Source organism: Actinospineispora acaciae DSM 45401, from assembly GCF_000620785.1.
Classification (GTDB): Bacteria; Actinomycetota; Actinomycetes; order Mycobacteriales; family Pseudonocardiaceae; genus Pseudonocardia; species Pseudonocardia acaciae.
The window spans coordinates 54,607-163,136 of sequence record NZ_JIAI01000016.1; the positions used below are offsets into that span (position 1 = coordinate 54,607).

Consider the following 108,530-nt stretch of genomic DNA (forward strand, 5'->3'; position numbering starts at 1 on the left):
CGCGCGGCGGATCCCGGGCAGGTCGAACACGTCCAGCCCGGGCAGCTCGGCGGCCACCCGACGGGCCTGGTCGGCGAACGCGCTGTCGCCGTAGGACTCGCCGAGCCCGACCACGCCGTCCTCGCAGCGCAGCTCCAGCACCGTGCGCAGCGCGAACGGCTCGTGCACGCCCATCACGTTGAGCAGCGGCGGGTCGGCGAACGCCACCGGGGTCAGCACGACCTCCCGGATCTTCAATCGAGCTCCCGCACTGTCGCCAGACCGTCAGAAAGAATCTTCTCCAGCCGGTTGACCTGCTCGGGGCTGGGGTCGACCAGCGGCGGACGCACCCCGCCGACCTTCTGGCCGCGCAGCCGGGCGGCCGCCTTGACCAGCGACACCGCGAACCCCGGCGTCTCGTCGCGCAGCGCCACCAGCGGCAGGTAGAACCCGGTCAGCAGCCGGTCCATGGCGGCGGTGTCGTTCGCCGCGAGCGCCCGGTAGAACCGCCCGGCGATCTCCGGGGCGAAGCAGTGCACCGCCGAGGAGTACCTGGCCACGCCGATCGCGGAGTACGCCCGCTGGGACACCTCGGCGGTGGGCAGCCCGTTGAAGAACAGGAAGTCGGTGTCGACGGCCTGGACGGACGCCACGATCCGGCTCATCAGGTCGATGTCGCCGTGGCCGTCCTTGATCCCGACCACCGACGGGATGTCCAGCAGCTCGGTGGCCGCGCGCGCGTTGAGCACCCCGGACGCGCGCTGGTAGAAGATCACCGGGATCGAGGTGTCCGCCACCGCGTACCGGACGTGGTCGAGCAGCCCCGCCGGCGGCCCGGTGACCAGGTACGGCGGCAGCAACAACACGCCGTCCGCCCCACCGGCCTCGGCGGCGGCGACCCCCGACCTCGCCGCCGCCGCGCCGCCGCCGGCGCCGATCCAGATCGGCACCCGGCCGTTCACCACATCGCGCGCGGTCCGCAGCACCGCCGAGAGCTCGTCGGGACCCAGCGCGCTGAACTCGCCCGTCCCGCAGGCGATGAACAGCGCGCCGGCGCCGGCCGCGAGGTGCCCCTCGACGTGGTCGGCGAAGGCGTCCAGGTTCAGCTCGAGATCGTCGGTGAACGGGGTGAGCGGGAACGCGAGCAGGCCGTTCAACTCGATCTTCTGCCGGGCCATGTCCTCTGCTTTCTCTTCGGCGGCGACGCACCGCTCGCGTGTTCACATATATGACTGAGTTCTTCTATGCGAACGCGATCACGGACGGTAATATCACCGGCGTCAGGTGTCAACGACCGTCGAATGAACGTCCCAGGGAAGGCCCCATGTCCGAGCTCCGGGACGCCGAGACCGCGGCCACCGAGACCACCGCGGCCGGTGTCAAGTCCGCGCGCCGGGCCATCGAGCTGATCGAGACCTTCGCCGCCACCGACGCCTGGCTGACGCTCTCCGAACTGCACGCCCGCACCGGTTTCCCCCGGTCCAGCCTGCACGGGCTGATCCGCACGCTGCACGACGCCGGCTGGCTGCAGGTCGACCCCGGCGGCACCCGGTACCGGATCGGCGTGCGGGCGCTCATCTGCGGCACCGCCTACCTGGACCGCGACCCGATCATGCCGTACGTCACCGAGGCCCTGGAGCACGTCAGGGACGCCTCCGGCTTCACCGCGCACTACGCCCGACGCAACGGCGCCGACGTGGTCTACCTGGAGACCCGGGAGTCCCGCCGCTCGGTGCACCTGGTCTCCCGGGTGGGCCGCACCCTGCCCTGCTACGCCACCGCGCTGGGCAAGGCGCTGCTGGCCGAGCTGACCCACGACGAGATCGACCAGCTGCTCCCGCCGGCCATGCCCGCGCTCACCCCGAACACCGTGACCACCCTCGCCGGCCTGCACGCCGAGTGCACCGCCGTCCGGGACCGCGGCTACGCGGCCGAGGTCGAGGAGGGCACCCCCGGCGTGCGCTGCGTGGCCGCCGTGATCCCCTACCGCATCCCCGGCACCGACGCGATGAGCTGCTCGATGCCGGTCGACCAGGTGACCGACGCCGACGCCGCCCGGATCGGCGAGCTCCTGGTCGACACCACCGCCGAGCTCGGCCAACGCCTACGCCGCGCCGGCATCCGCTGAACCCGTGAGTGGTTAGCGTTGCTATGGCAACGCTAACCACTCACGGGTCCTGACCAGGGAGGACGTATTCTCTATGACGACCCAGCGAGTCCTGATCACCGGCGCGGCCGGGATGGTCGGCACCATGATGCGGACCCGGATGCGCCGCGACGGCCGGGTGCTGCGGCTGCTGGACCTCACGCCGCCGCCACCGGCCGAGCCCGGCGAGCCGGTCGAGGTGATCACCGGGTCGGTCACGGACGCGGCGGCCATGGCCGAGGCCTGCGACGGGGTGGACGCGCTGATCCACCTGGGCGGACACAGCAGGGAGCACACCTGGGAGGACACGCTCAAGGTCAACATCGACGGCACCCACACCGCGCTGGAGGCCGCGCGGATGGCCGGCGTGACGAGGGTGATCCTGGCGTCGAGCAACCACGCGGTGGGCTTCCGTACTACGGACGAGGCGCCGCTGCCTGCGGACTCCTCGCCTCGACCGGACACCTACTACGGCGTGAGCAAGGCGGCCATGGAGGCGCTGGGCAGCCTGTACCACTCGCGCTTCGGCATGGACGTGATCGCCATCCGGATCGGCTCGTGCTTCGACACGCCGCTGCGGCTGGGGGTGCGCGGGCTGGTCACCTGGCTGTCGCCGGACGACTGCGCGCGGCTGTTCGAGGCCTGCCTGGCCGCGCCGTCGCCCGGGTACCGGCTGATCTGGGGCGTCTCGGACAACACCCGCCGGACGTTCTCGCTGGCCGAGGCGGAGGAGCTGGGCTACCGCTCGGAGGACAACGCGGAGCGCTTCGCCGAGGAGGTCACGGCCGGCCGGCCCGCGCCGGACCCGGCGGAGCTGCACTACGTCGGCGGCGGGTTCTGCACGGCCCCGCTGGGCAAGCACAACCCGGTCTGAGCCCTCGGCACGGCCGTCATGGTCAGCCGGCTCATCCGGGTGACCGTCCGGTAGATCCGCTTGGGGCGGTGGCCGGGCGCGGGCTCCAGCCGCCAGCGCGAGCCGATAACGGCCATCGTCACGAGCAGCTCCATCCAGGCGAAGTGGTCGCCGATGCACTTGCGGTTGCCGGCCGCGAACGGCAGGTAGGCGCCGGGCGGCAGGTCCCGGGGTCCCCGGCGCAGCCAGCGGTCCGGGTCGAAGGCCAGCGGATCGGGGTAGGCGTCCGGGTCGCGGTGCACCACCGGGAAGCTGAGCAGGATCTCCGCGCCGGCCGGCAGCCGGGCCTCCCCCAGGGTCACCTCGGTCGCCGTGCGGCGCATCGTCATCCAGACCGGCGTGGCCAGCCGCAGCGCCTCGTCGACCACGCACCGGGTGTACTCCAGCCGGGCGATGTCCTCGTAGCGCAGCGGGCGTCCGCCGAGCACCTCGTCCAGCTCGCCGTGCAGCCGGCGCGCCACGGCGGGATGCCTGCTCACCTCGTGGAACAGGCTGCCCATCGCGCTCGCCGTGGTCTCCGCGCCGGCCAGCAGCAGCGTCTGCAGCTCGTCGCGGGCCTGGGCGTCCGTCATGCCCCTGCCGGTCTCCTCGTCGCGCGCGGCCAGCACCATGGAGAGCAGGTCGCCCCGGTCCACGTCGTCCGCGCGGTAGGTGCGGATGACCTCGTCGACGACCCGCCGGAACCGGGTGTTCGCCTCGTCGAACCGCCGGTTCCCCGGGGTCGGCAGCTTCTGCAGCAGGTCGGTCGGGGCCAGGGTGCGGATCGCCGCCCCGCGCATGACCACCCGCAGCCACCGCAGCACCTCGTCGTGCGAGGCCTGCCCGAGCTCCGAGGAGAACAGCGCCTCCGAGACGTTGCGCAGCGACAGGTCGTCGAACAGCTCCTGCAGGTCGACGGCCTGGCCCGGGCGCCAGTCGGCGGTCGCGCCCTCGGCGTTGCGCCGCATCAGGTCGACGTACTCGGCGATTCGCCTACGGTGGAAGGCCGGCTGCATGAGCCGGCGCTGCCGGTGGTGGAACTCCCCCTCCGAGGTCAGCAGTCCGTTGCCCAGGAACGACCGGACCTTGTCCAGCAACCGGCCCTTGCGAAATGCGCCCGACTTTCGCACCAGCACCTCGTGGAATAGCTGGGGCCGCAGAATCACGTACACCTCGAGCGGGCCGAAGAAAACCCGCACGATATCGCCCTGGGCGCGCAACGACTCCAGGAACGGCATGGGGTTTCCCAACAGCTTGAACAGGTGCCCTACCAGCGGCAACCGACCTGGAGCCGTAGGCACCTCAACTGTTTCGGGCATGACCACCTCGCGAAGGGTAAGATGCGCCGGAAATCGCGAGCGGACCACGTCGTCCTCGCGTTATATCGAACAGTACGGAGGAGAGCCGGCGGCGACCAGCGGAACGTCGAACAGGACTCGGAAGGACGATTCCTATATCACGCTGCGTGATTCGTTACGCCGGTCCGGTGAGCCTTGTCGCATGCTTGGCGCAAGGACGAGCACCGGCACCAGCAGCAGGCCGGCCACCGCGACGGCCGGCCGAGGCCCGATCCGGTCCACGAGCGCTCCGATCAGCGCCGGACCCACCAGGAAGCCCAGGTACCCGCACGTCGCCACGGCCGCGATGGCCCTCCCCGGCGCATCCCGGCCACGCCGCCCGGCGCTGCTCCACGCCAGCGGCACCACCGCCGAGATGCCCAGACCGACCACCGCGAACCCGACCACCCCGACCCAGGGCACCGGGACCGTGGTCACCAGCCCGAACCCCGCCAGGGCGACCAGCACCGAGGCCCTGACCACCGCCACCTCGCCGAGCCGGCCGGTGAGCCGGTCCGCGACCAGCCGCACGCCGATCATCGTGACCGAGAACGCGAAGTACCCCATCGACGCGACGGCCTCGCTCGCGCCGGAAGCGCTGGTCAGCACGACGGCACTCCAGTCGTTCACGGTGCCCTCGGCCAGGAACCCACAGAACGCGACGATCCCCAGCGGCAGCAGCGAGCGGCCGGGCAGCGAGAACGCGCCGCTCCCCTGGCCCCGGTCCGGTCCGGTGAGCAGCAGCCGCCCGGCCGCCCCAGCGCGGCGGCCAGCAGCACGGCGCCGGCCACCGGAAAGTGCACCGAGATCGGCACACCGGCCAGCAGCGCGCCGGAGCCGGATCCGACCAGGCCGCCGATGTTCCAGTACGCGTGGAAGCCGGCGAAGATCGGCCGGCCGTAGCGCTCCTCCACCCGGGCCGCGTGGGCGTTCATGGACACGTCGAGCAGGCTGTTGCCGACCCCGAGCACGGCCAGCGCCGCCACGAACACGCCCAGGTCCGGCGCGAGGGCTACCAGCGGCAGCCCGCCGCACAGGACGGCCGCGCCCGCGACCACGCCCCGCCGGCTGCCGATGCGCCCGATCACCGGGCCGGCCGCCACCAGCGCCACCACCGAGCCGGCGGCCAGCGCGAACAGGCCGACGGCCAGCTCGCCGGGGCTCAGCCCGAGGCGCTGTTGCGCCGCCGGCACCCGTGCCGCCCAGGTGGCGAACCCCGCGCCGCACACGCCGAAGACCAGCGAGACCCCCACCCGCGCGCGGGCGGCCTCGCGCACGCCTAGCCCGGCCGCGACGCCGTCACCAGCAGCGTCGCGGCCGCCGCGCGTATCTCGTCGAGCAGGATCGCGAGGTCCTCCTCGGTGGTCGCCGGGTTCAGGATGCACGCGCGCAAGGCCTCGGCACCGCCGAGCCTGGTGCCGGTCAGGAACGCGCGGCCGCGGCGCTGCACCTCGGCTGGGATGGCGCGGTTGAGCTCGTCGAGGCGCTCGTCCGGAATCGCGCCGGGCGGGCGGTAGCGGAACGCGGCGATCGAGGTGGTCACGGGCGCGAGCGGCTCCAGGTCCTCGGCCCGTTCGACCATGCCGGCCAGCGTCCTGGCCAGGCCGGTGGTCCGCTCGACCAGCGCGACGACCCCGTCCCGGCCCAGGTGCGACAGCGTGGCCCAGACCCGCAGCGCCCGGAACGGCCTGGTCTGCTCCGTCCCGTACTCGGAGAACCAGCCGAGCCCGTCCGCGCCCTCGTCACGCAGGTACGACGGCACCAGGCTGAACGCGTCGCGGGCGATCGTCGGGTCGGCGAGCAGCGCGCATCCGCAGTCCACCGGCACGCCCAGCCACTTGTGCGGGTCCAGGGCGAGCGAGTCGGCGCGCTCCAGCCCGCCGAAGGTCGCGGCGTCGGTGACCGCCCCGAGTGCGCCGTACGCGCCGTCGACGTGGAACCACAGGTCGTGCGCGGCGGCCACCTCGGCGATCTCGTCGAGCGGGTCCACCGCCCCGGTGTTCACCGTCCCGGCGCTGGCGGCCACACAGAACGGGCGCCGCCCGGCCGCGCGGTCCTCGGCCACCGCCGCCCGCAGCGCCGTCACGTCCATCCGGAACGCGGCGTCCACCGGGATCGTCCGCACGTTGCGCGAGCCAAGCCCGAGCAGCTCGGCGGCCTTGGGCAGGCAGCTGTGCCCCTCGGCGGAGGCGTAGAGCACCAGCGGTGGTTGCCCGGACAGGCCGTCCGCCCTGACGTCCCAGCCGTCGGCTCGGGCGGCGCGCTGGCGGGCGGCGGCCAGGCAGACGATGGTCGCCATCGAGGCCCCGCTGGTGAGCAGGCCGCCGCCGGGCGGATGCGGAAAGCCCACCAGCTCGGCCAGCCAGCGCACGACGGTCCGCTCCAACAGCGGCCCGGCGTGCTCGCCGCCCGCGCAGCTCGGGTTGAACGCGGCCGCCAGCGGCTCGACCAGGACCCCGGCCGGCGACGGCGGCGAGTTGACCCATCCGAAGAACCGGGGGTGGCCGTTGCCCATCGGGTACGGCAACACGCGTTCGCGTATGTCGGTGACCAGGTCTTCCAGCGGCCGTCCGGACGGCGGCAGGGCCTGGCCGGCCAGCCAGTCCCGCTCTTCGGCGGGCACCGGCTGCCAGACCGGCCGCTTCGGTACCGAGGCCAGGTAGTCAGCGACCAGGTCGGCAACGTCCGCCCCCAACTCGTCCATGAGCGCACCATAGAAGCTCGTGCGCACCGCACACCCACTCCATACCCCGCACACGCACTGAAGCAGGTGTGCCGGGCACGAACCGGGTGTGTGGGCCGCCGGCCACCGAGGAGGTACGGACGATGACCGTTGTCGTGGTGATGGGGGTGTCGGGGGCTGGGAAGTCCACCGTGGGGGGTGTGCTGGCCGGGCGGCTGGGAGTGACGTATGCGGAGGCCGACCGGTTCCACCCCGAGGCGAACATCCGCAAGATGAGCTCGGGCGTGCCGCTCACCGACGAGGACAGGTGGCCGTGGCTGGACACGCTCGCGGAGTGGGTCGGGGCGCATGCCGCGAGCGGGGGCGTGCTCGGCTGCTCGGCGTTGAAGCGGCGGTACCGCGACGTGCTGCGCGGCGGCGGTCCGGTGTGGTTCCTGCACCTGCGGGTGGACCACGACGTGCTGGCCGAACGACTGCGCCACCGCACCGACCACTTCATGCCCGCGTCGCTGCTCGACTCCCAGCTCGCCGCCCTCGAACCGCTCGGCGCCGACGAGCCCGGCCTCACCGTCGACGCATCCGAACCCGCCGAGCGCATCGTCGCGGCGGCCCTCCATGAATATCAGCCTTGACTAATATAGAAGCCACCTTAAACTAAGAACGTGCACGCCTTCGATGTGCTCGGCGACCCGGTACGGCGCCGGATCCTGGAGCTGCTGGCGGGCGGTGAGCGCAGCTCCGGGCAGATCTGCGCGGTCATCCAGCGGGAGTTCGGCATCTCCCAGCCTGCGGTGTCCCAACACCTGCGGGTGCTGCGGGACAACGGCTTCGCCACGGTGCGCGCCGAGGGCACCCGGCGGCTCTACGCCGTCGACTCCGCCCCGCTGCGGGAGGTCGACGAGTGGCTGGAGCCGTTCCGCCGGTTCTGGAGCCAGCGCCTCGACGCCCTGGCCACCGAGCTCGCCCGCGGAAAGCGCGAGTAGCCGCCTCAGCCTGTGCCGAGCCCGGCGCGGTTGGCTCGCGCGCCGGAGGTGTCGGAGCCGCGCTGGGCCATCGCCAGCAGCCACACCCCGACCAGGGTCAGCGCCAGGCCCAGGCAGCGCGCGCCCAGGGTCTCCTCGGTGGCGAACGGCTCGCCGTACACCACGACGCCGAGCCCGACGCCGATCACCGGGTCGATCGCCATCATCGCGGCCAGCGAGCCGCCCAGCGGGCCGGCCTGGAACGCCGCCTGGCTGAGCATGGTGCCGCCCGCGCCGCAGGCCAGCGCCGCCCAGAGCTGCCAGCTGGTGGCCAGGCCGAGGATGCCCTCCGCGTGCAGCACCGCGCCCCAGGCCTTGCCCAACGCCGCCGAGGTGGCCATCAGCACGCCCGCCGACGCGCCCAGGCACACGCACCGCGTGGTTCCCCGCATCAGCAACCCGCCGCCGAGCGTGCCGGCCAGCACCAGCCCGACCAGCGCCAGCCCGGGCGTCCAGGCCTCCGCGTCGGCCGGCGCGCCGGGCTGCTCGGGCGGCATCACCGCCAGGAACAGGGCCAGCCCTACCACCACCAGCCCGGCCGCGAGCATGGCGGGCTGGCTGACCCGCCGCCCGGCCATCCGCTGCAGCACCAGCGCGACCACCAGGCCGATGGTGAGCAGCGGCTGGACCACGGACAGGCGGCCGAGGTTCACCGCGACCAGGTGCAGGGTCACGCCGGTGGCCTGCGCGACCACGCCGGCCAGCCAGCTCGGCTTGCCGACCAGCTCGACCATGAGCCCCGGGTGCAGCGGCGCGCGGCGGCGGGCCCGGAGCGCGCCGTGGTGCTGGAGCACCGACGCCACCCCGAAGCACGTCGCCGCCAGCAGCGACACGATCACGGTGAGGGTCATGGTGTCTCCGACGGTACGCGTGAGCGCGCTCAGGCCGTTCGGCGGCGAGCGGTGCCACCCGGTCGTGGGCCCGTGCCGGCGGCCGGGGCGCTCGCGAGCAGGGCCAGCACCGCCCGCGCCGCGTCCTGCTCCTTGACCACCGAGCTCGGGTCGCGGCGCAGCGACTCGTGCTCGCGGACCACCTCGGCCAGCTCGGCCACGTCCTTGGGCCACGGCGCCAGGCCGGCCTCGGCAAGGGTGGCGGCGTTGGCGGTGCCGTGGCCCGGGATCGGGCGGAAGGTCACGGCCGGCAGCCCGGCGGTGAGCGCCTCGGTCAGGGTCAGCCCGCCCGCGTTGTGCACCAGCACGTCCGCGATGCCCATCAGCTGGTGCACGTCGTCGCGCCAGCCCAGCGCCACCACGTCCGGGTCGCCGGCGAACTCGGCGCGCAGCCGCTCGTTGCGCCCGCACAGCACGAGCACCTGCGTCGCGCCGGTGCCGGCGATCTCGCGCACCGAGGACGGCACGTCGCCCAGCCCGAGCGAGCCGGCCACCACCAGCGCGACCGGCCGGTCCGCCGCCAGACCCAGCTCGGCGCGCAGGGCACGGCGGCGCTCGGCCGGCAGCCGCTCGCCGAACCGGGTCGAGACCAGCCCGCCGACCGGCCGCATCGGCGTCCGGTACACCAACCGGCCCATCCGGGAGGTCGCCTCGGTCACCGTCAGGTGATGGTCCACGGAGGGGTGCACCCACATTCGATGCACGGCCGGGTCGGTGAGATACGTGACGGTGATCGCGTCCAGGGTGCCGGTCTCGCGCAGGTAGCCCAGCGTCTGGCTGGCCAGCGGGTAGGTGGACACCACCACCTGGCTGCCCCGCGCCCACCGGCGTACCCGGTGCCTGGCCAGCCGGCACAGCCAGAGCGTCACCCGCTGCACCCAGCCGGCCCGTTCCAGGTTGACGAACAGCCAGTCGAAGAACCGGGGCGCGTAGCCGATGCTGAGCGTGTAGCCCTCGCGCAGCACCAGCCGCGCGAACCAGGGCACCGCGTCCAGGAAGTCCCGGACCTCGGCCCGCACGCCGAGCCCGCGCAGCCGCGCGATCAGCTCGTCGGCGGCACCGTCGTGCCCGGCCCCCACGCTGCCGGAGATGACCAGAACCTGCGCCGTTCCGTCTACCATCGATCGACCCATCGGCCCTCGACTCCCTGGGTTGGTTCGGTGATGAGAGCAGAACTCCTACAGCGTGTAAGAGTTTAGCGACATCCGATCACTCGTTATCGGAAGGGTGCCTTACCCCTCAGCTCAGCCCTCGGCCCAGCCCTCAGCCACCCCACAGCCAGTGGATCAGACGGTAGAACGCCAGGGTGGCCTGGGCAGCCGCCACCGTCGTCGCCATTCCGAGCAGTAGACACCCACCGGGCAGCAGCCTGGCGGGCGGGGGCGGGGCGGCCTGCAACGCCGCGACCCTGGCGGACACCTCGCAGGCGATGAAACCGAGCCCGGCGGGCGCGGGCCGGTTGGTTTCGGCGAGTGCCACCTTGGCCAGGGCGCGGGCGGTCACCTCGCGGCTGCCACTCACGCTGGCCGCGTGCTCGTCCGCGTTGCGTTCGAGCAGGAACGCCAGCGCCTCCCGGACCGGCACCAGCAGCGGGTTCATCGCCGCGCAGACCTCGGCGGCCGCCCGCAGCCAGTGGTGCCTGCCGGTCAGGTGAGCCCGCTCGTGCGCGAGCACCACCCGCCGCTCCTTGCCGTCCAGCAGCGCCAGCAGGCCCTGGGTGATCAGCACCCGACCCGGGCGCCCGGGCACCGCGAAGGCGTGCGGCGCCGCCACCGGCACCACCGCCAGCTCACCGGCCCCGCAGGTGTCACACAGCGCCCGCAGCTCACGCCGCGTCGCACCGCGCGCCCGCACCGCCCGTACCACCCGCACCACGCCGTACCCCAGCGCCAGCGCCGCCACCGCGCCGACCACCCCGGGCACCGGCTGCACCAGGTGGACGCCGCGCTCGTTGGCCTCCGCCTCCGCCAGCTCGGTGAACCCCAGCAGGGACAGCGCGAGCAGCAACAACGCCCACGTCGTGCCCGCGGCGGAGAGGACCGCCGCGCCGAGCATGGTCAGCACCGTGCCCCTTGTGGGGGACAACCGCGCCACCATCAGCCAGCTGATCGCCGCCACCAGTACGGACAGCGCCACCGGCACGTACACGCTCACCGTCACCGGCGGCGCCTCAGGATCGCGCGCAGCGCCTCCGCGTCCTCCTCGGACAACGCGGTGGCGAAGCGCTGCAGCACGCTCTGCCGGTTCGGTCCGCGCCGCAGCAGGGCCTGCATCTGTTCGGCGGCGAGCTCCTCCGCCCCCTTGATCGGGTGGTACAGGTGGCGTCGGCCCTCGGCGGCGCGGCCCACCAGGCCCTTGTCGTAGAGCCGGGCCAGGATGGTCTGCACCGTGTTGTAGGCCAGGTCGGCGTCCACGGCGCGCTGCACGTCGGCGGTGGTGAGCGGGTGGCCGGCCGCCCACAGCGCGGCAAGCACCTCGGACTCCAGCTCCCCAGCGCCACGGCGGGGAGGAACCCGCGCCGATTCGGTCATCGCGCCCTCTCCTCTCGGCCGGTCACAGACTAGTGGGTGCCCCGAGGCGCACGGGCACGCCACGGCGACAGGTCGAGGCCGGGATAACGCAACGCGACCCCGGCCAGCGTCTCCGGCGTCCAGTACGGGTGCCCGGGGAGCGGGAAACCAAACAGCGCGAGCTGGTCCGGCGCGGCTCGCTCGACGAACCGCCGCCAGGCCCGCTCGTGGCTGCGCGCCGCCCAGGCGTGGCGGTGGCCCCATTCCGCCTCGGCGTTGCGGTAGCTCAGGTGCATCGTGTACCGCGCGCCGCCAGGCCTGGTCACGGCGGTGCCCCGGTGGAAGGTGCCCAGCTCGAAGGCCACCACCGTGCCGGCCGGGCCGGCGGCGGACACCTCGCCGTCGTACAGCTCCGGTCCCAGCAGGGTCCGCGCCAGGGCGATCAGGCGCTCGTGCACGGCGAGCAGGCTCAGCTCCGTGCTGGCGAACGGGAGGCTGTCGATGCCGGCGAACTCGTCACCCAGGTAACGCTCCCGCCGTGGGTCGTCACCGTCGTGAAATCCCTGCGCGGACGGGAACACCAGCCCCAGCTCGGACACCGCCGGCTCCAGCGCCTCGGCGGGCAGATAGCCGGGAAGAACGGCGAACCCTCGGTCCTGCCAGTCCCGGGACGCGGCAGTCAGATCCACCCGACGAGTGGTACCAGACGGGTCCGTCCCCGGCGAGAAGATAATCTTCTCCCCGTGTCGGATCGGGACGTCGAACAGGCCGTTCTGCACGGGACCCGCCGCTACGACCGTCGCCAGGTACACAAGATCACCGGGATCGAGGACGAACGGGCCCGCCGGCTGTGGCGGTCGATGGGCTTCGCCGACGTCGGCGAGGACGACGTGGTCTTCACCCAGGGCGACGTGGCCGCGATCCGCCGGCTGGAGCGGCTCAGCTCGTCCGGGCTGGTGCCGGTCGAGGTGCAGGAGGCGGTCATCCGCTCGATGGCGCAGGCCATGGCCGGGCTGGCCACCTGGCAGGCCGAGCTGCTCTACGAGCTGTCCGCCGACCGCCGCGACGGCCCGGAGGACTGGCCGGCCGAGCTGCGCGGCGTGCTGCCCGTGCTGGAGAGCCTGCAGAACCACGTGTGGCGCCGGCACCTGGCCGCGGCGGCCGGCCGGTTGCTCACCCTGGCCCCCGACGAGGCGGACCTGCGCACGCTGGTGGTGGGCTCGGCCGACCTGGTGGGGTTCACCCGCACCGCACGCCGGCTCAGCCCGGGCCAGCTCACCGAGATGGTGGACCTGTTCCACGGCATCGCCGCCGACGTGACGGCCGACCACCGGGGCCGCATCGTCAAGACCGTCGGCGACGCCGTGCTGTTCGTGACCGACGACCCGGCGGACGCGGCTGCGCTCGCCCTGGACCTGGTGGACCGCACCACCGAGGCCGCCGCGCTGCCCGAGCTGCGCACCGGCATGGCCCTCGGGCCGACCCTGACCCGGTTCGGCGACGTCTACGGCGAGGTGGTGGACGCGGCGGCGCGGCTGTGCCGGCACGCCCGGCCGGGCCGGATCCTGGTCGAACGCTCGCTGGCCACCGCGCTGGACGGCGACGCCCGCTTCCAGCTGCGCCCGCGCCGGCCGCTCACCGAGCGCGGCTTCCCCCGGCTGCCCTCGTGGGCGCTGCGCCGGCCTAGAGCACGACCAGGTCGCGCGGGCGGGTGTTGAGCCGCTCGCCGCCGTCCTCGGTGACCACCACGATGTCCTCGATCCTGGCGCCCCACTCGCCGTCCAGGTAGATGCCCGGCTCCACGCTGAACGCCATGCCCGGGGCCAGCTCCAGGTCGTTCCCGCCGACGATGTACGGCTGTTCGTGCACGTCCAGCCCGATGCCGTGCCCGGTCCGGTGCACGAACCGCTCGCCGAACCCGGCCGCGGAGATGATCTCCCTGGCGGCCGCGTCCACGGACTCCGCGCTGGTACCGGGGCGGACGGCCCGACAGGCCGCCTCCTGGGCCTCCTGGAGCACCCGGTAGGTCCGCCGGATCTCCTCGGCCGGCTCTCCCCCGACCGCGTAGGTGCGGGTGCAGTCGGAGTTGTAGCCGCTGGCCAACCCCCCGCCGATGTCGACGACGACCACGTCGCCCGGCTGGATCACCCGGTCGGAGAGCTCGTGGTGCGGGCTGGCGCCGTTCGGCCCGGACCCGACGATCACGAACTCGACGCCGGTGTGGCCCTCCGCGACGATGGCCTCGGCGATGTCGGCGCCGGCCTGCGCCTCGGTGCGGCCCGGGCGCAGGAACTCCCCCATCCGGGCGTGCACCCTGTCGATCGCTTCCGCCGCCGTACGAAGCTCGGCCACCTCGGCGGCGTCCTTGCGCATCCGCAGCTCGGCGAGCACGCCGCCGGCCAGCCCCAGCGACACCCCGGGCAGCGTGTCGCGCAGCCCGAACGCGTGCACCGCCGGCATGGTGTCGCTGACCGCCACCCGCCTGGGCACCCCGGCCAGGTCGCTCACCAACAGGTAGGGGTCCTCGCCGTCGGTCCAGGTGATGACCTCGATGCCGAGCTTGTCCAGCGGCAGGCCGGCCAACCCCGGCGCCTCCAGCCTGGGCACCACCAGCGCCGGCGGGGCGCGGTGCCCCTCGGCGGCCAACACCAGGCAGGTCAGCCGCTCGTGCGTGCTGGCCGTGCTCCCCAACAGGTACCGAAGATCGGTACCCGGGGTGATGACCAGCAGGTCCACGTCTTGGCGGGCGGCCTCCTCGGAGGCCCTGTGCAGGCGCTCGGCCAACAGTTCGGCGGGGACGCTCATGCCGGTCAGCTTACGGTCCGGGTTTATCGTGGCCGGGTGGTCCCTTCCAGCGGCCTCGAACAGCGATCCACCCCGCGCCTCGGGACCCCCATCGAACCGGTCCGGCCCTACCGGTACGACACCGACACGTCGGCGGCGCGGCTGCGGTTCGAGTTCGGCGACCTGGAGCCGGGCCGGGAGACCGACCGCGAGGTGAGCATCGCCGGCCGGCTGCGCGCGATCCGCCGCCAGGGCGGTCTCACCTTCGCCACGCTGCGTGACAGCACCGGCGAGGTCCAGCTGTTCGTCGAGACCGGCACCCTCGGCGCCCGGGTGCACCGGGAGTTCGACGCGCTGTCCCGGGGCGACTGGGTGGGCGCCCGGGGCACCGTGATGACCACCCGGCGCGGCGAGCTGTCCGTGCGGGTCACCTCGTTCGTGCCGCTGGCCTCGGTGCTCGCCCCGCCGCCGCGCGCCCTGACCGACGTGCAGGCCCGTTACCGCCGCCGCTACCTGGACCTGCAGGTCAACGAGCGCACCCGGGAGATCTTCCGGATCCGCCACGCCGCGATCGCGGCCATCCGGCTCAACCTGTCCGAGCGGGGTTTCACCGAGGTCGAGACGCCGGTGCTGCAGGCCATCCAGGGCGGCGCCTCGGCCCGGCCGTTCGTGACCCACCACAACGCGCTGGGCGCCGACCTGTACCTGCGGATCGCGCTGGAGCTGCACCTCAAGCGGCTGGTGGTGGGCGGCATGGAGCGCGTCTTCGAGATCGGCAGGGTGTTCCGCAACGAGGGGGTCGACACCCGGCACAACCCGGAGTTCACCCTGCTCGAGGCCTACCAGGCGTTCGCCGACTACCACGACATGATGGCGCTGGTCGAGGACCTGGTGCGGGACGCGGCGCGGGCCAGCACCGGCGGCACCGTGGTGCGGATGGCCGGCCGGCCGATCGACCTGGCCGCGCCGTGGCCCCGGCTGCGGTTCGCCGACCTGATCGAGCAGAAGACCGGCGCCCGGATGCACCCGGACATGGCGATCGAGGACGCCAGGGAGATCCTCGACGAGCTGCGCATCCCGTACCTGGCCGGCTGGGGCGCCGGGCGGCTGATGAAGGAGGTCTACGACGAGAAGGTCCAGCACGACATCACCGGCCCGGTGTTCTGCCTGGACTACCCGCGCGAGGTCTCCCCGCTGGCCCGCGAGCACCGCGACGACCCCGCCTACGTGGAGCGGTTCGAGCTGATCGTCGCCGGTTTCGAGCTGTGCAACGCCTACAGCGAGCAGAACGACCCCGCCGCCCAGCTCGCCGCGTTCCAGGCCGAGGCTGCGGCGCGCTCCGGAGGCGACCCGGAGGCCGGCGAGATCGACCTGGACTACATCCGCGCGCTGGAGCACGGCCTGCCGCCCACCGGCGGCCTGGGCATCGGGCTGGACCGGCTGGTGATGCTGCTCGCCGGGGTCGACTCCATCCGCGAGGTCATCCTGTTCCCGACCATGCGCCCGGAGTCCCCCGTCCACCCTCGTGACGCCGTGCGCCGCCCCGTGCTGCCGCCCACGCCGGCACCCGACGACGTGTCCGAACCCGCCCCGGTCCCGAGGCCGCGACCGCCCGCCACCACCGACGAGCCACGCTGGCCGGTGCGGCTGATCGCCGGGCTCACCGCGGTCAGTGGCCTGCTGGAGCTGATGGTGCTGCGGCCGTCGTGGAAGCAGCGGTTCCTGCCGGTCGCCCAGGCGTTCGACCCGACCTGGTTCGCGGTGGCCGGCCAGGTGCTGTCCGTGCTGGTCGGGCTCGGGCTGTTGCTGCTGGCCGACCAGCTGGCCAAGCGCAAGCGGGCGGCGTGGCGGATCGCGATAGTGCTGTTCGCCGTCGGCACGGTGGCGCACGCGGTGAAGGGCTGGCACGTGCTCCCCACCGTCTGCAACTTCGCCATGGTGGTGGCCCTGGTGCTCACCCAGGACCGGTTCCGGGCCGCCCCGGACCCGCCGTCGCTGCTGCGGCTGGCCAGGTTCGTGCCGACCTACCTGGCGTCGGTGATGCTCGTCGGCGTCGGCAGCCTCTACCTGGAGCGGCGCCACCTGCGGCCGGCGTTCAACGTGCCCGACGCGATGAGCACCGTGATGAACGGCCTGATCGGGCTGGACGGCGAGTACGTCTACCTGCAGCCCCGGTTCGAGCTCATCTTCACCGCCGCGCTGCTGGCGCTGGGCGTGCTCGGCCTGGTCGTGTTCGCGGTGCTGGTGTTCCGTCCGCTGCGCGCCAGGGGCCCGCGCACCGAGACCGACTGGCGGCGCGCGCTGCGCCTGGTGCACACCTACGGCTGGGACACCCTGGCCTACTTCTCGCTGCGCGACGACAAGAGCTTCTTCTTCGCCTCGGACGGCGAGGCCATGCTCGCCTACACCTACGTGGGCGGGTACGCGCTGGTCGCCGGCGACCCGATCGGCGCCCCGGAGTCGCTGCCCGGCCTGCTCGACGAGTTCCTGGCGATGTGCGACGAGCGGGCCTGGAACCCCGCGTTCCTGGCCATCCGGGAGGCCGACTTCCCGCTGTTCGCCGCGCGCGGCTTCCGCGCGTTCTACCTCGGCGACGAGGCGATCCTGCGCTGCGACACGTTCGACCTGTCCAGCCGTCCCAAGAGCGTGCGCGCGGCGGCCCGGCGGGTGGGCCGCCAGTACCGCTTCCAGCTGCTCACCGAGGCCAACGCCCCGCCCCGGCTGGTCCACGAGCTGAACGCGATCAGCGCCCGCTGGCGCGGCAAGGCCCCCGAGCGCGGGTTCACCATGTCGCTGAGCCAGGACGTCAAGGGCGAGGGCGCCAACCCCGAGTTCCTGCTCTGCGTGGCCCTGGACGCCGACGACAGGCCCGGCGGCTTCCTGCGCCTGGTGCCCGCGTACGGGCCGGACTTCGGCTACACGCTCGACGTGATGCGTCACGACCCGGACGCTCCCAACGGCATGACCGAGTTCCTCATCGCCGAGACCGCCCGCGCGCTGGGCGAGCGGGGCGTGGTGCGGCTGTCGATGAACTTCGCGATGTGGGGCCGGCTGTTCGCCGAGGACGTCCCGTTCACCCCCGCCGAACGCGTCGCCCGCAAGCTGGTCGGGATGCTCAACCCGTTCTTCCAGATCCGCTCGCTGCGCGACTTCAACGCCAAGTTCGACCCGGAGTGGCTGCCCCGCGTCCTCGCCTACCGCCGCCCCACCGACCTGCCCAAGGTCGGCCTGCTCTACGCCGGCGCGGAAGGCTTCCTCGCCGTGCCCGTGATCGGCGACCTGCTCGTGCCCAAGGCCGTCGGCGGCGTCTCCGCCCCGTCCGGCGCCCGCCCGTCGCCCTAGCCGGACAGCCGCCGCTCGATCCGTTCGCGCAGTCCCTCGGCTCGCGGCCCAGCAATGTCCGCGAGCAGCGGCAACGCCTCCCGCCACACCTGCCGCGCCTGGTCCGGCCGTTCCATGAGTTCGAGCGCGCTCGCAAGCTTGTCGAGCGCCACCGGCAGGTACCAACGATCACCGACCTCGCGTTGTATCGCCGCGGCCCGCCGGTAGAAGCCGACCGCCTCGTCCAGCCGCCCCAACCGCTCGTAAGCCTCCCCGGTGACCACCAACGCCTCGGCCTCCCTGCCCCGGTACCCGATCTGGCGGAACATGACGGTGGCCCGCTGGCTGGACACCAGCGCGTCCTCCGGTGCCCCCTCCACCAGCTCGAGCATGCCGAGGTGGAGCAGCCCAAACGACTCGGCGATCGGATTGTCGTGGTCGCGGGCTACAGCCAGCACACGCTGAAGGGTTTCCCGTGCCGCCGCGACCTGCCCGAGCTCGATTTGCGTGACAGCGAGCCAGTGCCCCGCGAACGATTCTTCCAGTTCGTCACCGAGGTCGTGCAACATTGCGACAGCGCGCTGAAGGTGCCCCTCGGCTTGCTGAGGGTGACCAACACGCCGAAGCGAATCGCCCAGGTTCGTAAATAAGATTGCCACAAGATACTTATTATCTAATTCTCTAGCAATGTCGAGCGCACGCTCAAAGTAAACACGTGCTTCATCGTAGTTGCGCTCGAGTAAGAAGGTCAGCCCGACACCGTTCATCGACAGAACGAGACCCAGCTGATCACCGAGTTCTCCGAAGAGCTCTTCGGCGGAGCGATAGCTGCCAACAGCCTCGGAGGTCCGATGAGACAATCTGAACTTGACTCCCAAGTTCTGATGGATCAGGGCCTCACCGAGCTTGTCACCGCAGCGCCGCGCCGCCGCCAGGGCGATCCGTTCGACTTCGAGCCAGCCACTCAACGGATCACGGTTTCCATTGACCTCCGCAAGCACCGCCGGGATTCGCCACGCGACCCGGTCGAATCCCGCGGTAGCCGCCGCGTGTGCAGCCGCCATCAGGTTTGCTCGCTCGGTTTCGTACCAGCGAGTCGCCTGACTTTGTTCGTCGAACGCAGCGACAGGAACTCCGCGCCCCGCCGGCTCGAGATCGATCCTTAAGGAGTATCTCTCCGGCGCAATTGCGCGCCTGGCGGCGGACGCGGAGTGCAGATACCAGTCGAGCACCCGGCGCAGCACCACGCGCTGTTCGTCGGCCGGCTCCTCGCGGTGCGCCTGGTCGCTCGCGTAAGCACGCATCAGATCATGAAACTGGTAACGTCCCGACCCCACGTACTCCAGCAGGTTCGCCCCGATGAGCGCATCCAACAGGTGCCGGGCCTCCTCCACCGGGACGGCGGCCAGCGCGGCGGCCGCTTCCAAGCTGAACTCGGCCCCCGGGTGCAGCCCCAGCAGCCGGAACATCCGCGCCGTGTCCGGCGGCAGGGCGCGATACGACCAGGCGAACACGGTACGCACGGCGTCCGCTTCCTCGTCGTCCTCGCTGGAGAGCGCGTCCCACAGCAAGGACTCGTCCCGCAGGTCCCGGATCAGCTCACGCAGCGGCATCCGTGGCCGGCTCGCGGCGCGCTCGGCGGCGATCCGCAACGCCAGCGGCAGCCGGGCGCACAACCGAGCCAGCTCGGCCAGCTCGGCGAGGTCGTCCTGCCCCCGGTAGTCGGCGGTCACCGTGCGCAGCAACGTGACCGACTCGTCGTCCGAGAGCATGTCCACGCCCATCCGGTGGGCGCCCTCCCGCACCACCAGGCTCGGCAGGTGGCGGCGGCTGGTCACCAGCACGTGGCAGCCGGCCGTCCCCGGCAGCAACGGCCGGACCTGCCCGACCGTCGCCGCATTGTCCAAAATGATCAGCATGCGCCGGTCCGCGACCAGTGACCGATACAGCGCCGCCTTGGCATGGACATCGTTGGGAATCCGCCCGGCCGGAACATCGAGCGCCCGCAGAAAATGATCGAGCGCATGATCCGCCGTCACCGGCATGCCCGGATCGTAGCCACGCAGGTTCACGTACAGTTGCCCGTCGGGAAACCGCTCTCGGACACGATGCGCCCAGTGGATGGCCAGCGACGTCTTGCCGACCCCGGCGGTGCCCGCGATGACCGACACGGCCACCGCATTCACGTCGACCTCCCCCTGCGCCAGCACCCGGTCCAACCGCTCCAGCTCACTGACCCGGTTGACGAACCCTCGCACATCGGCCGGAAGCTGACGAGGCGCGTCACTGGGCCTCCGCCCGGGCTGGTGGAAGTGCACACCCCCGCTCACATCCCGCGCCTGTACGACGTCGCCCGCCAACCCCGTCAATTCCGAATGAGTATCCGCGTGCGACCGGGCATGAGGTTCGGACATTCCGTTACTCTCCGATCACGGAACGCGCGTGTCCGCTCACACTACCGCGGTCCGGCCACGGCGAAGTGCGTTTCCAGTCGCCACACATGCGTACCCGGTCATCATCAGCAGTTCGTAACCGGGAAACCGCCGTGTCTAGAACGGCGGCGGTTCGTCGTCCGGCGCCCTCCCGGGGCGGCGGCCGGGGTTCGATGGGTTGGCCCCGGGTTCGACACCCGCTTGGACGAGCGCCAGATGGTCGGCTTGGGATGGCTGGGCACGGGCTCGACGCCCGACGACGCCTTCGGCGCCGCCGGCCACTGGGATACGTCGGGTTCCGATTCAGCGGCAATACTGAGATCCATGGCGGGCGAGGACACGACCATGTGGACGGTGCACGGCTCACGGCGGGTGTACGAGAGCGCCTGGGTCAACGTGGATCTCGATGACGTCGAAATCCCTGGGGGTCCGAGGTTCGCGCATCATGTTCTGCGGTTTCCGCGCGCGTCGGTGGGGGCGGTCGTCGTGGACGGGGACCGGGTGTTGTTGCTGTGGCGGCATCGGTTCACCACGGGCGCTTGGGGGTGGGAGATACCGGCGGGGTGGTGCGACGACGGCGAGGACCCTGCGGAGGCCATGCGCCGCGAGATCGAGGAGGAGACGGGCTACCGGGCGTCGACGGTCGAGCCGTTGACGACGATCAACCCGCTGTCCGGCATCAGTTCGGGGAGGTTTCACCTGTTCCTGGCGTCGGGGGTCCGGCGGACGGGGGAGCCGGATCCGGCGGAGGCCAGCAGGGTGGAATGGGTGGGGCGGGAGCGGGTGCGGGAGCTGCTGGTTGAGGGCAGCGTTCCGGACGGGCCGTCGATGACGGCCCTGGCGTTGGTGCTCGCGACCCGGTAGGGGTCAGCGGCGCTTGTCCAGCTCCAGGCGGCTGGCGCTGGCGGCGGCGTTGCTGACCAGGCCGCCGATCGCCATGCCGATCACCGCGTGGATGACCGCCTGGGCGAAGTGGACCGGCCAGGTGCCGGAGCCCAGGAACGGCACGACGGCGGCCGCCACGGTGACCAGGCCGACGATCCAGCCGAAGTAGGAAAGCGGGCTCGGCGTGCTCACCAGCAGCAGGTGCGCCAGCGCGGTGGCCAACAGGGCAGCCACGGCGGCGACCACGCAGAGGGTGATCGTCTTCTCGTCGCCGAAGGCACCGTTCGTCTTCGGGGAGAGCACCGCCAGCTGGAACATGGCCCGGGCTATCAGGACGCCCACCACGCCGATCAGGGCGGCGACCACGGCGGCGGCCACTCCCCCCGCCCACAACCGGCCGGCGTTCACCTGCGTATGAACCGGCGCGGGCGGCTGGTAGCCACCCTGGGGGTTCCCGTACTCGTCTTCAGGACCTTGACCGCGAAAGTCGCCAACCACGCGCACATGGTGCCGCTAGCGGCGTCCGGACGCCATACAGGGGTCACCCCGATCGTATGAATGTGCAAACTGGCAGGATGTGCCGGTGAGCCAACCGTTGCTGCTGCTGGACGCCGCCAGCCTGTACTTCCGCGCGTTCTACGGGGTGCCGGACTCCATCAAGGCGCCGGACGGTACGCCGGTGAACGCGGTGCGGGGGTTCACCGACATGGTGTCCCGGCTGATCACCGAGCGGCGGCCGGCGCGGTTGGTGGCCTGTCTGGACCTGGACTGGCGGCCGGTGTTCCGGGTGCGCGCCATTCCGTCGTACAAGACGCACCGGGTGGCGGAGGGAACGCTGGTCGGCACCAGCGCGGGGCTGCTGGTGGGCGGCGCGGGGCCGGCGGAGGCGGTGCCGGAGGCGCTCGCTCCGCAGGTCACGATCATCCTGGAGGTGCTGGCGGCGGCGGGGCTGGCCACCGGGGGCGCGGAGGGTTACGAGGCCGACGACGTGATCGGCACGCTCTGCGCACAAGAACGTCAACACCCCGTCGAGGTGGTCAGCGGGGACCGCGACCTGCTCCAGGTGGTGCGCGACGAACCGAACTCGGTGCGGGTGGTCTACGCCGGGCGCGGGCTCGCCAAGGCCGAGGTGTTCGGGCCGGACGAGCTCGCGGCGAAGTACAAGCTGCCGGCGGGGCGCGCGGGCGACGCGTACGCCGAGATGGCCATGCTGCGCGGCGACCCCTCGGACGGGCTGCCCGGCGTGGCCGGGGTCGGCGAGAAGACGGCGGCCACGCTGGTGTCCCGGTTCGGTTCGTGGGACGAGCTGCGCGCCGCGGTCGCCGACCGGACCGACGCCAGGATGGCCGCCGGCGTCCGCACCAAGCTCGCCGCGTCCGCCGACTACCTCGCCGTGGTCGAACAGGTGGTCAGGGTGGCCACCGACGCCCCCGTCCAGCTCGACCGCCCGGACACGATCCCGAACACGCCCGCCGACCCCGACAAGCTGGCCGAGCTGAGCGAACGCTGGGGGCTCGGCGGCTCCATCGAACGCCTGACCACCGCGCTGGCACTCTAGACGTCCTACAACGGACGACCCACCTGGTAGCGGCCGGTGCGATCCTGGATCACCACCGGGACGTCCGAGCTCTTCCCGCCGATCACCGCGACGCAGGAGAACCTGCCCGAGGGCAGCACCTTCTGGCCGGCGGGGCAGGTCACGGCGGTCACGTCCGGTAACCGGTAGTCGTCGCGCAGGATCGTGCTGACGCCGTTCTGCACGGCGGCCTGGTCCAGCACGGGCGTGACGAAGAACCCGGGATTGACGAACCCGAGCAGGCCGACCACCCCGACCAGCAGGGTGCCCAGCACGGTGGCGACCAGCCAGCTCGGCACCGCGTCGGACGGCGGGCGCGGGACGGGGACCGCCCGGAGCGGCTCGGTCGGCGAGTCGGCGAACGGATCGGGAGACGGCTCCACGGACGGCCCGGCGTACGGAGGCGGCGGCGGATAGGGCTGGTCGTACGGCGGCGACGGTCGCCCCGGCGGGCCGGCGTGGCGCGGCCGGACCGAGGTCTGCACTGTCTGCACCGGCGGCCGAGCGGCATCCGTTGGGCTGCTCATCACGACCCTTCGAGATCGACTACGGAGATGGCCCGAATCGAAACACGAAACGCCGCGCCGAGCGGTCACGCCGCGCCGATGGACACCACACCCCGTCGAATCGCGTGCACCGCGCGCTCCGCCGCGCCACCCACCGCATCGGACGGACCGGCCACCTCAGCGATCTGGTCGAGCAGGTCGACCACCTGGCGGCACCAGCGCACGAAGTCGCCGGCGGACAGCTCCTGGCCGTTCTCGTCGGCGGCGGTGAGCACGGCGGCCAGCGACTGCCCGCGCGCCCAGCGGTAGACCGGCCAGGCGAACCCGAGGTCGGGCTCGCGGGTCCGGTCCACCTTGTGCCGGCGCTCGTCGGACTCCAGCTCGGACCACAGCCGCACGGTGGCCTCCAGCGCGGACGCCACCGGGCCGGCCGGCACCCTGGCCATCCCGCCCTCCACCCGCCGCGACTCGTACACCAGCGCGGACGCCACGGCGGCCAGCTCGGGCGGCTCCAGGCCGTCCCACACGCCGTGGCGCAGGCACTCGGCCGCGAGCAGGTCCGACTCGCCCCAGAGCCGGGACAGCACCTCCCCGTGCGGCGTGACCGTGTCGCCGTCCAGATACGAGCGCTCGCGCAGCAGCGCGGTGATCCGGTCGAACGCGCGGACCAGCGAGTGGGTGGTGGCGCGGACCTGCTGGCGCAGCCGCTCGGTGTCCCGTTCCAGCCGGTCGTGGCGCTCGGCCCAGCGCGCGTGCGCCTCCCGGTCGTCACAGCCGTGGCAGGGGTGCGCGCGCATCTGGCGGCGCAGCTCGGCCAGCTCGCGGTCGTCGGCGGCGTCCGAGCGGCGCTTGCGGGGGGCGGCGGGCGGCCGGATGCCGGTGTTGCGCAGGCTGGAGGCCAGGTCGCGGCGGACCCGGGGCACCCGGTGCTCCACCCGCTTGGGCAGCCGCATCCGGCCGAGCACCTCGACCGGGCCGGTGAAGTCGGCGGCGGACAGGCGCCCGGCCCAGCGGTCCTCGGTGAGCACCAGCGGGTGCGGCTCGCCGGGCTGGTCCAGGCCGGGGTCGAGCACCACCGCCAGCCCGGCGCGGCGGCCGGTGGGCACCGCGATCACGTCTCCGGGGCGCAGAACCGCCAGCGAGTCGGAGGTGGCCGCCCGCCGGGCCGCCGCGCTGCCCCTGCTCAGCGCCCGCTCCCGCTCGCCGATGCGCCGGCGCAGCGAGGCGTACTCCGCGAAGTCGCCAAGGTGGCAATGCATGGACGCGGCGTAGCCGGCGAGCGCCTCGGCGTTGTGCTCGATCTTGCGGGACACCCCGACCACCGAGCGGTCCGCCTGGAACTGGGCGAAGGACTGCTCCAACAGCACCCGCGACTCCTCGGCGCCCAGCCGGCCGAGCAGGTTGACGGCCATGTTGTAGCCGGGACGGAAGGAGCTGCGCAGCGGGTAGGTCCGGGTGGACGCCAGCCCGGCCACCTGCACCGGGTCCACCCCGGGCTGCCAGACGACGACGGCGTGGCCCTCGATGTCGATGCCGCGCCGCCCGGCGCGGCCGGTGAGCTGGGTGTACTCCCCCGGGGTCAGCTCGGCGTGCGACTCGCCGTTGTACTTCACCAGCCGCTCCAGCACCACCGTCCGGGCCGGCATGTTGATGCCCAGCGCGAGCGTCTCGGTGGCGAACACGCACTTGACCAGGCCGAGGGTGAACAGCTCCTCCACCGTCTCCTTGAACGCCGGCAGCAGCCCGGCGTGGTGCGCCGCCACGCCGCGCTCCAGCGCCTCGCGCCACTCCCAGAAGCCGAGCACCCCCAGGTCCGCCTCGGGCAGCTCGGAGGTGCGGGCGGTGACGATCTCGCGGACGCGCGCGGCCTCCTCGTCGGTGCACAGGCGCAGCCCGGAGCGCACGCACTGGCCTACCGCCGCATCGCAGCCGGCCCGGCTGAACACGAACGTGATCGCCGGCAGCAGCCCGTCGCGGTCCAGCCTGTCGATCACGCTCACCCGCGACGGCGGCCGGAACCGCTCGGCGCGCTGCCCACCAACCCGCCCACCGACCCGCCCGCCGCCGCGCCGCCCGCCGGAGCGCCCGCGCGGCCGGTCCCAGCCGGCGAACCGCCTGCCCTGCTCCTCGGCGTGCCGGACCAGGCCCGGGTCAACCCGCAGCCGCCCGGAGGTGTCCTCGCCGGCGAACAGGTCGAACAGCCGGGAGCCGACCATCATGTGCTGCCACAGCGGCACCGGCCGGTGTTCGTCCACCACCACCGCGGTGTCCCCGCGCACCGCGACCAGCCAGTCGCCGAACTCCTCGGCGTTGCTCACCGTCGCGGACAGACCGACCACCGCCACGTCCGACGGCAGGTGCAGGATGACCTCCTCCCACACCGCGCCCCGGAACCTGTCGGCCAGGTAGTGCACCTCGTCGAGCACCACGTAGCCCAGCCCGTACAGCGTGGGCGAGCCGGCGTAGAGCATGTTGCGCAGCACCTCGGTGGTCATCACCACCACCGGCGCGTGGCCGTTGATCGAGGTGTCCCCGGTCAGCAGGCCGACCTGGTCGGGGCCGTAGCGGGCGACCAGGTCGGCGTACTTCTGGTTGGACAGCGCCTTGATCGGCGTGGTGTAGAAGCACTTCGCGCCCTGGGCGAGCGCCAGGTGCACGGCGAACTCCCCGACGACCGTCTTGCCGGCCCCGGTGGGCGCGCAGACCAGCACGCCGTGCCCGTCCTCCAGCGCGGCGCAGGCGTCACGCTGGAACGGGTCGAGGTCGAACGGCAGGATGCCGGCGAAGTCGGCGAGCCGGGGCCGGGCGGCACGATCCCGGGACTCGGCGTACGCCTGGGCGGGAGAACGGCTGGCCACCCTCCCAGAGTGTCATACGGTACCGGCCCCGGTCGCTCAGGTCGCGTCGTCGTAGCGGGGCGGCGACGACCCAGGTATCTCAGTGGGCTCGGGGATCTCGCTGGGCTCGGTGTCGATCGGGGACGGCTGGTCGGGGTCCCAGGCGCCCCAGCCCTCCTCGGCCTCGCGGCGTTCCTTGCGGCGGTCGTGCACCCTGGCGATCTGGATGGACACCTCGAACAGCACGGTCAGCGCGAGCGCCAGCGCGGTCATCGAGATCGGGTCGCCGCCCGGGGTGGCGATGGCCGCGAACACGAACAACCCGAAGATCAGCCCGCGCCGCCACTTGCGCAGCTTGTCGTAGCTGACCACACCGACCCGGTTCAGCATGACCACCAGCAGCGGCAGCTCGAAGCTCACCCCGAAGATCAGCAGCAGCGCGATGAGCAGCCCGAAGTAGCTCTCGCCGGTCAGCAGCGTGGTCTGCACGTCCGAGCTGATGGACAGCAGGAACTGCAACGCCTGGCGCACCACGTAGTAGGCCATCGCGGCGCCGGCCAGGAACAGCACGGCGGCGCTGGACACGAAGGTGACCGCGAACTTTCGTTCTTTGACGTACAGCCCGGGCGTGATGAACGCCCACAGCTGGTAGAACCAGATCGGGCAGGACAGCACCACGCCCGCCGCGATGCCGACCCGCATCCGCAGCGAGAACTGGTCGAACGCGGAGATGCCGAACAGCGTGCAGCCCCGGTCCGCCGTGACGGACGGGCGGATCGAGGGCGGCAGCTCGCAGTACGGCCCCTTGAGCAGGTCACCCAGGCTGGGGCCGCCGAAGAACCCGGTGGCGAACCAGATGTAGCCGACGATCGACATGGCCACCACCGCGACCAGCGCGACGGCCAGCCGGTTGCGCAGCTCGTAGAGGTGCTCGAGCAGCGTCATGGTGCCGTCGGGGTTCTCCCGGCGGCGGCGACGGCGAGCTATCGGGTTCCACACGGAAGGGTGCTATCGCGGGCTGCCGTTGGCGTGGCCGTCTCGCTGCTCGGCGGCCTCGGCGACGCGAGGCGCCGGCGGAGTGTCGGCGGGCTTGTCCTCGGGCTTGTCGTCGGCCTTGTCGTCGGCTTTCAAGCCCTTCATCTCGCCCTTGAACACCCTGGCGGACTGGCCGACGGCGCGGGCCATCTCGGGCAGCCGCTTGGCGCCGAACAGCAACACCACTACCCCGACGAGGATGAGCCATTCCCAACCGCCCGGCATGATGCGCTCCTCTCGCGGGGGATGTGTCGGTGCAGCCGATGTTACGCGTCGTGGTCGGTGGGGGCGGCCGGGCCGTGCCGTCGGGCCCGGTGCTCGGCCCGCCAGGCGGAGAGCTCCGCCGCGCCGGCCCGCAGCCTGGTCCTCCTGCCGTCCAGCGCCACGCTCAGGGTATGCGCGGCGGCGCGGGCGCGGTGCAGCGCCCCGACCAGGCCGGCCACCAGCAGCGCCAGCCCGATGATCCCCACGACCAGCAGCACCGAGGTCGGCAGCCATCCCATGACCGCAACCGTAGCGGGCCCGTGATCAGCCGGTCACGCCGTCCAAAGCCGCCTTCGCACGCTCCGCGACCGCGGCCCGCAACTCCAGCGGCCGCAGCACCTGGGCGTGTCCGCCCAGCCCGAGCACCAGGCGCACCAGCCAGGCGTCGTCGGTGAACCGGAGCCTGACCTCGGCCCGGCCGTCGTCGCGGTCCAGCACGTCGTCGACCGGGTAGTACTCGGCCACCCAGCGCGCCTCCCGCTCCAGCAGCAGCACCGCCTCGCGCTGCTCCGGGGCCGGGCGGAACAGCCCGGCGGAGATGTCCGTCGGCCGCGCCGACCGGGGCGGCGCCGCCGGTTCGGCCAGTTCGTGCACGTCGTCCACCCGGTCCAGGCGGAACAGCCGTACCGCCTCCGCGGAGCGGCACCACGCCTCCAGGTAACCGCGCCCCTCGACCAGCAGCAGCCGCATCGGGTCGACGGTGCGCTCCCCCACCACGTCCCGCGACGCCGTGTAGTACCTGATCCGCAGCGCCCGCCGCCGGTCCAACGCCGCCCGCACCGCCGACGTCGTCTCCTCCTCGCGAGACGTCAACCCCACCGCGACACCGGTCGGCGTGCCCCCCGCCCCCACCGCGCTCTCGATCTTCGCAACGGCCCGGCGGACCACGTCGGTGTCCACGATCCCCGGCACGTCGGCCAGCGCCCGCAGCGCGACCAGCAGGGACGTCGCCTCGGCGGTGGTCAGCCGCAGCGGGCGGCGCATCCCGGCGTCCTCGGTCACCGTCACCACGTCGCCGGAGAACGACAGGTCGACCAGGTCGCCCGGCCCGTAGCCGGGGAGCCCGCACATCCAGAGCAGCTCCATGTCCCGGCGCAGCTGCTTCTCGGACACCCCGAAGTCGGACGCCGCCTCCTCCACCCGCACCCCAGGATGCGCCAGCAGGTACGGCACCAGCGACAACAGCCGTGGCAGCCGGGCGGCCAGCGCGAGCGGGCTCGGAGTCACCGCACTCCCCCACCCACCTCGACCGGAGCGGGCGCCAACGGCTCGGCGTGCGCCCTGGCGGCCGCCAGCCACCCCTGCCGCACCGCGTCGGCCAGCTCCGGCGGCTCCAGGACCACCACGTCGGGGCCGTGCCCGCCCACCCAGCGCGCCACCGTCTCCGGGTTGCGCAGCTCCAGCTCCAGCACGTCCCCCGGCCGGCCGCCGTGCTCCATCGGGCCGGTCAGCCGCCCGAGCCGGCGCAGCCCGACCGCCCGCCCGGCGGCCACCCACACCCTGGCCACCCCGGTCACCGGCGGCGGCCCCGCCGTGCGCCGCACCAGCGCCACCAGGTCGGTCCCGTCGGGCACCCGGACCGCGCCGGTGGGGCCGACCGCGCTGACCGGCTCCTCGATGCGGGACAGCCGGAAGCAGCGGGTGTCGTCCCGGTCCCGGTCATGGCCGACCAGATACCACCGCCCGCGCCAGCTCACCACGCCCCACGGCTCCACCGTGCGCAGCCGGGCGTCCGCGGTCGGGTTCGGCCGGTGCTCGAACGTCACCACCCGGCCGGCCTGCACGGCGGCCAGCAGGGGCGCGAACGCCGGCTCGGTGGCGCTCACCCTCGGCTCCACGCCCATGCCGGCCGACTCGTCCACCTCCACGCCGGCCGCGCGCAGCTTCACCAGCGCGCCCCTGGCCGCCCCGGCCAGCTCCGGGGAGTCCCACAGCCGGGCGGCCAGCGCCACCGCGGCCGCCTCGTCGGGTGCCAGCTCGACGTCGCCCAGCTCGTAGTCCTGCCGCGCGATCCGGTACCCGTCCACCGTGTCGAACATCGAGCGCCGGCCGGTCTCCAGCGGGATGCCGAGGTCGCGCAGCTCGGCCTTGTCCCGCTCCCACATCCGGAAGAACGCCTCGTCCGAGGTCGCGTTGGCGTACCCGGGGACGATCGCCCTGATCCGCTCGGCGGTGAGGAACTGCCGGGTGGAGAGCAGGCAGAGCACCAGGTTCACCAGGCGCTCGGCACGGGCTGAGGACACGTCATGCAGGGTATCGCCCGCGCGCCCGGAGACGTGGCGACACGTCGCCGCCGCGTGACTAGAGGGACGCGATGAGGCGATCCACCCGCTCGTCCACCGACCGGAACGGGTCCTTGCAGAGCACTGTCCGCTGGGCCTGGTCGTTCAGCTTGAGGTGTACCCAGTCGACGGTGAAGTCCCGGCCGGCGGCCTGGGCGGCGGCGATGAAGTCACCGCGCAGCTTGGCCCTGGTGGTCTGCGGCGGGGTGTCCTTGGCCGCCTCGATCTCGCCGTCGTCGGTGACCCGGTCGACCATGCTCTTGCGCTGCAGCATGTCGAACAGGCCCCGGCCTCGGCGGATGTCGTGGTAGGCCAGGTCCAGCTGGGCGATCCGGGCGCTGGACAGCTCCAGGTTATGGCGCTGGCGGTAGCGGTCGACCAGCCGCCGCTTGATCGCCCAGTCGATCTCGCGGTCGATCAGCGAGAGGTCCTGGCGCTCCACCGCGTCCAGGGTCCGGCCCCACAGCTCCAGCACCCGCTCGGTGGTGCGGTCCGACCGCCCGACCGACGCCACGTGCTCCACGGCGCGGGCGTAGTACTCGCGCTGGATGTCCAGCGCGCTGGCCTCCCGGCCGCCGGCGAGGCGCACCGGGCGGCGGCCGGTCAGGTCGTGGCTGATCTCCCGGATCGCCCGGATCGGGTTGTCCAGGGTGAAGTCCCGGAACTGCACGCCGTGCTCGATCATGTCCAGCACCAGGGTGGCCGAGCCGACCTTGAGCAGCGTGGTCACCTCGGACATGTTCGAGTCGCCGACGATGACGTGCAGCCGCCGGTAGCGCTCGGCGTCCGCGTGTGGCTCGTCGCGGGTGTTGATGATCGGCCGGGACCGGGTGGTCGCCGAGGAGACGCCCTCCCAGATGTGCTCGGCCCGCTGGGACAGGCAGTACACCGCCCCGCGCGGGGTCTGCAGCACCTTGCCGGCGCCGCAGATGAGCTGGCGGGTGACCAGGAACGGCAGCAGCACGTCCGCGATCCTGGAAAACTCACCGGCACGAGCCACCAAATAGTTCTCGTGGCAGCCGTAGGAGTTGCCCGCCGAGTCGGTGTTGTTCTTGAACAGGTAGATGTCCCCGCCGATGCCCTCGTCGATCAGCCGCCGCTCGGCGTCGACCAGCAGGTCCTCCAGGATCCGCTCGCCGGCCTTGTCGTGGGCGACCAGCTGGGTCAGCGAGTCGCACTCCGCCGTGGCGTACTCCGGGTGCGATCCCACGTCCAGGTACAGCCTGGACCCGTTGCGCAGGAACACGTTCGAGGAACGCCCCCAGGAGACCACCCTGCGGAAGAGGTACCGAGCCACCTCGTCCGGGGACAATCGCCGCTGGCCATGGAAGGTGCAGGTGACCCCGAACTCGGTCTCGACACCATAGATCCGCCGGTTCATCGCTTCAGCGTAAGCGCGACTCGCACCGCACGGGAAGCAACGAGGCACAGAGCGCCCAAACAGCCCCGCCGGCGAGTGAGGCGACAGACACAGCGCGGGGCACCGCACGGAAAGCAACAGCGCAAGAGACACACCCGTTGGCGGCCCGTATCTTCGAGCCTGTGATCGCGTGGTTTCGGCGGATGTCCAGGAAGGTCGACGGGCTGGACCGGTCGACGCAGCGACGGCTGGCCAGGCTTCCCCCGACCGCGGCCGACCGGGTGCTCAAGCGCCTGACCAGGTCGGCGGACCACAGCCTGCTCTGGTTCGGGATCGCGGCGCTGCTCGCCACCCGCGCCGGCGTGACCCGGCGCGGCGCGCTGCGCGGGATCATCTCCATCGCCGGCGCGAGCGCGACCGCGAACGGCGTGCTCAAGCCGCTGCTGCCCCGCCGCCGCCCGCCCGCCGAGCCGCTGCCCCGCTCGCGGTGGCTGCAGGACCGGCCGACGTCCAGCTCGTTCCCGTCCGGGCACGCCGCCTCCGCCACCGCGTTCGCCACCGCCGTGGCCATGGAGAGCCCGCGCTCAGGGCTCGCGCTCGCGCCACTGGCCGCCGCCGTGGCGTACTCCAGGATCCACACCGGCGTGCACTGGGCCTCGGACGTGCTGGCCGGCGCGGCGGTCGGCGCCGGGTCCGCGCTGCTCACCCGGCACTGGTGGCCGGTGCGCGACAGCGACGAGGCGGCGGCGCGCCCGCTCGGCCGGGTGCCCGCGCTACCCGACGGCCAGGGCCTGGTCATCGCCGTCAACCCGCTGTCCGGGGACCCGTGGTACGACCCCACCGACGACATCAAGAAGGAGTTCCCGGCGGCCACCCTGATCCCGGTCCGGGAGGACACCGACCTGACCGCCCAGTTGGAGAGCGAGCTGGCGAAGGGCAGGGTCGAGGCGCTGGGCGTTGCCGGCGGGGACGGCACGGTGGCCGCTGTGGCCTCGGTCGCGCTGCGGCACCGGGTCCCGCTGGTGGTCGTCCCCGCCGGCACGCTCAACCACTTCGCCCGCGACGTCGGCGTCTACGACCTGCGCGAGGCGGTGGACGCCAGCGGCGCCGGCGAGGCGGTGGCGGTGAGCCTGGGGTTGGTCGACGTGGGCCGGCCCGGCTCGGAGACCACCCGGCTGTTCCTGAACACCGCCAGCCTGGGCTGCTACCCGGACGTGGTGCGGCTGCGCGACCGCTGGCGGCCCCGGTGGGGCAAGTGGCCGGCGTTCGTGGCCGCGCTGGTCACCGCGCTGCGGCGGGCGACCCCGCTGGAGGTGTCGCTGGACGGCGTGCGCTGCTCGGTCTGGACGCTGTTCGTGGGCAACGGCCCCTACCACCCGCTGGGCATGGTCCCGGCCTGGCGGCCTCGGCTGGACTCCGGCCTGCTCGACGTCAGGTGGCTGCGCGCGGACCTGCGCTGGTCCCGGCTGCGCGCGATCTTCGCCCTGGCCTTCGCCGCGCTCGGGCACAGCCGGGTCTACCGGCAGCGCGAGGTGGTCAGCCTGGACGTCCGGCTGCGCCGCCCCGAGGAGCTGGCCACCGACGGCGAGGTGGTCGACGAGGCCACCCGGTTCACCTTCCGGATCGCGCCGAGGTCCGTGCCGGTCTACCGCCGCGACGAGAACAACCCCCGCTGGGCCGACCGGGAGCGCCCCTACCAGCCCTGGTGAGCTACTCCGAGGACTCGCCGTCCTCGGAGGCCGGCTTCTGGTCCTTCTTGGCGTCCGCCCGGTTCTCCTCCGGCAGCAGGGCGGACAGCGCGGCACCCACGATCCGGCGGAACGCCCGCCTGGGCCGCGCCCGGTCCAGCACCGCGACCTCCAGGGCGTTCACCCCGAGCACCCGGTCCGAGGAGCCGCCGTTGGTGGACGACCCCGTCGACGACCCGCCGGGCGCGGCGGACTGCAGCCCGCGCACCGCCACCGCCATCGCCTCGGCCAGCTCCAGGCCGTCGCGGTACGACTCGCGCAGCTTGGCGCCGATCGGCTCGGTCTGCCCGCCCATCACCACGAACCCGGGCTCGTCGGTGATCGAGCCGTCGTAGGTGATCCGGTAGAGCTGGTCGTCGTCGGACGTCTCGCCGACCTCGGCCACGCACAGCTCCACCTCGAACGGCTTCTGCTGCTCGGTGAAGATCGCGCCCATGGTCTGGGCGTAGGCGTTGGCCAGCCACTTGCCGGTGACGTCGCGCCGGTCGTAGGAGTAGCCGCGCACGTCGGCCAGCCGGATGCCGGCGGTGCGCAGGTTCTCGAACTCGTTGTAGCGCCCGACCGCGGCGAACCCGATCCGGTCGTAGATCTCGGACACCTTGTGCAGCGCCGTGGAGTGGTTCTCGGCCACGAACAGCACGCCGCCGGCATAGGCCAGCACCGTCACGCTGCGACCTCGGGCGATGCCCTTGCGGGCCAGCTCCGAGCGGTCTCGCATCACCTGCTCGGCCGAGGCGTAGAACGGCAGCGTCACGTCGGGTACTCCTGGGTGTCGGGTCCGGGGCTGGTGGGGGTGGCCGGGCTATCCACCGGGCTTGGTGAGCCTATCGGCCAGCACGGCGCGGGCAACCTCTCCGATCTCGTCGTCCGTGCGGCGGACGGCGCCGTCGGCGGCGGTGATCGTGATCACCACCGGGTAGATCTTCCTGCTGAGGTCGGGCAGGCCGGTGGCGGTGTCGTCGTCGGCGGCGTCGTAGAGGGCCTCCACCGCGGTCCGGATGGCGGTGTCCGCGTCGGCGGTCGGGTCGTGGCGCTTCTTCAGCGCGGACCGGGCGAACAGCGACCCGGAGCCCACCCCGCAGAAGTTCGTCTCCTCCGACTTGCTGCCCACGACGTCGAAGCTCACGATCCGCCCGGCGCGCGCCGGGTCGTCGGCGTCCGTGTCGAAGCCGATGAACAGCGGGATCGCCGCCAGCCCCTGCATGGCCGCGCCGAGGTTGGCCCGCACCATCCCGGCCAGCTTGTTGACCTTGCCGTCCAGCGACAGCGAGACGCCCTCGATCTTCTCGTAGTGCTCGAGGTCGAGGGTGTAGAGCCGGACCAGCTCCACGCCGAGCCCGGCCACGCCGGCGATGCCCACCGCCGAGTAGCTGTCGGTGACGAAAACCTTCTCGATGTCACGCTGGGCGATCATGTTCCCGGTCGTTGCCCGGCGGTCGCCCGCGATCAGGACGCCACCGTTGAAGGTGAGCGCGACGATCGTGGTGCCGTGCGGGACCTCCAGCCCGGCCGCGCCTGCCTCGGGCGCCCCTTCCGGTGCCCGCGTGGGCAACAGGTGCGGGGCGGCCGTCGCCAGGAAGTCGGTGAACGACGACACACCCGGGGTGAAGTACTCGGCGGGCAGTGCGGCGTTCACCGGGCTCATGTGTCCCCGCGCCGACCTCGGCTCCATCGGTGGTACTACTCCTTCGGCTTGCTCGGCGGGGGTCTACCGCGGCGGCGGTTGGCTACTCGCCGCCCTTCTGGACGTAGGCCCTGACGAAGTCCTCGGCGTTCTCCTCGAGCACATCGTCGATCTCGTCCAGGATCGTGTCGACGTCCTCGCCCAGCTTCTCACGACGCTCCTGGCCGGCCGGTGCGGCGCCCCCGTCCTCGTCGCCGTCGCCGTCCCCGCCGCCCTGTCGCCTGGTCTGCTCCTGGGCCATGACGCCTCCCGTTAGTGGTCCTGCTGCTATGAACCCTACCTACGCGGACGGCCAAACTCCCACCGAAACGCGCGACTCATCCTCGGGTGAGTGCCGTTACCAGGTCTTCGGCCGTGGCCGAGGAGTCGATCAGCTTCCCGACGTGGTTGCGGGTGCCCCGCAGCGGCTCCAGGGTCGGGATCCGCACCAGCGACTCGCGGCCAAGGTCGAAGATGACCGAGTCCCAGGACGCGGCGGCCACGGCGGCCGGGTAGCGCTCCAGGCAGCGGCCCCGGAAGTAGGCCCGGGTGTCCTCCGGCGGCTTGCGCATGGCGGCCACCACGTCGTCCTCGTCGACCAGCCGCTTCATCGACCCGCGCGCGACCAGGCGGTTGTACAGGCCCTTGCCCATCCGCACGTCGGAGTACTGCAGGTCGACAAGCTGCAGGCGCGGCGAGGACCAGGCCAGGTTGTCCCGCGCCCGGTAGCCCTCCAGCAGCCGCAGCTTGGCCGGCCAGTCCAGCCGGTCGGCGCACTCCATCGGGTCGCGGCCCAGTGCGTCGAGCACCTCGCCCCAGATCGTCATCAGCTCGGCGGTCACCGGGTCCACGTCCGAGCCCTGGGTGCGCTCGACGTGCTCGGCGGCCCGCTCGTAGTAGGCCCACTGCACGTCCAGCCCGGTCATCCGGCGGCCGTCCGCGAGCTCCACCTTGGCCTGCAGGGTGGGGTCGCGGCTGATCGAGTGCACCGAGCGCACCGGCTCGGCCAGCCGCAGGTCGTCGAACCGCTGGCCGGCCTCGATCATGTCCAGCACCATCGCCGTGGTGCCCACCTTGAGCAGCGTGGACGTCTCGGCCAGGTTGGCGTCGCCGATGATGACGTGCAGCCGGCGGTACTTGTCCGCGTCCGCGTGCGGCTCGTCGCGGGTGTTGATGATCCCGCGCTTGAGGGTGGTCTCCAGCCCGACCTCGACCTCGATGTAGTCCGCGCGCTGGGACAGCTGGTAGCCGGGCTCGTCGCCGCTCGCGCCGATACCCACCCGCCCGGAGCCGCAGATCACCTGGCGGGTCACGAAGAACGGGATCAGCCCGGTGATGATGGCCGGGAACGTGGTCGAGCGGGACATCAGGTAGTTCTCGTGGCTGCCGTAGCTGGCGCCCTTGCCGTCCACGTTGTTCTTGTAGAGCTGGATGGGCGGCGCGCCGGGCACGGTGGCCGAGCGCATCGCGGCCTCCTCCATCACCCGCTCGCCGGCCTTGTCCCAGATCACCACGTCGCGCGGGGTGGTGACCTCCGGGGTGGAGAACTCCGGGTGGGCGTGGTCCACGTACAGCCGGGCGCCGTTGGTGAGGATGACGTTGGCCGCGCCGAGGTCGTCCAGCTCGGAGTCGGAGCTGGACGGGATGCTCGGGGTGGACAGGTCGAAGCCCCGCGCGTCGCGCAGCGGCGACTCCACCTCGTAGTCCCAGCGGGCGCGCTTGGCCCGTGGCAGTTCCGCCGCCGCCGCATAGGCCAGCACCACCTGCGTGGACGTGATGACCGGGTTCGCGGTGGCGTCGCCGGGCACCGAGATGCCGTACTCGACCTCGGTACCCATGATCCGACGAGCGCTCATGACGTCGAGCCTAGTAGCTGGCTGGACAAGCTGGGCTCGTCAGGACACGTTGTCGCCGAGCGGCCACGTGTCGCCGCCGCCCAGGCCCTTGGCCACCGCCTCGCTGATGGCCCGCAGCTGGTGCACCTGCTCGCGGGTGAGCTGGTCGAACAGGTAGGTACGGACGGTGTCCACGTGCCCGGGCGCGGCCGCTTTGAGCGCCTCGAACCCGGCGTCGGTGAGCTCGCACACCGCGCCCCGCCGATCCTCGGTGCACTCCCTGCGACGCACCCAACCGGCCTCCTCCAGCCGGGACACCGCGTGCGAGAGCCGGCTGCGCGAGGACATCGAGGACGTCGCGAGCACCGACATCCGCAGCGCCCGGTCGGGCACCTCGGACAGGCGCACCAGGATCTCGTAGTAGGTGTGCGGGATGCCCGCCTCGTTCTGCAGCTGCCGGTCCAGCCGGTCCATCAGCAATTTGTTCGCCGCCAGGAAGGCGCGCCAGGCATGCTGTTCCTCGTCATCCAGCCAGCGCGTGTGAACCACGTCACCTCCGGAATCGTTGAACTCTCAATTTGTTACGCGCACTGTCAGTGTCGCGCCGCGAGCCACACAACGCACATCGAGGAGACTTTCCCATGAGCACCACAGAGACGGTCGCCCTGGCCGCCGGGACGTGGGACATCGACCCGGTCCATTCCGACGTGTCGTTCACGGTCCGACACATGATGGTGAGCAGGATACGTGGCCGGTTCGGCGCGTTCACCGGCACGATCGTGACCTCGCCCGACGTGCTGGGCTCGTCGGTGACCGCCTCGATCGACGTCGGCTCGGTCGACACCGGAAACGACCAGCGCGACGAGCACGTCCGCTCCGCCCAGTTCCTGGACGCGCAGAACCACCCCACCATGACCTACCGGTCGACGGGCGTGCGCGCGAACGGCGACGGCTACGTGATCGACGGCGAGCTCACCCTGCACGGCGCAACCCGCCCGGTCCAACTGGACGTCAATCTCGGCGGCATCGGCCCCGACCCGTGGGGCGGCACCCGAATCGGCTTCGCCGCCACCGCGACCATCGACCGCCGCGACTTCGGCATCGACGTCAGCCTCCCCTTCGACGGCGGCGGCGTGGTCGTCTCCGACCGCGTCGAGATCGAGCTCAACGTCGAAGCCGTACTCCGCACCGAGTAAACCCCCGCGCAAACCCCCCGCGAGTCGGGGGTTTCAGCACAGTGAGTCGCGCGTTTGAGCACATCCGTGCGTGTGCTCAAACGCCCGACTCGGTGTGCTCAGGCGCCCGACTCGCGGGCGGGTTTCAGGCGGGTAGGGGGGCGAAGAGGTCGACGGCGTTGCCGTCGGGGTCGCGGAGGACGGCGTAGCGCTGGCCCCAGAAGGCGTCGAAGGGTTCCAGCTCGCCGGTGGCGCCGGCGGCGGTCAGCTCGTGGTAGGCGGAGTCCACCTCGGCGGGGGTGGGGAGCTTGAAGGCGAGCGCTATCCGGCCGTTCGGAGAGCCTTTCCACTCGGGGTGGAAGGACTTGACGGTTTGTTCGGGGTCCCAGGCCAGGCGCAGGCCGTTGGGCAGGGTGACCTCGACGTGCGGTTCGGTGTCCGCGGCGGCCGGGATGTCCAGGCCGAGGCGGCGGTAGAAGGCCAGCGACGCGGGCAGGTCCGCCGCGACGATGCCGACCATGTCCAGGCGTGCCTCGATGTCCGTACTCATGACCGCAACGCTAGGCCGGCCACCCCGCACGGTCTTGAACGAAACGGCCGTGCGGGGGGGGGTGGCCGTGCGGCTTAGAGGTACTGGCCGGTGTTCGAGGCGGTGTCGATGGCGCGGCCGGACTCGGTGTTCTTGCCGGTCACCAGGGTGCGGATGTAGACGATCCGCTCGCCCTTCTTGCCGGAGATCCGGGCCCAGTCGTCCGGGTTGGTGGTGTTCGGCAGGTCCTCGTTCTCGGCGAACTCGTCGACGATGGCGTCCAGCAGGTGCTGCACCCGCAGGCCGGGCTGGCCGGTCTCCAGCACCGACTTGATGGCCGCCTTCTTCGACCGCCCCACGATGTTCTGGATCATCGCGCCGGAGTTGAAGTCCTTGAAGTACAGGACCTCCTTGTCCCCGTTGGCGTAGGTGACCTCCAGGAACCGGTTCTCCTCCGTCTCGGCGTACATCCGCTCGACCACCCGCTGGATCATCGCCCCGACGCAGGCGCTGCGGCTGCCGCCGAACTCGGCCATGTCGTCGGCGTGGATGGGCAGGGTGTCGGTCAGGTACTTGGAGAAGATGTCCTGCGCGGCCTCCGCGTCCGGACGCTCGATCTTGATCTTCACGTCCAACCGGCCAGGGCGCAGGATCGCCGGGTCGATCATGTCCTCCCGGTTGGAGGCGCCGATGACGATGACGTTCTCCAGGCCCTCGACGCCGTCGATCTCGGACAGCAGCTGGGGCACGATGGTGGTCTCCACGTCGGAGGACACCCCCGACCCACGGGTCCGGAAGATCGAGTCCATCTCGTCGAAGAACACGATCACCGGGGTGCCCTCGGAGGCCTTCTCCCGGGCCCGCTGGAAGATCAGCCGGATGTGCCGCTCGGTCTCGCCGACGAACTTGTTGAGCAGCTCGGGGCCCTTGATGTTCAGGAAGAAGGACTTGGCGTCGTGGCTGGAGTCGCCGCGCGCCTCGGCCACCTTCTTGGCCAGCGAGTTGGCCACCGCCTTGGCGATCAGCGTCTTGCCGCAGCCGGGCGGGCCGTAGAGCAGCACGCCCTTGGGCGGGCGCAGCTCGTACTCGCGGAACAGCCCGGCGTGCAGGAACGGCAGCTCCACCGCGTCGCGGATCTGCTCGATCTGCCGGCCGAGGCCGCCGATGTCCTCGTAGGCCACATCGGGGACCTCTTCCAGCACGAGGTCCTCGACCTCGGCCTTGGGCACCCGCTCGTAGGCGTACGCGGCCTTGGTGTCCACCAGCAGCGAGTCGCCCGGCTTGAGCGGGACCACGTCCGGACGGTCCGGCCCGGCGATCAGCGGGTCGGCCAGCCAGACCACCCGCTCCTCGTCGGCGTGGCCGACCACCAGCGCCCTGGCGCCGACCTGCTCGCCCTCGGGCCCGTGCTCCAGCAGCACCTCGCGCAGCGCGCAGACCTCGCCGGTGCGCTCGAAGTCGCCGGCCTCGACGACGGTGAGCGCCTCGTTCAGCCGGACCGTCTGGCCCCGGCCCAGGTCGGTGACCTCGACGGCGGGCGAGACGGCCACCCGCATCCGGCGCCCGGCGGTGAACACGTCCACGGTGCCGTCCTCGTGGGCGACAAGGAACACCCCGTAGCCGCTGGGCGGCTGGGCGAGGCGGTCCACCTCCTCGCGCAGCGCGACCAGTTGGCTGCGCGCCTCGCGCAGCGTCTCGGTGAGCTTCTCGTTGCGGGCACTCAGCTGTGACAGCCGGCTGGCCGACTCGGCGAGACGCTGTTCGAGGATGCGCGCGTGCCTCGGCGACTCGGTCAGCTTGCGGCGTAACAGGGAAACCTCGTCCTCGAGGAACCTGATCTGAGCGGTCAGCTCCGCTTCGCTCGGAGCCCGCTCGTCCGGTGTGCGCCTCTCGCGGCCTTCGGAGCCTTCGTAGTGGTTCACGGCGCCTCCCCTCCGTGTTCCGTTTCCACACGGTACCTGTCAGCCGGCGCAGGTGCGGTAGGTCAGATCGGTGATCCAGCACTCAGCCAGATGACAGCTTGACGACAGACAGCGATAACCTCAACTTCTCATCGGCCGGTCGGTCGGCGCTGTGGACGAGGCGGAACGACGCCGTCGGCGAGCCGCCGGGCCGTCAACAGAAACGCGGTGTGACCGATCATGCGGTGTTCCGGGCGCACCGCGAGGCCCACCACGTGCCACGGCCGCAGCAGCGTCTCGAAGGCCTGCGGTTCGGTCCAACACCGCTGCTCACGAAGGCTTTCGGTAATGCGGGAGAGCTGCGTCGTGGTGGCCACGTAGACGATCAGGACGCCGCCGGGGACCAAAGCCTCGGTCACCGTGGGTAACACGTCCCAGGGCGCGAGCATGTCCAGCACGACGCGATCGACCTCGCCGGTGTAATCAGATACATCAGCGGTACGCAAGGTCCAGTTGGGTGGTGACTCACCAAAGAAATGCTCGACGTTGCGGACGGCGTGTTGGGCGTGGTCCTCCCGCACCTCGTAGGAGATCACCGATCCGTGCTCACCCACCGCCCGCAGCAGCGAACAGGTCAGCGCGCCCGAACCCGCCCCGGCCTCCAGCACCCGCGCGCCCGGGCCGATGTCACCCCACATCAGGATCTGCGCGGCGTCCTTGGGGTAGATGACCTGAGCCCCGCGCGGCATGGACAGCACGTAGTCGGGAAGCAGCGGCCGGAACGCCAGGTACGGCGTGCCCGCCGAGGAGGTCACCACGACGCCCTCCGGCCGCCCGATCAGCTCGTCGTGCTGAACCGCGCCGCGGTGGGTGTGGTACTGCCCGCCGGTTTCGAGAACCAGCGTGTAGCGGCGGCCCTTGGGGTCGGTCAGCTGTACCCGGTCGCCGGAACCAAAGGGACGATGTGCTCCGGAGGAACCGGCGACAAGATCGGACATGGGCTCGAACGCTATCTGCCGCGCCGAGAACGCCCACGCCGGAGGGCGTACATTTATCTAACCCACTGATTGAGTACACTGAATGAGTGGGCCATGCCCCTCCGAACACCAAGCTGATCTGTCGGTAACACCCCCGTACGCACGACAAACTCCCGGACAAGACTAGTGACGAACTAGTGACACCCGGAGGTTCTTCCGATATGTTGACCATGCTCGGATGGAGAGTCGGGGGCTGACAATCCACCGCTGGGTAGATCGCGCCACGCCGCGGTGTGATTCCAGCGCGGCTTTGGCCTGGACTTCCTGGTGGGACGGGGGAGATGACAAGAAGCGAGGGTAGGCGCTGCGCGCTCCCGGGATGCTACGTGGTCATCGAGCCGGAGCCCGACGGTCGCCCCCAGCGCAAATACTGCACGGCCGCGCATCGAGCCGTTGCCCGGCAGTTGCGTCGCGAGGGCGCGCACCGTTCCGCGAGCGCGCCGCCGCTGCCGCTGCCCACTCCCCCGCTGCCGCTGCCCCCGCTCGCGCCCATCCCCAGCCTGGCCCAGCGCCGCCGCCAGCTCGCCGAGGCCGCCGCCCGTCGCGCCCGCGCGATGGCGGTGCTCGGCTCGGCCGGCCTGCTGGTCACCGGCGGCGGCCTGATGGCGGCGAGCGCGCCGATCGGCATGCCCGGCACGACGATCACCGGCACGCCCTGGCTCGCGGCCACCCCCGACGACGAGCGGAACTGGGCACAACAGGCGCAGGTCACCCTGACCTCGTTGGAGCAGCAGCTCGACGAGGTGGACCAGACCGAGCGGAGCTGGAACGAGCTGCCGGCGGCGGAGCGCGGTGAGCAGACGCCCGCCGCGGTGCGCGCGCTCGCCGCCCGCCGGGCGTTGCTGCTGCAGCAGCGCGCCACCCTGCAGTCCGAGCTGGCCACCTGGGAGTCGATGACCGCGGCGGGCGAGCGGCTGGCCGACACCGAGGCCCACGTCGCCACCCTGGAGCGCGCACTCAAGGAGGTGCCGAGGAACCGGCAGCTCAGCCGGCCCGAGGCGGACACCGCCCAGCAGCTGGGCGAACAGCGCTCGCTGCGGATGCGCCAGCGGGACTCGCAGCGCGAGGAGCTGGACAGCCTGCGCCAGGGCCTGCACGAGGCGATGGCCGCCCCGCTTCCCGACGACGCGACGGCCACCAAGGCGATCACGTCCCGGGTCACCGACCTGGTGAAGAACCCCGGCAAGCGCAAGGGCGGGCACGACGAGAACCCGCTGACCGAGCAGTCCCGCCGCCCGGACATCACCGCGCAGCGCGACCCACACTCCCGGGACCGCCAGGACGTGGGCAACGGCGCGCCGCCGAACCCCGGCCGTGCGCAGTCCGGGCCGGGCAGGACGGAGATCCTGGCCGGGCCGGAGCCGGGTCGCTCCGGCGGCGCCGTCGAGGGCACGGTGAACGGGCTGGAGAAGTCCTCGCCGCGCCTCGGCGGACCCCAGCCCAACGCGAAGCCGGGCGCCCCCGGGCAGAACCAGAAGCCGGGATCGCTGGGCAACACGCTCAACGACCCTGGCAAGTCCCTCAACGACACCGGCAAGTCGCTCAACGACACCGGGAACGGCCTGCTCAACAAGCCCGAGGGCGGCGGCCCGCAGCCCCAGCAGCCCGGTGCCAAGCCGAACGCTCCGGCCGGCCAGGCGCCCGGGTCGGAGCGGGGCCGGGGCGGCGGGCTGACCGACCAGCCGCTCAACAAACCGTTCGAGCGGACCTCGCAGGACACGTTCATCGGCCCGAGCGAGAACACCGCGCCGAAGTCGGCACCGTCCGCGCCGAGGAAGTCGTCGCCCACGCCGCAGACCAACCTGGTGCCGAGGAGCGGCCCCACCACCAGCACCGGCTCCAGCTCCGGCGGCTACGGCAACAGCCAGAAGATGGAGGACGCCAGCAAGATCAGCAATGCCGTCGGGCGCGGCAACATGAACGACATGGTCTCCTCCGCGATGGAGGCCAGGGCGCACCAGAACCAGGCGGGCGGCTCGTCCAGCGCGCCCAGCGGGTCCGGGTACTCGGGCTACTCCGGAGGCGGCAAGAACAGCACGCGAGGCGGCGCGTCGGGCACGGACATCGCGGGCAGCATGATGTCCCAGTACGGCGGGATGGGCGGCGGCGGTTCGAGCGGCGGCTCCAAGCGCGGCTCCGGTTCGAGCGGCAAGTCGTCCTCCTCCAGCTTCAGCCCGATGGACATCGGCGGCATGTTCGGCGGCGGGTCCGGCGGGTCCGGCGGCTCGAAGTCCAAGTCGAAGTCCAGCGGCGGCTCCAAGCGCGACTCCGGTTCCAGCTACAGCTCCGGCTCCTCGGGCATCGGCAAGATGATCGAGAAGTACAGCAGCGGCGGCGGAGGCGGCGGGTCCAAGAAGAGTTCGAAGGGCTCGTCGAGCAAGAGCTCGAAGGGCGGCGGCGACTTCGGCTCGTTCTTCGGCTCCAGCGGCAAGAGCAGCTCGAAGAGTTCGAAGAGCTACAAGAGCTCCGGAAGCTCCAAGAAGAGTTCCGGGCACAGCGGCAAGAGCAGCTCGAAGGGCAAGAGCTCGAAGGGCAAGAGCGGCGGCGGCAAGAGCTTCGGCGGCTTCCACTTCTAGGACCCCGCAGGCCTGATCGGGTTGTCGGACCCATCGCCTAGGCTGCAACGATGACGGACACGGCGTCACCGGCTCGGCCGCTGGCGGAGGGGGACGAACCGGCACCCCGGCGGCGTCCCGCGCTGTCCCCGTCCCGGGCCGGCGACTTCAAGCAGTGCCCGCTGCTGTACAGGTTCCGCGCCGTCGACCGCCTGCCCGAGCGCCCGACCCGGGCGCAGGTCAGGGGCACGGTGGTGCATGCCGTGCTGGAGCGGCTCTACAAGCTCCCCTCGCCGGAGCGCATCCCGGCCAACGCCCGCGACCTGGTCGCGCCGGTCTGGGCCGACCTGTCGGCGGCCGAGGAGGGGCTCTCCGAGCTGTTCACCGGCGACGACGACCCCGAGCTGACCGACTGGCTGGAGTCGGCCGGCGCGCTGCTGGACACCTACTTCACCCTGGAGGACCCGCGCCGGCTGGAGCCCGAGGCCTGCGAGCAGCTGATCGAGGCGGAGCTGGAGTCGGGCCTGCTGCTGCGCGGCTACATCGACCGGCTCGACGTCGCCCCCGGCGGGCAGGTGCGGGTGGTCGACTACAAGACCGGCGCGGCCCCCCGCCAGGTCGCCGAGGCGCGCGCGCTGTTCCAGATGAAGTTCTACGCGCTGGTGCTGCTGCTCACCCGGGGCGTGGTGCCCAGCCAGCTGCGGCTGATGTACCTGGCCGACGGCGAGGCGCTGACCTACCGACCCGACGAGCCGGAGCTGCGGCGGTTCGCCCGCACGCTGGACGCGATCTGGGCGGCCATCCTGCGCGCCGGCAGGTCCGGCGACTTCCGCCCGAACCCGAGCCGGCTGTGCGACTGGTGCAGCCACCAGGCGCTGTGCCCGGCGTTCGGCGGGACGCCGCCGGAGTACCCCGGCTGGCCTGAGCCCGAGGACGTCACCGGGCAGGAGAGCCGGCTCGACCGCGCCGAGTGAGCCGGCTCTCCTCCGGCAAAGTCAGGACTGGCCCTCGGTGGCGACCCAGCCCTCGACCGCACGGCAGGACCGGATCACCGAGGTCAGGATCGCCGTGCAGCCCAGCTTGGCCAGCTTGTCCATGGCCCGGTTCGCCTCGCCGGCCGGCACCATCGCCCGGACCGCCACCCAGCCGTCCCTGGCCAGCGGGGCCACGGTCGGTGACTGCAGTCCGGGGGTGACCTTCTCCGCCTCGGTGAGCATCGGCTTCGGGCAGTCGTAGTCGAGCATCAGGTACTGGCGGGCGTACACCACGCCGCGCAGCCGCTCCAGGAAGACCCGCTTCTCCTCTTTGATCTCCTCGGGGTCCTCCCGGTCGGGGCGCTGCTCGCGCTCGATCAGGGTGGCCTCGGAGTCCGCGATCGACTCCCCGATGATCTTCAGGTTGTGCTGGCGGAGGGTGCGGCCGGAGCTGACCACGTCGGCGATCGCATCGGCCAGCCCGAGCTGGATGGCGATCTCGACGGCGCCGTCCAGCTTGACGATCTCCTTCACCTGGACCCGCTCGGCGGCCAGGTGGGCGCGCACCAGCCTCGGGTACGAGGTGGCGATCTTCCTGCCCTCCAGGTCCTTCAGGCTCCAGTCGCTGTTCTCGTGCACCGCGTACCGGAACTTGGACTTGCCGAAGCCGAGCTTGAGCAGGTCCTTCACCGGCTTGCCCGACTCGTCCATCAGGTCCTTGCCGGTCACGCCCAGGTTCAGGTCACCGTTGCCGACGTAGGTGGCGATGTCCTTCGGCCGTAGGTAGAAGAACTCGACCTGGTTGTCCTCGTCGAAGATGCTGAGATCTCGACTATCGGAGCGTTGCCGGTATCCGGCCTCGCGCATCATGGTGCTGGCCGGCTCGGCAAGGGTCCCCTTGTTCGGCAGGGCGACGCGGAGCATGAACTTCCTTCTCCTGACAGCGAAACGATCGCCAGTTCTAGAGGAACTTGTATACATCTTCCAGGCCGAGGCCACGCCCGAGCATGACCACCTGGATCCGATAGAGCAACTGGGAGATCTCCTCGGCGAGTCGGTCGTCCGCCTCGTGTTCGGCGGCCAACCAGACCTCGCCGGCCTCCTCCAGGACCTTCTTGCCCTGGGCGTGCACGCCGGCATCCAGCGCGGAGACCGTCCCGGAGCCCTCCGGGCGGGTTGCCGCCTTCTCGGACAGCTCCGCGAACAGGGAGTCGAATGTCTTCACCAGCTGTGCTCCTTTCCCTCATGAGTGTCAGCTGTCACGGCATTCCCTCGCGTGAGGCGCGACACAACTGTCTGCTGACGGCATGCGGCTTGCGACCGGTGGTACCCCCAGTATCACCGTTCGGACGGCCGGGCCGGCGAAGGGGCACTGTGCGGCGTTCGATGGTTACCGTTGATTGTTTGGGTCCAGATCTCACGCAGCTCGGACTCGGTCAGGCCGCTCAGGTCGTCGCGGTGCACCCGAAGTGGTCCGGGCGGCACCGGGACCTCGCTCGGTACCACCAGCACCACACAGCCGGCGGCCTGGGCGGACGCGGTGCCGGCCGGCGAGTCCTCCACGGCCACGCAGTCCCCCGGCGCCACCCCGAGCTTGGCGGCGGCGATCAGGTACGGGTCGGGGGCGGGCTTGGTGGCCGGCACCTCGTCGCCGCACACGGTGACGTCGAAGTGCTCCCGGCCGATGGAGTTCAGCGCCCGCTCGACCAGCGGGCGTTCGGTGGAGGTGACCAGCGCGGTGGCCAGGCCGGCGGCGCGCACCATCCGCAACGCCTCCGGCGCGCCGGGGCGCCACGGCAGGCCGGCGGCGAACAGCGCCTCGGTCCGGGCGGTCAGCCACCTGGCCGCGTCGGCCATCGCCTCCCGGTCGGGGTCGAGGCCGAGGTGGTCGAACATGATCTTCATGGTCGGCCACATCGAGCTGCCGACCATCGCCTCCCTGGCCGGCGGGCTCAGCTCGCCCCCCAGGCGCCTGGCCAGCTCGTGCAGGGAGATGTCCCAGAGCTTCTCGGAGTCGACCAGGGTGCCGTCCATGTCCCAGAGCACGGCCGCCGGGCCGGCATTGCGATAACTCATCAAGCGTTGAAGTATTTCGCTTCGGGGTGGTGGGCGACCAGCGCGTCGGTGCTCTGTTCGGGATGCAGCTGCAGCTCCTCGGACAGCTCGACGCCGATCCGGTCCGGCTCGAGCAGATTGACGATCTTCCGACGGTCCTCCAGGTCAGGGCAGGCACCATAGCCGATCGAGTACCGCGCTCCCCGGTAGCCCAGCTTGAAGAACGCCTCGACGTCCTCGGGGTCCTCGGCGGCCACGCTCTGGCCGTCCGACCAGCGCAGCTCCTGGCGGATCCGGCGGTGCCAGCACTCGGCCAGCGCCTCGGTGAGCTGCACGCCCAGCCCGTGCACCTCCAGGTAGTCGCGGTAGGCGTCCTTGGCGAACAGCTCCTGGGCGTAGTCCGCGATCGGCTGCCCCATGGTGACCAGGTGCAGCGGCAGCACGTCGACCTCGTTCTTCGCCGCTGCCACCTCGCGCGGGCGCCAGAAGTCGGCGAGGCACAGGTGCCGGTCCCTGCGCTGGCGGGGGAAGGTGAACCGGAACCGCTCGGGGGCGTCCGGGCGCGGCTCGGACAGCACCACCAGCGAGTCGCCCTCGGACACCGCCGGGAAGTAGCCGTAGACCAGCGCGGCGTGGGCCAGCACGCCCTCGGTGGACAGCCGCTCCAGCCAGTACCGCAGCCGGGGCCGGCCCTCGGTCTCCACCAGCTCCTCGTAGCTCGGCCCGGACCCGCCCTTGGCGCCGCGCAGGCCCCACTGGCCCAGGAAGGTGGCCCGCTCGTCGATCAGCGACGAGTAGTCGGCCAGCGGCACGCCGCGCACCACCCGGCTGCCCCAGAACGGCGGGGTGGGCACCGGCACGTCGGTGGCCACGTCGGAATGCGTGGGCGGCGGCCCCTCCGGCTCGGCCTGGGCCTTGCGGCGCTCGGCGATCCGCCGCGAGCGCTCGTGCCGCGCCTTGCGCTCGGCGGCCTTGGCCCGTTCCTCCTCGGTCTCCACCGGGGCCTCGCCGCGCGCGGTGGCCATCACCGAGCCCATCAGCCGCAGGCCCTCGAACGCGTCGCGGGCGTAGCTGACCTGGCCCCGGTACAGCTCGGCCAGGTCGTTCTCCACGTACGAGCGGGTCAGCGCGGCGCCGCCGAGCAGCACGGGGTACTTCTGCGCGACCCCCCGGGAGTTCATCTCCTCGAGGTTCTCCTTCATGATCACCGTGGACTTGACCAGCAGCCCGGACATGCCCACCGCGTCCGCCCGGTGCTCCTCGGCGGCGCTCAGGATCGTCGAGATCGGCTGCTTGATGCCCAGGTTGACCACGGTGTAGCCGTTGTTGCTCAGGATGATGTCGACCAGGTTCTTGCCGATGTCGTGCACGTCACCCTTGACCGTGGCCAGCACGATCGTGCCCTTGCCCTGGTCGTCCTCGGTCTTCTCCATGTGCGGTTCGAGGTAGGCCACCGCGGACTTCATCACCTCGGCGGACTGGAGCACGAACGGCAGCTGCATCTGGCCGGAGCCGAACAGCTCGCCGACGGTCTTCATGCCGGACAGCAGCGTGTCGTTGATGATCTCCAGCGCGGGGCGTTCGAGCAGCGCGGCGTCCAGGTCATTTTCGAGCTCGCCGCGTTCTCCATCCACGATGCGCCGCTCCAGGCGCTCGAACAGCGGCAGCGCGGCCAGCTCCTCGGCCCGCCCTGCCCGCGCGGAGGACGCGGTGACGCCCTCGAACAGCTCCATGAACCGGCTCAGCGGGTCGTAGCCCTCGCGCCGGCGGTCGTAGACCAGGTCCAGCGCCACCGACCGCTGCTCGTCCGGGATCTTGGTCATCGGCAGGATCTTGGACGCGTGCACGATCGCGGTATCCAGGCCGGCCTCCACGGCCTCGTGCAGGAACACCGAGTTGAGCACCTGGCGGGCGGCCGCGTTGAGCCCGAACGACACGTTGGACACCCCGAGCGTCGTCTGCACCTCGGGGTAGCGGCGCTTCAGCTCGCGGATCGCGTCGATGGTCTCCACCGCGTCGCGGCGGACCTCCTCCTGGCCGGTGGTGATCGGGAAGGTCAGGCAGTCCACCACGATGTCGGGGACCTTCATGCCGTGGTGGGCGACCAGGTCGTCGATGGTGCGGCTGGCCACCCGGACCTTCCAGTCCGCGGTGCGCGCCTGGCCCTCCTCGTCGATGCACATCACCACCACGGCGGCGCCGTGCTCGCGGACCAGCTCCATGGCGCGCTGGAACCGCGAGCCGGGGCCGTCGCCGTCCTCGTAGTTGACCGAGTTGACGATGCACCGCCCGCCCAGGCGCTCCAGCCCGGCGCGCAGCACCGCCGGCTCGGTGGAGTCGAGCATGATCGGCAGGGTGGACGCGGTGGCCAGCCGGCCGGCCAGCTCGGCCATGTCGGCGGCGCCGTCGCGGCCCACGTAGTCCACGCACAGGTCCAGCAGGTGCGCGCCGTCGCGGGTCTGCTCGCGGGCGATCGCGACGCAGTCCTCCCAGCGCTGCTCCAGCATGGCCTCACGGAACTTCTTGGAGCCGTTCGCGTTGGTCCGCTCCCCCACCATGAGCACGCTGGTGTCCTGCCGGAACGGCACCGGGGCGTACAGCGAGGACACCCCCGGCTCCGGGCGCGGCCGGCGCACCGCCGGGGTGGCCTCCCGCACGGCGGCGACGACCTCGGCGATGTGCTCGGGCGTGGTCCCGCAGCACCCGCCGACCAGCCGCACCCCGTACTCGCTGACGAACCCGGACAGTGCTCGGGCCAGCTCGTCGGGCCGCAGCGGGTAGACCGCGCCGTTCGGCCCCAGCTCGGGCAGCCCGGCGTTCGGCATCACCGACACCGGGATGCCGGCGTGCTTGGACAGGTGGCGCAGGTGCTCGCTCATCTCGGCGGGGCCGGTCGCGCAGTTCAGCCCGATCAGGTCCACGCCGAGGGCCTCCAGCGCGGACAGCGCGGCGCCGATCTCGCTGCCGAGCAGCATGGTGCCGGTGGTCTCCACCGTGACGTGGGTGATGATCGGGACGACCCGGCCCTCGTCGGCCATCGCGCGGCGGGCGGCGATCACCGCCGCCTTGGCCTGCAGCAGGTCCTGGACGGTCTCGATGAGTACGGCGTCCACCCCGCCGGCGAGCAGCCCGCCGACGCACTCGCGGTAGGCGTCACGCAGGTCGGTGAACGTGGCGTGGCCGAGCGTGGGCAGCTTGGTGCCGGGGCCGACCGAGCCGAGCACGAACCGGGGCGCGTCCGCCGTGGCGTACTCGTCGGCCGCCCGGCGGGCGATCACCGCGCCCTTCTCCGCCAGCTCGCGGATCCGGTCCGCGATGTCGTACTCGCCGAGGTTGGACAGGTTCGTCCCGAACGTGTTGGTCTCGATCAGGTCGGCGCCGACCTCGAGGTTCGCCCGGTGCACCTGTTCGACCACGTCGGGACGGGTCTCGTTGAGGATCTCGTTACAGCCCTCCAGCCCGGCGAAGTCGTCCAGGCTCAGAGCCGCGCCCTGCAGCATGGTGCCCATCGCGCAGTCGGCGATGAGGACTCGGTCTTCCAGGGCGCGCAGCAGCGACGAATCGCGGGCGGTCGACACAATCACCGAGAATAGTCGCCGAACGCCCCTCGCCCCGGGGGGATTGTCGCCGATCGCACCCGATCGGCACGCCCGACCCGTCACGAACCGCCCGACGGCCTTAGGCTGAACCGATGAGCGATCGCGAGCCCAGGGATACCGACGCGGTCTCGTTGTCGTGGCAGGACGCCGACAGCGTGACCGACGGTCAGCCGCCGAAGCTGACCGAACCCGTGGTGGTGGCCGCTTTCGAGGGGTGGAACGACGCGGGCGACGCGGCGAGTACCGCGCTGGAGCATCTCGAGCTGAGCTGGGACGCCCGTCCGTTGGCCGCCATGGACCCCGACGACTACTACGACTTCCAGGTGACCCGCCCGACCGTCCATCTGGTGGACGGCATCACGAGGCGGATCGAATGGCCGACCACCCGGCTGTCGGTGTGCCGACCGCCGGGCTCGGACCACGACGTGGTGCTGATCAGGGGCATCGAGCCGAACATGCGATGGCGGGCGTTCTGCGCGGAGCTGCTCACCTACATCGAGAAGCTCGGGACGACCACCGTGGTCACCCTGGGCGCGCTGCTCACCGACACCCCGCACACCCGGCCGGTGCCGGTCACCGGGACCGCCTACGACGCCACCTCGGCCGCCCGGTTCGGCCTGGAGACGTCCCGGTACCAGGGCAACACCGGCATCGTCGGGGTCTTCCAGGACGCCTGCGTGCGGGCCGGCATCCCGGCCATCTCGTTCTGGGCCGCCGTGCCGCACTACGTGTCCCAGGCCCCGGACCCGAAGGCGGCCGTGGCGCTGCTGCACCGGGTCGAGGAGGTGCTGGACCTGGAGGTGCCGCTGGGCGGGCTGCCCGAGCAGGCCGAGGCGTGGGAGCGCACGGTCAGCGAGATGGCCGACGCGGACGACGAGGTGCGCGAGTACGTGCGCTCGCTGGAGGAGCGGGTGGAGTCGGAGGCGGCGCTGCCGGAGACCAGCGGGGAGTCCATCGCCGCCGACTTCGAGCGGTACCTGCGCCGGCGCGGTCCCGGTGGCTCCGGTGGCCAGGGCCGGCCGGGCGGGCGCAGCGGCCCCGGGCGGTAACTACCGGTCCAGCAGGCGTCTGGGGCCGGCGCCGGTCTCGGACAGGGTGTCGTACGGGTTGGCCAGCCGGCACCTGTCGATGCTCAGGCAGCCGCAGCCCACGCAGTCGGTGAACTTGTCCCGCAGCATCTCCAGGCTGCGGATCCGCTCGTTCAGCTCGTCGTGCCAGCGCTGGGACAGCCGCTCCCAGTCCGCCCGGTTCGGGATGCGGCCGTTCGGCAGCTCGTCCAGCGCGGCGCGGACGTCGGCGAGCGGGATGCCGACCCGCTGCGCGATCCGGATCAGCGCCACCCTGCGCAGCGTCTCGCGCCGGTAGCGCCGCTGGTTCCCGCTGGTCCGGCGGCTGTTGATCAGCCCTTGCCGCTCGTAGAAGTGCAGCGCGGACACCGCCACCCCGCTGCGCTCGGCGAGCTGGCCGACGGTCAGCTCGCCCTGGTCCCATGACGCGTGCCGCATCCGGTTTTGCCCCCTCGATACCTCAACAAGAGTTGCGGTTGTCCAGCGTACCCCGTTTCGGCTTGACCTCAATAATTATTGAGGTTTTACCGTTGCCGGGTTCCTGTTCACCGATCTTCGTGAGGACCCTTGTCATGACAGTTCAGACCGGCTGGACCGCGCCCGCCCGGCTCGAAGTCATCGTCGGCAGCGTCCGGGAGGGGCGGTTCGGGCCGGTGGTGGCCGACTGGTTCGTCCGGCAGGCCTCCGGTCGCGCCGACCTGGACGTCGGCATGCTCGACCTGGCCGAGGACCCGCCGGGGTTCGCCGGGCGGATCGACGCCGCCGACGCCGTCGTGGTGGTCACGCCGGAGTACAACCACAGCTACCCGGGGCCGCTCAAGCACGCCATCGACGAGGTGGGCAAGGAGTGGCGGGCCAAGGCGGTCGGGTTCGTGAGCTACGGCGGGCTGGCCGGCGGGCTGCGGGCGGTGGAACCGCTGCGGGTGGTGTTCGCCGAGCTGCACGCGGTGACCGTCCGGGAGACCGTCAGCTTCTACATGGCCCACCAGAGCTTCGACGCGGACGGCGAGCCGGTGGACACCCACGGACCGGCCGCCGCCGCAACCGCCCTGCTCGACCAGCTGGTCTGGTGGGCCCGCGCGCTCCGCTCCGCCCGCGCCCACCAGCCCTACGGCACCTAGCGCACGTTCCGGCGGTACTCCGCGCCGAGCAAAACGCCTGGTCAGAACCCGTGAGTGGTTAGGGGTGCTATGGCACCCCTAACCACTCACGGGTCGTGACCTGCACAAACGACGGAGCGCGAGGCAGTTCTTGCCTCGGGTCGGTGGCTACAGGGCGATGCCGAGGAGGGCGTCTACGGCGTTGCGGAGCAGGGCGGGGGCGGTGGGGTCGGTGCCGCGGCGGGTGGTGGCTTCGCGGGTCCAGGCGTCGACGGCGGCGAGGGCGCGGGGGGTGTCGAGGTCGTCGGCGAGGTGGGTGCGCAGCCTGGCCACGGTGTCTCCGGCGGGCGGGCCGGCGTCCAGGCGCACGGCCTCCCGCCAGGCGGCGAGGCGGGCGTTCGCGGAGGTCAGCAGCTCGGGCAGCCAGGACCGGTCGGAGCGCCAGTGGCCGGACAGCAGCGCCAGCCGGATCGCCATCGGGTCCACGCCGTCGGCCCGCAGCCGGGACACGAACACCAGGTTGCCCTTGGACTTGGACATCTTCTCGCCGTCCAGCGCGATCATCCCGGCGTGGCAGTAGTGCCGGGCGAACGGGTGCTCGCCGGTGTGCGCCTCGGCGTGCGCGGCGCCGAACTCGTGGTGCGGGAAGATCAGGTCCGAGCCGCCGCCCTGCACGTCGATCTGGGCGCCGAGGCGGTTGAGCGCGATGGCCGTGCACTCCACGTGCCAGCCGGGGCGGCCCCGGCCCAGCTCGCTGTCCCAGGACGGCTCGTCGGGCCGGGCCATCCGCCACAGCAGCGCGTCCACCGGGTGGCGCTTGCCCGGCCGGTCCGGGTCGCCGCCGCGCTCGGCGGACAGCGCCAGCATGGTCGCCTCGTCGTAGCGGGACTCGTAGCCGAACTCGGCGGTGGCGGCGCTGTCGTAGTAGACGTCCGGGTACTCCGGGTCGTCGATGCGGTACGCGGCGCCGGCGGCGAGCAGCTTGTCCACCAGCGCGCTGATCTCCGACATGGCCTCCACCGCGCCGATGTAGTGCGCGGGCGGCAGCACCCGCAGCGACTCCATGTCCTCGCGGAACAGCGCGGTCTCCCGCATGCCGAGGACCACCCAGTCGTCCTGGTCCCTGATCGCCCGCTCCAGCAGCGGCTCGTCGATGTCGGTGACGTTCTGGACGTACCGCACGTCGTGCCCAGCGTCCCGCCACACGCGGTTGACCAGGTCGAACGCCAGGTAGGTCGCGGCGTGGCCGAGGTGCGTGGCGTCGTAGGGGGTGATGCCGCAGACGTACATCCGCGCGGTCGGTCCCGGTGCCGTCGGGCGGATCTCGCCGGTCGCGGTGTCGTACAGCCGCAGCGGCGGGCCGGACCCGGGGACGGTAGGAAATGGGACGGTCGACCAGGGTTGCATACCCGACAACCTACGCGTCGTGGCCGTTCGCGCGACTCGACGAGGGCTCAGGAGAAGGTCGTCGCGCGACTATGAAACGGTAGGCGCACCGTCGGCCTGGGGAGGGCGGCGGGGGTGCGGCTCGAGGGGAACCCTGGAATGCGACGTTCGAAACTCCGCCCTGTTCTGGTGATGCTGGCGGGCCTGCTGACGGTGCTGGCGGCCGGCGCGGGGTGTGCCAAGAAGCCGGTGCCACCGACCCCGCCTCCCCCGCCGCCGAGCGCGCTCGACCTGGTCGCCCAGCGCGGCGAGCTGCGGGTGTGCAGCACCGGCGACTACCGGCCGTTCACCTACCGCGACCCGGCGACCGAGCGGTGGAGCGGGATCGACATCGACATGGCCGGCGACATGGCCCGCAAGCTCGGCGCCCGGCTGACGATCGTCCCGACCACCTGGGGCGCCATGGCCGACGACCTGGCCGCCGACAAGTGCGACGTGGCCATGGGCGGCGTCTCGGTGACGTTGGAGCGGGCCCGCAAGGCGGCGTACAGCGACCCGTACCTGGCCGACGGCAAGGCGCCGATCACCCGGTGCGCGAACCAGGCCCGGTTCCAGACGGTGGAGCAGATCGACCGGCCAGGGGTGCGGGTGGTGGTCAACCCCGGCGGGACCAACGAGCAGTTCGCCAAGGAGCGGCTGCGGCGGGCCACTGTCATCACGCACCCGGACAACAACACGATCTTCGAGGAGATCATGGCGAACCGGGCCGACGTCATGATCACCGACGCCGGCGAGACCCGCTGGCAGGCCAAGCAGCACCCGGAGCTGTGCGCGGTGAACCCGGACCGGCCGCTCAGCTTCGCACCCAAGGCCTACCTGCTGCCCCGGGGCGACGTGGTGTTCCAGCAGTGGGTGAACCAGTGGCTGCGGCTGGCCCTCGGCGACGGCACCTACCAGCGGTTCGCGCGCCCCTGGACGGGCTGACCCAGGAAGTCGGTGACCAGCTCGGACGCGAGCGGGCGGCACTCTTCGAAGTAGGCGTGGCGCGCGCCGGGGAGCAACTCCAGGCGGGCACCCGGGATGCGGTCGGCCAGGAGCCGGGCGTTGGCCGCCGGGTTGAGTTGGTCGTCCTCGCCGTGCAGGACCAGGGTGGGCGCGGCGATGTCGGGCAGCGCGTCCCAGGCGTCGTGCTGGGCGCTGGCCAGCAGGTGGTGGCGGCGGGCGTGCGGCGGCATGTCCGGATCGCCCAGCGTCCAGTACGGCCCGGGGTTCGCGGCGAGCCAGGCCGGGGTGTACATCAGCTCCAGCAGCGCGCGCCGGTTCGCCGCCGGGTCGGGCCGGGCCAGGGCGCGGCGGACCTCGGGGCCGCGCTCCACGCCGTGCGCGCCACCGGGCGAGGTGCAGCCGAGCACCAGCCGGCGCACCCGGCGCGGATGGGCGGCCGCGAGCCACTGGGCAACCCGGCCGCCCATCGAGGTGCCGTAGACGTCGGCCCGGTCGATGCCGAGGTCGTCGAGCACGGCGACGGCGTCCTCGGCGAACCCCCGGGTGCTGTACGGGACGTCGGGCCTGTCGCTGTCGCCGGTGCCTCGGTAGTCGAGCGACACCGTGGGCCGGTCGTGCTCGAAGTCGGCCCGCACGCCGTTCCACCAGGTGTGCGAGCTGGCCTGGCCGGCCAGTAGCAGCAGTGGTCTGGTCTCTGGGCCGACGCCGCGGACCTGGTACGCGATCCGGGTTCCGTCCGGCACCGTCACCTGTGGCACGAACCCACGGCTCCTCTCGATAGTTGCTGTTAGCATCATGACCGGCCGTGACTGGCGTGAGCGGATGGGCACAACCATCGGGGAGCGGCCGGTAATCGTGACGTTGCGCCGTACGCCTGGGTGCCGCAAGGCTTCGGGAGGCGCGCGGTGGGCGGGACGTGTACGGGCGGCCGGCCGCTCCTGGTCGGCATCGTCAACATCACCGAGGACTCCTACTCCGACGGCGGGCTCTACCTGGCTCCGGAGCGGGCGTTGGCGCACGCGCGGCGGCTGCGTCGGGACGGGGCCGACGTCGTGGAGCTGGGGGCGGCGGCCAGCCATCCCAGCGCGCGGCGGGTCGCCCCCGAGGAGGAGCAGGCGCGGCTGGCGCCCGTGCTCGACGCGCTGGTGGCCGAGGGGGTGCCGACCGCCGTCGACTCGTTCCACCCCGGCACGCAGCTGTTCGCGGTGCGGCACGGCGTCGGGTTCCTCAACGACATCCGGGGGTTCGCCGATCCGGACGTCCACCCCGCGCTGGCCGAGTCCGGGTGCGGGCTGATCGTGATGCACTCGGTGCAGCGGGGGCCGGCCACCGAGGTGGTCACCGACCCGGCGGCGATCCGGGCCGACATCGAGCGGTTCTTCACCGAGCGGCTGGCCGCGCTCGGGGCCGCCGGCATCCCGCGCGAACGGCTGGTGCTCGACCCCGGGCTCGGGTTCTTCCTGGGCAGCAACCCGGAGCCGTCGCTGGCGGTGCTCGCGAGCATCCACCGGCTCAGGGCGCGGTTCGGGCTGCCGATCCTGGTCTCCCCGTCGCGCAAGTCGTTCCTACGAACGCTCACCGGGCACGACATCGCGCACATCGGGCCGGCCACCCTGGCCGCCGAGCTGCACGCCGCGTCGCAGGGCGCCGACTACATCCGCACCCACGACGTGGCCGCCCTGCGCGACGCCCTCACGGTCACCACCGCGATCGAGAACGCCGGCTAGGGCGCGAGGTCACCACCACTCGTCGGGCAGCTTGGACTCGATGGCGTGCAGGTGGTCACGGGCGCACCGGGGGCACAGCCAGCTGCTCGCGCCCCCCGGCCGGCGGTCGAACACCCAGGACAGCCCGGACGCCGACGCCGTGTCACGCTGCCGACCGCAGACGCGGCAGCGCTCGGTCTCGTTCATTCCCCGCAGTCTGCCGGCCTTCCGGACGCAAACTCACCGCCACATGGCACAACACACGCGCCCCTCGCCGACCGGCCGCACAGGTGCGCCCAACGTCCGACGGTCGTTCGTCACTCGTCAACCCAACAGGTGACCGTCACGCCCGTCGCACCACTCACAGCAGTGTCAGGCGGCGCCGGGGCGGCACTTCTGGCACGGGCGGTAGCCGTCCTTCGCGGCGGCCGCCATGTCGCGGAAGCCGACCCGGTGCGCCGGGCCGATCCGGCGGGCGTCCGCGCAGGTCGGGTAGCAGACGATGCCCGTCGTGTCGCTGCCCAGGTAGTGCACCCGGGCCCGGGCCAGCTCGCGCACCTCGTCGAGGTTGACCCGCTCGGCGCGCAGCAGCCGCTCCTTGGCCGGGGCGCCGAACACGTACCCGCCGGGGTCGCCGTCCGAGCGGGTCACCCGGTGGCAGGGGATCACGATCGGCACCGGGTTGCGGCCCAGCGCGGAGCCGACGGCGCGCACCGCCTTGGGCCGGCCGATCTCCCGGGCCACCCAGGCGTACGGGCGGGTCTGCCCGGCCGGGATGCGGCGGGTGGCGCCCAGCACGTCGCGCTCGAAGTCGGTCAGCCCGCGCAGGTCGACCTTGACCGCCCGACCGCCGGGGCCGTCCGGGCGCAGCGCGGGCAGCAGCCCGGCCGGCGGGCGCTCCCCCGGCAGCAGCGGACGCCCGAAGCGCTCCCGGAACTCCTCGGCGAACGCGGCCGGGTCAGGACCGGGGCGCAGGTAGGCCAGGCCGGCGTCGGTGACCGCCGCGTACAGCTCGCCGAGCGGACCGGGCACCCGCACCCAGCGGGCCACCACCCGGTCCAGCAGCCCGGCCGGCGGGTCGACCACGAGCCCAGCCAGCTCGTGTTCCATGGACATCATCGGACACCTCCATCGCGCTGGACGCGCAGTTCCCGCAGCCGGGCCAGGCCTCGGGAGATGTGTGACTTCACGGTCCCTTCGGGGCTGCCGAGCACCTCGGCGATCTCGGCGATGGAGAGCTCGCTCATGTGCCGCAGCACCACCGCCACCCGCTGGGCGTGCGGCAGTTGGGCCAGCAGGGCGGCCACCTCGGCGCCGGTCTCCCGGTCCGCGACGGTGCCCGCCACGTCAGCCTTGGGGTCGACCGGCTCGCCGGCGGCCTCCAGCGGGGCGGTGGGCCGCCGGGCCGCCGAGCGCTGCCGGTTGCGCCAGCCGTTGAGCAGGATGGTCACCAGCCACGCGCGCGGGCGCAGGGTGACCAGCCGCTCCGGCGAGTAGTCGCGCAGCGCCCGGTAGGCGCGCAGGAAGGCGTCGGCGGTGAGGTCCTCGGCGTCCGCCCACCGCCCGCTCACCCGCAGCGCGGTGGAGAACACCAGCCGCTGGTAGGACTCGAACAGCACGACGAAGCCGGCGTCGACGTCCTCGGTCAACGCCAGCCGGATCCGGTCGTCCTGCTCGACCTCGGGCTCGATCCCGGGCTCGGCGTCAACGCCGGCGTTCAGGTCGGCCACCAGCACCCCACCGCTCGCACTCACACCCCTCGAACACCGGGCGGCCCCGGACGGTTGCGTTCGTGCCCAGTGTGGCCCAGCCGGGTCGCCAGCCAGGCGCAGGTCACGAGCTGGCACATGTGGTAGAGCAGCACCGGCAGCAGCACGCCGACGCCGTGGTCGGCGAACAGCACGCCGGCCATCGGCAGCCCGGTGGCCACGCTCTTGTTCGACCCGCAGAACATCATGGTGATCCGGTCCCCGAGCCCGAACCCGAGCCGGCGCGGCACCGTGGCGGTGGTCAGGAGCACGAGCGCGAGCAGCGACACCACCACCGCGACCAGCACGCCGAGCACCCCCGGCGAGAGCATCCGCCAGGTGCCGGTCACCACGCCGCGGCCGACGCCCAGGTAGGCGACCAGCACGACCGATCCCCTGTCGACGACCGAGAGCAGCGCGCGGTGCCGCGCCACCCAGCCGCCGATCCACCGGCGCACCGCCTGCCCCAGCACGAACGGCAGCATCAGCCGCACCGCCACGTCCCCGATCGCACCCAGCGAGACGCCGCCGTGCGCGGACATCAGCACCCCGGTGAGCACCGGCGTGACCACCACCCCCGTCATGTTGGACAGCGCCGCCGAGCAGATCGCCGCCGGCACGTTCCCGCCGGCCATCGAGGTGAACGCGACGGCGGCCTGCACCGTCGACGGCAGGCAGCACAGGAACAGCACCCCCAGCGCCTGCTCGCGCGGCAACAGCCCACCCGGAACCAGCTGGACGGCCAGCCCGAGCAGCGGGAACAGCACGAACGTGGTGGCCAGCACCACGCCGTGCAGCCGCCAGTGCCGGCTCGCCTCGGCCACCTCGGCGCCGGACAGCCGCGCGCCGTAGAGGAAGAACATCAGCCCGATCACCACGCCGGTGACGTGCTCGACGCCGACCAGCCAGACGCCCCTGGCCGGCAGCGGCACCGCGACGCAGACGGTGAGCGGGATCAGCACCAGCAGCGGGTCCGTCCGACGGGTCATCCGACCGATCATGTTCGAGCGGCGGTGATGTGGAAACGCGTAGTCCGTACTCATTGTCATCGCATATCGTGATGGCCGTGTTCGACCCGGTGCGGCTGCGCTCGTTCGCCACCGTGGCGCGCTGCCTGAGCTTCACCAGGGCCGCCGAACGGCTCGGGCTGCGCCAGTCCACGGTGAGCCAGCACGTCCGCAAGCTGGAGGCCGAGGTGGGGCGGCCGCTGCTGGCCAGGGACACGCACTCGGTGGCGCTCACCCCGGACGGCGCGGCCATGCTGGAGTTCGCCGGCACCATCCTGGACACGGTGGACAGGGCGCGGGCGCACTTCGGCGACTCGGCGGTGCGCGGCCGGCTGCGGTTCGGCATGTCCGAGGACCTCGTGCTCACCCGGCTGCCGTCCATCCTCACCGAGTTCCGCCGCCGCCATCCCCTGGTCGACCTCGAACTGACCGTCGACCACACCGCCACCCTGCGCGCGCTGGGCGACCACCGGGACCTCGACCTGGTGTTCGGCAAGCGCATGCCGGGCGAGGCGCACGGCATCCGGGTCTGGTCGGACCGGTTCGTCTGGGTCGCCGGGCCGGAGCTCCCCCCGCTCGGCCGCGCCGACCGGGTGCCGCTGGTCGGCTACCCCGCGCCGAGCCTGTCCCGCGACGCCGCCGTCACGGCCCTGGAGGCGGCCGGGCGGCCGTGGCGGATGGTGTGCAGCAGCAAGAGCCTGAACGGGGTCCAGGCCGCCGCGCTGGCCGGACTGGGCGTGTTCGCGCACGCCGAGTCGCTGATCCCGCCGGGCCTGGCCGTGGCACCGTCGTCCGCCGGCCTACCGCCGCTGCCCGGCTTCGACTTCATGCTCTCCGGCGGCCGCGCCGGACTGCACGGCCCGGCTGCCGCCCTCGCCCACTCCATTCAGCACGCCGCGCTGTGGACCGGCGGGTCGGCGGTCACAAAGTGATGTTGCCGTGGATGTCGCGGGCCTGGACGAGCTTGCCGGTCACGCTGGAGTGCACCTGGTTCACCACGCCGCCGCTGGCCAGTTCGGCCCAGCCGGAGCGCAGCGCCTCCCGGAACTCCGGGTCGTCGCGTTCCGCCTCGGCCAACCGGTCGGCGAGGACGGCGACCGCTGCCGGGTCGTCCGGCGCCTGGGTGGCCGCTTCGAGGGCTTCGCGGGCCGCGCGGCGCTCGGCGAACCTGTCCTTCACCAGTTGGTAGAGGCCGGCGGCCGCCTTGCCCGCGAGCGCGGTGGCGATGGCGGTCAGGATTGGCTCTGGCATTTTTCCTCCGGTCGGTGCTTCATTGGCGGCTCACCTTGGTCGTCATCGACCTGTCATCGGTGCCGTGTACAACGCAGGTCGCGTAGTTCTCGGTTTGTTTCGTCCCGGTGTTCCATGCGTCGCCGTGCGGCCTGAGAAACACCACCGAGTACTTGCCCGGCACCCTGTGTTGCTGGCGCAGCCGTCCGCATTCGCGTTTCGCCACCGCGAGCACCTGGGCGTCGCCGGGATTGGGCGAGGGCGTCGCTCCCAGCGTGGGATACCCCAGCACCTCACCCCAGTGCGGCTGGTCGCAGTCGGCGGTCAGCACCGTGTACTTGTTCGCGTTCCAGCTGTCCTCGGTGGCGATGCACGTCCCCGCCGGGGCGTTGTCGCCGGCCCGCGCCGCCCATAGCTGAGCCGACCCGGAGCTGGTGAACACGCCGTCCGTGACCAGCCACAGAAGCCAGAGACCCGCACCCGCCGCCGCCACCGCCCGTCCCCGCGCGGCGATCTTCCGGACGGGCTCGTGCGCTCGGGCGGGCCGGGCTTCCGCAGCCAGCGTGTCGTGAAGCAGGGCGTGGCGAAACTGGAGCCGGGGTCCTTCCGCGCGCAGGATTCGGCGCCGGTAGGCGTCGTCCAGGAAGCGCATGCCCAGAAGCGGGAAAACCCGGCGCCGGCGTAGCTGTACGAAAAGAAGCGAGACGATCCAGGAGTCACAGATGGTGAGCCCGAAGCCCACCCCGAACGGGATGGCGATCCCGACTGCCTGCCACAGCGCGGGCATGACGTTGTCCCACTTCGGACCCTCACCGGCCGGGATCCACATGAATATCTCACGGAGCCCGAAACCCAGGCCGAGCACGACTCCGAACAATGTCCCGTACGCCAACGCCCGGCGGATCTCCCGTTTCCAGTCCGAGCCCCATCCGACGGCGGCACGGGCGCCGGAATGCGGCCGTATGGCGCCGATGCAGAGGCAGGCGCCGAGCGTCCCCCAGACACCGTTCAGCAGCCCCTCACCGAGATGCGGTTCGCCGGGCACGCCGCCGGGGAACCAGTACTGGAAGCTCAGGGCCAGCCCCGCGGCCAGCCCGGGCAGGAGCGGGAACCGGGAGTAGCGGAGCTTCCACCGGGCGCGGCGGCCGCGCCCCGGGGGCGGGTGGACCCGCGCGGTCGCCCAGCCGGCCCCGACACCGGCGACGATCCCCGCTAGCACGGTCACCAGCACCGAGAGGGGCCGGTCCCCAAAGATCTTGAAAAGGTAGCCGGAGTTCGCGTAGCCAACGATGATCGCGACGGCGGCTCCCGCCCCGAGGTTGATCCGCGAGCGCCGTGCGGGCTGCCGGAGCTCCGAGGCGACGGCGACGGCCAGGCCGAGAACCAGGCCGGCCCACAGGCCGATCATGAGCCCGCCCGCCGCCCGCGGGATCGCCCCGAAGTTGTTCGTCCGAGTTCGGTAGAACGCGTATCCGCCGGGCCCGAAGAACAGGGCCGCGCCCAACCCGCCGATCAGCATGATCACGACCGAGGCGATGGCGATGCGGGGCCAGGCCGGCCTCCATCGGGGCAGTTGGCGCCAGTCAAGGCTGTAGGTGCCGCGCGCGGTCATCTCGGCGGCGAGGTGGCTCAGCCAGCGCCGGGCGCTCGCAGGCTCGTAGCTGACCGGGTCCGCGCCCGGGGCCGGCCGGTAGGCGACGTCCACGAAGCGGTCGAGCAGATACCCGTGGACCTCCTGCCGCGTGGCCCGCTCGGGGTCGAGCAGGACGCGAACGTCGGCGGGATCCGGGAACGCGTCGCGGACCAGCGTCAGCATCAGCGGTGAGTCCAGGGCACCGGCGAGCACGCCGGCGGGCCGTTCCTCCAGCTCGGCCAGCAGCCGCGTCCAGGCTTCCGGCGCGCGTTCGCCATGGCAGCGCCGCAGGTAGGCGGCCGCGTCACCCGGGCTGACCGGCGACAGCGCCAGCTCCGCCGCCCCTCGAAGGCGACCGGCACGCACGGCGTCGAACTCCTCGGTGCGCGAGAAGATCACCACCCGGTGCAGCGCGCGACGATCGACCTGCTCCAGGGCCGACCCGCGCGCTTCGGTCGCCATCTCGTCCAGGCCGTCCAGGAACAGCGCTATCCGGTCGGTGTCCAGCAGCCGCCGGGCCATTCCGCCGCGACGGAGAAACACATGCTGTGCCTCCAGCTCGCCGGTCAACCAGTCGTCCAGGGACTGACGGCGGTGGTCCCACCCGGTGACGGTCAGCAGGATCGGAATCGGAAAGCGGGCGCGTTCCTCATGACCAAGACGATCACGAATCCGCAAGGCCTGGACCACCATCCAGGCGGCGGCGTCGGACTTGCCGCTGCCCGCGCCGCCGAGAATGACGGCCCGGCCCGAGCGCAGTCCGGAAAATACGCCCAGGAGGTCATCGATCGTCCCGTCGGGCACGACGCCGGCGTCGTCCACCGGAATGCCGGGCAGCGGGTCGAACGGGCCGGCCGCAGCGGTGGGCGAGCAGCCCCGCCAACTCCACCGCACCGGAATCGGATCCGGGAACAGCCCGCGGTCCCGCACGGTCCGATGCCACTGGTCGAACACGGCATCCGCCAGGGCGTCGGCGGCCGCCGACTCCGCCTCGCGCCGCGACCGCTGCCCGGGTAGGTGCAACCGGGCCCGCCGGCCGTGCAGGTGAACCCCGCCGTGGATCTGCCCGGCCTGGATGGCAACGTCAGCGCGGCCGGAGAACTGGTTGTGCGTAGGAACTTCCCCCATCGCGACCCCCCACCACACCGTCGACGAAGGACCCCACCGATTGGTTCCCTACTGTCACGATGCAGTCGCGATCTGTTCTCCGGGGAGGTTCAGCGGCGGGTGCGGATGTAGTCGGCGACGACCTCGGCGCCCAGGCCGTCCAGGGTGGGGGCCACCACCCGGCCGCCGCAGCGGCGGGCCACGTCGTCCATGAACGCGGCCAGCCGGGGGTCCTCGCCGAGCACGAAGAAGGTGAACACCGCCTGCATGCCGGTGAGCCGGTCCAGCTCGCCGATGGTCGCGCGCACCGTGTACGGGCTGGGCGGGTAGTCGAAGAACGCCTCCCCGTCCGGCTCCAGGTGCGCGGTCGGCTCGCCGTCGGTGACCACCAGCACCACCGGCAGCGCGTCGGGATGGCGGCGCAGGTGCCGGTGCGCCAGCAGCAGGGCGTGGTGCAGGTTGGTGCCCTGCGCGTACGCCCCCTCCAGGCCGACCAGCTCGCCCAGCTCGACGGTCTGCGCGTGCCGGCCGAAGGTGATCAGCGCCAGGTCGTCGCCCCGGAACCGGGTGGAGATGAGCTGGTGCAACGCCAGCGCGGTGCGCTTCATCGGCACCCAACGACCCTCGGCCACCATCGACCAGGAGGTGTCCACCAGCAGCGCCACCGCCGCCCGAGTGCGCTGCTCGGTCTCCACCACCTCCACGTCGGTGACGTCGAGCCGTCTCGGATCCCCGCCTGCCTGGCGGAGCTGCGCGTTGAGCAGGGTGCGCGGCACCGACCAGGCCTCGGTGTCGCCGAACGCCCACGGGCGGGTGGCCCCGGTGGCCTCGCCGGCGGCCCCGGAGCGGTGCGTCTCCCGCTCGCCCCGGCGGGCCGCTATCCGGTTCGCCACGTCGCGCAGCGCGGACTCCCCCAGCCGGCGCAGCGCCTTCGGGGACAGTTGCAGCGAGCCGTCGGCGGTCCGTTCGAACAGCCCCTGCCGCTGCAGCTCGCGCTCCAGCTCGGCCAAGGTCTGGGCATCCACCCTGGCCTGCTCGCCGAGCAGCTCGGACAGGGCGTCCAGGTCGATGTCCTCCATGCGGGCGCCCGGGTAGCTCTGCGCGAGCTGTTCGGCCAGCGCGTCGAGCTGGCCCAGCTCCTCCAGCGCCCTGGTCGCCTCGCCCATGCCCAGCGGGTTGTCGCCGCGGAACCGGCCGCCGCCCTGCCAGTCCTCCCCCGGCCGCAGCCCCTGCAGCTGGGCGTCCAGCTGGGCCAGCGCGTTCGCCAGCCGGGGGTCGCCGAACGCCTGCTGGGCCAGCTCGGCCAGCTCGGCGCGCTGCTCGGCGGACATCGAGTTGAGCATCCGCTGCGCGGCGGCCGCCCGCGCGGCGAGCAGGTCGACCAGCTCGTCGGTGTTGCGCGGGTTCTCCGGGAAGAACTGGCCGTGCTTGGCCATGAACTGCTCGAACTGCTGTTGCGTGTCCCGGCCCTGGGCGTGCTGAGCCAGCAGGTCGTTCAGGTCGTCGAGCATCTCCCGGATTCGTTCGACGTCCTCCGGCGTGGCATTTTGCATCGCCTCCTTCATGCCGGCGAACCGCTGGTCCAGCATCTCCCGGCCGAGCAGGTCGCGGATCTCCTGGTACGCCTCGCGCGCGTCGGAGGACCGCCAGTCGTAGGAGTCCAGCTCGCGGACCGCCCCGCCGGTGTCGTCCGGCAGCGCGTCGAGCTGCATCTCCCGGAACCGGGCGTCGTCGCTGTCCTCGTTGCCCAGCGCCTCGCGTTCGGCGTCCAACGCGCGTTGCAGCAGCTCGCGGACCTGCTCCAGGGTGCCGTCCAGCCGGTTGTCGCGCTGCAGGTCGCGGCGGCGCTGCCAGACCTGCCGGGTCAGGTCGTCCAGCCCCCGGCGGCCCTCCAGGCCCCGGCGCAGCAGCTCGCGCAGGGCCTGCCTCGGCGAGGAGCCCTCCATGACGTCCCGGCCGATCTGGTCCATCGCCTCACGGATGTCGAACGGCGGTGCCAGCGGGTCGGGACCCCCCGCGTACGGGCCGTAGGCGTACCGCAGCCTGCGGCGGCGCGGATCAGCCATAGCTCACCGTGTCCCCGTCGTCGCTCTCGTCCTTGGCCAGCTTGCGGGTCAGGAACAGGTACTCCAGCGCCAGCTCGGCGGCCGAGGCCATCGGCCCAGGGTCCTCGGTGCCGGCCGCGTCCAGCCGGCGCGCCACCTCGGTGAGCGCCGGCACCTGGGGCAGGCCGGCGACCACCTCGGTGGCCGGGATCCGCTCGCCGGTGCGCACCGGGTGCTCCGAGACGGCCTCGGTGAGCCCGGTCAGGTCCACGCCGCGCAGCGCGAACCGGGCGGTGTCGGCGGTGGCCCGGCGCAGCAGGTGCTCCAGGATCTCCTCCTCGCGGCCCTCCTCGCCGGAGGCGAACTCCAGCTTGCCGCGCAGCACGGCCGGCACCGTCTCCAGGTCCACCGGCCGGGCGTAGGCGTGCGCCTCGCCGGTCACCGCGGCCCGGCGCAGCGCGGCGGCGGCCACCGTCTCGGCGGCGGCCACCGCGAACCGGGCGGACACCCCCGAGGACTGGTCGATCGCGGTGGAGTCGCGCAGGTGCCGGGAGAACCGGGCCAGCACCTCCACCAGGTGCCTGGGCACGTCCGCGACCAGCTCGGCCTCCTGCTGGACCAGGGCCACCTCGTCGGCCACCTCCAGCGGGTAGTGGGTGCGGACCTCGGCGCCGAAGCGGTCCTTGAGCGGGGTGATGATCCGGCCGCGGTTGGTGTAGTCCTCCGGGTTGGCGCTGGCCACCAGCAGCACGTCCAGCGGCAGCCGCAGCGTGTAGCCGCGGACCTGGATGTCCCGCTCCTCCATCACGTTGAGCAGCGCGACCTGGATGCGCTCGGCCAGGTCGGGCAGCTCGTTGATGGCCACGATGCCCCGGTGCGCGCGCGGCACCAGGCCGTAGTGGATCGTCTCCGGGTCGCCGAGGCTGCGGCCTTCGGCGACCTTGACCGGGTCCACGTCGCCGATCAGGTCGGCCACCGCGGTGTCCGGGGTGGCCAGCTTCTCGGTGTACCGCTCGTCGCGGTGCACCCAGGCCACCGGCAGCTCGTCGCCCAGCTCCCTGGCGCGGCGCAGCGACACCGGGGTGATCGGTTCGTACGGGTGTTCGCCCAGCTCGGAGCCCTCGATGACCGGCGACCATTCGTCCAGTAGGCCGATCAGGGAGCGCAACAGCCGGGTCTTGCCCTGGCCGCGCTCGCCGAGCAGCACCACGTCGTGCCCGGCGATCAGGGCGCGCTCGAGCTGGGGCAGCACGGTGGACTCGAAGCCGACGATGCCCGGCCAGGGGTCGCGGCCGGAGCGCAGGGCGGCGAGCAGGTTGTCCCGGATCTCGGTCTTGACGCCGCGCTGTTCGTGCCCGGAGGCGCGCAGCGCGCCGACCGTGCGGGGAAGATCGATTGGTGCGGTGTGAATGACTGCCACCACTCCACGCTACGTCTCCGGGCCGAGGCGGGCGAACGATCAGAAAGCCGGCCACGGGATCGCGGGGCCGTAGCCGGACGGCTCCGGGAACCTCGGGCGCTCCAGCAGGCCGTCCACCCGGTGTGACAGCGCGCGCAGCTCCGCCCTGGTCAGGTGTGCGCCGAGCCGGGCGCACAGCCCGTTGTCCAGCTCGTGGCGCAGCGCCCGGACGGTGGCCAGTGGCTCGGACGGCAACCGCTGCCCGACCCAGCCCCAGAGCACGGTCCGCAGCTTGTCCTCCTCGTGCAGGCAGATGCCGTGGTCCACCCCGTACACCCGGCCGTCCGTCCCGGACAGCACGTGCCCGGCCTTGCGGTCGGCGTTGTTGAGCAGCACGTCCAGCACCGCCATCCGCTGCAGCTCGGGGTGGTCGGCGTGCACCAGCAGCGCCGGGTCGCCCAGCGAGTCGCGGGCGCGCAGCACCGTCAGCCATCCGTCCGGCACCTCGCCGGGCGCGCACACGTCGACCAGGTCGGCGTCGTCGGTGTCGATCCAGAGCTGGACCATGCCCGGCCCGAACGGCCCCTCGCGCAGCACCGTCGGCGGGATCAGCGGCCCGGAGCCGCCGGCCGCCGCCTCCGCGATCAGGTAGCTGGCGTACTCCCGGTCGGCCAGCGTGCCGTCCGGGAAGTCCCACAGCGGCCGCTCGCCCCGCACCGGCTTGTACACGCAGCGGGCGCGCGCGCCGTCGCACTCGATCTCGCAGACCAGGGTGGCGTTCGACGCGTTCACGATGCGTCCGGTGACTTCCAGGCGCCCCGCGCTCAGTAGGCCCGGCACCGCCGGGTCAGATGGGTCCATCGGCGTGGCGAGCGCTCAGGAGTCCCCGACCACCGCGCGGCGGTGGTAACCGTTCTGCCTCGGGCAGATGTGACCCTGCGGGTCCAGCGGCTCCGCGCACAGCGGGCACGGCGGGCGGCCGGCGGAGATGACCCGCTCGGCCCGGGTGGCGAACGCCCTGGCCTGCACCGGCGAGAGGAACACCCGCAGCGCGTCCGGCCCCTCCTCGGTGTCGTCCAGCACGACCGACTCGTCGACCTCCTCCTCGGTGAACGCGAGCAGCTCGACCACTATCGAGCGAGAGTCGGCGTCCCACCCGAGGCCCATCGTGCCTACCCTGAACTCCTCCTCGAGCGGCACCGCGAGCGGGTCGGTGTCCACGGCGTCCTCGACGGCGTCCTCGCCGACCTCGGCACCGAACCGGCGGGAGATCTCCGCCAGCAACGCGCTGATCCGCTCCGCCAACACGGTGACCTGCTGCTTCTCCAACAGAACGCTCACCGTGCGGGCGTCCTCCACCGCCTGGAGGTAGAACGCGCGGTCGCCAGGCTCCCCGACCGTGCCGGCGATGAACCGGTCGGGTTGGCGGAATACATGAATGACACGTGGCATGACAACCCCGACAGTAGGCCACCGGTCGCGGTGAGGCACAACTGTGCCCAACCCGCTGGCCCGGTTGGGTGGGTCCGAGACCCGGTGCCCCGGATCAGGATACGCCGGTGGATCCGCCGACCACGGCGTCGGAGGATCGCGCCGACTTGCGCCGGCCCCGCTTGGGCCGGGCCAGCAGCGCCGACACGTCGCCGCCCATGTCGTTCATCCGGCCGACGAACGGGCGGGTATCGGTGTAGTGCACCACGCTGATCGAGCACGGATCGACCATGATCCGCTGGAACGTGTCCAGGTGCATGCCCAGCGCGTCGGCCAGCACCGCCTTGATCACGTCGCCGTGGCTGCAGGCCAGCCACACCGCGTCCGGGCCGTGCTCGGCGGCCACCTTCGACTCGTGTCCCCGGATCGCGGCCACCGACCGGGCCTGCATCGCCGCCAGCCCCTCCCCGCCGGGGAACACCGCCGCCGACGGGTGCAGCTGGACGACCTTCCAGAGCTTCTCCTTGCCCAGCGCCTTGAGCTCGCGCCCTGTCCAGTCGCCGTAGTCGACCTCGGCCAGGTCGTCGTCCACCTCGGCGCTCAGCTCGCGCCCGGCCAGCAGCGGCTCCACCGTCTGCCGGCAGCGTCGCATCGGCGAGGTCACCACGGCGGCCAGCCGGACCGGCCGCAGCCGCTCGGCCACCGCCTGGGCCTGCTTCGTCCCGGTGTCGTCCAGCTCGACACCGGGTGTTCGGCCGGCCAGCACCCCGGACGTGTTCGCCGAGGAGCGGCCGTGCCGTAACAGGATCAGGGTCGTCACGAACGCCCACGTTACGTCGAGGACATCAGTCCCGCGCCGAGAGCGACCATGATGGCCGCCCCGAGCACCACCCGATAGGGCACGAACGCGGTGATCCGGTTCGAGGAGACGAACCGCAGCAGCCAGGCCACCGAGGCGTACGCCACCACGAAGCTGACCACCGTGCCCACCACCGTCGGGAGCACCCCGATGCCCTTGCCCAGCGCTTCAGGGGCCTCCAGCACACCGGCCCCGACCAGCGCCGGGATGCCCAGGTAGAACGACAGCTTGGTGGCCGTCACCCGGTTCACCCCGCGCAGCAGCCCGGCGCTGATGGTCGCGCCCGACCTGGACACCCCCGGCACCAGCGCCACGCACTGCAGCAGCCCCACGATGAGCACGTCGGCCACGGTGAGGTCGCCCTCCGCCTTCTTCTGCGACGGGTTGCGCTCCGCCCACCACATCACCGCGCTCCACGCGATCAGCGCGCCGGCCACCACCCACAGGCTGCGCAGCGGCCCCTCGATCAGCGGCTTGGCCGCCAGGCCGACGATCCCGATCGGGATCGAGCCCATGATGATCAGCCACCCGAACCGGTACTCTTCGGCGTCCCTGGCCGACGAGCTGACCAGCCCGTGCGCCCAGCCCTTGATGATCCGGCCCAGGTCCCTGGCGAAGTACACCAGCACCGCGAGGATCGCGCCGATCTGGATGACGGCCGTGTACGCGGTGACCGCCGGATCGTCCACCTGCAGGCCGAGCAGCTTCTCCGCGATGGTCAGGTGCCCCGTCGAGGACACCGGGAGGAACTCCGTGAGCCCCTCGACGATCCCGAGCACCACCGCCTGAATGAGATCCACAACGCCCCTGTCCGTACCGCGACGCGGCCGGTCCGCGTCCGGGCGACAGTAGCGCCTCGCCGCCGGTGCCCCCGCGTCCCGGGGATATAGCGCCGGTGCTCTCCCGGACCAACCATCTTCCCGCACCGGAGATGGCGCCCTATGGTGGGGCAACCACGCCACAGCGGGGTGGCGTGCGTTACAGAACGAGGCAGGGCGGAGGTGGCCGGTGGAGCGGAGGAGCGGCACTGGCACGATCGAAGGAGACGACGCCGACGGGGAGTGGGAGTACCGGCCGCTGCGGCTGCCGCCCGATGTCAACCGGGTGACCGCATCGGTCCGGTTGGCCATCCAGGCGGAGTTCGGCGGCTGGGAACTGTCCCGGGTCCGGCTCTACCCCGGCGGTGAACGGAAGGTGTGGCTGCGCCGGCGGCGCACGCAGCGCATGCTGCCGAACCTGAGCTACTAGGGGCTACTAGGGAATCAGCGCGACCTTGCCGACCGTGCCCCGGCCGGCCAGCCTGCGCAGCGCCTCCGGCGCCTCGGCGAGCGGCAACGCGGCGCCGACCAGCGGATCGATCTTGTGCTGGTGCCACAGGTCGACCAGCGCGTCCTGCCACCTGGGGATGAGCTCCGGCGCCATCCGCTGGTAGTAACCCCAGTGCACGCCGACCACCGAGTAGTTCTTGATCAGCACGTGGTTGGTCGGGGCGTCCGCGAACCGGCCGGCCACGAACCCGATCACCAGGATCCGCCCCTCGAAGGCGACGACCTTGCGGGACGCGTCGAACACGTCACCGCCGATCGGGTCGAAGATCACGTCCGCGCCCCGCCCGCCGGTGATCTCCTTGACCGTGCCGACCAGGTCCTCGCGCGAGTAGTCGATGACGTGGTCGGCCCCGAGCGCCTCGGCCACCCCGCACTTCTCCGGCCCGCCCGCGCTGGCGATCACCGTCGCGCCGGCCGCCTTGCCCAGCTGTACCGCCGCGCTGCCCACCCCGCCGGCGGCGGCGTGCACCAGCAGCGTCTCCCCCGGCTGGATGCGGGCGCGGTGGTGCAGCGCGCAGTAGCCGGTCTGGTAGGTGACGAACATGCCGGCGGCCTGCGGCGCGCTCATGTTGTCCGGCCACTCCCAGGTCTGGCCGGCGTCCACCACGGCGAGCTCGGCGAAGCCACCGCCGCTGGCGCCGGGCTGGGCGATCACGCGCCGGCCCAGTTGTGGGCCGGCGCCGTCACCGGCGGCCACCACCTCGCCGGCCAGCTCCATGCCCGGCGTGAACGGCAGCTCGGGCCGCTCCTGGTACCGGCCCTGGCAGACCAGGATGTCCGGGAAGTTACAAGCGGCCGCCTCCACCCGGACCAGCACCTGACCCGGGCCGGGCTCGGGGTCGGGCACGTCGACGAGCTTCAGGACGTCCTGAGGTTCGCCGATCTCCGAGACCTGCCACGCGAGCATCAGACCCCCCGCGTCAGGGTCGGCGGCGGGGTGCTCCCGGCCGGGCCGGGGATGCCCCGGAACCCGTACGGCGCGGGTTCGCGCCCCGGCTGGACGAACCAGGCCTCCCCGGACGTGCCCCGGTCCAGGATCGCCAATACCGCGTCCGCCACGTCCTCGGCGGTCAGCAGCGGGAACCCGGCCCCGGTGAACTGGTCGCGCTGCTCGGCGATCAACGGGGTGTCCGCGAACCCGGGGCAGACCGCGCACATCCGGATGCCGTCGGCTCTCAGGGCCAGGCCGGCGGACCGCGCGTAGCCCACCACCGCGTGCTTGGTCATGGTGTAGAGCGGGTCGTTCGGCATCGGCGTGAGGCCGGCCAGCGAGGCGGTCGCCACGATCGCGCCGCCGCCCGCCCTGCGCAGCGCGGGCGTGGCCGCGCAGGTCCCGAACACCACGTGGTCCAGGTTCACCCCGACGATCCGCCGGTAGTCCGCGAGGTCCAGCTCCGCGACGCCGGGCTGGCGGGCCGTGGTGCCCGCGTTCAGGAACACCACGTCGAGCCGCCCGAACTCCCGCTCCGCCTCCGCGACCAGCCTCGGCATGACCTCCGGGTCGGACACGTCGCCCGGCAGGGCCAGGCCGGCCACCTCGCCGGCGACCCGGCTCGCGCCGCTCTCGTCCCGGTCCACGACAGCCACCCGCGCCCCGCCCTCGGCCAGCTTCCGGGCGACGGCCGCGCCGATCCCGGACGCACCGCCGGTGACCAGCGCACCCTTACCGTTGAGCTCCATCCGACCTCCCGATCAGCAGCTGCGCAGGAACCTGTCGAGCACCCGGGTGCCGAACCGCAGGGCATCCACCGGCACCCGCTCGTCCACGCCGTGGAACAGCGAGGCGAAGTCCAGGTCCGGCGGCAGCCGCAGCGGCGCGAACCCGAAGCAGCGCAGCCCCAGCTTGTCCTCGAACGCCTTGGCGTCGGTGCCACCGGAGAGCATGTACGGCACCGTCCTGGCCTCCGGGTCCTCGGCGCGCAGCGCGGCCCCCATCGCCTCCACCAGGTCCCCGTCGAACCCGGTCTGCAGCGCGGGCAGGTGGCTCACCCACTCCCGCGTGATGTCCGGCCCGAGGATCTCGTCCACCTCGCGCAGGAACGCCTCCTCGCGCCCCGGCAGCACCCGGCAGTCCACCACCGCCTCGGCCGTCGACGGGATCACGTTCGCCTTGTACCCCGCGTCCAGCATCGTCGGGTTCGCGGTGTCCCGGACGGTCGCGCCGATGATCCGCGACAGGGGTCCGAGCTTGGCCAGCGCGCCTTCGAGGTCGTCCCGTGGGAACTCCATGCCGGTGGCCTCGGAGACGCTGGTGAGAAACTCGTCAACGGTCTCGGTGACCACCAGCGGGAACCGGTGCCGCCCCAACCGCCCGACCGCCTCGGCCAGCGTGGTGACCGCGTTGTCCTCGTGCAGGAACGACCCGTGTCCCGCCCGCCCGCGCGCCCGCAGCCGCATCCAGGCCACGCCCTTCTCGGCGGTCTCGATCAGGTACAACCTGGCCGGATCCCCCTGCTTGTCCGGGAGCGTGAGCGAGAACCCGCCCACCTCGCCGACCGCCTCGGTGCACCCCTCGAACAGGTCCGGCCGGTTGTCCGCCAACCACTGCGAGCCGAACTTCCCGCCCGCCTCCTCGTCCGCCAGGAACGCGAACACCAGCTCTCTCGGCGGTGTGATCCCGTCGCGCTTGAACCGCCGGGCGACCGCGATCATCATCCCGACCATGTCCTTCATGTCGACGGCCCCGCGCCCCCACAGGTAGCCGTCCCGGACCACCCCCGAGAACGGATGCACCGACCACTCCGAGGGATCCGCCGGCACCACGTCGAGATGCCCGTGCACCAACAGCGCGCCCCTGCTCGGGTCCGCCCCCGGCAGCCGCGCGAACACGTTGTCCCTGCCCGGAGCCCCCGACTCCACCCGCTCGACCTCGTACCCCACCTCGACGAGCTTCCCGACCACGTAGTCGGCCGCCTCCCGCTCCCCCACCACCGTGGCCGGGTCGCCGGTGTTCGTCGTGTCGATCCGGATCAGGTCGGCGGCGATCCCGACGACCTCGTCCTCGGCTTCGATCCTGCTCATCACCGGATCTTCCTACCATCGGAGGTGGGGTTTCTGCCGGCTCAGACCCGTCAGCTATCCTGCGTGCACAACGGTCCGAGTGGCGGAATGGCAGACGCGCTAGCTTGAGGTGCTAGTGCCCTATTAATGGGCGTGGGGGTTCAAGTCCCCCCTCGGACACCAGTTGTGGTGCGGCGTCACCACCCGCGCAACCTTCCACCGGCCCGGGTGGGTCGCCCGCACCCGATGCGGCACACCTGACGAGTTCGTGCCCCTATCCGCCCTGCTCGCGGTCGTGTTCTCCCGACGATGCCGCGATGGATCGCACCCGCACACCACCGGCGCCGCCCACACGGGAACAGCTCATCGGGGCGCTGCTACCGGACATCCACGCCGAACCATCGCCACCCTTAGCGGTCCCGCTGCCGGTGCTCCCCGCTCCGACGCTGCCGGCGTCCACCACCGCAGCCGGTCTGCTGATCGGGATGGCCCGCGCCGACCGCTCTGGACGGCTGCATGAACGTCGGCTGCTGCGCGCGCTGGGCTGGATGCCCGGACAGCGACTCGCCCTGGACGTCGTCCACGGGCTGATCGTCGTCCAGCCGGCGCCGACCGGCTCCCACGTCCTCGATGACCGCGCCGCGCTGCACCTGCCCGCCGCCACCCGCCGCCTGTGCCGGATCAACCACGGCGCACCGATCGTGCTCACCGCCTCGGTCGCCCAGCAAACCCTCGTCATCCATCCACCGCACGTGGTGGCCCGACTCCTGTCCGCGCACCACGCCAACCTGCCGGTCGGACGTCATGAGCGCTGACCCCGGCCGGATCGCCGCCGCCCACCTGCTGCTCGACCAACTCGGCGTCACCCTCGACGACCTCAATCGCCCCGGCACCACCCCACAAGATCAGACCTGGAACGGGCCGACGCTGGCCGAGTATCTGCCCCGCGTGATCGCCGCCGCCGGCCCCGGCGCCAACCGCACCTACGGCAGCTACTGGCAGAAAATGGCCACCACCTGGGGCGAACGTCGGCTCGACCAAATCACCGCCAGCGACATCGAAGCCATGCGACACGACGCGGCCGCGACCGCCCGATCACGGCGCAACAGCCGCCACGGCAGACACGCCGGCGAACACGTCATCGCCGCCGCCCGCGCCCTCTACACCCGCGCCATCGCCGACGACCTCATCCCCCCAGGCACCAGCCCCGCGCACCGCGTCGCCAAACCCCGCCGACTGCCCAGCACCCGCCGAGCACTGACCGCGCACGAACTCGACCACATCAACACCACCGCCCGCACCAGCGGCAACGACGTCATCCTCGACGCACTCCTACTTCGCCTGCACACCGAAACCGCCTGCCGCCGCGGCGGCGCCCTCGCCCTACGACTGGGCGGTCTCAACACCGAACACTGCCTGATCCAACTGCGGGAGAAGGGCAGCACCATCCGCTGGCAACCGATCAGCCCGGCCCTCGCCACCAGCCTGGCCGACCACGCCACCAGCCGCGGCGCGCACCTGCCCACCGATCCACTGCTCCGGTACCGCGACGGGCGCCCTCTGACCAGCCGCCGCTACGACCACCTCTGGAAACGCCTCGGCCAACAACTGCCCTGGGTCGCCACCCAAGGCATCTCCACCCACTGGCTACGCCACACCACCTTGACCTGGGTCGAACGCCACTACGGCTACGGCATCGCCCGCGCCTACGCCGGCCACACCCACAGCACCGGACCCGCCACCACCACCTACATCAAAGCCGACCTCCAAGCCATCGCCACCGCCCTCGCCGCCATGACCGGACAACCACACCCCCTCGCCCACCATGAACCCAGCGGAGAGTCAGCTTGTGGGGACAGGAAGCGGCGGTAGCGGAGGCTGTAGGAACCCGATACCGGCCCGCACCACCCAGTCTGCTGCCTCGGTCTCGAGCGTCCACGGACAGCGCAGCAGTGCCCGCCTCAGCTCGGTCCGATCGATCACCTGTGCCGGCTCCGGGATCAGCCCGTCCCGCCGCTCAATTCCCATCGTCCAATGGGCGTGATCGGGATCGTCGAGCACCGCCACAAAAGTCTCGACCAGCTGCGGCCATCCCGGCGTGCCCCACCAGTGACGACATGCCAGCCCACCGTGCGCGGCCGCTCCCCACAACGCGCAGCGGGCACCCCGCCGTTCCGCCGTGGCGGCAAACGAACCCAGCGCAGTATCCGCGTGGTCGCGGTACTCCTGGAGGCCATCGCCGGCGAGTTCGGCCAGTGTCACACCGATGGGGAGCTGACGCATAGGCCTCACTAGCCAGCGCCAGATCCGCGCCGACAACAGATTGGTCTCATCAACATCAACATCATCAAGGGCCGCAGCGGGCGAGCCCGCAGCCATCCCGACCTCTGACCGCCAGCGACGCACGATCTCCCGCACCCGCCACGTGGTGTGGGCGTTGATCCGCAACATTGCACCGTCGGTCAACGGCCCCTCACCGGCGTGCCAGTCCTCGACCGGACCGTTGCGCCACGCGCCATTGACGATCCCAACCGCAGCGAGATCAAACACCTGCCCGACGCGATCGGGGTCGACACCCGCCTGGTGGTGCAACATCCTCTCCAGGAGGCCTACCTCCCCCTGTGGTGGGAGCTCATCATCGGTCCGGCGACCGCGCTCCTCACCGATCACATCCCTCAGCATGCCAGGATCTCGCTGCACCGGCCGCACCTCAGCCCCTACGTACCCGCCAACTCGACTTCGGCGTCCGAGATGGGTGCAGACAGTCCCCTGTCGACGGTTGCTGGACGCGGACGAGGGGCCTTGCGCGGCGCGCATCCTGCCCGCATGGTTTCCCGTGCGGCGCGCAACCCCGAGGAGAAAGTGCCGGTAGCTTCCGTGCCCCACCGCGAGAGCATTCCTCGCCGAGCGCGCCTTACGGGCGGGGTTTGGCATCATGGTGGACGATGTTGGACGACCGGGGGTTGGACTGACGTCCGCGCAGCGGGCCCCCTGCCGGGCAGTTTCTATCTATTCGCCCCGCGTGTGAGCTTATCGTACGTAACGGTCTGGGCGATTCGATCGACACTCGGGCCGAACGCATCATGTTTCCCTGGCAGTGGAAGGGATAGTCGTCGTGTCGGTCGATCCGCGCCGCATGTTCACTCGTGCCGAGGTGTGGCATGCCTGGCAGCGGCAAGGATGCGTGTGCAACGTGTGCCGACGCGCGATCCCGTTTGACCTTATGCACGGTGATCATGTCGTGGCGTGGAGTCTGGGCGGCCCGACCTCGATGGAAAACCTGCAAGCGCTGTGTGGATCATGCAACCTGCGCAAGGGCAACAGCCCCCAGGAGGTCATGGCGGCCCGGTTCGGGTTCCCGGCAGACCGGCTCCGTCCGGGGAGCGGCGAACTGCGACAGTGGCAGCGTGAAGCCCTTCCGCTGGTGCTCTCGCTGGTCGGGCATGAGCCGGTGTTGGTGGAGGCCTGCCCAGGAGCGGGCAAGACGATGTTCGGGCTTGAGGTTGTCTACCGACTAGTCGAAGCCGGCCGCGTCTCCAGGCTCCTGGTGGTCGTGCCCACGCTGGGCATCGCCGATGGCTGGCGCTGGTCGGCCTCGATAGCGAACCCCAACGCGCCCAGCATGCCCCTTCACACCAGCCGAGACTGGCGCCCCGTCGACCCGATCGACGACGACTGGTTAGGCGCCGTGGTGACCTATCAGTCGCTGTTCGCTCAGACCGAGATGTTCCTGGCGCACGCCACGGACCCAGGGCACCGCACGCTGGTCATCTTCGATGAGGTCCATCACGCTGGCAGTGACGCGGCCTGGGGCATCTCAGCCCAGGAAGCCTTCGCGACTGGCGCCGCCGGGGTGCTGTCGCTGAGCGGCACCCCGTTCCGGATCGGGAAAGACCCGATCATCTTCGCACCCTCGAAGGGCGGGCACGCCCGCCCGCACTATCGCTACTCGTATGACCGCGCGATCGCCGACGGAGCCTGTCGGCCGGTGCAATTCGTACAGACCCGCGGTGAGACAACCTTCCGCGCTGAGGACGGCGTCGTGCACACAGTCACCTTCGACGACGAACCGCTGACCGATCTCGGTCAGCGGCGACGTCTGCGTGCGGCGCTGGAATGGATCGGAACCGGCTCGATCGCCGAGAAGATGCTGCGAGATGCCAACCGCTACATCCTCGGGCTGCGCGATCGTGGCGATGTCGACGCCGCCGGCCTGGTAGTTTGCATCGACTGCGACCACGCCGATCGGGTCGCGGCGCACATGAAGGCTCATGTGATCGGGTTTCGGCCCGTGGTCGCCTGCTCGAGGCGGCGCGACCAGAATGATCCTGACCCTGCCAACGCTCTCCGGTTTTTCCGCAGCTCACACGATCCGTGGATCGTCGCAGTCAACATGATCTCCGAAGGTGTGGATATCCCCCGCTTGAGGGTGGTGGTGTATCTGACGAATCGGGTTACCTTGCTCTCATTCCGACAGATTGTCGGTCGGGTGGTACGCACAGACCCCGTCAATGTCGATGACCACGGCCGCGTCTACCTCCCAGCTGACCACCGGCTGCTCGAGATGGCCGAACACATCACCGACGCCCCGGACCTACTGCCTCCGCCCATCATGATCGTCACCGATGGAAACGATGCCTACCGCCTGGTCATCGACGCCGACGGCAACACCACCAGTGTCCCGTTCGAAACCCTCGGAACGGTCGGCGAGCAGGGTGCGGCGTTCGACACCGATGGCCGAGAGGCCAACGCCGTGCTGATCGAGTGCGCACGGCGGTTCATCGAACGTGAAGCTCTCACCGGGACCGACCCGGAGTCTCTTGCGCTTGCCGCCGCCGGCTCCCCCCGACTGCGCGAGGCGCTCCTCGAGCTCAGAGATACCCAGTGACCCAAACCGAAAGCAACCGAACCGGACCGACAATCATCCTGATTGGCGGCCAGATGACCACCGACGATGGCGCCCGCCTCGATTCCCGCCAGCCCCTCGACGGCGATCGCCGCTCGGAGGTCATGCTGCGCAGTCTGTCGACCTCGCTCTTGTGGTGGCGAACCGCTAGCTCCCTGGCCACGCCCCTCCTTGACGGCGCTGGCCCTGATGCCTTCGCGCTGTTAGTGAGTACTCAACGCACTATAGTCGAGTTGCGCCACGACGGCACGACACAACGCACCAGGCTCAACGCCATGCTCCCCGGCGGAACTACCACCACGCAACTCATCCGCGTACTGGGCAATGAGCGCCTACCCGAGCACTACCAGGAGGCGCATATCCTGCGCGACTGGTCGGACAATCACTACATCGGCACAATCGGAGTTAAACCCGGAGCGGCCGGGAAGCGCTGGCGTTTCCTGCGCGGCGGCGAGTACTACCTTGCCTATGCGGTGAAGAAGATCAACCCTGTCATGATCATCGATACAACCGTCGCCATCTTCGACGGAATTACGGACTCCGATCGCGGGATGACATACTCCCAGCGCGAGCACGGGGCCCTCGGCCATCGATTCCGAGTATTAGAGGAAACGCGGTTGTTCTCCAATGATTCCGTACTGATACTGCCCCACACCTACATGACAGAATCCTTTCTCGACCATTATAGCGAGTGGGTCGCGGCCGGCCGACCATCCACTGCAAGTCAAGACGAGGACTACTCCTGGCTGCGAAGCGCCCGAGCACTCGCCCATTCCGAGGACTACAATCCCGACGAGACTCCCGATCCCATGGAGCGCACGTTGCCCGTGCCCACCGAGGCCGATTTTCGAGTGACCGGGTTGATGGAGAACGCTCAGTGGCACGATTCCGCACATCTGGAAGCAAGCCGCGTCCTGCTACAGGCCCGCTACGACCTCAAGATCGGCATATGGGATTTGGCTCGGAACCCAACCCTGCGACAGACGCTACTTGACCCGACTCCCATCGCCGCACCACCTACCGCGACAGCCCCAATACCTGACGCCGCCCGCCGACGCGCTGAGGCGAGCATCGGCACGGAGCTCGGCCGCCGGGCCGCTGAAAAGAACACGTGGACAGCAATTCTCGCCAGCCTAGCTCCGATGATCCAACAGGGATGGGATCCAGCCGACAAGTGGGGACGGAAATGGCACCTATGCCTACCACTCACCAAACCTCTGCTCGATCCCTACTACTCACATAATGACGAGCCGATCCCACTGGTACAGCTACAACTAACAATCAGCAAACGAACCAACACTATCAACATCAAGATACTCCGACCGAACCTGATCGGATTCGACGAATATTTCCACACTCGACACGACGCATTCGAAGCCATCGCAGGCCCCTGCCACTACCCCTCAAGAGAAAACGAATTCCGCCGCATATGGACCGATACCGTCGGATGGACGGATGACGCCAACTGGGACAAGTGGGCAGCGGCGATGGCCAAACGCACCACTCGCTGGGTACAAGAGTTCGCACCTATACGCGAAGCCTACGAACGCCTATACACCGACGAACCTGCCACCAGTGACATCGCCGCCCTTCCCGCACTCTGGCAACGTCCCAATGGGAGCCTCAAGCTCATCGCCCCTCTGCGCGGCATCGGCGCCGTCGGCGGCGCCGAAACCATCGCAAAGCTCACTACAGGGACCGAGCTCAAATTACAACGGGAGCCCCGTAATACCGAAGATCATAATGCTGTCGTCGTACACGATCAGGCCGGCAGCCGATTGGGGTATGTCGCTCGAGAAATTTCCCGCCTACTTGCACCCGTAATGGATCCCCCCTCCGCTCCAACTTTTATCGCAGCGTTAGCCAAGCGACCCGAACCGAACCCACCCAGCGCCGCGCACCGCCAGTGGGACCCCATACTCCGATACGACGAGGTGCTCCTTTCCATCACCTGCCATGCACGTCGGTCTGGCGGGCGATGAGCCTGGCACCGGCGTCCAACCCGCGCGACCGCCATGGTCGGCAGGCTGACAGGTGACTCGCGGGCGTCAGGTACGGCCGCCACGATCATGCTGGTGGCTGGATCGACCGGCAGCAAATCCCCGGCCTGCGGCCGGATCGGCACGGACTTTGCCGTGCAGACGGTCTGTTTCCCGGATGTCGCCGCCAGGCGCCGCGCCGCTCAGTGTCTGTGGCGACGTAGAGCGGCGGGTTCAATGGTCCGTCGACGAGTCTTGAGCGTCGCTGTGCAGGTCTCGGAGCCTCTCGGCGCGTCGGGTGCGGGGGTTGTTGGGGCCGCGCCATTGTAGGCAGTCGGCGAGTAGCTGGTTGAGCTCCAGGCTTGCGCAATGTTGTTGGCCGGCTCGGCTTCTCCAGTATGCGAGAGCGGTCCGGGCATCGATGGTTCTGTCGTGATCGAAGCCATGAATCTCTGCGCTGAGAGTGACTACCTCCTCAAACCTGCGTGTCGCGTTGGGCGCGTCGCCTGTTTCCGCCGTAAAGTAGGCGATATTGACCATGGTCTCCAGAATGTAGGGATGCTTCTGCGGCAGGGAGTGTCGTTGTTCAGCGAGGAGTTCTTCGAGATCCTGGAGGGCACCGGCTGCGTCACCGCTGTTTCCCCGGAGGACGGCCAGGTTATTCCGAGTCCTAAAGATGCTCGGATGTTGGGGATCTAGAACCTTCTGCTGATCTTCTAGTAATCGCTTCCAGCTCGTAGCAGCCGTGCGCGGGTCGTCTTCCCCGTGGAGGAAGATGATGTTGTTACGAGTGGCAAAGGTGTCCGGGTGACCCCGCCCGAGCACCCTTTCCTGGTGGGCCAGTAACTCCTCAAGTGACTCGGGCGCGCCTGTGGCGACACCCAACCAATATATCGCGTTGTTGCGGGTTCGTAGCGTGTCGGGGTCGTCGGGACCGAGGCTGCGCTGCTGGTCGGCGTGCAGTTCCAGGTACAGCCGAGCGGCGCCATCCGCATCTCCGGTTTCACCTCGCCAATGCGCGAGGTATGCGCGGGTCGCCAGCACGGTGTGGTGGTGAGGGTCAAGGGCGCATAGTTCGGCCTGTAAGGCTTGTTCGAGCCAGCGCACCGCTTCCTGCGGATTTCCGTTCATCCCTCGCCAGTGGCCGAGGTTCGCCCGCGTCATCAGGGTATTCGGGTGATCATGTCCCAGAAACTGGTCTTGCTGGTAGAAGGCGGAGGTCAGGGTGTTGATAGCCGTGGTGATGTCACCGGCTTCACCTTGCCAGCATCCGAGATCGTTCTCGGCGGTCAGGGTATCGGGGTGTTCTGGTCCGAGGATTCGCCGTGCCTCTCGCACCATCCGTTCCGTGTGGTCGACAGCGGCTGTGACGAGGCCGCTTTCACCGAGGCTTCGGCCCGCTCGCAACAACACCGAGCGAGCTGCACCACGCCAGAGCGCATCGGTGTGCCGGTCCGCCAGGGTCCCGGTGTTGGCACGCAGCACCTGTCCGAGCCGCGGATCCCGCTCGATCGTCGGCCAGTACTCGCTCAACGCCAAGCCAGCGGCCTGAGCGAGGACGTCCAGGTGCTCCTCGGTGAGTTGCTCGATGGTTGCGCGCTGGACCAACGGGTGCACACTTACAGCCCGCTGGGGATCGCTCGGGTTGATCGTGAGGAGGCTGAACCGGGCAAGATTGCGCAGCGCGTCGCGGCAATCCTGTGGTGATGCCGCAGCGAGCTCGAGTGGCGTCGAAGGGGCAGCGGCCATCACACCCACGTACTCGGTGATTTCTTCTGTCTCGAGCAGACCAGATGGGAAACCGTGCGGATCGAGCACGCTGGCGACTTGTAGCACCGGCCGGCACATACCTCCCGGCGCGAGCTGGTCGGCGGCGTCAACCGACAACGACCAGGTCACCGCAATGGTCGTCCGGTAGTCGTCGGCGAGGGCGTCGCGGGGAAACAGGTCGACCAAACTGCGGCGGCGATCGGCGAAACGCGCGGCGTAGCCGCCGCAGGTGTCGTCGCGGTCCAGAATGAACGCCGCCGCCTGGGCCAACGCCAGCGGAAGATGGTGCAGCGCCTCGACCAGTCCAGCGATCTCGTTCGCCGGCTGCGGAGTGACCGCTGGCTCCAGTTTGGCGGCTAAGTAGGCGCATGCTTGATCGGGACTGAACACTCCGATGTCAATTCGGCGGCGACCGTGCGCGGAGAGCACCGCATCGGTCCGCCGAGTGGTAATCAACACGCGACCTCGCGACCCGTCGGGCCAAAGGCCTTGTAAGTCAGCGGGGTCTGCGAGATCGTCGAGGACGATCAGCCAGGCGCGGTCGGTGTGTTGTAGCCAGGACAGGAACCACTCCGCCGCTCGCACCGCATCGCCAGTTCCCGCATGGCCCAGAGCGGCAGCTGCCTCGGCGTAGGTACTGATGATGCTCTCGCGACTAGTCGCGACGACCCACATCTCAAGATCGACCTCGTCGCTGCACCCGCGAGCATAAGCTACGGCGACCTGGGACTTGCCGGCGCCGCCCAGCCCAGACAGCACCGCGACGCGCGTGGATCCCGTCTCCGAGCCCAGATGCTGCTCCATCAGCCTTGACTCATTCCGGACCTGGTAACAGTCCGCCGGTATGGGCACCGCTCCGACCCGGACCGGCCACCGATCCGCTGCACCAACAGAGTAGAAATGATTGATCTGCGTTGTGTGAGACCCGACCTGGATCCCCCGCGCGTACCGGGCGTCCACCATCTCACCCGCGTCAGACGCCCGCCGAAGGTTCATCACGGCAGAGAATATCGGTATCGACGCCTCCAGCCCGCAGCATCGACCCGGCACGGATCAGCCGGGCAGGTATCGCGCCTCGCCCCACCTCCTCCACCGAGCCACTAGACTGCCCCGCATGAACACCTGCTTGCGCGGGTGTGCCACGAAGTGGTGTTCGACTCCCCCCTCGGACACCCGCACTATCCCCCCGAGCGGTCGGATGCTCGCATCCACCGCTCTGACCTCGGGGTCAAACACCAGCTCAAGGCGCACATCAGCGTAGATCTTCCGCAAGCGCACGGGGTTCGCCCTGTTCAGGTCCGTTTGATGTCGCTCAGCGCATCCAGCCGCGCGTACACCTCGGCGTCCGCCATCAGATCCGGCGCCGGTCCCACCGCATCCAACTCGGCACCCGCGGCGGCGCGCTGGGCCTGCGCGTCGTTGATCGAGTCGACCAGCGCTTCGGGATGCGCTCCGGCCTCGATCGCCTCGCGGAGGCGACGTAGCCGCGTCTCGGCATTGGCGAGCCGCCTCTTGATCCCCCGGCGCGCGCTCGTGTCGCCGGCTCGCCGATGCTGGTCGGCCAGCAGCGCGGCAACAGTTCGATCACGGTTCCCCGGATCGAGTGCCTCCCCGATCCACGCGTTCAGCGCCGGGTAGCACCCGCCCGCTCCGGCAGGTAGACATTCTTCGGATGGGCATCGAAGGCCGGCGAGCCAGGTGCGAGCGTGCGCGCCACACACCGGTAGTACTCCCGCCCGTGCTTGGGAGTGCCCTCCATCCTGCGCGAGCAGTACACGCACCGGACGCGCCCCGAAGCACGTAGGAATGCTTCGCCGGTCGTGCGCCGCGCTCCAGCTTGCGCCGAGCCTCCAGACCACCCGCCGCCCCGCGAGCGCCGCAACAGCTGCGCCTGGGTGAACGTCTCAACGCTCACGATCGCCGGATGCGCGGGCTCCCGAGAGGGGACTACCCGATCTGCGCTGGCCCGGTGTAGCGCGGGTTCTCCAGGATCGCCCGGACCGTGCTGCCCTGCCAGCCATCGGCCAGCCAATGACGATTCTGGTCCGGCCGCCGCGCCGAGGGGCACGGGACGCCCTCCCGGTTGAGGCTGTTCGCGATCGCCCGGTCTCCGTTGCCCTGCAGGTACTCAGCGAAGATCCGTCGCACTACCTCGGCCGAGAACTCGTCGATCGCCAGCACGCGCAGCCGGAAGCCCTCGCCCGCCTTGCGCGGGTTCGGGTGCGGTCCGGCATCCAGGCCTACGTAGCCGTACGGTGCCCGGCCGCCCTGATGCCGTCCCTCGTTGATCACCTGGGCGTCCATGGCCGCGCGTACACGGGCTTGGACGTGCTGGCGTTCCGACTCGCTCATGCCGCCGAGCACGCTCATCAGCATCTTGTGCGACGGGTTGCGGTTGTCGAACTTGCCGCCCAGCTCGGGGACGCACAGCTCGACGCCGTGGGCGGCTCACTTGGGCTCTGTCAGGGAAAACTGGTTCCCGAAACAGCATCGGGTGCCCTCCCCGACGACAACGGCGCTCCAGCCCCAGTCGGCCCGCTTCAGCTGGGCCAGCAGCGCGGCGGCTTGTGTACCCCGCTCCCAGGGCACCGAACGTGACTGGCCGATGTCGAAGTACTGGGCGGCCACGGTCGCGCCGAGCGGCTCAACGAACTTGCGCGCGTTGCCGAGCTGCCAGCCGAGCGAGGTCTCTGGGTCCTGGTTGTCCTCGGTCGAGCAACGCCCGTCGAACGCCACCGGACCAATCCCCTGCTCCACTACCCTAGTCCGGCAAAAAAGCCTGGCCCTCCCGGGAGAATCCCCGCGGCAGCCGTGTATCTCATTCCTCTTCTGATGGTGCCATCTCCATCGCGAGTCCACGGACGACCACTACCCATCGATCAGTTGGAACAATGTTCCGAGAAGCCATCCCGGTTGAAATTTGTCGCCAACTTGACGATCAGTGCACCCTCGCCGGGCATGACGCGCCCCGTAACACCGATGTCAACATGGAGCTCGCGCTGCGTTCTCCATCCAGTCGGTCGCGAGGTCCACGACACCGCACTACGCGCCACTACGCCATCTGGAATCCATCCGAGATCGTACCTCCCGTCGACTATTCGTCCCGCCGGAAGCAGGAGCGTCGGCGTACGGATTGGTAAGTTTCTTTCATTTCGAACATGAACGTCGACAACATCTAATTGGTAATCTCTTCCTGGCTTTCGAGGCTTCTCGATAGGTGCGCTTTGCGCTCTTTGGTGATAGTTCTCGACCAGCAGTCGAGTGCGCGTGCTTCCGTCTCCTGCCACGGCATGCGTCCGTTCGCCGTGAGATCTAAGTAAATATTAGACAGTTGCGCAGAATGGCCGGCGAGTCGATCGCGGCGAAAGAGAGTCAGTCCAGCGCCGAACGCGCCGACCGTTCCAACAGCTTGGGCAATATCGGACCCCGAACCGATGTCTGGCAAGTCGTCTCCCCCTCGATGTGGATACCCGGCGCTACGCCATTTCGGGCGGGGTCGGCGGTACGCTGACTGTTCGGCCTCGTGTGGGACTCCTGAGGCTGGCGGCACCTGTGAGTCGCCTCCCCGTCCTGGAGCGTCACGCGTAGTTGGGTCCTACTGAGTTCGGCGCAACCCTGGGCGACACGCATGCGCCCGTGCCCCCAACTGACCCTGGTGCGGATTGAGGTTGATCGGAGTTGAAACGATCTCCAGCCGCAGTTCGATCGACGCTGTGGCGTCATCTTCTTGTGCGCGAACTTGTGCACGGTTATATCTGACGAGCAGGCGCTCTCACATCTCTTCAGCATCCCACAATGAGACGCCAGCCTTACGTTTTAGAGCCTTACGAAAGTTGTCAGGGACTGGCAGCACGCCGGCGCTCGTCAGGTCGTCCACCGTGATGAGGTGCCCATCCAAAATCCCATCAAGTAACGACGCCTGCGAAGGCTCAAGCTCCACACAACGACCCAAAACATTCAATAGATCTAATAACTGAGTCGTCATATCCGCCGACCAGCACTCGGCATTAAGGCAATCGAGCGGCGAAGTCCTGAGACCTACCGGATTCTTTTTGCGGTACGCAAACCACTTCTCGACAATTCGTCTACCCGAGACTTTATACTCCCACACATTCACCGGCACTGGCGCGACGATTCCGTCCCCTACACGCACAGCCTCTGACTCTACCTCGTAACTAATAACGCCCGGCATGCGTTCTGAGGTGTCCGGTATGTCGACCAACACTATAGGCCTATTCTTACTCAACCGCGGCTTCTGCCGAGGACGCCCGGCTTCTTCATCAACGAAGCGCTCGCCGAAGCTATGCAACCAGATCAACTCTCGTCCGATCTCGACAGCCTGATTCCAGAGAGTAACATCTCGGGTAATCGGTATTCGCACACCCGGAGAACGCTTGAGATCCGCCTTAAATCTCTTCGTGTATGAAGGATTTGCAGCGACGGCCGCGCAGTAAGCGAGAAGATCTTCAGGAGTCAATCTTCCCCAACATACTGAGAAATCATATCAATGAGTCCCGGTGAAAAGTTCGCCGCAGTTCCGGAGGAATCTCGATACAGCGGATGCACTCGGCCACCATGATGACCGAGGAAATGATCCATGTCAGGAATTGCATCCGTGAGGAGTAGTGCGGGCCCTGACGTAAGCGGTTGCTTGTGCTGCTCAGTGACGTAGACCTGACGAGGCCCATAGGTGGACCATAAGCTAGGACTCGGAGCATGCATTAGACGAGAATCAGCGATGATCCACTGCCGATCGAATGCACGACGTGCCACCTCGACCAATTCAGGGCAAGCCCCAACTTCATCAATAAAAGGGGGCAGCCTGACCGTCGGATCCGAAAGCGCATTCTTCGGATGCAACAGATTAGCATCACGTGATTCTCTGAAGAGGAGCTTCTTTTCCTCTCGACCGGCATTAACGATACGAGTCCAACGCTCCGCCAACACCTCTTCGACAGGTGAGTAAATCCACGTCCTGTTTGGTTTCACACCGGGCGCGGACCATGGCATTAGGTCGAGAATTGTCGGAAGCTTCGACCAAATCGAATTCGTCAATGGCGCAAATGGAGCCCGCCAATCCGTCGGACATTCCCGCCACGTCGATCGACCAGGGCGCCCCGGCATCGAGCACACCGTCACATACGGACACCAACTCAGGATGAGCGCGACGCACCCGCCCGCGTAGCGGCTGCTGCGTGGCGTCACCTTGCACAGTGCGCCCAGGCGAGGCCGGCACGGCGTCGCAGGGCGCGGTAGAGCTCGTCGGTGGCCCAGACGACGACGGGCAGGGGTAGCAGGGTGAGCAGGACCCAGCCGGGGAGCGCGGCCGTGCCGAACACGTCCTGCAGGGGCGGGAGGTAGATCACGGCGGCGGTGAGGAGCAGCTCGAAGGCGATGCCGCCGAGTAGGAGGGGGTTGCTGGTCAGCCGGATGCGCCGCAGCGAGACGTGCTGGGTGCGGGCGGCGAAGGCGGTGCCTACCTGGCAGGCGACGATGGCGGCGAAGGTGGCGGTGGTGGCTTGGATGTAGGCGTGGTGTAGCGGTGTGCCGGATTGGGTGGGGGTGCCGGGGGTCCAGCCGGAGCCGGTGAGGACGAGCAGGAACACGGCCATGGTCAGGGCGGCGGAGACGAGTCCCATGAGGCCCCAGGCGCGCAGCAGCATGTCGCGGTTGATGACGTTCTGACCCCAGGGGCGGGGTGGGCGGGCCATCAGGCCGGGTTCGGCGGGTTCGCGGCCGAGGGCCAGCGCGGGCAGGGTCTCGGTGCCCAGGTCGATGGCGAGGATCTGCAGGACGGTGAGCGGCAGCGGGATCAGGCCGCCGGACAGGGCGAAGGCCAGGAAGGGCACGACCTCGGGGACGGCGTGGGCGAAGATGTAGAGGACGAACTTGCGGACGTTGTCGTAGACCCGCCGGCCTTCCTCGATGCCGGCGACGATGGTGGCGAAGTTGTCGTCGGTGAGGACCATGGTGGCCGCCTCGCGGGCGACCTCGGTGCCGGAGCGGCCCATGGCTACGCCGATGTCGGCGTGGCGGAGCGCCGGAGCGTCGTTGGCGCCGTCGCCGGTCATGGCCACGATGTGGTGCTGGCCTTCCAGGGCGTCGGCGATGCGGAGTTTGGCCTCGGGTGTGGCGCGCGCGAAGACGATCTCGTCGCCGCCGGTGAGCAGGGCGGTGAGCTCGGTGTCGGACAGTGCGTCGAGGGTGGTGCCGTCGATGATGCGGTTGGCGCGGATGCCGACGAGGCGAGCGATCTCGGTGGCGGTGCGGCCGTTGTCGCCGGTGACGATGTGGATCCGGATGCCGGAGGCGTGGCAGGCCGCGACGGCGTCCGGTACCTCCGGGCGGGGCGGGTCGAGCAGCCCGACAAGGCCGAGCAGGCGCAGCCCTGGTCCCTCGGCCTGGTCGCGGTCGGGTGCCGCCGGTTGGGTCCAGTCGCGGCGGGCGACGGCGAGCACGCGCAGCCCGTGGCCGGTCATCTCGTCGAGCGCGCCGGCCAGCGCCGTTCGCTGGTCGGGCGTCAGGTCGCAGCGGGGCAGCAACGCCTCGGGTGCCCCCTTGACGTGCACCCGGCGGGCGTGGGCGACCTGGTCGAGGGTGGCCATCGAGGCCCGGCGCGGGTCGAAAGCGAACAGCTCCAGCCGCTGCGTGTCGCGGGTGGTGGGGTCGAGACGTACTCCCGCCGCGGCGGCCATCTCGAGCAGGGCCAGCTCGGTCGGGTCGCCTCGGCGGGCGCCCAGGTCGGCGGTCGAGCAGCGGGCGACCGCCTCGGCCAGCTCGGGGCTCGGTTCGGCGAGCATGGCGCCGGACGGGCCGCGCACCTCGCGGGCGTGCATGACGCCCCTGGTGAGAGTGCCCGTCTTGTCGGTGCAGATCACGGTGGTCGAGCCGAGCGTCTCCACCGCCGACAGCCGCTTCACCAGGGCGCCCCGGCGGACCATCGCGCGGACCCCGACGGCCAGCGCGAGCGTGATCGTCGGCAGCAGCCCCTCCGGCACGTTCGCCACCAGCAGGCCGACCGCGAAGATCGCCGCCTCGGTCCAGGACAGCCCGGCCAGCACGCCCAGCGGGAGGAACGCGACTCCGACGCCGACCGCGACGGCGGCGATGAGGTAGGCGACCCGGCGGACCTGGCGTTCCAGCGGGCTGTCGCTGGGCGGGCGGCGTCCGGCCAGCGCGGCGATCCGGCCGATCTCGGTGTGCGCGCCGGTCGCGTGCACCACCGCCTCGGCCGATCCGCCCAGGCAGCCGGTGCCGCTGAACACCAGCACCGGCGAGTCCAGCACCCGGGGCGAGGTGTCCGTCGCGTCCGCGAGCCGGCGCACCGGTTCGGACTCTCCGGTCAGCGCCGAGGCGTCGATCTCCAGCGCCCCGGACAGCAGCCGGGCGTCGGCCGGCACTCGGTCGCCCTCGGCGAGCAGCAGCACGTCGCCCGGCACGATCTCGGCGGCGGCGACCGGTCGCACTACGCCGTCGCGGCGTACCCGTGAGCGCAGCGGGAGGTACCGGCCGAGCGCCTCGACGGCCTTGCCCGCCTGTCGTTCCTGCACGAACGCGAAGGCGGCGTTCACCACGACGACGGCGAGGATGGCCCATCCCAGGTGAGGTGTCCCGGCGACGAACGCCAACCCGCCCGCGCACACCAGCAACAGGGCCAGCGGGTGGGTGAGCTGCCGGGCCAGCTCGCGCGGCCAGGCGACGTCGCGGCGCGAGCGCAGCTCGTTCACCCCGTAGCGCTCCAGCCGCCGGGCCGCCTCCCGCTCCGACAGGCCCGACGTACGCGAGTCCAGGTCGCGCAGCAACCGGCCGACCGGCTCCCGAGGATCCCACCCGGCCTCGGCCGGTGCGTACCGTGTCGCGGTCACCACTGCACCCCCTCGCCTGGACAGGGTCCGGCCGGCGGGGCCGCGGTGACCATCCGCCAAAGCCCCCGGCCCGAGGGGTCGTCCGGCCCTTCTCCCGGCAGCCATGGACCCCTGTCCCGTGCCCGGCGCCTTCGCAAGGCTCGAACCGAGATCCGGGGCGACGGGTGGAGGCATTGGCTGTGGACGAGACCGGCGTACGCCTGGCGGGTGCCGGGGCGAGCCCATGGACGCTGCCCGCCACCGACGTGGCCACCGTCCTGGGGGTCGACCCCGAGCTGGGCCTGTCCGAGCCGGAGGCGGCGGCGCGGTTGCGCGCGGTCGGGCCGAACGACCTGCCTTCCGAGCCGCCGCGAAGCCTGCTCGGCTCGATCGGCGGTCAGCTGCGGGAGACGATGATCCTGGTGCTGCTCGGCGCGGCGGTGCTCACCGGCGCCATCGGCGATCTCGCCGACTGCGCGGTCATCCTGCTGGTCATCGCCGTGAACACCACTGTCGGCGTGGCGCAGGAACGTCGCGCCGTGAGCGCCATCGTGGCGCTGCGGGCGCTGACCACCCCAGTCGCCACGGTGATCCGCGACGGCGCGGCCCGGCGGCTGCCGACGACGGAGCTGGTGCCCGGCGACGTGGTGCGGGTCGCCGAAGGGGACGTGGTCGGCGCCGACGCCCGGCTGCTCACCGCCGAGCTACTGCAGGTCGACGAGGCGCTGCTGACCGGCGAGGCGCACCCGGTGGACCGCGACCCGTCCGCGACCCTCACGGACGAGACCGGGCTCGGTGACCGGGTGGGCATGCTGCACGCCGGCACGCTGGTGGTCCACGGCGGCGGCACCGCGGTGGTCACCGCCACCGGCCCGCGCACGGAGCTGGGTCGGATCGCCACCCTGCTGCACGAGCGCGCCGCCCCGACCACCCCGCTGCAACGCCGGCTGGCCAGGCTCGGGCGTCACCTCTGCGCGGCCGCGCTGCTCGGGTGCGCCGTCGTGGTGGCGCTCGGGCTGGCCCGGGGCGAGTCGTGGCAGCTGATGGCGGTGGCCGGGATCAGCCTGGCGGTCGCGGCGATCCCGGAGTCGCTGCCGGCGGTGGTCACGCTCGCCCTGGCGGCGGCCACCCGGCGGATGGCCGCCCAGGGCGCGATCGTCCGGTCGCTGCCGTCGGTGGAGACGCTGGGCTCGGTGACCGTGCTCGCCTCGGACAAGACGGGCACCCTCACCACCGGCGCCACCGCCTGCGTGGCGATCTGGACGCCGGCGACGGGAGAACGTCGGTTGAGGGGCGCCGGTGACGAGCCGGGGCTCGGGCTGCCCGACGGCGCCGGTCCACGCGCCCTGCTGGAGGCGGTGGCGCTGTGCAACGACGCGGCCCCCGGGTCGCGCGGCACCGAGGGGGCGCTGCTGGACGCGGCGCTCGCGGCGGGGATCGACGTCGCGGCGCTGCGCGGCCGGTTTCCCCGCACGCACGTGGTCCCGTTCGACTCGGTGCGACGGCGCATGCTCACCCGCCACGCGGCGGCCGCCGGCGAGCTGGAGATCGTCAAGGGCGCACCGGAGGTGGTGCTGGCCGACGCCGTCGGACCGGCGGCGGCCGCCGAGGAGGCGCGGCGAGTGGTCGAGGGCTGGACCTCGGACGGTGACCGGGTGCTCGCGGTCAGCGTCGGATCACCAGCGGGGCCGCCGGCGCGCCACCGGCTGCTCGGGCTGGTCGCACTCGCCGATCCGGTGCGCGAGGACGCCCGCGCGGCCGTGCTCACCGCGCGCGACGCCGGAATCCACACCGTCATGATCACCGGAGACCATCCGAGCACGGCGCACGCGGTGGCCAGGGCCACCGGAGTGGTCACCGACGGCGACCTGCCCGACGGTCGCCCCGACGGCCGGCGGCTGGTGTACGCGCGCACCGACCCCGCCGGCAAGCTCGACATCATCGCCGCCTGGCGCGACACCGGACATATCGTCGCCATGACCGGCGACGGGGTGAACGACGCACCCGCCCTGCGCGCCGCCGACGTCGGCGTGGCCATGGGACGGCGCGGCACCGAGGTGGCCAAACAAGCCGCCGACATCGTGCTCACCGACGACAGCCTGGCCACGATCGTCGCCGCGGTCGCCGAGGGCCGGCGGGTGTTCGACAACGTCCGCCGGTTCGTCCGCTACGGCCTCTCCGGCGGGCTCGCCGAGATGCTGGTCATGCTCGTCGGCCCGTTCCTCGGACTGCCGCTGCCGCTGCTGCCCGGGCAGATCCTGTGGGTCAACCTGGTCACCCACGGCCTGCCTGGGGTCGCGATCGGCTCCGAGGTCGCCGAACCCGACGTGCTGCGCCGCCCGCCCCGGCCGCCCGCCGAGGGCATCCTGACCCGCCGCACCGTCACCGACATCCTCGGGGTGGGCGTGCTGATCACCGCCGAATGCCTCGGCGTCGCGCTGTGGGCCGCCGTCGAACACCGGCACTGGCAGACCCTTCTGTTCGCCACGCTGGCCTTCACCCAGCTCGGAGTCGCGCTGACCACCCGCTCGGACCGCACCCCGTTCTGGCGAATGTCCCCCTCGGGCAACCCGTTCCTGTTCGCCGCCGTGGCCGCCAGCCTGGCCGCCACCCTCGCGGCCATCTACCTGCCCGGCCTTTCCGACCTGCTCGACACCCAGCCGCTCAGCGCCCCCGAGCTCGGCCTCGCCGTGCTGGCCGCCGCCGTACCCGCCGTGCTCATCGAGCTCGTCGAGCTGTTCCGCGCCCGCCGAGGTGACGGTCGGCCGCCCGAGATCAAGACCAGTCGCGAATAGCTACGCCATGGCGTCTCGAACGACCCATCGAAACCCAGCTCGTCCTTCGGATCGGCTGGCCGGCCACCGCAGCCGACGAACTCGCCTCGCCCGCCGGGGCGAGCTTCGTTCGGTGCTCCGGTTCGGTTAGCGGAGGCGCTCCTCGGTGGAAGCTAGGACTTGCTTCCGCCGACTGCGCGGCCGCTCCAGAGCGGTCCGACAACGCGCCATTCGTCCTCCCAGCGGGCTCGGTTGCGCGCGAGGGTGCACAGGCATACCAGCCACCAGATCGCCCGCAGTGCCACGGCGACCAGGATCAGCGTCACCCCACCGGTGACCAGCCCGGACACGAGCGCCTGGCCCGGTTCGAGCGGAGCCGCGACGAGATGGTGGTCGCGGTCCGCCCAGACGGTCACGGTGTCGCCGGCCCGCAGCCGCGCGCCCGTCGCCACCTCCCCGACCCGCGCTACCCCGTCGCTGCCCGTCCACCGCACCGGTACCCGTACCGAGGTGACGCCGCCTCGGCTCACGGGCGTGGTCAACGGGGGTGTGTCCTGTGCCAGGACCGCCGCCGCGGGCGTCCGTGACGCCGCTTCGGCACGGGCGCGCTCGAGCCGGTCGGCGTAGGTGGACAGGCCGATCATCACGGCGACGATCCCACCCACCAGCCCCAACGAGGCCAGAACCCAGGCCACCGCGTCCTCCACCCGGTCGGTCACCCGTCGGGGCATACGCTGCCCGGCGCGCCGTCGCTGGTAGCTCTGGTCGCTGGACATAACCGGTCACCTCCGCGGGAGGAGCCTGCCCGCGAGCAACAGCCGGTCTCGACGGGCGAAGGCCATCGAGGGTGGCGACCTTGGGCCGGGCCAATGGACACCGAGCGCCCGGCGACCGGGCCGTGCCGGGTGGGGCCCTTGGACCTTCCGTGGTGGTGCCGGCTGCCCTAGGCCACACCCAGCCCCGCGGCCAGGCTGGGTGAGGAGCCTCGGACAAGACCTGGCGGTGGGAGGAGACCGGAGCGATGACACAGGCAGCGATGGCACAGACGACGTTCGAGCGCCGGCCGGTCGTGGTGGGCGTGGACGACTCGGACTCCGCGCGCGACGCCGCGTTGTGGGCCGCCGACCTGGCCGCGCTGTGGGAGGCGCCGCTGTGCCTGACCCACGTGGTCAACCGGGCAGGCACCGTGCCGGCTCCGAAGAGCCCGCCGTGGCTGCGGGAGATGGGAGCGGCCGCCGAGCGCGCCGGCGCGGCCACGACGACCACTCAGGTCCGCTGTGGCGCACCGATCGACCAACTGCTGGACCTGTCCCGCCGGGCGCGGCTGCTGGCGCTGGGCAGCTACGGCGACCACGGATGGTCGGGGATGCTCGCCGGGGCCACGGCGCTGCCGCTGGTCGCCGACTGCGCCTGCCCGCTGGTCGTGGTGCGTGGCCAGTCCCCGGGCGTGCCACCGCCGCGCGGCGGGCCGGTCGTGGTCGGCGTGGACGACACCGCCGCCGGGGCCAAGGCCGTGGAGTTCGCCGCGCACCTGGCGAGCCTCAGCGAACACCGGCAGCTGGTCGCCGTGCACACCTGGTCGGAGCTGGTTCGCGACCTCGCCGGCCATGCCCACCGGCTCGATGCCGACCCGAGCGAGTTGGGCCGGCGCGGCGCGGAGGTCCTGGAGCGGCGGCTGCGGCCGGTGCTGAGCCAACACCCCGAGCTGCGGGTCGAACGCCACGTCCTGCCGGACACGCCGCTGCGCGCCCTGCTCGACCACGCGACCCGGGCGTGGCTGCTGGTGGTGGGCCAACGGCGGAGCTCATCCGAGGACGAGCCACCGCTCGGGTCCACCAGTCGCGGCCTGATCGGGTTCGCCCCCTGCCCGGTCGCGGTCATCCCGCCGGCGCCCGCGGCGGCCGAGGCGCTCGACACCGGCCAGATGCACGAGGAGCTGCGGCGATGACGGTTCGGGTGGGGGACGTGATGACCGCCCCGGTGCTCACCACCACGCCCCGGACCGAGGCGGCGGATGCCGCGCTGGTGATCGGGCTGCGCGAGATCACCGCGCTGCCGGTGCTGGACGACGGCCGGCTGGTGGGGATGTTCACCGAGGCGGACCTGCTGCGCTGTCAGCGCGCGGCCGGCCGGTCGGACCTGCTCGTCGAGGACGTGATGGTCCCGGTCGCGCTGGTCACGACCCCGGGCTGCGACCCCGCCGAGCTGGCCCAGGTCATGCGCCGTCGACAGGTCTGGACCGTCCCGGTGCTGGAGAACGGACGGCTGGTCGGGATCATCACCGGCAACGACCTGCGCGCCCGGTCTGATCACCCGCGGGTGGGCACGAACAGGATTGCGTTCGGCCAGTAGTGCAGCGCGCTGTTCGCGACCAGCCCCACCCCGCCGTCGCGGTGGCCAACAGGCATGCCGAGCACAATCAGCGCGGCCGGGTCGAACACCCCGGACCCCTGGCTGACCAGTTCGTGCGGCCAGGCGCGTTCCAGCCGCCGCACGACCGCGAGACCGGGCACCTGGGCCGCCACCCGCCGCGCGGCGGCATCGAGCAGCCACCGGCCCCGGGCAACCGCCGCGGCCAGGCCCACGCTGCGCTCGGCGAACGAGGGCGGTACCCCGTGGGCGAGCACCAGGCCGGTGCCGAGGTGGGCGGCGGCATCGGCCGCGGCGGCCAGCACCTCGGCGTCCTTCGGGAGATCACCGACCGCGGCGGTCACCCCGACGGGTCTCGGTTGGGGGGCGTGCGGTGCCGACGGGCGCAGCAGCAGGATCTCGTGTCCGGCCAGGTCGGCCACGGCCTGGGGCAGGCCGCTGGGCGCGCCGTGGGGTGGGCGGGTCGTGGTCTGCCGGAACATCGGCTGGCCGCCGTGGCGGCGACACAAGTTCAAGGCCCACTCAGGTGGGATGGGATCGGAGAGCAACACGACCACCCTGCGCCGGATGGGTCGATCACGGTCCGGCGCGGCGGGGTGAGCCGTGACGACGGCTGGGTGCCGGCTCATGGCCGCGGCCGACCGGCGCTGTCCTCAGCAGCGTCGAGCCCCGGGCCGGTCAAGGTGGCGGCGATCCCGCGCGCCCAGGCCCGGATCGACGCCCAGTCCCGGTAGTCGCCGCTCAGCTCGGCGCTGCCGGCCACCCACCGGGTCAGCGGCCCGACGGCGTGCGGGCGGTCGAGGCGCCCACCGAAGGTCACCGGTGGCTCGGAGTCGATCCGGTCGGCGAGCCGGCGCACCGCGTACGGCACCGGCGTGCCCGCCGCCTCGACGCGCGAGCCACGCGAGCCGCACGGGCCGCTCTGGAACAGCCACACCGGCGCGCCCCGCAGCTCCACGACGTGCCGGCGCAGGTAACGCAGCGCGTCGCGGCGCCACCGGCGCAGGTAGAGGGCGCTGCCGAGGACCACTGTCCGGTAGCCGGCGGGGTCGGGGGCCTCGGCGGCCGGGCAGACGTCGACCGACAGGCCCGCCACCCTCAGCTCGCCGGCGATCACATCCGCGATCTCCTGGGTCGAGCCCATCTTGGTCGCGAACACCACCAGCACGTCAGGCATGGTCGGCTCACCTCCTCCGGAGTCCATGGTCGAGGCCGGGGCCGCAGCCCCAGCAGGGCCGAACGTCCTGGCATCGGGTGGCGGAGGTCGTCGCTCCGCCTGCCCGTCTGTCCGAGGTAGTCGGGCACTTGTCCCGTATGCCCCCCGCGCACACGAGGGCAGCCTGAGCTCGCGGACCGGGCACCGACAGGCGCCCGGACGGAACAGGGAGAACCCGATGAACCAGTCACACATCGTGGTGGGCGTGGACGGATCCGATCCGTCGTTGGTCGCGCTGCGCTACGCGCTCTCGGAGGCCACCCGCCGGGACGCGAGGTTGACCGTGGTGACCGCATATGACCCACCGGAGTACTGGTCGGTCGCCTACGGGGCAACGATGCCGGTCACCTCACGCGAGATCGAAAACAGCGTTCGCGTGCGCACCCAGCGGATCCTCGACGACGAGCTGGCCGCGATCCCCTCGCCGCCCGCCGTGGAGCTGATCGTCACCGGTGGCTCGGCCAGCGTGGCGTTGATCGACGCCGCGCGCGAGGCGGACCTGCTGGTGGTGGGCCATCGCGGCCGGGGCGGGGTGCGCAGCGTGGTGCTCGGCTCGGTCGGGCTTCAGTGCGTGCTGAACGCCCCCTGCGCGGTCACGGTCGTGCGGCCACCGCGCGAACAGCCGAACGTCGACACGGCCCGCGAGCCGGCCGCCGCGAGCAGAGGGTAGCCGTCGGTCAGGCCAGTGGCGCCGTCCAGAGCAGTCGGGTGCCGCCGTCGTCGTGGCCTTCGACCGCGAAGGTGCCGCCGGCCTGCTCGGCGCGTTGGTGGAGGTTGCGCAGTCCGCTGCGGGCCACGGTGTCGGGGATGCCCACTCCGTTGTCGGTGACGTCGATGACAAGGTCGTCGTCGACGGAGACGGTGAGGGTCAGCTCGCCGGCGTGGGCGTGGCGGACCGCGTTGCTGACCGCCTCGCGGACCACTGCCTCGGCGTGCTCGGCCAGCGCGGCGGGCACCACGTCGAGCGGCCCGGACATCCGCACCGTGGTGCGCAGCGGAATGTCCTCGGTCAGCTCGCTGATCACCTCGTGCAGGGTGGCGCGCAGCCGGGTCGCCTCGCCCGGACCGGTCTGCAGGTTGAAGATCGCGCCGCGGATCTCCTGGATGACCTCGTGGAGCTGGTCGATGTGGTCGGTGATCCGGGCGGCCACCACCGGTGACCTGGCGCGGCGGTGGGTGCCCTGCATGGCCAGCCCGACCGCGAAGAGCCGTTGGATCACGTGGTCGTGCAGGTCACGGGCGATCCGGTCGCGGTCGGCCAGCACCTCGAGCTCGCGGCGGGCGGACTGGTTCTCGGCGTGGCTCAGCGCCAGCGCGGCCTGGTCGGCGAACGAGGACACGATCTGCAGGTCCTGCTCGTCGAAGACGGGGGCGTCCTGGTCTCGGATGGTCAGCAGCACCCCGGCGATCGACTCACCGGCTCCCAGGGGCAGCACCAGCGCCGGCCCGAACCCCACGCCGAGCCCTTCGGCGAGGTTGAACCCCAGGTGGGGAACGTTGCGAGGGACCTGGTCGGTGAACACCGCACCCGAGGTGGACACGGCCACTGGGATCCGGCGCCCGGTGATGCGGTCCGAGTCGAGCCCGGCCCCCACCGCCACCAACAGCTCGGACACCTCCGAGGGCGCGGCCTCGGGGTCCTCCGGCAGCGCGATCACCGTGTAGTCCGCACCGGTCAGCTCGCGCGCGCGGCTCGCGATCAGCCGCAGCACGTCGGTCGGCTCGCCGCCTCCGAGTAGCTGCGCGGTGACTTCGCCGGCGGCCTCCAGCCAGCGCTGGCGCCGGCGGCTGTCCTGGTAGAGCCGGGCGTTGTCCACCGCGATGCCCGCGGCGCCGGCCAAGGCCTGCACCACCAGCTCGTCGTCCTCGGTAAACGGCTGGCCGCCGTCCTTCTCGGTCAGGTACAACCGCCCGAACACCTCGCCACGCGCCCTGATCGGCACACCCAGGAAGGTCCGCATCGGCGGGTGGTTCGCCGGGAACCCCGCCGACATCGGATGCGCGGACAGGTCGTCGAGCCGCAGCGGCTTGGCGTCCCCGATCACCACACCAAGCACGCCCCGGCCGGTCGGGAGATCACCGATCAGCTCCCGGATCGCGTCGTCGATGCCCAGGTAGATGAACCGGGCGAGCTTCCCGTCCGGGCCGAGCACCCCGAGAGCTCCGTAGCGGGCGTCGACCAGGTTCCTGGCCGCGGCCACGATCTGGCGCAACGTCTCATCCAGGTCCAGCCCGGACGACACGGCAAGCACCGCCTCGAGCAGGCTGTCGAGTTGGTCACGGGTGTCGACGATCTGCCCGATCCGCTCCTGGACCTCGACGAGCAGCGCCCGCAGCCGCAGCCGCGACAGCGTCTGGCTCACGGCCGCGACGTCCACCGTTCCCGGGTCGGCATGCGGGCGGGCGGGGCTGTCACCAGTGCTCACGGGACGAGCCTGGCACGAAACGGCGGTCCGGTCATCCCCCACATCACCCGGGACGTTGAGCTGACGAACCGGGACGTTCGGCCCTGTGACCACGGGCTCTGGCGGCCGCACTGTAGGGAGGACGCATCGTTTCGCCTCGGGCAGCGGTGGAGGGGAGAAAGGGAGCAGCCTCAGATGGATATCACGCTGAATCCGGTGGGCAGCCTGTCCGCCGAGCAGGCCCGCGGGGCACTGGCGGCGGCGACGGCGGCGCCGTCGTTGCACAACAGCCAGCCGTGGCGGTTCCGATGCACGGCCTCGACGTTCGAGCTGCACGCGGACCTGTCCCGGGCCATGCCGGTCGCGGATCCCGACCATCGTGAGTTGCTCCTCGCCTGCGGAGCGGCGCTGCTCAATCTGACGGTGGCCATCCGAGCGCAGGGGGTCTACCCCGACGTGCGGCTGTTGCCCAGCCCCGACCGGCCCTGGCTGCTGGCCACGGTGCGCCCGCAGGGCACCCGGCGGGCGACCCCGGTCGAACGCCGGCTCGATGACGCGATCCGCCGCCGGCGCACCAACCGCCGCCCGTTCCTCGACGGTGTGATCACCGAACCGGTGCGTACCGAGCTGCGGCGCGCCGCCGAGGCCGAACGGTCCTGGCTGGCCCCGGTCTCCCCCACCGGTCTCGCCCGACTGCGCGACCTGGTCTCCCGCGCCCACGACATCCAGCAACAGGACCCCGCGTTCCGCGCCGAATGGGTCTGGTGGACCGCGCGCGAAGACGACGCCCATGATGGCGTGCCACGCCGCAGCGCCGGACCGTTGCCCGAGCCGCAGGACCGCTGGGTGCTGCGCGACTTCAGCGCCGGGCAGGCCCGCCCCCGGGTCAACGGCAAGGACTTCGAAGCGGACCCGCTGATCGCTGTCGTCGGCTCCTTCCACGACCTGCCGCTGGCTCGGCTGCAGGCCGGGCAGGCCATGCAGCGGGTGCTGCTCACCGCCACCCTCAACGGGCTGTCCGCGTCGTTCCTGTCCCAGGTCGTCGAGGTCCCCGAGACCCGCAAGCAGTTGCGCGAGCTGATCGGCGGTGGCCTGTGGCCACAGGCGGTGCTGCGAATCGGCTACGGCTCCCCGGTGCCCCGCACGCCGCGCCGACCGATCCAGGACGTCGTCGAAGTGAGCGCCGAGCCGAACCCGGCCTCGCCGGTCGGATAGCCGCCGAGGTGGCCACCGCCGGGGTCAGGACGAGCGGGGGCGGCGTTGGTCACGCAGCTCGGTGGCGAGCACGGCGACCTGGGTGCGTCGTTCCATGCCGAGCTTGCCGAGCAGCCGGGACACGTAGTTCTTGACGGTCTTCTCCGCCAGGTACATCCGCTGCGCGATCTGCCGGTTGGTCAGTCCCTCGCCGATCAGCTCCAGCAGCGTGCGCTCGCGTTCGGTCAACCCGGACAGCGGACCGGGCTCCTCGACGCTGGCGCGCAGCCGGGCCATCAGCGCGGCGGCCGCCCGATTGTCCAGCAACGAGCGGCCCGAGCCGACCGTGCGGACCGCAGAGACCAGCTCCATGCCCCTGATGTCCTTGATCACGTAACCGCCGGCGCCGGCGAGGATGGCGTCCATCATGGCCTGCTCGTCGGTGAACGAGGTCAGCATCAGGCAGTTCAGCTCGGGCATCTTGGAGCGCAGCTCGCGGCACAGCTCCACGCCGTTGCCGTCGGGCAGCCGCACGTCCAGCACCACCACGTCCGGGCGCAGCGCCGGGATGCGGGCCAGCGCCTCGGACACCGAGGACGCCTGCCCGATCACCGTCAGGTCCGCTTCGGCGTCGAGCAGGTCGGCCACGCCGCGACGAACCACCTCGTGATCGTCGACGAGGAAGACGTTGAGCACTTCTCGACACCCCTTCCGGGCGGGACTTTGGGCTCAGGGTACGACCCGCCGGAGCGAGGGAGGCGATGCCGAACGACGGTGATCGGAAGGACCAAAGTCACCGACGGAAGATCCGGGTCGGGTGTCGTCCCGCCTCGGGACTTCGGACCCTGCCCACGCGGCCTGCACCCCGACGAACCTTGCTGGCGACATGCCGACTCTTCGCGGGAGTGTGCTGATGAGCGCGTTGGACCTGGCTCGCTGGCAGTTCGGTATCACCACCGTCTACCACTTCCTATTCGTGCCGCTGACCATCGGCCTGTCGATGCTGGTGGCGATCATGCAAACCGCGTGGGTGCGCACCGGACAGGAGCGCTACCTGCGGATGACCAAGTTCTGGGGCAAGCTGTTCCTGATCAACTTCGCGATGGGAGTGGCCACCGGGATCGTGCAGGAGTTCCAGTTCGGCATGAACTGGAGCGACTACTCCCGGTTCGTGGGCGACATCTTCGGCGCCCCGCTGGCCATCGAGGGGCTGCTGGCGTTCTTCCTGGAGTCCACCTTCCTCGGTTTGTGGATCTTCGGGTGGGACCGGCTGTCGAAGCGGGTGCACCTGGCCACCATCTGGCTCGCCTCGATCGGCACCATGCTCTCGGCCTACTTCATCCTGGCCGCGAACTCGTGGATGCAGCACCCGGTCGGCACCGTCGTCAACGACTCGGCGAACCGCGCCGAGCTGAAGGACTTCGGCGCGGTGCTGACCAACTCGACGCTGCTGGTGACCTTCCCGCACACGATCTTCGCCAGCTTCGCCACCGCGGCGGCGTTCGTCGTCGGGATCAGCGCCTGGCAGCTGTGGCGCCACCGCTCGTCCGGGGACGGCCAGCGGGAGGTGTTCCGGCCGTCGATGCGGCTCGGGCTGGTGACGCTGCTGGTCGCGAGCCTGGGCGTGGTGGCCAGCGGCGACCTTCAAGCGCGGGTGATGACCGAGCAGCAGCCGATGAAGATGGCTGCCGCCGAGGCGCTCTACGACACCGTCGCGCCGGCGTCGTTCTCGCTGTTCACCGTCGGGTCGCTGGACGGCTCCCGCGAGGTCTTCAGCGTCCGGGTGCCCCGGGTGCTCTCGTTCATGGCCACCGGCTCGTTCGACGGCGCCGTGCGGGGGGTCAACGACGTGCAGCGCGCCGAGCAGGCCGCGTACGGTCCGGGTGACTACCGGCCCAACATCCCGATCACCTACTGGACGTTCCGGATCATGGTCGGGCTCGGGTTCCTGCTCGGGCTGTTGTCGCTGGTCGGGCTGTGGCTGTTCCGGCGGGGCCGTACCCCGACGGGGCGGTGGTTCTACGGGTGCGCGGTGGCCGCGATCGCGGCGCCGTTCCTGGCCAACAGCGTGGCCTGGACGTTCACCGAGATGGGCCGCCAGCCCTGGGCGGTGTACGGGATGCTGCGCACCGCCGACGGGGTCTCCCCCACCGTGTCCGCCGGGTCGGTGCTCACCTCGCTGGTCGTGTTCACCGTGCTCTACGGGGTGCTCGCGGTCGTCGACGCCGTGCTGATGGTGCGCTACGCCCGCGCCGGCGCCCCACCCGCCGCGCCGGGCGACGCCGATGCCGAGCCCGAGCAGGCCCGCCCGCCCGTGTTCGCCTACTGACCGCCCTCGAGAACCTGGAGACCCCGCCGTGGCGCTCACCGACATCTGGTTCCTGCTCATCGCCGTGCTGTGGACCGGCTACTTCGTGCTGGAAGGGTTCGACTTCGGCGTCGGCATGCTGCTCGGCGTCCTCGGCCGCGACAACGCCGACCGCCGGGTGCTGCTCAACGCGATCGGCCCGGTCTGGGACGGCAACGAGGTGTGGCTGTTGGTCGCCGGCGGCGCCACGTTCGCGGCCTTCCCGGCCTGGTACGCCAGCCTGTTCTCCGGGTTCTACCTCGCGCTGCTGCTCATCCTGGTGGCGCTGATCCTGCGGGTGGTCGCGCTGGAGTTCCGAAGCAAGATCGACAGCGAGCGCTGGCGGCGGAACTGGGACCGGGTCATCATCGGCAGCTCGGCACTGCCCGCGCTGCTGTGGGGGGTGGCGTTCGGCAACATCGTGGGCGGCGTCCCCCTCGACGCCGCCCACCACTACACCGGCACCTTCTTCACGCTGCTCAATCCGTACGCGCTGCTCGGCGGGCTGGCCACCCTCACGGTGTTCGCGCTGCACGGCTGCCGGTTCGCCGCGCTGAAGACCACCGGCCCGGTTCGCGAGCGCGCCACCCGTGTGGGCTGGCAGCTCAGCGGCCTGGCCGTGGCGTGCGCCGGCGGATTCCTGCTGTGGACGCAACTCTCACTGGGGCATGGCTGGACGGTCATCGCCGCGGCGGTGGCCGCGCTCGCGCTGCTCGGCGGGATCGTGGCCGCGATGGCCGGCCGGGAAGGCTGGGCGTTCGCCCTCACCGCGGCGGCCATCGCCGCGTTCACCGCCACGCTGTTCGGCGCGCTCTACCCGAACGTGCTGCCGTCGGCCACCGACCCGGCGAACAGCCTGACCGTCACCAACGCCGCGTCCACCCCGTACACGCTGACGATCATGACCTGGGTGGCCGTGGTGTTCACCCCGGTGGTGCTGGCCTACCAGGCGTGGACCTACTGGGTGTTCCGGCGCCGGATCGGACGGGCCGGGTTCGCCGGCACGACCGGGCTGTCGTCGCCACCCCCGCCCCGGGCCGGGCTGTGAGGCCGGTCGACCCGCGCCTGCTGCGCCACGCCGGCGCCGCCCGGCGCTACATCCTGGTGGCGGCCGGCATCGGTGTGCTCTCGGCGGTGCTGGTCATCGCCCAGGCCGACCTGCTCGCCACCGTCATCGCCGACGCGTTCCCCGGCCACGCCGGGCTGGGCGCGCTGGCCGGGTTGTTCGGGTTGCTGGTCGCGGTGGTGGCGGGCCGGGCCGGGTTGGCCTGGATGTCGGAGAGCGCGGCACACCGGGCCTCGGCGTCGGTGCTCGCGCAGCTGCGCGCCACGCTGGTCGACCACGTGCTGCGCGGCTCGCCCCGCGGCGGCGGCCGTTCCCCGGCCGAGCTGGCCACCCTGGCCACCACCGGCGTCGACGGGCTGGACGGCTACTTCTCCCGCTACCTGCCGCAGCTGCTGCTCGCCTCCGTGGTCCCCGCCGCGGTCGGTGCCCGGATCCTGGCCGCGGACTGGGGCGCGGCGGTGATCGTGGCCGCGACCGTGCCGCTGATCCCGCTGTTCATGATCCTCATCGGGCTCTACACCCGCCGCAACGTCCGCCGCCAGTGGCGCACCCTGTCCGTGCTCGCGCACCATTTCGTCGACCTGGTCGCGGGGATGGCGGTGCTCACCGCGTTCGGCCGCGCACGCGCCCAGGCGGCCACGATCCGTCAGATCACCGAGCGCTACCGGGGCCAGACCATGCGCACGCTGCGGGTGGCGTTCCTGTCCGCGCTGGTGCTCGAACTGGTGGCCACACTGTCGGTGGCGCTGGTCGCGGTGTCGGTCGGGCTGCGGCTGGTCTCCGGGAGCCTGGACCTGCGCACCGCGCTGTTGGTGCTCATCCTCGCCCCGGAGGTGTACCTGCCGCTGCGCGCGGTCGGAGCCCGCTTCCACGACAGCGCCCAGGGCCTGGCCGCCGCCGAGGACATCTTCGCCGTGCTCGACGCGGACACCGACCACGGCGGCCGGGCGCCGGCGCCCGACCCGTCCCGGGCGCCGCTGCGGGTCGAGAACGTCACAGTGCATGGCCGCAACGGACCGATCCTCGACCAACTCACCCTCGACATCGCCCCCGGGCAGGTGATTGGGCTGGTCGGCCCCAGCGGCGCCGGCAAGTCCACACTGCTCGACCTGCTACTGGGCTTCCGCCGCCCCGACCACGGGACGGTCAGCGCCGGCGGCATCGACCTCACCGACATCGACCGGCGCGGGTGGCTCGACCGCATCGCCTGGGTGCCCCAGCATCCCCGGCTGGTCGCCGGCACGGTCGGCGACAACCTGCGGCTCGCCCGCCCCGACGCAACCCCCTACCAACTGCGCGCGGCCGCCGGCAAGGCCGCGCTGGACGTGCCGCTCGAACACCCGGTGGGCGAGCTCGGCGCCGGCCTGTCCACCGGCCAGCAGCGGCGGGTCGCCCTGGCCCGCGCGCTGCTCGCCGACCGGCCGCTGCTGCTGCTCGACGAACCCACCGAAGGCGTGGACGCCGACACCGAACGCGCCATCCTCGCGGCGCTCCCCACCGCCCTGGCCGGCCGCACCGCCGTGATCGCCACCCACCGCCCCGCCCTGCTCGCGCTCTGCGACCAGGTCGTGGCGCTGCCCGGCACCACCGCGTCCGCTCCGCCCACCCCGTCCGCCGCCGCATCCACCGGCCCGAGCGCGGCGATCGCCCCAACCCCGCCGTCCCGACAGGTCCACGAGCCCGCCGCCGGCCAGGCCGGCGCCGCGGTGGGCTGGCGTTGGCTGGCCGAGGTCGTACGGCCGTATCAGGCACGGCTGGCGGTGGCGGCCGTTGCGGGCGCGTGTGCGCTGGGCGCCGGGGTCGCCCTCACCGCGACCTCGGCCTGGCTCATCTCGACCGCGGCGCTGCACCCCCCGGTGCTCAGCCTCATGGTGGCCATCGTCGCGGTGCGCGCATTCGGGCTGGGCAAGGGCGTGCTGCGCTACACCGAGCGGCTGGCCTCGCACGACGTGGCGCTGCGGGTGCTGGCCGACCTGCGGGTCCGGATCTGGCAGGCGCTGGTACGGCTCGGCCCGGCCGCCACCGCCCGGCTACGCCGGGGCGACCTGCTCGCCCGGCTGGTGTCCGATGTGGACGCCCAGCAGGACGTGCTGGTCCGCGGTGTGATCCCGGCCGGCGCGGCCGCCCTGGTCGGCGCCGGCACCGCCGCCGGCATCGGCACGCTGCTGCCGAGCGCCGGCCTGGCGGTCCTGATCGGGCTCCTGGTGGCGGGGGTGGCGGCGCCGGCGGTGTCCGTACTGGCTGGCCGCGCGGCCGAACGGCACACCGGTCAGCTGCGCGCCGAGGTCACCGCCGCCACCGTCGAGCTGCTCACGGCCGCACCGGACCTGGTCTCTTTCGGCGCCGCCGAGGACCGCCGCCGAGCCCTGGCCGGCCGCGACGGGCAGGTCACCCGAGCCCTGCGCACCAGCGCGCTGGCCCGCGGCGCCGGCGTTGCGCTGGCCACGGCGGCCGTCGGGGCCACCAGCCTGGCCTGCACCGCGCTCGGGATCGGCGCCCTGGGCGGCGGACTCGACCCCACACTGCTGGCCGTGCTCGCGCTCACCCCGCTGGCCACCGCCGAACTGGTCACCGGCCTGCCCGAGGCCGCGCAACGCCTGCTCGGCGCCGGCCACGCGGCGCGGCGGCTGGCCGAGCTGGACCGGATGCCCGCCACCTGTGCCGAACCCGCCACGCCCGAGCCCACCCCGGCCCTGGACACCCTGCGCGCCGACCGCCTGGCCGTCCGCTGGCCCAATGCACCCGCCGACGCGGTCCGCGACGTCAGCCTCACCCTCTCCCCCGGCCGACGGCTGGCGTTGACCGGGCCGTCCGGGGCGGGCAAGTCGACCGTGCTCGCGGCCCTGATGCGCACCCTGGACCTCTCCGCCGGCGCCGTCTACGCCGACGACATCGACACCCGCCGCTGCGCCTCGGACGACGTACGCACCCGCATCGGCTGGTGCGGCCCGCACACCCACCTCTTCGACAGCACGCTGCGGGAGAACCTCCGCCTGGCCCGCCCCTCGGCCAGCGACACCGACCTCGTGCACGAGCTGCGGCGCGTCCAGCTCGGGGCGTGGTTCGACGCCCTCCCCGACGGCCTCGACACCCACCTCGGCGCACACGGCACCACCGTCTCCGGCGGCGAACGCCAGCGCCTCGGCCTCGCCAGAACACTGCTCGCGGACCGCCCTGTACTGCTGCTCGACGAGCCCACCGCCCACCTCGACCAGCCCACCGCCACCGCGCTGGCCCACGAGCTGCTCGCCCACACCGCCGGCCGGGCCGCACTCATCGTCACCCACCGCCCGAACGAGCTGCCCGGCCTGCCCGCTGTGGCGCTCTCCGTTCAGCCGGCAGCAGCCGGGGCCAGCGTGTGAACGCTCTTCGGGCATGGCCAGCCAGGTGTCCTACCGCCCGCCGAACTCCCTGCTGGCCATCGCCGCCTTGCTGGGTATCCGCGGGCCTTTGGCGAACGGCGACCGCCCGTCTCCTCGAGCTCGGGCAACCGCCAGGCCAGCGTGTCCGCCCGCGGATCAGCTTGGACACCGTAGTGACTATGTTTCGCCGGACCTCATTACGTCGGCAAATCCGTTCATCTTCACGAGAGCATCGTCTTGAGACCATTCGCCTTCTGATAGCTCCTCCACGCCGTATAACACCGCTTGGCCAGCTCCAGCGCATCCTCTTCGCCACCGTCCTGATCCGTCTTCCATTTGATCACGACGTCAGCAGATTCATCATCCCGCTTGGTGACACCGTCAACCCAAGCCGTTACCCACTCAGATCTTCTACGAACGCTGTGCTTTGACGTGTTTGCGATTCCCTCGCAGATACGCAGGTCCGGATCAGCCAGAACAGAGTCCGTGACCTGTTTCGTCGTCAAGGAATTGGTCGGATCGGACCCGATGTAATCGGCGACGTGGAAGCAGCACTCGAAGAAGGTCTTGACGTCCCGCTTCACCTGCCGAGTAGTGCCGCTTGAGTATCTTCAGCCGCGCACGCGTTTCGTGCCACTGCTGTTGCCATGCGTTGCCCTGACCGTACTCCATAACTATGCCACGATCGTTGAGAGTGAGTGCCTGTCCACCTTCAAACCCGACCCGCACTGTTACGCTCGTGCTTCCACAGTCCGGACATGGGCCTCGAAGATCGTCGTCTATCTCTTCGCCACACACGGTGCATATCTTGACGTTGTAGTCCACGATCAAAGATTCTACTCGACCCCATTCGAGCAGATATAACAATCCCAATGGAAAGCGCCCTGATGTTGTGGCACTGGGATGGACCCTGGTGCAGTCTGGCTAGGGACTGTCGGCCAGTGGGTAGGGACGGACGGCCCTGTCTGGCACGCCGGTGCGGGGCGCATTCTGTCGGATGCACCGGTGTTCCCTGCGCATCGTCGCTGGACGGAGGCCAATCTCATGACCGTCGACTACCCCAGGCTCGCGGCACCGCCAGAGACGCTCGATGACGACCCTCGGTTGGCCGAGCTGATGTCGCGGCGGTTGGTGGGCATCACCTCGGACACCGCCATGCGGGTCGCGTTGGGGCTGCTCGCCGACATGGGCGTCCGACACCTGCCGGTGTTCGCCGGTCGGCGGTGCGTGGGCCTGCTCTTCGAGCACGACATCATCCGGTGCCTGGTCGGGGGAGCGTCGGGTGGTGCGGACGCGGCCGGTGAGATGTGCCGGCGAGTTCCCGTTCTGCGCCCCACCGACCGGCGGTCCACGGCCGTGGACCGGATGGCTGGCGGTGGGGTGGACGCGGTGCTGGTCGCCGAGGGGCACCGGCTGGTCGGCCTGGTCACCGCGTCCGACGTCATCCGCTCACTGGGCACAGCCCAGATGGTCGCCCCAGAGGCCTGAGCAGCGACCGGACCGGCCGGCCTTGTCAGGTCTGGATCGGCGGCTCTGGGTGGGCGGCCCGCAGTTGGGCATCCGGCGGTGGGTACAGGATCGAGAATCGGTCGTCGTCGAGCCAGTGGACCCGGTACGGCGGGGTGCCGTCGGGATGGAGTAGCCCCACGATCTGGCCCCGGCGCGGATGTGGTGATCCCGAGGCTGGTGGCAGCGTCAGCCAGTCCCCGACGTGTGCCTGCATCATGACGGTTCCCTCCGGTCGGGCTGGGCGTGCCGGGCGGAGTCGAGCAGCAGCCGGCGTTCGGCGGCCGCGATCTCGACGCGCACGCTGTCCACCACGTCGGGGTCGACGGAGATCGAGGTGATCCCGGCGGCGACCAGGTGGTCGACGAACCCGGGCCGGGTGGACGGGGCCTGGCCGCACAGCGAGGACGTGATGCCGAGCCGGCGGGCGGTGGTGATGATGTCGGTGACGGCGGCGAGCACGGCGGGGTCGGTCTCGTCGTAGACCTCGGCGCAGCGGTCGGAGTCGCGGTCCACGCCGAGCAGCAGTTGGGTGAGGTCGTTGGTGCCGATGGACACCCCGTCGATGCCCAGGCCGACGTACCCGGGCAGCCAGTGCAGCACCGAGGGCACCTCGGCCATGATCCAGCGGTGCAGGCCGCGGTGGCGGCCCAGCGGGCTGGCGTCGACCAGCTCCAGGCAGGCCTCCAGCTCCCAGCGGGTGCGCACGAACGGGATCATCAGGTGCAGGTTCGGGCACCGCTCTCGGACCTCGGCCAGTGCGCGCAGCTCGATGGCGAACACCTCGGGTTCGTGCAGGTACCGGTAGGCACCCCGGTAGCCGATCATCGGGTTGCGCTCGACGGGCTCGAGCTCCTCGCCTCCGCGTAGGCCGCGGAACTCGTTGCTGCGCAGGTCGGTGGTGCGGTAGATGACCGGGCGGGGGGCG

99 protein-coding genes, 1 tRNA gene and 1 riboswitch (1 of these 101 running past the window's edge) are annotated in these 108,530 nt (G+C 71.4%); of the genes, 32 read left to right on the forward strand and 68 right to left on the reverse strand.

The genetic code is table 11. The features are described 5' to 3' along the window. Both N912_RS0141290 and N912_RS0141295 read right to left on the reverse strand, forming a co-directional pair. Positions 1-237, reverse strand: partial view of a glucarate dehydratase family protein gene (locus N912_RS0141290; RefSeq protein ID WP_028927048.1) — the beginning only. The gene continues 1,020 nt to the left of window position 1, outside the view; the window shows 237 of its 1,257 coding nt (coding positions 1-237); its start codon is at positions 235-237; the stop codon falls past the left edge of the window. Further along, positions 234-1,157, reverse strand: coding sequence for a 5-dehydro-4-deoxyglucarate dehydratase (locus N912_RS0141295; RefSeq protein WP_028927049.1), 924 nt, complete (start codon positions 1,155-1,157; stop codon positions 234-236). The genes N912_RS0141290 and N912_RS0141295 overlap by 4 nt, the downstream gene beginning before the upstream one ends. A gap of 146 nt (positions 1,158-1,303) precedes the next feature. On the opposite strand from N912_RS0141295, the gene N912_RS0141300 reads away from it, so the two are divergent. Next, entirely contained in the window at positions 1,304-2,107 is an 804-nt protein-coding gene (locus N912_RS0141300; RefSeq protein ID WP_028927050.1) for an IclR family transcriptional regulator, read from the forward strand. 73 nt (positions 2,108-2,180) lie between these two features. Further along, positions 2,181-2,999, forward strand: a complete 819-nt coding sequence (locus tag N912_RS0141305) for an NAD-dependent epimerase/dehydratase family protein (protein ID WP_028927051.1) — start codon at positions 2,181-2,183, stop codon at positions 2,997-2,999. Here the strand turns inward: N912_RS0141305 and N912_RS57880 are convergent. From N912_RS57880 to N912_RS57890, 4 genes are all read right to left on the reverse strand, one after another. Continuing rightward, positions 2,945-4,336 carry a cytochrome P450 gene (locus N912_RS57880; protein ID WP_051581535.1) on the reverse strand — a complete coding sequence of 464 codons (1,392 nt, stop codon included), beginning with the start codon at positions 4,334-4,336 and terminating at the stop codon, positions 2,945-2,947. The two genes, N912_RS0141305 and N912_RS57880, sit on opposite strands and share 55 nt — an antisense overlap. A 132-nt stretch (positions 4,337-4,468) precedes the next feature. Next, positions 4,469-4,984 (reverse strand): MFS transporter, encoded by a 516-nt coding sequence (locus N912_RS66155; RefSeq protein WP_245645805.1) that lies wholly within the window; start codon positions 4,982-4,984, stop codon positions 4,469-4,471. Then, positions 4,981-5,631, reverse strand: coding sequence for an MFS transporter (locus tag N912_RS66160; protein WP_245645807.1), 651 nt, complete (start codon positions 5,629-5,631; stop codon positions 4,981-4,983). The genes N912_RS66155 and N912_RS66160 overlap by 4 nt, the downstream gene beginning before the upstream one ends. A 2-nt stretch (positions 5,632-5,633) precedes the next feature. After that, complete coding sequence (locus N912_RS57890; RefSeq protein ID WP_051581515.1) at positions 5,634-7,058, reverse strand: pyridoxal phosphate-dependent decarboxylase family protein; 1,425 nt, start codon at positions 7,056-7,058, stop codon at positions 5,634-5,636. A 122-nt stretch (positions 7,059-7,180) separates the two neighbouring features. On the opposite strand from N912_RS57890, the gene N912_RS0141325 reads away from it, so the two are divergent. Both N912_RS0141325 and N912_RS0141330 read left to right on the forward strand, forming a co-directional pair. Next, positions 7,181-7,669, forward strand: coding sequence for a gluconokinase (locus N912_RS0141325; RefSeq protein WP_028927052.1), 489 nt, complete (start codon positions 7,181-7,183; stop codon positions 7,667-7,669). A gap of 30 nt (positions 7,670-7,699) precedes the next feature. After that, a complete protein-coding gene (locus N912_RS0141330) occupies positions 7,700-8,020 on the forward strand; it encodes an ArsR/SmtB family transcription factor (protein ID WP_028927053.1) in 321 nt (106 codons plus the stop codon). Between the two features lie 5 nt (positions 8,021-8,025). On the opposite strand, the gene N912_RS57895 is transcribed toward N912_RS0141330, so the two are convergent. From N912_RS57895 to N912_RS0141355, 5 genes are all read right to left on the reverse strand, one after another. Further along, complete coding sequence (locus N912_RS57895) at positions 8,026-8,910, reverse strand: DMT family transporter (RefSeq protein ID WP_051581516.1); 885 nt, start codon at positions 8,908-8,910, stop codon at positions 8,026-8,028. 29 nt (positions 8,911-8,939) lie between these two features. Further along, positions 8,940-10,070 carry an MGDG synthase family glycosyltransferase gene (locus tag N912_RS57900; protein WP_051581517.1) on the reverse strand — a complete coding sequence of 377 codons (1,131 nt, stop codon included), beginning with the start codon at positions 10,068-10,070 and terminating at the stop codon, positions 8,940-8,942. A 142-nt stretch (positions 10,071-10,212) separates the two neighbouring features. Continuing rightward, positions 10,213-11,109 carry a M56 family metallopeptidase gene (locus N912_RS0141345; protein ID WP_028927054.1) on the reverse strand — a complete coding sequence of 299 codons (897 nt, stop codon included), beginning with the start codon at positions 11,107-11,109 and terminating at the stop codon, positions 10,213-10,215. Further along, positions 11,106-11,480 carry a BlaI/MecI/CopY family transcriptional regulator gene (locus N912_RS0141350; protein ID WP_028927055.1) on the reverse strand — a complete coding sequence of 125 codons (375 nt, stop codon included), beginning with the start codon at positions 11,478-11,480 and terminating at the stop codon, positions 11,106-11,108. Before N912_RS0141350 ends, N912_RS0141345 begins: the two co-directional genes overlap by 4 nt. A gap of 29 nt (positions 11,481-11,509) precedes the next feature. Beyond that, positions 11,510-12,148 (reverse strand): hypothetical protein, encoded by a 639-nt coding sequence (locus N912_RS0141355; protein WP_028927056.1) that lies wholly within the window; start codon positions 12,146-12,148, stop codon positions 11,510-11,512. A 54-nt stretch (positions 12,149-12,202) separates the two neighbouring features. On the opposite strand from N912_RS0141355, the gene N912_RS0141360 reads away from it, so the two are divergent. Continuing rightward, positions 12,203-13,177 carry an adenylate/guanylate cyclase domain-containing protein gene (locus N912_RS0141360; protein WP_028927057.1) on the forward strand — a complete coding sequence of 325 codons (975 nt, stop codon included), beginning with the start codon at positions 12,203-12,205 and terminating at the stop codon, positions 13,175-13,177. Here the strand turns inward: N912_RS0141360 and N912_RS0141365 are convergent. After that, positions 13,143-14,264, reverse strand: a complete 1,122-nt coding sequence (locus N912_RS0141365; protein ID WP_028927058.1) for a M24 family metallopeptidase — start codon at positions 14,262-14,264, stop codon at positions 13,143-13,145. The two genes, N912_RS0141360 and N912_RS0141365, sit on opposite strands and share 35 nt — an antisense overlap. 36 nt (positions 14,265-14,300) lie before the next feature. Between N912_RS0141365 and lysS the strand changes: the two genes are divergently transcribed. Next, positions 14,301-17,585, forward strand: a complete 3,285-nt coding sequence (gene lysS / locus N912_RS61190) for a lysine--tRNA ligase (RefSeq protein WP_051581519.1) — start codon at positions 14,301-14,303, stop codon at positions 17,583-17,585. Here the strand turns inward: lysS and N912_RS57910 are convergent. Next, the gene (locus N912_RS57910; protein ID WP_281176360.1) at positions 17,582-19,783 is read right to left on the reverse strand and encodes an ATP-binding protein; all 2,202 of its coding nucleotides are present in this window, start codon (positions 19,781-19,783) and stop codon (positions 17,582-17,584) included. The two genes, lysS and N912_RS57910, sit on opposite strands and share 4 nt — an antisense overlap. A gap of 537 nt (positions 19,784-20,320) precedes the next feature. Between N912_RS57910 and N912_RS0141380 the strand changes: the two genes are divergently transcribed. Further along, positions 20,321-20,860, forward strand: a complete 540-nt coding sequence (locus N912_RS0141380) for an NUDIX hydrolase (protein ID WP_028927059.1) — start codon at positions 20,321-20,323, stop codon at positions 20,858-20,860. 3 nt (positions 20,861-20,863) lie between these two features. Here N912_RS0141380 and N912_RS57915 read toward each other — a convergent pair whose 3' ends face one another. Further along, complete coding sequence (locus tag N912_RS57915) at positions 20,864-21,379, reverse strand: DUF6069 family protein (protein WP_156994336.1); 516 nt, start codon at positions 21,377-21,379, stop codon at positions 20,864-20,866. An 85-nt stretch (positions 21,380-21,464) separates the two neighbouring features. Between N912_RS57915 and N912_RS0141390 the strand changes: the two genes are divergently transcribed. Continuing rightward, positions 21,465-22,439, forward strand: a complete 975-nt coding sequence (locus N912_RS0141390) for a 5'-3' exonuclease (protein WP_028927060.1) — start codon at positions 21,465-21,467, stop codon at positions 22,437-22,439. Between the two features lie 5 nt (positions 22,440-22,444). Here N912_RS0141390 and N912_RS61195 read toward each other — a convergent pair whose 3' ends face one another. From N912_RS61195 to pafA, 8 genes are all read right to left on the reverse strand, one after another. Further along, on the reverse strand, positions 22,445-22,984 hold the full coding sequence (locus N912_RS61195) for a DUF4333 domain-containing protein (protein WP_084211726.1): 540 nt from the start codon (positions 22,982-22,984) through the stop codon (positions 22,445-22,447). A gap of 65 nt (positions 22,985-23,049) precedes the next feature. Next, positions 23,050-25,821 carry a DEAD/DEAH box helicase gene (locus N912_RS0141400; protein WP_028927061.1) on the reverse strand — a complete coding sequence of 924 codons (2,772 nt, stop codon included), beginning with the start codon at positions 25,819-25,821 and terminating at the stop codon, positions 23,050-23,052. Positions 25,822-25,857: 36 nt separating this feature from the next. Further along, positions 25,858-26,745: a twin-arginine translocase subunit TatC gene (gene tatC, locus N912_RS0141405; RefSeq protein WP_084211728.1), complete on the reverse strand. Its 888-nt coding sequence runs from the start codon at positions 26,743-26,745 to the stop codon at positions 25,858-25,860. 63 nt (positions 26,746-26,808) lie between these two features. Further along, entirely contained in the window at positions 26,809-27,060 is a 252-nt protein-coding gene (gene tatA / locus N912_RS0141410) for a Sec-independent protein translocase subunit TatA (protein WP_028927063.1), read from the reverse strand. 41 nt (positions 27,061-27,101) lie between these two features. Further along, positions 27,102-27,338 (reverse strand): hypothetical protein, encoded by a 237-nt coding sequence (locus N912_RS61665; protein WP_028927064.1) that lies wholly within the window; start codon positions 27,336-27,338, stop codon positions 27,102-27,104. A gap of 25 nt (positions 27,339-27,363) precedes the next feature. Next, positions 27,364-28,326: a helix-turn-helix transcriptional regulator gene (locus N912_RS0141420; RefSeq protein WP_028927065.1), complete on the reverse strand. Its 963-nt coding sequence runs from the start codon at positions 28,324-28,326 to the stop codon at positions 27,364-27,366. Beyond that, complete coding sequence (locus tag N912_RS57925; RefSeq protein ID WP_051581523.1) at positions 28,323-29,342, reverse strand: helix-turn-helix transcriptional regulator; 1,020 nt, start codon at positions 29,340-29,342, stop codon at positions 28,323-28,325. Before N912_RS57925 ends, N912_RS0141420 begins: the two co-directional genes overlap by 4 nt. A 58-nt stretch (positions 29,343-29,400) precedes the next feature. Next, positions 29,401-30,762 carry a Pup--protein ligase gene (pafA, locus tag N912_RS0141430; protein WP_028927066.1) on the reverse strand — a complete coding sequence of 454 codons (1,362 nt, stop codon included), beginning with the start codon at positions 30,760-30,762 and terminating at the stop codon, positions 29,401-29,403. A 182-nt stretch (positions 30,763-30,944) separates the two neighbouring features. Here pafA and N912_RS57930 point away from each other — a divergent pair, with 182 nt between their 5' ends. Continuing rightward, entirely contained in the window at positions 30,945-32,450 is a 1,506-nt protein-coding gene (locus N912_RS57930; protein ID WP_037069359.1) for a bifunctional phosphatase PAP2/diacylglycerol kinase family protein, read from the forward strand. Position 32,451: 1 nt separating this feature from the next. Here N912_RS57930 and prcA read toward each other — a convergent pair whose 3' ends face one another. The 5 genes from prcA to N912_RS0141460 form a co-directional block, all read right to left on the reverse strand. Next, positions 32,452-33,243: a proteasome subunit alpha gene (gene prcA, locus N912_RS0141440; protein WP_028927067.1), complete on the reverse strand. Its 792-nt coding sequence runs from the start codon at positions 33,241-33,243 to the stop codon at positions 32,452-32,454. Between the two features lie 48 nt (positions 33,244-33,291). Continuing rightward, a complete protein-coding gene (gene prcB, locus N912_RS0141445) occupies positions 33,292-34,161 on the reverse strand; it encodes a proteasome subunit beta (RefSeq protein WP_084211730.1) in 870 nt (289 codons plus the stop codon). Between the two features lie 55 nt (positions 34,162-34,216). Then, entirely contained in the window at positions 34,217-34,414 is a 198-nt protein-coding gene (locus N912_RS0141450; RefSeq protein WP_028927069.1) for a ubiquitin-like protein Pup, read from the reverse strand. 76 nt (positions 34,415-34,490) lie between these two features. Beyond that, complete coding sequence (dop, locus tag N912_RS0141455) at positions 34,491-36,008, reverse strand: depupylase/deamidase Dop (protein ID WP_028927070.1); 1,518 nt, start codon at positions 36,006-36,008, stop codon at positions 34,491-34,493. 39 nt (positions 36,009-36,047) lie between these two features. After that, the gene (locus tag N912_RS0141460; RefSeq protein WP_028927071.1) at positions 36,048-36,536 is read right to left on the reverse strand and encodes a MarR family winged helix-turn-helix transcriptional regulator; all 489 of its coding nucleotides are present in this window, start codon (positions 36,534-36,536) and stop codon (positions 36,048-36,050) included. Positions 36,537-36,628: 92 nt separating this feature from the next. Here N912_RS0141460 and N912_RS0141465 point away from each other — a divergent pair, with 92 nt between their 5' ends. Continuing rightward, complete coding sequence (locus N912_RS0141465) at positions 36,629-37,183, forward strand: YceI family protein (protein ID WP_028927072.1); 555 nt, start codon at positions 36,629-36,631, stop codon at positions 37,181-37,183. 124 nt (positions 37,184-37,307) lie between these two features. Here N912_RS0141465 and N912_RS0141470 read toward each other — a convergent pair whose 3' ends face one another. From N912_RS0141470 to N912_RS0141480, 3 genes are all read right to left on the reverse strand, one after another. Beyond that, positions 37,308-37,712 (reverse strand): VOC family protein, encoded by a 405-nt coding sequence (locus N912_RS0141470; protein WP_028927073.1) that lies wholly within the window; start codon positions 37,710-37,712, stop codon positions 37,308-37,310. A 74-nt stretch (positions 37,713-37,786) separates the two neighbouring features. After that, positions 37,787-39,541, reverse strand: a complete 1,755-nt coding sequence (gene arc, locus N912_RS0141475; RefSeq protein WP_245645820.1) for a proteasome ATPase — start codon at positions 39,539-39,541, stop codon at positions 37,787-37,789. Between the two features lie 200 nt (positions 39,542-39,741). Continuing rightward, on the reverse strand, positions 39,742-40,590 hold the full coding sequence (locus N912_RS0141480) for a tRNA (adenine-N1)-methyltransferase (RefSeq protein WP_028927075.1): 849 nt from the start codon (positions 40,588-40,590) through the stop codon (positions 39,742-39,744). Between the two features lie 365 nt (positions 40,591-40,955). Here N912_RS0141480 and N912_RS61200 point away from each other — a divergent pair, with 365 nt between their 5' ends. Together N912_RS61200 and N912_RS0141490 are read left to right on the forward strand one after the other, a co-directional pair. Continuing rightward, positions 40,956-43,205 (forward strand): hypothetical protein, encoded by a 2,250-nt coding sequence (locus N912_RS61200; RefSeq protein ID WP_156994337.1) that lies wholly within the window; start codon positions 40,956-40,958, stop codon positions 43,203-43,205. Positions 43,206-43,255: 50 nt separating this feature from the next. Continuing rightward, complete coding sequence (locus N912_RS0141490; protein ID WP_028927077.1) at positions 43,256-44,158, forward strand: RecB family exonuclease; 903 nt, start codon at positions 43,256-43,258, stop codon at positions 44,156-44,158. Between the two features lie 21 nt (positions 44,159-44,179). Here N912_RS0141490 and hisG read toward each other — a convergent pair whose 3' ends face one another. From hisG to metH, 4 genes are all read right to left on the reverse strand, one after another. Next, positions 44,180-45,082, reverse strand: coding sequence for an ATP phosphoribosyltransferase (gene hisG, locus N912_RS0141495; protein WP_028927078.1), 903 nt, complete (start codon positions 45,080-45,082; stop codon positions 44,180-44,182). 37 nt (positions 45,083-45,119) lie between these two features. After that, positions 45,120-45,383, reverse strand: coding sequence for a phosphoribosyl-ATP diphosphatase (locus N912_RS0141500; RefSeq protein ID WP_028927079.1), 264 nt, complete (start codon positions 45,381-45,383; stop codon positions 45,120-45,122). A 113-nt stretch (positions 45,384-45,496) separates the two neighbouring features. Then, the gene (locus tag N912_RS57940) at positions 45,497-46,234 is read right to left on the reverse strand and encodes an HAD family hydrolase (RefSeq protein WP_084211732.1); all 738 of its coding nucleotides are present in this window, start codon (positions 46,232-46,234) and stop codon (positions 45,497-45,499) included. Beyond that, positions 46,234-49,722, reverse strand: coding sequence for a methionine synthase (gene metH / locus N912_RS0141510; RefSeq protein ID WP_051581537.1), 3,489 nt, complete (start codon positions 49,720-49,722; stop codon positions 46,234-46,236). Before metH ends, N912_RS57940 begins: the two co-directional genes overlap by 1 nt. A 182-nt stretch (positions 49,723-49,904) precedes the next feature. Here metH and N912_RS0141515 point away from each other — a divergent pair, with 182 nt between their 5' ends. Beyond that, positions 49,905-50,861 (forward strand): PAC2 family protein, encoded by a 957-nt coding sequence (locus N912_RS0141515; RefSeq protein WP_028927081.1) that lies wholly within the window; start codon positions 49,905-49,907, stop codon positions 50,859-50,861. Here the strand turns inward: N912_RS0141515 and soxR are convergent, their stop codons facing one another. Further along, entirely contained in the window at positions 50,862-51,317 is a 456-nt protein-coding gene (gene soxR, locus N912_RS0141520) for a redox-sensitive transcriptional activator SoxR (RefSeq protein ID WP_028927082.1), read from the reverse strand. 134 nt (positions 51,318-51,451) lie between these two features. On the opposite strand from soxR, the gene N912_RS0141525 reads away from it, so the two are divergent. Next, positions 51,452-52,000 carry an NADPH-dependent FMN reductase gene (locus N912_RS0141525; RefSeq protein WP_028927083.1) on the forward strand — a complete coding sequence of 183 codons (549 nt, stop codon included), beginning with the start codon at positions 51,452-51,454 and terminating at the stop codon, positions 51,998-52,000. Between the two features lie 147 nt (positions 52,001-52,147). On the opposite strand, the gene mshC is transcribed toward N912_RS0141525, so the two are convergent. Beyond that, positions 52,148-53,386 (reverse strand): cysteine--1-D-myo-inosityl 2-amino-2-deoxy-alpha-D-glucopyranoside ligase, encoded by a 1,239-nt coding sequence (gene mshC / locus N912_RS0141530; protein WP_028927084.1) that lies wholly within the window; start codon positions 53,384-53,386, stop codon positions 52,148-52,150. Positions 53,387-53,524: 138 nt separating this feature from the next. On the opposite strand from mshC, the gene N912_RS0141535 reads away from it, so the two are divergent. Continuing rightward, positions 53,525-54,349 (forward strand): transporter substrate-binding domain-containing protein, encoded by an 825-nt coding sequence (locus tag N912_RS0141535; protein ID WP_028927085.1) that lies wholly within the window; start codon positions 53,525-53,527, stop codon positions 54,347-54,349. On the opposite strand, the gene N912_RS57945 is transcribed toward N912_RS0141535, so the two are convergent. Further along, positions 54,316-55,128: an alpha/beta fold hydrolase gene (locus N912_RS57945; protein ID WP_156994338.1), complete on the reverse strand. Its 813-nt coding sequence runs from the start codon at positions 55,126-55,128 to the stop codon at positions 54,316-54,318. The genes N912_RS0141535 and N912_RS57945 overlap by 34 nt on opposite strands. A 37-nt stretch (positions 55,129-55,165) precedes the next feature. Further along, positions 55,166-55,257: riboswitch (ZMP/ZTP riboswitch) on the forward strand. Positions 55,258-55,275: 18 nt separating this feature from the next. Between N912_RS57945 and folP the strand changes: the two genes are divergently transcribed. Continuing rightward, complete coding sequence (folP, locus tag N912_RS0141545) at positions 55,276-56,097, forward strand: dihydropteroate synthase (protein WP_028927086.1); 822 nt, start codon at positions 55,276-55,278, stop codon at positions 56,095-56,097. Positions 56,098-56,106: 9 nt separating this feature from the next. On the opposite strand, the gene N912_RS64765 is transcribed toward folP, so the two are convergent. The 4 genes from N912_RS64765 to N912_RS57950 form a co-directional block, all read right to left on the reverse strand. Continuing rightward, complete coding sequence (locus tag N912_RS64765; protein ID WP_169748046.1) at positions 56,107-56,283, reverse strand: hypothetical protein; 177 nt, start codon at positions 56,281-56,283, stop codon at positions 56,107-56,109. Between the two features lie 165 nt (positions 56,284-56,448). Then, a complete protein-coding gene (locus N912_RS0141555; protein ID WP_037069289.1) occupies positions 56,449-57,195 on the reverse strand; it encodes a methylated-DNA--[protein]-cysteine S-methyltransferase in 747 nt (248 codons plus the stop codon). Then, positions 57,192-57,830, reverse strand: coding sequence for an RNA polymerase sigma factor (locus N912_RS0141560; protein WP_245645809.1), 639 nt, complete (start codon positions 57,828-57,830; stop codon positions 57,192-57,194). The genes N912_RS0141555 and N912_RS0141560 overlap by 4 nt, the downstream gene beginning before the upstream one ends. Beyond that, complete coding sequence (locus N912_RS57950) at positions 57,827-58,813, reverse strand: bile acid:sodium symporter family protein (RefSeq protein WP_051581539.1); 987 nt, start codon at positions 58,811-58,813, stop codon at positions 57,827-57,829. Before N912_RS57950 ends, N912_RS0141560 begins: the two co-directional genes overlap by 4 nt. A gap of 71 nt (positions 58,814-58,884) precedes the next feature. Here N912_RS57950 and N912_RS0141570 point away from each other — a divergent pair, with 71 nt between their 5' ends. Further along, a complete protein-coding gene (locus N912_RS0141570; RefSeq protein ID WP_211261579.1) occupies positions 58,885-59,763 on the forward strand; it encodes a LysR family transcriptional regulator in 879 nt (292 codons plus the stop codon). Here N912_RS0141570 and N912_RS0141575 read toward each other — a convergent pair. From N912_RS0141575 to N912_RS0141610, 8 genes are all read right to left on the reverse strand, one after another. After that, complete coding sequence (locus N912_RS0141575) at positions 59,753-60,082, reverse strand: hypothetical protein (protein ID WP_028927090.1); 330 nt, start codon at positions 60,080-60,082, stop codon at positions 59,753-59,755. The genes N912_RS0141570 and N912_RS0141575 overlap by 11 nt on opposite strands. Before the next feature lie 19 nt (positions 60,083-60,101). Beyond that, on the reverse strand, positions 60,102-62,822 hold the full coding sequence (locus N912_RS0141580) for a hypothetical protein (protein ID WP_028927091.1): 2,721 nt from the start codon (positions 62,820-62,822) through the stop codon (positions 60,102-60,104). Positions 62,823-62,911: 89 nt separating this feature from the next. Then, positions 62,912-64,867: a vWA domain-containing protein gene (locus N912_RS0141585; protein WP_028927092.1), complete on the reverse strand. Its 1,956-nt coding sequence runs from the start codon at positions 64,865-64,867 to the stop codon at positions 62,912-62,914. Continuing rightward, positions 64,860-66,257 carry an ATP-binding protein gene (locus N912_RS0141590; RefSeq protein ID WP_028927093.1) on the reverse strand — a complete coding sequence of 466 codons (1,398 nt, stop codon included), beginning with the start codon at positions 66,255-66,257 and terminating at the stop codon, positions 64,860-64,862. Before N912_RS0141590 ends, N912_RS0141585 begins: the two co-directional genes overlap by 8 nt. A gap of 48 nt (positions 66,258-66,305) precedes the next feature. Then, positions 66,306-67,106: an SCO1664 family protein gene (locus N912_RS0141595; protein ID WP_028927094.1), complete on the reverse strand. Its 801-nt coding sequence runs from the start codon at positions 67,104-67,106 to the stop codon at positions 66,306-66,308. Between the two features lie 15 nt (positions 67,107-67,121). Next, positions 67,122-67,697, reverse strand: coding sequence for a DUF3090 domain-containing protein (locus tag N912_RS0141600; RefSeq protein ID WP_028927095.1), 576 nt, complete (start codon positions 67,695-67,697; stop codon positions 67,122-67,124). 94 nt (positions 67,698-67,791) lie between these two features. Beyond that, on the reverse strand, positions 67,792-68,496 hold the full coding sequence (locus N912_RS0141605) for a histidine phosphatase family protein (RefSeq protein ID WP_028927096.1): 705 nt from the start codon (positions 68,494-68,496) through the stop codon (positions 67,792-67,794). Between the two features lie 11 nt (positions 68,497-68,507). Continuing rightward, positions 68,508-69,335, reverse strand: a complete 828-nt coding sequence (locus N912_RS0141610; protein ID WP_028927097.1) for an undecaprenyl-diphosphate phosphatase — start codon at positions 69,333-69,335, stop codon at positions 68,508-68,510. A 208-nt stretch (positions 69,336-69,543) separates the two neighbouring features. On the opposite strand from N912_RS0141610, the gene N912_RS0141615 reads away from it, so the two are divergent. After that, a complete protein-coding gene (locus N912_RS0141615) occupies positions 69,544-69,783 on the forward strand; it encodes a DUF5703 family protein (RefSeq protein ID WP_028927098.1) in 240 nt (79 codons plus the stop codon). Between the two features lie 6 nt (positions 69,784-69,789). Here the strand turns inward: N912_RS0141615 and N912_RS0141620 are convergent, their stop codons facing one another. The 3 genes from N912_RS0141620 to N912_RS0141630 are packed head-to-tail and all read right to left on the reverse strand — an operon-like array spanning position 69,790 to position 72,884. Then, positions 69,790-70,770 (reverse strand): NADPH:quinone oxidoreductase family protein, encoded by a 981-nt coding sequence (locus N912_RS0141620; protein ID WP_028927099.1) that lies wholly within the window; start codon positions 70,768-70,770, stop codon positions 69,790-69,792. Then, positions 70,770-71,543, reverse strand: a complete 774-nt coding sequence (locus N912_RS0141625; protein ID WP_028927100.1) for an SDR family oxidoreductase — start codon at positions 71,541-71,543, stop codon at positions 70,770-70,772. The genes N912_RS0141620 and N912_RS0141625 overlap by 1 nt, the downstream gene beginning before the upstream one ends. Positions 71,544-71,555: 12 nt before the next feature. Then, the gene (locus tag N912_RS0141630) at positions 71,556-72,884 is read right to left on the reverse strand and encodes a M20/M25/M40 family metallo-hydrolase (protein WP_028927101.1); all 1,329 of its coding nucleotides are present in this window, start codon (positions 72,882-72,884) and stop codon (positions 71,556-71,558) included. Between the two features lie 73 nt (positions 72,885-72,957). On the opposite strand from N912_RS0141630, the gene N912_RS0141635 reads away from it, so the two are divergent. From N912_RS0141635 to N912_RS57955, 3 genes are all read left to right on the forward strand, one after another. Beyond that, positions 72,958-73,046 (forward strand) — tRNA-Leu (locus tag N912_RS0141635). A gap of 134 nt (positions 73,047-73,180) precedes the next feature. Continuing rightward, positions 73,181-73,678: a hypothetical protein gene (locus tag N912_RS0141640; RefSeq protein ID WP_156994339.1), complete on the forward strand. Its 498-nt coding sequence runs from the start codon at positions 73,181-73,183 to the stop codon at positions 73,676-73,678. Continuing rightward, positions 73,668-74,735, forward strand: a complete 1,068-nt coding sequence (locus N912_RS57955; RefSeq protein WP_037069292.1) for a tyrosine-type recombinase/integrase — start codon at positions 73,668-73,670, stop codon at positions 74,733-74,735. Before N912_RS0141640 ends, N912_RS57955 begins: the two co-directional genes overlap by 11 nt. Here N912_RS57955 and N912_RS0141650 read toward each other — a convergent pair. Continuing rightward, the gene (locus N912_RS0141650) at positions 74,706-75,533 is read right to left on the reverse strand and encodes a hypothetical protein (protein WP_211261581.1); all 828 of its coding nucleotides are present in this window, start codon (positions 75,531-75,533) and stop codon (positions 74,706-74,708) included. The genes N912_RS57955 and N912_RS0141650 overlap by 30 nt on opposite strands. Positions 75,534-75,978: 445 nt before the next feature. Between N912_RS0141650 and N912_RS61205 the strand changes: the two genes are divergently transcribed. Next, positions 75,979-77,751 carry a DEAD/DEAH box helicase family protein gene (locus tag N912_RS61205; protein WP_156994340.1) on the forward strand — a complete coding sequence of 591 codons (1,773 nt, stop codon included), beginning with the start codon at positions 75,979-75,981 and terminating at the stop codon, positions 77,749-77,751. Then, positions 77,748-79,751: an HIRAN domain-containing protein gene (locus tag N912_RS62840; protein WP_156994341.1), complete on the forward strand. Its 2,004-nt coding sequence runs from the start codon at positions 77,748-77,750 to the stop codon at positions 79,749-79,751. The genes N912_RS61205 and N912_RS62840 overlap by 4 nt, the downstream gene beginning before the upstream one ends. A 231-nt stretch (positions 79,752-79,982) precedes the next feature. Here N912_RS62840 and N912_RS57965 read toward each other — a convergent pair whose 3' ends face one another. The 7 genes from N912_RS57965 to N912_RS0141685 all read right to left on the reverse strand — a co-directional run bounded on the left by N912_RS57965 (position 79,983) and on the right by N912_RS0141685 (position 89,386). Next, the gene (locus tag N912_RS57965; RefSeq protein WP_169748047.1) at positions 79,983-82,322 is read right to left on the reverse strand and encodes a tetratricopeptide repeat protein; all 2,340 of its coding nucleotides are present in this window, start codon (positions 82,320-82,322) and stop codon (positions 79,983-79,985) included. 488 nt (positions 82,323-82,810) lie between these two features. Next, positions 82,811-83,239 carry a hypothetical protein gene (locus N912_RS66165; RefSeq protein ID WP_245645811.1) on the reverse strand — a complete coding sequence of 143 codons (429 nt, stop codon included), beginning with the start codon at positions 83,237-83,239 and terminating at the stop codon, positions 82,811-82,813. 226 nt (positions 83,240-83,465) lie between these two features. Beyond that, positions 83,466-83,870, reverse strand: a complete 405-nt coding sequence (locus N912_RS66170) for a recombinase family protein (protein WP_245645813.1) — start codon at positions 83,868-83,870, stop codon at positions 83,466-83,468. Positions 83,871-83,966: 96 nt separating this feature from the next. Further along, positions 83,967-84,254, reverse strand: coding sequence for a hypothetical protein (locus tag N912_RS66175; protein WP_051581527.1), 288 nt, complete (start codon positions 84,252-84,254; stop codon positions 83,967-83,969). A gap of 1,036 nt (positions 84,255-85,290) precedes the next feature. After that, complete coding sequence (locus tag N912_RS66645; protein WP_156994343.1) at positions 85,291-85,995, reverse strand: type ISP restriction/modification enzyme; 705 nt, start codon at positions 85,993-85,995, stop codon at positions 85,291-85,293. Then, on the reverse strand, positions 85,992-86,642 hold the full coding sequence (locus N912_RS67150; protein ID WP_425415379.1) for a type ISP restriction/modification enzyme: 651 nt from the start codon (positions 86,640-86,642) through the stop codon (positions 85,992-85,994). Before N912_RS67150 ends, N912_RS66645 begins: the two co-directional genes overlap by 4 nt. A gap of 77 nt (positions 86,643-86,719) precedes the next feature. After that, positions 86,720-89,386 (reverse strand): cation-translocating P-type ATPase, encoded by a 2,667-nt coding sequence (locus N912_RS0141685; RefSeq protein WP_028927108.1) that lies wholly within the window; start codon positions 89,384-89,386, stop codon positions 86,720-86,722. Between the two features lie 176 nt (positions 89,387-89,562). Between N912_RS0141685 and N912_RS57975 the strand changes: the two genes are divergently transcribed. Next, on the forward strand, positions 89,563-92,157 hold the full coding sequence (locus N912_RS57975) for a cation-translocating P-type ATPase (RefSeq protein WP_245645816.1): 2,595 nt from the start codon (positions 89,563-89,565) through the stop codon (positions 92,155-92,157). A 152-nt stretch (positions 92,158-92,309) separates the two neighbouring features. Here the strand turns inward: N912_RS57975 and N912_RS0141695 are convergent, their stop codons facing one another. Further along, positions 92,310-92,912, reverse strand: coding sequence for an Rv1733c family protein (locus N912_RS0141695; protein ID WP_028927109.1), 603 nt, complete (start codon positions 92,910-92,912; stop codon positions 92,310-92,312). A gap of 245 nt (positions 92,913-93,157) precedes the next feature. Between N912_RS0141695 and N912_RS0141700 the strand changes: the two genes are divergently transcribed. Both N912_RS0141700 and N912_RS57980 read left to right on the forward strand, forming a co-directional pair. Next, on the forward strand, positions 93,158-94,084 hold the full coding sequence (locus N912_RS0141700; RefSeq protein ID WP_084211738.1) for a universal stress protein: 927 nt from the start codon (positions 93,158-93,160) through the stop codon (positions 94,082-94,084). Continuing rightward, the gene (locus N912_RS57980) at positions 94,081-94,488 is read left to right on the forward strand and encodes a CBS domain-containing protein (RefSeq protein WP_051581528.1); all 408 of its coding nucleotides are present in this window, start codon (positions 94,081-94,083) and stop codon (positions 94,486-94,488) included. The genes N912_RS0141700 and N912_RS57980 overlap by 4 nt, the downstream gene beginning before the upstream one ends. Here N912_RS57980 and N912_RS0141710 read toward each other — a convergent pair. Then, positions 94,446-94,988, reverse strand: a complete 543-nt coding sequence (locus N912_RS0141710; protein ID WP_028927111.1) for a hypothetical protein — start codon at positions 94,986-94,988, stop codon at positions 94,446-94,448. The genes N912_RS57980 and N912_RS0141710 overlap by 43 nt on opposite strands. 143 nt (positions 94,989-95,131) lie before the next feature. Continuing rightward, positions 95,132-95,683, reverse strand: coding sequence for a flavodoxin domain-containing protein (locus tag N912_RS0141715; protein WP_028927112.1), 552 nt, complete (start codon positions 95,681-95,683; stop codon positions 95,132-95,134). 217 nt (positions 95,684-95,900) lie between these two features. On the opposite strand from N912_RS0141715, the gene N912_RS57985 reads away from it, so the two are divergent. Then, a complete protein-coding gene (locus N912_RS57985; RefSeq protein ID WP_051581529.1) occupies positions 95,901-96,392 on the forward strand; it encodes a universal stress protein in 492 nt (163 codons plus the stop codon). A gap of 7 nt (positions 96,393-96,399) precedes the next feature. On the opposite strand, the gene N912_RS0141725 is transcribed toward N912_RS57985, so the two are convergent. Next, positions 96,400-98,100, reverse strand: a complete 1,701-nt coding sequence (locus N912_RS0141725; RefSeq protein WP_245645823.1) for a sensor histidine kinase — start codon at positions 98,098-98,100, stop codon at positions 96,400-96,402. 222 nt (positions 98,101-98,322) lie between these two features. Here N912_RS0141725 and N912_RS0141730 point away from each other — a divergent pair, with 222 nt between their 5' ends. Then, entirely contained in the window at positions 98,323-99,342 is a 1,020-nt protein-coding gene (locus tag N912_RS0141730; RefSeq protein ID WP_028927114.1) for an Acg family FMN-binding oxidoreductase, read from the forward strand. A 24-nt stretch (positions 99,343-99,366) separates the two neighbouring features. Here N912_RS0141730 and N912_RS0141735 read toward each other — a convergent pair whose 3' ends face one another. Beyond that, positions 99,367-100,017 (reverse strand): response regulator transcription factor, encoded by a 651-nt coding sequence (locus tag N912_RS0141735; RefSeq protein ID WP_028927115.1) that lies wholly within the window; start codon positions 100,015-100,017, stop codon positions 99,367-99,369. A 217-nt stretch (positions 100,018-100,234) separates the two neighbouring features. Here N912_RS0141735 and N912_RS0141740 point away from each other — a divergent pair, with 217 nt between their 5' ends. Genes N912_RS0141740 through cydD form a run of 3 tightly spaced genes read left to right on the forward strand, consistent with a single transcriptional unit; the run spans position 100,235 to position 106,096 of the window. Continuing rightward, positions 100,235-101,650, forward strand: a complete 1,416-nt coding sequence (locus N912_RS0141740; protein ID WP_028927116.1) for a cytochrome ubiquinol oxidase subunit I — start codon at positions 100,235-100,237, stop codon at positions 101,648-101,650. Positions 101,651-101,678: 28 nt separating this feature from the next. Further along, the gene (gene cydB / locus N912_RS57990) at positions 101,679-102,716 is read left to right on the forward strand and encodes a cytochrome d ubiquinol oxidase subunit II (RefSeq protein ID WP_051581530.1); all 1,038 of its coding nucleotides are present in this window, start codon (positions 101,679-101,681) and stop codon (positions 102,714-102,716) included. Beyond that, positions 102,713-106,096: a thiol reductant ABC exporter subunit CydD gene (gene cydD, locus N912_RS0141750; protein ID WP_028927117.1), complete on the forward strand. Its 3,384-nt coding sequence runs from the start codon at positions 102,713-102,715 to the stop codon at positions 106,094-106,096. Before cydB ends, cydD begins: the two co-directional genes overlap by 4 nt. Before the next feature lie 221 nt (positions 106,097-106,317). Here cydD and N912_RS64155 read toward each other — a convergent pair whose 3' ends face one another. Then, positions 106,318-106,680, reverse strand: coding sequence for a hypothetical protein (locus tag N912_RS64155; protein ID WP_156994344.1), 363 nt, complete (start codon positions 106,678-106,680; stop codon positions 106,318-106,320). A 460-nt stretch (positions 106,681-107,140) separates the two neighbouring features. On the opposite strand from N912_RS64155, the gene N912_RS0141755 reads away from it, so the two are divergent. Then, positions 107,141-107,584: a CBS domain-containing protein gene (locus N912_RS0141755; protein WP_028927118.1), complete on the forward strand. Its 444-nt coding sequence runs from the start codon at positions 107,141-107,143 to the stop codon at positions 107,582-107,584. A gap of 25 nt (positions 107,585-107,609) precedes the next feature. On the opposite strand, the gene N912_RS62850 is transcribed toward N912_RS0141755, so the two are convergent. Together N912_RS62850 and N912_RS0141760 are read right to left on the reverse strand one after the other, a co-directional pair. Continuing rightward, on the reverse strand, positions 107,610-107,822 hold the full coding sequence (locus N912_RS62850) for a DUF1918 domain-containing protein (protein WP_084211744.1): 213 nt from the start codon (positions 107,820-107,822) through the stop codon (positions 107,610-107,612). Then, a partial coding sequence (locus tag N912_RS0141760) for a putative PEP-binding protein (RefSeq protein ID WP_028927119.1) occupies positions 107,819-108,530 on the reverse strand: 712 nt, incomplete at its 5' end. The genes N912_RS0141760 and N912_RS62850, both read right to left, overlap by 4 nt.

Bases quoted from the DNA above. Each gene is read 5' to 3' on its own strand.
- N912_RS0141295 (WP_028927049.1), bottom strand. From the start codon at position 1,157: ATGGCCCGGCAGAAGATCGAGTTGAACGGCCTGCTCGCGTTCCCGCTC.
- N912_RS0141300 (WP_028927050.1), top strand. From the start codon at position 1,304: ATGTCCGAGCTCCGGGACGCCGAGACCGCGGCCACCGAGACCACCGCG.
- N912_RS0141305 (WP_028927051.1), top strand. From the start codon at position 2,181: ATGACGACCCAGCGAGTCCTGATCACCGGCGCGGCCGGGATGGTCGGC.
- N912_RS57880 (WP_051581535.1), bottom strand. From the start codon at position 4,336: ATGCCCGAAACAGTTGAGGTGCCTACGGCTCCAGGTCGGTTGCCGCTG.
- N912_RS57890 (WP_051581515.1), bottom strand. From the start codon at position 7,058: ATGGACGAGTTGGGGGCGGACGTTGCCGACCTGGTCGCTGACTACCTG.
- N912_RS0141325 (WP_028927052.1), top strand. From the start codon at position 7,181: ATGACCGTTGTCGTGGTGATGGGGGTGTCGGGGGCTGGGAAGTCCACC.
- N912_RS57895 (WP_051581516.1), bottom strand. From the start codon at position 8,910: ATGACCCTCACCGTGATCGTGTCGCTGCTGGCGGCGACGTGCTTCGGG.
- N912_RS57900 (WP_051581517.1), bottom strand. From the start codon at position 10,070: ATGGTAGACGGAACGGCGCAGGTTCTGGTCATCTCCGGCAGCGTGGGG.
- N912_RS0141350 (WP_028927055.1), bottom strand. From the start codon at position 11,480: ATGACCGAATCGGCGCGGGTTCCTCCCCGCCGTGGCGCTGGGGAGCTG.
- N912_RS0141365 (WP_028927058.1), bottom strand. From the start codon at position 14,264: ATGAGCGTCCCCGCCGAACTGTTGGCCGAGCGCCTGCACAGGGCCTCC.
- N912_RS0141380 (WP_028927059.1), top strand. From the start codon at position 20,321: ATGGCGGGCGAGGACACGACCATGTGGACGGTGCACGGCTCACGGCGG.
- N912_RS61195 (WP_084211726.1), bottom strand. From the start codon at position 22,984: ATGAGCAGCCCAACGGATGCCGCTCGGCCGCCGGTGCAGACAGTGCAG.
- tatC (WP_084211728.1), bottom strand. From the start codon at position 26,745: ATGACGCTGCTCGAGCACCTCTACGAGCTGCGCAACCGGCTGGCCGTC.
- tatA (WP_028927063.1), bottom strand. From the start codon at position 27,060: ATGCCGGGCGGTTGGGAATGGCTCATCCTCGTCGGGGTAGTGGTGTTG.
- N912_RS61665 (WP_028927064.1), bottom strand. From the start codon at position 27,338: ATGGGATGGCTGCCGACCTCGGTGCTGCTGGTCGTGGGGATCATCGGG.
- pafA (WP_028927066.1), bottom strand. From the start codon at position 30,762: ATGAACCGGCGGATCTATGGTGTCGAGACCGAGTTCGGGGTCACCTGC.
- N912_RS57930 (WP_037069359.1), top strand. From the start codon at position 30,945: ATGTCCAGGAAGGTCGACGGGCTGGACCGGTCGACGCAGCGACGGCTG.
- prcB (WP_084211730.1), bottom strand. From the start codon at position 34,161: ATGGAGCCGAGGTCGGCGCGGGGACACATGAGCCCGGTGAACGCCGCA.
- N912_RS0141450 (WP_028927069.1), bottom strand. From the start codon at position 34,414: ATGGCCCAGGAGCAGACCAGGCGACAGGGCGGCGGGGACGGCGACGGC.
- dop (WP_028927070.1), bottom strand. From the start codon at position 36,008: ATGAGCGCTCGTCGGATCATGGGTACCGAGGTCGAGTACGGCATCTCG.
- N912_RS0141465 (WP_028927072.1), top strand. From the start codon at position 36,629: ATGAGCACCACAGAGACGGTCGCCCTGGCCGCCGGGACGTGGGACATC.
- N912_RS0141470 (WP_028927073.1), bottom strand. From the start codon at position 37,712: ATGAGTACGGACATCGAGGCACGCCTGGACATGGTCGGCATCGTCGCG.
- N912_RS0141480 (WP_028927075.1), bottom strand. From the start codon at position 40,590: ATGTCCGATCTTGTCGCCGGTTCCTCCGGAGCACATCGTCCCTTTGGT.
- N912_RS0141490 (WP_028927077.1), top strand. From the start codon at position 43,256: ATGACGGACACGGCGTCACCGGCTCGGCCGCTGGCGGAGGGGGACGAA.
- hisG (WP_028927078.1), bottom strand. From the start codon at position 45,082: ATGCTCCGCGTCGCCCTGCCGAACAAGGGGACCCTTGCCGAGCCGGCC.
- N912_RS57940 (WP_084211732.1), bottom strand. From the start codon at position 46,234: ATGAGTTATCGCAATGCCGGCCCGGCGGCCGTGCTCTGGGACATGGAC.
- metH (WP_051581537.1), bottom strand. From the start codon at position 49,722: ATGGGCACCATGCTGCAGGGCGCGGCTCTGAGCCTGGACGACTTCGCC.
- N912_RS0141515 (WP_028927081.1), top strand. From the start codon at position 49,905: ATGAGCGATCGCGAGCCCAGGGATACCGACGCGGTCTCGTTGTCGTGG.
- soxR (WP_028927082.1), bottom strand. From the start codon at position 51,317: ATGCGGCACGCGTCATGGGACCAGGGCGAGCTGACCGTCGGCCAGCTC.
- N912_RS0141525 (WP_028927083.1), top strand. From the start codon at position 51,452: ATGACAGTTCAGACCGGCTGGACCGCGCCCGCCCGGCTCGAAGTCATC.
- mshC (WP_028927084.1), bottom strand. From the start codon at position 53,386: ATGCAACCCTGGTCGACCGTCCCATTTCCTACCGTCCCCGGGTCCGGC.
- N912_RS0141535 (WP_028927085.1), top strand. From the start codon at position 53,525: ATGCGACGTTCGAAACTCCGCCCTGTTCTGGTGATGCTGGCGGGCCTG.
- N912_RS64765 (WP_169748046.1), bottom strand. From the start codon at position 56,283: ATGAACGAGACCGAGCGCTGCCGCGTCTGCGGTCGGCAGCGTGACACG.
- N912_RS0141555 (WP_037069289.1), bottom strand. From the start codon at position 57,195: ATGATGTCCATGGAACACGAGCTGGCTGGGCTCGTGGTCGACCCGCCG.
- N912_RS57950 (WP_051581539.1), bottom strand. From the start codon at position 58,813: ATGACCCGTCGGACGGACCCGCTGCTGGTGCTGATCCCGCTCACCGTC.
- N912_RS0141570 (WP_211261579.1), top strand. From the start codon at position 58,885: ATGGCCGTGTTCGACCCGGTGCGGCTGCGCTCGTTCGCCACCGTGGCG.
- N912_RS0141575 (WP_028927090.1), bottom strand. From the start codon at position 60,082: ATGCCAGAGCCAATCCTGACCGCCATCGCCACCGCGCTCGCGGGCAAG.
- N912_RS0141580 (WP_028927091.1), bottom strand. From the start codon at position 62,822: ATGGGGGAAGTTCCTACGCACAACCAGTTCTCCGGCCGCGCTGACGTT.
- N912_RS0141585 (WP_028927092.1), bottom strand. From the start codon at position 64,867: ATGGCTGATCCGCGCCGCCGCAGGCTGCGGTACGCCTACGGCCCGTAC.
- N912_RS0141595 (WP_028927094.1), bottom strand. From the start codon at position 67,106: ATGGACCCATCTGACCCGGCGGTGCCGGGCCTACTGAGCGCGGGGCGC.
- N912_RS0141600 (WP_028927095.1), bottom strand. From the start codon at position 67,697: ATGCCACGTGTCATTCATGTATTCCGCCAACCCGACCGGTTCATCGCC.
- N912_RS0141620 (WP_028927099.1), bottom strand. From the start codon at position 70,770: ATGCTCGCGTGGCAGGTCTCGGAGATCGGCGAACCTCAGGACGTCCTG.
- N912_RS0141625 (WP_028927100.1), bottom strand. From the start codon at position 71,543: ATGGAGCTCAACGGTAAGGGTGCGCTGGTCACCGGCGGTGCGTCCGGG.
- N912_RS0141630 (WP_028927101.1), bottom strand. From the start codon at position 72,884: ATGAGCAGGATCGAAGCCGAGGACGAGGTCGTCGGGATCGCCGCCGAC.
- N912_RS0141640 (WP_156994339.1), top strand. From the start codon at position 73,181: ATGGATCGCACCCGCACACCACCGGCGCCGCCCACACGGGAACAGCTC.
- N912_RS57955 (WP_037069292.1), top strand. From the start codon at position 73,668: ATGAGCGCTGACCCCGGCCGGATCGCCGCCGCCCACCTGCTGCTCGAC.
- N912_RS57965 (WP_169748047.1), bottom strand. From the start codon at position 82,322: ATGGAGCAGCATCTGGGCTCGGAGACGGGATCCACGCGCGTCGCGGTG.
- N912_RS66170 (WP_245645813.1), bottom strand. From the start codon at position 83,870: ATGAGCGAGTCGGAACGCCAGCACGTCCAAGCCCGTGTACGCGCGGCC.
- N912_RS67150 (WP_425415379.1), bottom strand. From the start codon at position 86,642: ATGCCGGGGCGCCCTGGTCGATCGACGTGGCGGGAATGTCCGACGGAT.
- N912_RS0141695 (WP_028927109.1), bottom strand. From the start codon at position 92,912: ATGTCCAGCGACCAGAGCTACCAGCGACGGCGCGCCGGGCAGCGTATG.
- N912_RS0141700 (WP_084211738.1), top strand. From the start codon at position 93,158: ATGACACAGGCAGCGATGGCACAGACGACGTTCGAGCGCCGGCCGGTC.
- N912_RS57980 (WP_051581528.1), top strand. From the start codon at position 94,081: ATGACGGTTCGGGTGGGGGACGTGATGACCGCCCCGGTGCTCACCACC.
- N912_RS0141710 (WP_028927111.1), bottom strand. From the start codon at position 94,988: ATGTTCCGGCAGACCACGACCCGCCCACCCCACGGCGCGCCCAGCGGC.
- N912_RS0141715 (WP_028927112.1), bottom strand. From the start codon at position 95,683: ATGCCTGACGTGCTGGTGGTGTTCGCGACCAAGATGGGCTCGACCCAG.
- N912_RS57985 (WP_051581529.1), top strand. From the start codon at position 95,901: ATGAACCAGTCACACATCGTGGTGGGCGTGGACGGATCCGATCCGTCG.
- N912_RS0141730 (WP_028927114.1), top strand. From the start codon at position 98,323: ATGGATATCACGCTGAATCCGGTGGGCAGCCTGTCCGCCGAGCAGGCC.
- N912_RS0141740 (WP_028927116.1), top strand. From the start codon at position 100,235: ATGAGCGCGTTGGACCTGGCTCGCTGGCAGTTCGGTATCACCACCGTC.
- N912_RS0141755 (WP_028927118.1), top strand. From the start codon at position 107,141: ATGACCGTCGACTACCCCAGGCTCGCGGCACCGCCAGAGACGCTCGAT.
- N912_RS62850 (WP_084211744.1), bottom strand. From the start codon at position 107,822: ATGATGCAGGCACACGTCGGGGACTGGCTGACGCTGCCACCAGCCTCG.